This is a genomic window from Brucella sp. NBRC 12953 (assembly GCF_040369775.1).
GTDB classification, from domain to species: Bacteria; Pseudomonadota; Alphaproteobacteria; order Rhizobiales; family Rhizobiaceae; genus Brucella; species Brucella pseudogrignonensis.
The window spans coordinates 461373-575927 of record NZ_BAABSV010000002.1; the positions used below are offsets into that span (position 1 = coordinate 461373).

Consider the following 114555-nt stretch of genomic DNA (forward strand, 5'->3'; position numbering starts at 1 on the left):
CCGGCCAGATCACGACATCCGGCCTTGGATTGCCGTTTTTTGGCGCCTGTTCGGTCATCGCAATGAATTTGTCAAAAATTGCGCGACGCTCGTTGTTGTCCCACTTCAGGCTTTGCGAAATGGAAGGCTGCACAATACGGATCGAAAGCGTTGTGCGGTCTGTGTCGAGTGCAGGCGCGTTTGACAAGACCCAGAAGCCAAAGCCGATATGAGCGGCCACTAGCAGTGCTGCCAGCCCCATGCCCGTCTTTGCCAGTTTCCCGCCGCTGAGCAGCGCCGGTGCGGAAAAGACAAGTGCTGCAAGCGCACTCATGCCAACAAGACCGATGATCTCGACCGATTGCATCATCATCGGTGTCGGCATCGCGGCATAGCCCAATGCATTCCACGGGAAACCCGTGAAAACAAAGGTTCGCAACCATTCGGTGAGGCCGAAGCCAAGTGCGACAGCGAAAATACGCCCCATACCATCGGACCAGAACAGCCGAGCGATCATCGCAGCCAGTCCGTAGAAAATGGCAAGAAACGCCGGAAGGCCTAAAACGGCAAGTGGTATGGCCCAGGCAAACTGTCGCGCATCGACCAGAAGGGCCGACCCGATCCACCAGAGACCGGACACGAAATAGCCGAAGCCAAACCACCAGCCTATGAGACCAACAGGGAAAAAGCGTTTGATCGGGCCTTTGTTCGCGTCGGGAACAGCACCATCCATCAGCCAGACAAGTAGAGGGAAGGCGATAAAGCCTGCGATGAAAATATCAAAGGGAGGCTGCGTCAGAGTCGCAATAGCGCCGCTGATAAAAGCAACCAATGCTCGACGCCAGCCGCTTAAAGACGCTATTTTCCCCGCAAGCCCCTTGATCATCAGGCCTCTTTGGACGCTTCCGTTGTTTCTGGCGTGCTATCGGAAACGCCTTCATCCGTCTTGGGAGTGGTTACGGCACGCAACTGCCTGCGACGATCAGCTTCTGAAAGTGGTACAATGCGAACCCGCTTCACACGACGCGGGTCAACTTCCAGCACATGGAACTCATATCCCGGAATTGCCTGAACCACTTCGCCACGTACTGGAATGCGCCCGAGGACGGAGAAGATAAGGCCGCCGACGGTGTCGACATCCTCGCCATGCTCGCCCACTTCAAAGGAAGGGCCGATCTTCTGAGTCAGCTCCTCAAGATCAGCACGAGCATCAACAACAAAAACGCCGTCTGCTTCTTCGGCGATCATGATTTCTTCGTCGTCATGCTCGTCTTCAATATCGCCGACAACCATTTCGACAATATCTTCCAGCGAAGCCAGACCGTCAGTGCCACCATATTCATCGATGACCAGCGCCATCTGGATATGGGTTGCCTGCATACGCGCCATCAGTCCGCTTGCCATCATCGATGGCGGTACGAACAAAACCTTACGCATCAGATTAAGTTCACCAATCGTCTTGGTAAGATCGATCCGGCCCATGTCAAACTTGGCAGCACTCGTCTCTGCAGTCTTGCGCGCGGTCGTTCGGCGGGTCGTCTTCTGACGGGCCTGCTTAGTGATATAATTAAGAACATCGCGGATATGGATCATGCCGCGCGGATCATCGAGCGTTTCGGAATAGACCGGCATACGCGAATGGCCCGAGCTTTCAAACAGTTCGAGCACTTCCCAAAGAGGCGTGGAGATTTCAACGGCCACGACATCCGCACGCGGAATCATCACGTCTTCGACGCGGATTTCACGCAGGCGCAGAATGTTATGAAGCATCGCCTTTTCTTCAGGCGAGAAAGCGGAATCCTGTTCGCTTTCGGTGCTTGAAAGCGCATCAGCCAAATCTTCACGCAAGGAAGATGACTGGCGCGAACGCATGAACGGGAAAATATTTGCCAGCAGGGAACGCTTTTCGCTCGATTGTGAGCGCTGCGTACTTTGCCCTTCGGCGTCTTGTGTGTCGCTTCGGCTATCGCCAGCGGTCGAGGAATTGTTTTGGTCAGCCATGATCAATCTGTTTCAACGTTTAAATCGGATACAGCATAAGGGTCAGGGATGGCAAGAGCATGAAGGATTTCGCGCTCACGGCGTTCCATCTCCTCGGCCTCCTCTTCCGTCTCGTGATCGTACCCCAAAAGATGCAAAAAGCCATGCACCACGAGATGGGAAAGATGGTTATCGAGTGGCTTGCCCTCTTCGAGAGCTTCGCGTTCTACCGTTTCCCGTGCGACGATAATATCGCCAAGCATCGGGCCAGGCTGCTCGCCAGCCTTTACAGGGTAAGCTGGGAAGGACAGTACATTGGTCGGCTTGTCCTTGTTACGCCACTCGGCATTGATCTTCCGGATTGAAGCATCGTCTGTAAAAACCAGACTGAGTTCGCTCTCTGCAGGCTTCAACCGGAGATTATCCCAGGCCGCCTCAACGGAGCGTTTCACAAGCCCTTCAAGGACTGTTTCATCCGGCCAGTTGCCGGCTTCGATCATAATATCGATTTGGATCGCGTTGTCTGACACTTCTGTCGCGGCTTGCGATGAAACAGCCGCTCTATCCTTCCAGTTGTTAAAAGAGACGTCCGCCTGAGAGCGGACGTAATATTTTTAGATCGTCATTGTCTCACAGGAATGCAAGACTAATCTTCAATCATTCTGACCGTGCGTGCTTTTTTGCATCATTGTCGTAAGCGCCGACAATTGCAGCCACCAGCGGATGGCGCACAACGTCCTTCTCGGTAAAGCGCACCTTGACCACAGAATCCACACCTTCGAGAACTCGAAGCGCCTCAACGAGACCGGATTTCTGGCCGGGCGGAAGATCGATCTGACTTGGATCGCCATTGACCATCATGCGCGAACCTTCACCAAGACGTGTCAGAAACATCTTCATCTGCATGGATGTCGTGTTCTGCGCTTCATCGAGAATGACGGCCGAATGCGCAAGCGTGCGGCCACGCATAAAGGCAAGTGGAGCGATTTCAATCACGCCAGCTGTAATAGCGCGTTCGACTTTTTCCGCAGGCATCATGTCGTAAAGCGCGTCATAAAGCGGGCGAAGGTAAGGATCGACCTTTTCCTTCATGTCGCCGGGCAGAAAGCCGAGACGCTCGCCTGCTTCAACAGCCGGACGAGACAAAATGATGCGCTCCACAAGACCGCGCTCAAGCAACATGGCAGCATGGGCAACCGCCAAATAGGTTTTACCCGTACCCGCAGGACCAACGCCAAAAACCAGCTCCGAACGTTCCAAGGCACGCATATAAGCGTCCTGAACCGGCGTGCGGGCAAAGATCGTCTTCTTGCGGGTAGATATCTGCGCCGACGAAAGCTTGCCCTTGTTTTCAAGGGTTGGCAGTGTCAGCTGATCGTCGGCAGCAATCGCCATGCGAAGAGCACCATCAACATCTGACGGTCCAAGTTCATGGCCCTTTTGCAGAGTTTCATAGAGATTATCCAACGCACGCCGTGCCTGTTCGGTGGCGGTAGGTTCTCCACGAATCGAAAGCTGATTGCCCTTTGAACGCACATCGACACCGAGCTTCTGCTCGATACGCGCCAAGTTCTCATCGAACTGGCCGTAAAGCGCACTGGCAAGACGGTTATTGTCGAATGTGAGGACGATATGAGCCATATCGGAGGCCCCAGAAGCTGAGCTTGTAACCGGGGTTATAGTCGGGCTGTTTTGCGTTTGAATGGTTGGCTTGGCAGGCTTTAACTTTTCCGTAGCGCTCAACCGCATCTCCCTAAGGTTCACGCATTGCAATCGCAGTACCGGCAGAATGTTCGGTACGAAACTCGAGACACCGCGACTACTGCCTGAATGACATCATGCGCTTAGACAAGCTTTTGCGCAATAAGACTATTGGTGCCAGTCCCCGTAATTTTTACGCGGATGATTTCACCGACCTGATCTTCATTGTCATCGATGATCGCAGGCAGAAGCCATGGCGAACGGCCAACCATCTGACGGTCGAAACGGCCCTTCTTTTCCAGAAGTACATCCATTTCACGGCCAACGAGCGAATCCTGAAACGCATATTGCTGTTCGTTCAACAGCGTCTGAAGTCGTTGCAGGCGTTCATCCTTGACTGCTTCTTCCACATGGTCGGGAAGATCTGCCCCCGGTGTGCCGGGACGCGGCGAATATTTGAACGAATAGGCCTGCGCATAATGCACTTCGCGCACCAAACGCATCGTATCTTCGAAATCCTGATCAGTTTCGCCGGGGAAGCCGACGATAAAATCACCCGATAGCGCCATATCCGGGCGCACTTCACGGATACGCTCGACAAGGCGGATATATTCATCAGCCTTGTGACGACGGTTCATCGCCTTGAGAATGCGATCCGAACCCGCCTGAACCGGCAGATGCAGGTAAGGCATCAGCTGACGAAGATCGCGATGCGCTGCAATCAGCGTGTCGTCCATGTCACGCGGATGGCTGGTCGTATAACGCAAACGCGCCACACCGGGGATGCGTGCAAGGCGGAACAAAAGCTCACCAAGCCCCCATTCGCGACCATCATCACCCTCGCCATGCCATGCATTGACGTTCTGACCCAAAAGCGTGAGTTCGCGCACGCCGCTATCGGCAAGGCGTTCTGCTTCAGCAACAATCTGCGCAACACTGCGCGAGACTTCCGAACCACGCGTATAGGGCACTACGCAGAACGTACAGAACTTATCGCAACCTTCCTGAACCGTCAGAAAAGCCGAGACACCACGCTTGCGGGTTTCTTCGCGCTTTGGTGCGGGCAGATGTTCGAACTTATCTTCGATGGCATATTCGGTTTCGACAACCTTTTCGCCGCCACGCACGCGCGCAAGCGCATCCGGCAGACGATGATATGTCTGAGGTCCGATCACCAGATCGACATTTGGCGCACGGCGCAGGATTTCCTGACCTTCAGCCTGTGCGACGCAACCGGCAACACCAATGGTCAATTCCTTGCCATTTGGTCCCCGTTTATCAGCCATCTTGCGCAGGCGACCCAGCGCTGAATAAAGCTTTTCCGATGCCTTTTCGCGAATATGGCAGGTGTTGAGCAGAACCAAATCGGCATCATCCGGCGTATCGGTCGTGACATAGCCTTCCTGTGCAAGGCTGTCGGCCATGCGCTGGCTGTCATAGACATTCATCTGGCAACCATAGGTCTTCACAAAGACCTTACGTGTGTTGCTGCCATCTGATGCTTTTTGAATATCGGTCATGTTTTCGCTCATGGCGGCTATCTAGCGTTTTTATCACAGCATTAAAAGGCGACAAACTTACGCTCTCAGAGCATTTCCTATTTAGAATGAACCATAGGGAATACTATATCTTTTTGTTTTTATCGCCTTATCCCGCGCAAATCGCTTCGGAATTTTGCTGGAAATGCTTTAATCTTCAGCGACTTCGCGCCCCAAAAGCGAGCTTTGCAACTGTGCCCTCACCCGGTTTTCCATGGTGCGGGCAAGCGCTTTGCGATCCGTATCGGCAGTTACCACAATCGGCTCACCGAAGCGCACTTCAACATCGATGGCACCTTCGCGCAGAATGCCTTTGAGATGTGGCATCAACTGAACATCACCCGGCCATGAGGCAATCGGGCGGTGATAACGGCCCATCGCCATGCCATGCACACCAGTATAGGCAATTGCTACCGGCTGCACGATCACTTCCGGCACGCCGGCTTCGCGAATTGCTGCATGGGCAGCACCAAAAAGTGCAGTTTTAAATGGCAATACACGATTGCCATCCGATGTCGTGCCTTCGGGAAACAGTACCATCGCATCGCCATCAGCCAGACGCTTGGCGATATCCGAGGTTTGTTCGCCTGTCTTGCCGCGCCGTTCACGTTCAACGAAGACAGTGCGCTGCAGCACTGCAAAGAATCCAAATACCGGCCAGCTTTTGACTTCAGACTTGGCGATGAATGACACCTGCCCGGTCGCCGAAAGAACGACAATATCGCTCCATGATGTGTGATTGGCGACCAGCAGCAGCGGTCGGCCTTCCGGCATTTCTCCGACAATCGTAATCCGAAAGCCAAACAGGCGCGCTACAATGCGATGAAAGAAATTCGGCAGGCGGCGTTTCCATGTGTTTTTCAGTTTCAGAAACACATATTGCACGGGAATAAGCGACAGGCTCAGCGTCACCATCGCTGCAACAACTAAAATGATGCGGATCGCACCAATCATTGTGGCCTCACCAGATCACGTCGCAGAATGAAAGCCGACGAGCGGCCATTGGTTGTTTCATAATAAGCAGGGCGATCACCGACCTTGTTGAAACCCATGCGCCGATACAATGCGAGTGCCGCGACATTGTTTTCATCCACTTCCAGAAACAGCGTATCTGCGCGTTCCTGATAGAGATAACGCAGCACCGCATCCATCAGCGAGCGTCCGACACCCTGCTTGCGCACCTCATCAGAAACCGCAATCGTTAAAATTTCCGCTTCGCCTGCAACCAGCCGCGCCAGCACAAAGCCACATGCCTTGCCCGGCTTACCTTCGGGCCGCGCAACAAAACCGAACACCGAATCCTGCGCAATCAGTGAACGGAAATCGTCCGAGCTCCAGCCATGATGAAAGGCCAACGCGTGAATACGTTGAATTTCGCCGCTGTCCTGCGCGCCAAGCGGCTCAATTGAAACAGGTCTGCGGCCAAAGCGTCCAAGCACAAAGCTCATCATGACGCTATTCCCCGCCTGCCTTGCGCGGCAGTGCAAACCCCGTCTGTGGCTTCACATCGGGACCACGCATGTAAAGCGGCTTAGGCGCCTCACCCGGCTCGTGTAAGGCCGCAAGCTTTGCATAAGTGCCTATGCGAGCTGTCGGCTCAACGCGCGCAACACTGAAAGAACCTGCAAGAGTTTCATTGAGAGCAGCGGCAGCCGAACCCGCCAGAATCGTCTCGGAAGATTGCTGCTGAATAAGCGCCAGCGCTTCCTCACGCGCCAACACCATTGGGCCAGTTATGGCCACCGCGTCAACACCAAAGGCCTGCGCGTAAATCTCGCCACGATGCGCTTCAAGCAAAACCAGAACCGGCTGTCCCGGATGGCTTATCGCAACTTCGGACGCAAGTGCATCAAACGCGCTTACGCCAAGTGCCGGGCGATCAAGTGCGAGTGCAAAACCGCGTGCGGCCGACACACCAATCCTCACGCCGGTAAAGGAACCGGGACCGACATTGACAGCTACACGATCAAGTTCGGCCATAGCAATTCCGGATTGCGTCATTGCCTGCTCGATATAGTCCATCAGGACTTCAGCATGTCCCTTGCCGATATTCTCGCTGATTTCAGCAAGAACCGTATTTGTGCCGGAATCATAGACTGCGGCAGCACACCAGGAAGAGGCGGTATCGAGGGCGAGTATCTTCATGTGCCATCGGGTAAATCAGAAATCGTCCTGCGACAAGCGAAACACATAAAACCGGCTAAATTTGCAGCTGTTTTCAGGAACAAAACTTTGTGCGGAACGTTTTTATGCTGGATGCGGGGCGGATACCATTCACCGTATTCCGAAACCGGCCTTTCATTGAGATCTGGCGGTGCCGGTTTTTTTAGAGAAACAAGTTTGTTTTTCATCGGCGATATCCCAATCACCGAAAACAAGCCGGATCGCGCAAAGGATATGAGGATAAAATGTCCAAGAAGTCGATGCATGCAACCCGCAACGATCTTCCCTCCAATACAAAGACCACGATGATCGCGCTGCTGAATGAAAATCTGGCCGCGACCATCGACCTCGCCCTCATCACCAAGCAGGCGCACTGGAACCTCAAGGGACCGCAATTTATCGCCGTGCATGAATTGCTCGACACGTTCCGCACTGACCTCGACGAGCATGTCGATACCATCGCCGAACGCGCCGTACAGCTTGGCGGAACCGCCTATGGTACGACACAGGTCGTCGCAAAAGACTCCAAGCTTGAAGCTTATCCGACGGACATTTTCGCTGTTCATGATCATCTGGCAGCGCTGATCGAACGCTATGGCGATGTTGCGAATCTCGTGCGCCAGTCGATCAAAGATGCGGATGAAGCAGGTGACGACACCACGGCGGATATTTTCACCGCCGCCTCGCGCAGCCTCGACAAGTCGCTGTGGTTCCTGGAAGCCCACGTTCAGGAAAAGAACTGATTTTGGTGCTCTGAGAATACAAAAAAGGCCGGGAAATTTCCCGGCCTTTTTTGTATCAGTTGGCCCATTCGCCGCCGCGCATGACAGGCTCTCTGCTGCCATCCGCATTAACCCCATCGACATCAATCTTGTCGGAACCGATCATCCAGTCGATGTGAATGAGGCTTGAATTACCACCCTGTGCTGCAATCTGTTCAGGTGTAAGCTTTGCACCATCGATAAAGCATTTCGAATAGCACTGGCCGAGCGCGATGTGGCTCGCAGCATTTTCATCAAACAGCGTGTTGTAGAACAGAAGCCCACTCTGTGAAATTGGTGAGGAATGCGGAACCAGCGCCACTTCGCCCAGACGACGTGCGCCTTCGTCCGTATCCAGTACCTTGTTGAGTACTTCTTCGCCACGGCTTGCCTTGGCTTCGACAATGCGTCCACCTTCAAAGCGCACGGAAATATTGTCGATCAGTGTGCCCTGATGCGACAGCGGCTTGGTACTCGATACATGCCCCTCGACGCGCAGCGCATGTGGTGTGGTGAATACTTCCTCGGTCGGGATATTCGGGTTGCAGGTTATGCCGTTCTTGGCCGTCGATGCGCCGCCATGCCATTCATGGCCATCGGCAAGACCAACCGTCAGGTCTGTGCCCGGTCCCTTAAAATGCAGCGCGCTGTATGCCTTGCCGTTGAGGAAACGCGTACGGGTGCGCAATGCTGCATTGTGCGCGGCCCATGCACCGACCGGATCGTCCACATCAACGCGGGACGCAGCAAAGATAGCATCCGCCAGCTTACGGGTCGCAACCGCTTCTGCATCATCTGGGAACATCAGCTTCGCCCATTCCGGGTTCGGATAGGAAACGATATTCCAGTTGATGTCGAAACCTGCGATTTTTTCGAGCGCTGGCTGATAGGCCTTGGAGTTGGCGCGATTGGCCCGCGAAACCTTTGACGCATCCTGTGAGGACAACAGCATCGGATTATCAGCAGCGATGGCGAGACGTGCTGCGCCATTGGCATAGGCCTTGGCCATACCTTCATAAAGCCAGCCAGCCGCACGATCAAAGCTCTCATCCGATGCATTTTCATAACGCGCCAGCGCAATTGCATCATCGGAGAAGAATGGCGTTACGACGCCCGCACCAGCCTTATAGGCGTGTTTCGCGATCAAACGCACCAGCGGCAGCGCAACGACAGGTGCGGTGATGACAAGGTCCTGACCTTCGCGTAATTGCAGCCCTACGCGCACGGCGACTTCGGCCAGACGTTCGAGTTTTACCGGATCGATGACGGGAGCGTTATTGTCATGTGCCATATGGCTGCGAGCCTCGTGTTTGAAAGAATCAACGGCAGTTTAGAGCGCTTTTCAATCTGATTGCACCAGATAAGCGCCTCAATCTTTGTTTGGCGCACATCGTGTCTGAAAACTGCTTCGCATTTTTCAGGATGAGCTGGGCAAGATGACTTAATTTCACCACGCTTTTTCTCGCCACTGCGCTATATTTAGATCGCGGTCGATAGAAACTTTTACTCAATGAGAGCAACGGCTATGAAGAAAAGCGTGCTTATTATCCTTGGTCTGGCGGGCCTGCTTGCAGGCTGTCAAACTATGACACCCGAACAGCGCCGCGCAGCAGACGAACAGACCTGCCGCAGCTATGGTTTCAAACAAAAATCCGATGCGTTTTCCAACTGCCTGTTGCAGCTTGATCTTGACCGCCGTGCGGATCGTCGTGCCTGGCAGAACAGACCTGATTTCTATGATATGCCCATGGTTATCTATCAGCCTGTTTATCGACCCGTACCAGTGCAGGCAAAATAATAAAAAAGCGCCCTATCGGGCGCTTTTTTATGTGCTTAAGTCAGCTTTAAAGTGGTGATTCCGGTCGTTCCTGCGACAGAAGCATCGCGCCGATTGCATCGACATGCTTCTTATCGGCGGTATAGCCGAGAGATACATTTTCCGCAGCAGGAGCCGTTTCATCAAATGTCGGCTGATAGCTTGCCACCTGTGTCATAACCGGCTTTTCAGCTGGTTTGACAGGCAGAGCAGCCAAACGATCACCACGAGCCTGTGGGCCGACGCCGCCATTCTGCTGGGTTTCTGTCGTCTTCGCTGCTTCAGCCAACGCAACCTGCACTGTTGGCTGTGCCTGCGGAACAGTCGCATCCTGCTGGTCGGTTACGTTGTAGAACGGACCTTCAGGCATGGATGGTGCCTGTGGAGTAGAAGCATAGGCCAGATTGTACGGGGTCTGTGGAACCGGATTTTCCAGTTCGCCATCGCGACCACGCTTTTCGTAGAAGGAGTTTCCGCCAGCAACCAGCACGTAATGCATGTTGCGGTAAGGGAACTTCAAGCCAGCCGTGTGGAAGAACATCGAGTTCTTAAGTGAAGGATGACGCTTGCCCTTAAGAACAGCATCGGCTGTTGCCTGAACGTCAGGCATAGCCTTTGAATTCATCTTGCGTGTCAGAACGCCGGGCGCAAACTGGTTCTTCTGACCAACAACGCCGCAGATCGTATCCGGATAGCTACCCGAAGCGAGGCGGTTCATCACGACCGTACCAACGGCCATCAGACCATCGGGGCTTGAACGGTTGGATTCGAAGAACATCGCACGTTCGAGGCATTCGCGGTCTTTGGCGGTGTATGTGAAAGTCTTGACGCCATTGACTGTCTTGACGTGGCTAGCCGCCGCCGTCTTTTCGGTTTTGGTTTTGGTCGTGCCACTGGTCGTCGTGCAACCCGTCACCAAAAATGGCGCAACCAGCAGCCCGAGAATAGCGGGCAATTTCCATTTCGAAGCGCGCGTCAACGGCTCAGTCTCATAGTTAGGACCCTTAACTGATCCAACCTGGCCTCCGCCCCGCAAAAGGCGTTTGAAACCTGGCTGTGGTGCCACCGCATAAAACTATGCAGCAGATTTGAACTAACAGAGCAGCCTTTGCACATCCTTCTAAGATGCCCGGCGCTCCAGCCAAATAGAACGAAAATCATAAAATAAACGTTCTGCTGTCACTCATTGCATTCAAGGTTTTAGAATTTTTAGGCCAAAAAAAGGCGAATGGTCAAATTCCAAAAGTCACGACACCTCCAAAACAGAGGCAGATTGAACCCGAATCCAGAGCTTAATTTTCCCCACAAACCCCTTAAATTTATTAACAAATCCTTAACGTAATTTAGCAAATCTTATAAGTTATTGATTTAACGCGATTCAATTTGCTGAAATACAGGCCACATCACTGCCTTATTTCGCCGATGTTTCAAGATTTTACGCAAGCGTCTTTTTAAGCTTTTTCGATGCTGCTTTTGACCTCGATTTCGCCGGATCTTCAACTTTGTCACGATCATTGTAACATCGTGTGATACTGGCCGTTTTGGTACGTTGTGGATATTGAATTCCGAATCGGAAGGTCGGAACTGAGTCGCAACGTTCTTGCCCATTATGCAAAACGGCCCGTCGCATTTTCAGCAACGAGCCGCTTGTATAGGGTTCTGCAAATCGAGATTTGGTTATCCGAATGAGTATCCAGCACCGCGTACCGTGCGGATAGGATCAAGCGCGCGACCAACGTTGATCGCCTTGCGAAGACGTCCGACATGCACGTCAACTGTTCTATCATCGACATAAATGTCTGGCCCCCAGACGCCATCGAGTAGCTGACTACGCGAAAAGACACGGCCCGGTGACATCATGAAATATTCGAGCAGGCGGAATTCTGTCGGTCCGAGACGGACTTCCTTTTCCTTGCGATAGACGCGATGCTGCTGGCGGTCGAGAACAAGATCGCCGACTTTCAGCACATGCGACAGCACACTCGGATTGGCGCGACGGAGCATGGCTTTGACGCGAGCCAGCAATTCCGGTGTCGAAAAAGGTTTGACGACATAATCATCGGCACCCACGCTCAGGCCACGAACGCGTTCGCTTTCTTCACCGCGTGCGGTCAACATGATGATCGGCAGACGCTCTGTTTCCGGCCACTGGCGCAGACGGCGGCACAGCTCGATCCCGGAGACACCAGGGAGCATCCAGTCCAGAATAAGAAGATCCGGCACATTTTCACGAAGTGCGATTTCGGCTTCATCGCCGCGCAGCATCGCATCAACCTGATACCCCTCGGCTTCGAGGTTATAACGCAGGAGTACACTCAGGGCTTCTTCGTCTTCAACCACAGCAATCTTGGGTGCCTGTGACATCCAGTATTTCCTATCCAAAATTTAGAGCGCCTGTGATCCGACTAAATTGGATCATGCTCTAAGCACTTGTTTTTATCGCATATACTTCCCAAAATCGCTTCGCACTTTTTGGGATGCGCTTGAGGCAGCGGAAGATACAAGCCCCCGATCGACCGCGTGCCGTCGCGTTTTTCATATTCATGCAGGCATCTGGACCGCACGAATGCGGTGCCAGATATTCTTAGGATTTACGCGCCTCGTCCACGACGATACCGTGGCTCAGGTCTTCTTTTGGGCGCTCCGCAGGCATTTGCAGACCGGTCACGATGTAATAGACCGTCTCAGCAATGTTGGTTGCGTGATCGCCAATGCGCTCGATGTTCTTTGCGCAAAACAGAAGATGCGTGCAGGCGGAAATATTGCGCGGATCTTCCATCATGTAGGTCAACAACTCGCGGAACAGCGAAGTGTACATCGAGTCAATTTCGTCATCGCGGTCGCGAACGACGTTGATCTGCTGTACCGAGCGCGTTGCATAGGCATCGAGCACGTCCTTGAGCTGGGTGAGAGCCAGCTCAGCCAAGGTTTCAAGGCCGCGATAGAGCTTGACCGGCTGGCGAGATTCCGAAACTGCAGCAACGCGCTTGGCAATATTTTTGCCAAGATCGCCAACGCGCTCCAGATCGGCAGAGATGCGGATCGAGCCGATGATTTCACGCAGATCGACAGCCATTGGCTGGCGCTTGGCGATAATCATCACGGCCTTATCATCAATCTCGCGCTCACTTGCATCGAGGATGAGATCGTCGGAGATAACACGCTGGGCAAGTGCATTGTCGGCATTGACAATCGCTGCAACGGACTGCTCGACCATGCGCTCTGCATGACCGCCCATCTCGGCGATCTTATGCGTGAGGAACTGCAGTTCTTCGTCGTAAGCGCTAACAGTATGCTGAGACGCCATAATAGACCTCAATGTAAATTGCGGGGAAGCCAAACAGCTTTGTTTTCAAACCAGCCGCCGCTCCCGTTCCAATTAATTAGCCAAAGCGACCGGTGATGTAGTCCTGCGTGCGCTTTTCGGTCGGTGCCGTGAACATCACGTCCGTATCGCCCACTTCCACCAGATTGCCCAGATGGAACATGGCAGTACGCTGCGAAACGCGTGCGGCCTGCTGCATGGAGTGTGTAACGATGACGATGGTATAGTTCTGGCGCAGTTCGTCGATCAGCTCTTCAACCTTGGCGGTCGCGATCGGATCGAGTGCCGAGCAAGGCTCATCCATCAAGATCACTTCAGGGCTGACGGCAATAGCGCGCGCGATGCACAGACGCTGCTGCTGACCACCGGAAAGACCGGTGCCGGCATCATGCAGACGATCCTTGACCTCTTCAAAGAGGCTGGCCTTCTGCAAGCTGGTGACAACGATTTCTTCGAGATCGGTCTTGTTGCGGGCAAGGCCGTGAATACGTGGGCCATAGGCGACGTTTTCAAAGATCGACTTCGGAAACGGATTTGGCTTCTGGAACACCATGCCAACGCGAGCGCGCAATTCAACAACGTCGATCTTCGGATCGTATATGTCTTCGTTGTCGAGCGTGATCTTGCCCGCGATGCGGCAACCTTCGATGGTGTCGTTCATGCGGTTAAGCGAACGCAGGAAGGTAGACTTGCCGCAACCCGAAGGACCGATCAGCGCTGTGACCATCTTTTCCGGAACTTCCAGATCGACTTCGAACAGAGCCTGCTTCTCGCCATAAAACACGCAGACCTTGTCACCGCGCATCTTAACGGAGGGGGCGTTGGTGTTCATCTTTTCTCCTACGGCTTTTTCGAGAGATCGTTCAGTCATGAGATTCATCATTTCTCTCCCGTTTACCAGCGGCGCTCAAAGCGGCGGCGCAGAATAATTGCTGCAATATTCATTACTGCTAGGAACAGGAGCAGGACGATAATAGCGCCTGATGTCCGTTCTACAAAGGCACGCTCGGCTTCATTGGCCCACATGAAAATCTGCACAGGCAGAGCAGTTGCAGGGTCCATCGGGGTTGTCGGCATATTGGCAACGAAGGCCACCATACCGATCAGCAGCAGCGGTGCAGTTTCACCAAGAGCCTGAGCCAGACCGATAATCGTTCCGGTCAGAATACCAGGTGCCGCGAGCGGCAGCACATGATGGAAAACCATCTGCGTCTTCGAAGCACCTAGCCCCAAAGCCGCCGCACGGATCGATGGTGGTACAGCGCGAAGTGCCGAACGTGTTGCGATGATGATGGTTGGCAATGTCATCAATGTCAGCACCAGACCACCAACAATGGAGGCTGAACGCGGCAGGTTGAAGAAGTTGATGAAGACTGCAAGACCAAGCAGACCGAACACAATCGATGGCACAGCAGCCAGATTGTTGATGTTGACTTCGATCAGATCGGTAAGGCGGTTCTTCTTCGCAAATTCCTCAAGATAGATCGAAGCAGCGACACCGATAGGCAGTGCAAGAACCAACACAATCAGCATCATGTAGAAGGAACCGACCAGCGCGACACCCAGACCAGAGGTTTCAGGACGGCTGGACGCACCATTGGTGAACAGACCCCAGTTAAAAGCCTCGCTCATCATGCCTTCATCGGTCAGCGTCTTAATCCAGGCGACCTGGCGGTCAGAAACCTTACGGTTTGCCTCGGCAACCGACAGATCGATCTGGCCCTTATAAGCAGAATCAATATCAGCAGCAGCAAGAACCGGAACCGTCTGCGTAGTCCCGATAAGCGATGGATTATCCATCACCATCTGGCGAAGCTGAACGCGAACACCGTCAGAGAAGAAACGGCCAACCTCACGCAATTGCGCGCGATCTGTCGATGCCACACCCAGTTTCTCAGCCAGCGCGTTGCGGACCAGAAGCGGGTAGTTTGCGGTAATCAGCACATTCGGATCGGTCGCGCGCTTGTTGCCCGGATCAATAACCTGCTCGTCAAGCTTGACCGGCAGATAGATCGTCGTCTGTCCGAACGCCGTGTAGCCCTTCGAGAAAACCGAAAACAGAAGCGCGCAAAGGAAGAATACGCCAATCGCAATGGCAACGATGCCATAGAGGCGGAAGCGGCGTTCAGCAGCGTAGCGACGCTTGATTCCGATATCGCGGCGCTGGGGTGTTGCGACGGCATTCCCAGCAGCATTGAAAGTTGAATCGGTCATTATTCGTACTGCTCCCGGTACTTGCGAACGATGTAGAGCGCAAAGATGTTCATGATCAGCGTCAGGACGAAAAGAGTGATACCCAGCGCAAAGGCAACAAGCGTCTGCGGCGAGTCGAATTCAAGGTCGCCGGTCAGCTGGTTGACGATCTTGACCGTAATGGTGGTCATGGCTTCAAACGGATTGGCCGTAAGACGCGCTGCAACACCGGCTGCGAGAACCACGATCATCGTTTCACCGATTGCACGCGATGCTGTCATCAGAAGAGCACCGACGATGCCCGGAAGTGCAGCGGGAAGAACAACACGCTTGATCGTTTCCGAACGCGTTGCACCAAGACCGAGCGAACCGTCACGCAGCGAGCGCGGAACCGATGTGATGATGTCATCAGACAGCGACGACACGAACGGGATGAGCATCACACCCATGACGAGACCTGCCGTCAGCACGCTCTGCGCCATGATGAAACCCTGACCGCCTGCAATGGCAGCCGAGAGATCACGCAGGAACGGGCCTACCGTAATCAACGCGAAGAAGCCGTAAACGATGGTCGGGATACCAGCCAGAAGTTCAAGCAGCGGCTTAACAACGGTACGGACTCTCGGCGACGCATATTCGGCCATGTAGATCGCGGAGAACAGACCGACGGGCACTGCAAACAGCATGGCCACGAAAGCAATGTAGAGCGTACCGGCCAGAAGCGGGATAAGACCAAACTGACCGACTTCACCACCAGAACCTGCAGCTGCAAAGCGTGGGTCCCAAACCGTACCGAAGAAGAAATCCATCGGAGCGATAGACTGAAAGAAAGTAACCGTCTGGAACAGAACGGAGAAAACAATGCCGATGGTCGTCAGGATCGCGATACCGGAGGAGGCAACGAGCCCCCACAGCACGATGCGCTCGACATTATTACGGGCGCGCGTACGGCGTTTGATCCCCGACAGACCGAAAACGAGGCCTGCTATGGCAATCACCAGCGCAATAACGCTGCCGACCGTGTGAGAAATCTTGTTGGCGTGCTCAAGGAAGAGAGCGATCGGGACCATATAGTCCTGACCTTCAGTAGCAAGTGCTACGCCCTTTGAGCCGAGAACTTCGCGCGCATCCTTATAGGTCTGCGGGAAGCTTTCGATTTCGGCGGGTGTCAGCTTTACGATACCATCGGCAAGGCTGCGGATCATACCGAGCTGCAAGCTGCGCTCTGAATAGGAGCCATCCTCAACAGCCTCAGGCATACGGGCGGTTGCCGTATGATCAAGATAAACCGACGTACCGACCGCCCAAACCGCGAGAAACAGAATTGCGGGCAGAGCCGAAACGAGGAAAACCCACCAGCCATGATAATGCGGGCGGGAATGCATTTTCTCTACCCCTGCGCCTGATCCGGCTGCAGGTTGCGCCTTATTGAGTGCAACGGCGCGTTGACGGCCAATGAAAAAGCCGATCAGTCCGATTGCAACAACACTGACGAGAACCAGAAAGAAGGACATTCAATTTCCCCGGTTGCCCCAAAACTAAGACAAATGCTGTGAACCAGCACAACAATGTCCATGCGAATGCGCTCGTCCTAAACGACATGCGCAAAAGAAGAAGAATGTGGGGAGAGGTTCTCCCCACATTCCACAGATCAAAGCTTACTTAGCTTCCATTACCTTGCCTTCAGTGAAGGCAGTACGCTGAGCTTCACGCTCTGCATCTGGCGCTGGAACCAGACCGTATTCAGCGAGCGGGCCTTCTGGACCAACCATCTGTTCGGACAGGAAGAAGTCAACATATTCCTTCAGGCCTGGGATAACGCCCAGGTGAGCCTTCTTCACGTAGAAGAACAGTGGGCGCGAAACTGGATATTCGCCCGAAGCAACAGTTTCAGCCGATGGCTTGACGCCGCTGACGGTTGCAACCTTCAGCTTGTCAGCGTTGTTTTCGAAGAAGTAGAGACCGAAAACGCCAACGCCCTGCTTGTTGGAGTCGATGCGAGCCAGCGTTTCGCTGTAATCGCCATCGATGTCGACAGCCTTGCCGTCCTTACGAACAGCGATACAGGCAGCAGCCGAAGCCTTGTCGTCGAGGCCAGTCTTCTTGATTTCGTCGAGAGCGCCCGATTCCTTGCAGCCGTCAGCAAGAAGCTTTTCTTCAAAAACTTCACGGGTGCCGTGCTTTTCGCCAGGAATGTAAGCGGTGATGTCCCAATCTGGCAGGTCTGCATTGACCTGATTCCACTTGGTGTTTGGATTGTCTACGAGCTTGCCATCTACGACGAGCTTAGCAGCAAGTGCCTTGTAAACATCAACTGGAGCGAGCTTCCAGTCTGGGCCGTTTGCGTCGGTTGCGAAGACGATGCCGTCATAACCGAAACGAACTTCCTGAACTTCCTTGACGCCAGCGTCGATGCAGGACTTGAGTTCGGTGCCCTTCATGGCGCGCGATGCATTGGCGATATCGATGGTGTTTTCACCGACGCCCTTACAGAATTCCTTGATGCCTGCGCCAGAGCCGCCCGATTCAATGACCGGCGTCTTGAAGTTAGGATAGGTTTCGCCAAAGGTTTCAGCAACGATCTTGGCATAAGGCAGAACGGTCGAGGAACCGGAAACCTGAATCTGATCGCGCGCATTCGCAGCGGAAACCGACAATACTGCAGCAATTGCGAGCGCTGCGGTCGAGGAAATCATCTTGTTCATGAGCACCAGCCCCTGTTGTAAAAGACACATGACGTGAAAGCGTCACCAGCCGTCTACGCGCTCTATATAACAGTCATATGACAGTAGTGTAACAGCTTTGTATCAATCGCCTTTGCCCGCGGTTTTGTGGGGTTTTCCACGCGGGCCTGCTGCTTCACATTTTAAAACATGACAATCGTGCAGCAGTCGCCTCAATGCCTGCGACTTCGACATTGGCGAAAGCAAAGCGCAGGAAAGCATCCTGGCTTTCACCAAAGAAGCTGCCGGGCAAGGTAATGATGCCAGTCGTTTTGGCAAGCCTCTCGGCAACCGCGACAGAAGACGAACCCTCATAAGGATGCCGCACAAAAGCGAAATAGGCACCCACCGCCTCAACATGCCAACCGGCGACATTACTCATCGAGACACGTAAAGCCTCTGCCCGTCGTGCAATCTCCTTGCGATTGTCATCACGCCAAGACTGTAACGGCTCGATAGCCCGACTGACCGCAATCTGTGGCGCGCGAGTTGCACAGATCTGCAGATTGTCCATGACCTTGGCAACATTCGCCACCATGTCAGCACCCGCTACGATTGCGCCTAGCCTTTGACCGGGAATGCAGAAGGATTTCGAGAAGCTATAAAGCTGGATCAAATGCGACGGCCAATCGACTTCTTCAAAGAGATCATGGGGCGCCTGATCAGCGTCACTGAGAAAATCGCGATAGGTTTCATCCAGCAGGAGCCATGTTCCATTGTAACGGCAGGCCGCATAGATTTGCGCCAGTAGCTGCGGCGGATAAATTGCACCGGTTGGATTGTTGGGAGAAACCAACACCAGCGCACGCACGCGTTTATGCAATGCGGCCCGCACATCTTCTATATCCGGCACGAAGCCATTTTCGGCGCGGCAAAGCATCGTTTCCGAGCGAATTCCCAGCATTTCCAACGATGACTGGTGATTGAAATAGAATGGATCGGTGGCGAGAACCGTATCTCCGCTTTGAGCAACGCACATGATTGCCGCAATGAACGCCTGATTGCAGCCCGACGTTATATGAATATTGCCAGCCTTGATCTCCGCTCCATAAAGATTGCCGACATGCCGGGCATAGGCTTCCCGCAGAACGGTTTCTCCCTCAATCGGACCATAGCCCGCGTAAGCGACCGAGCTTGCAGCTTCGCCGAGAAAGCGCAGCATATCAGGATGCGGTGGGTAGCCGGGTACGGCTTGCGACAGATCGATCAGAGGTCCATGCGCGCCATCATATTCACGCGCCCACTCCTGAACGGCTGGGATGGGTGGCGCAGAGAGCTTATCGATAAGCGGATTGATGATGGGCAAAGGCATCAGAAACTCCCCCTTCTGATATTGTCGCTATTCGCTCGGGCGCGACAGGACATAAGCCGCAGAACCAAGCATGAAAACCGTAACTGAAACGGCAAGCAAGGGGCCAGGCTGTGCGCCCCACCAGAACATGCCGTAGCCAAATGTCATACCAAGACATGCATAAAGTTTTGCCCTTGGTGGAATGGCTCCACGATCACGCCATTTGATGATCATCGGGCCAAAACGCGGATCGGCCAGCAGACGCGCCTCGAATTTCGGTGACGAACGCGCAAAAAACCATGCCGCAAGGATGATGAAAATGGTGGTTGGCATCACCGGCAGAATGGCACCAATGATGCCAAGTGCCAGCATGAGAAAGCCAAGGCATAGATAGACAACGCGCTTGCCAGCCGAGACGGCGGGGCGCGCGGTGTCCTGATCGTCCTTTTGCGAATTATCCTGCATCATATTCCATTCTGAAGCTGAGCGCTTATAGCAGGATTTTGGCTTTTGAATGCATCTGGCCAGCGGTCAAAACTGTGTCATCGCGCCGGATTTCAACAAAAGTTACAGATGTTGCGGTAAACTTTACCGGCCAGACAACACCCATTGGTTGTATTTTGCCCATAAAAGGCCAGATTTTGTCATCTTGCGGTGATGGATCGAAAACTAGGAATACAAATAAAAATTGTATTGTCGCGGCTAAATACCCCTCTCAGCCAAAGCAGCTTTTCTTGAGTCCGGCGCTTGAAAACATGGCTCTGCGAAGCAGGCGGTCGAATCTTAACGAATCGTAAGCGATTTTACAGAAACAACGCGATTAAATTCAAAATATTCCTGAGTTTTTCTTGAATCATCAAATAAACAACGCATAGTATAGGATCATTTTCCGCACAATCTTCTGAATCAATTACCTCATAATACTCTCAATAATATCACGCCATCGCCACATTTAGATTCCAGTTCCCGTCGGCCTTTCTCAGTCAAGACTGTGAAGGCACTTCGAAACGACTCTTGGAATCAGTATGAACTTCAAAATCCGTATGGCTATGCTCGCCGTTGCGACCACAGGTCTTTTCTCGATCACCGCAATGGAAGCTCAGGCTGCGCGCTGTGGCGGTGCTTCCTGGTATGCACTCACCTCCCGCACGGCATCGGGCGAACGCATGAACCCAGCTGGTCTGACCGCGGCTCACAAAACACTGCCGCTTGGCACCAAGGTAAAAGTGACCAACCAGAGAAACGGCAAGTCGCTTGTCGTCCGTATCAATGATCGCGGTCCGTTCATTAAGGGGCGCGTTCTCGATCTTTCCAAGGGAGCGGCTCAGCGCCTTGGTTTTGTGGGCGCCGGACACACAAACGTCTGTTTCACACCACTTTAGAAATCACATGAGGATGGCTGTCCTTCTCCAGCCCCTATTTAAAAGCTGTTCCATTTCGGCGAAAGATTTCGCATAAGCCTATATTTTATATAAGTAATTTCCTAACCGCCGCCTTCCAAGCGGCGGTTTTTTGCATCCATAAATACAATTTATAGATGTGTTTTCAGATACATACCCGCGTTAACCATTAATTAAGATGTTGGGCGAAGACGCCACAGTCTCAATTGACTCAGACCATGTTTCATATTTTAACTTTTCGTTAATAAATGCCCAGTGCGGGCTGTGAAAAGGGCTTTGAGTATGTTTTGCGTAGTTCGCTCGAGCATTAAGTTTATCGCTGCTGCCAGCATTGGCATTGCTGCTCTCGTCTCGAGCTTTGGTGCTCAGGCTGCATCGGGAGCCTATATGCAGACAGGTAAACTGACCTCACAGCCAATCGGTCATTACGAGTTCTGCAAGCGTGAAGCTGCTGAATGCAACATCGTGAGCCGCGATACCCGCCCGCTTCTGCTCAACAACGCCAACTGGCAGAATATTCAGACCGTCAATCTCTCGGTTAATGAGCGCATCAAGCCGATGACCGATATGGAAATCTACGGTGTAGAGGAATATTGGGCTTACCCGACCACTGTTGGCGATTGCGAAGACTACGTTCTGCTCAAGCAGCGTGAACTGGCCAAGGCTGGCATTCCGATGACCGACCTGCTGATCACGGTTGTTCGCAAGCCAGACGGCGAAGGCCATGCGGTTCTGACCGTTCGCACAGATCGTGGCGATTTCGTTCTCGACAATCTGACTGACGAAGTTCTGCGTTGGGATGAAACCGACTACACCTATCTGAAGCGTCAGGCCGCAAACAATACCGGTCGCTGGGTCACAATCGAATCTCAGGACAATCTGCTGGTTGGCTCGGTTAAGTAAGCAGACGAACATCGTATGAAACGCAGGGCCGGAGAGTGTTTTACTCTCCGGCCCTTTCTTTTTAACGCATGTCTGTCGTTGAACTATTTCCTGCAAAATAAAACTGGATTAAGCTCTGATTCTGGCTGCTTCCAAGCCTCCCCCCTCCAATCGGGAAAGCATTATTCATGCGGGAAATCTAACCATCGAACCAACTGTTCGGGCGAAAGCATAAGGAGGGATTGCTATTATGGCTCGCATAGGAGGTTTTGATGAAATTGTCGGCTCCCATCTATCACTTGAAACGCCGTGCGAAACTTATGTCGCGTGATGAGAATATACCTCTCCATGCTGCATTGGATCGTATTGCAGCGCGCGAAGGCTTCAAAAGCTGGAGTATGCTGACACACAAACAATCAGGCGCGGTTTCAGCAGCAGCGCTATATGCACGCCTGCATCCCGGCGATCTGGTTCTGGTGGGCGCACGCCCGGGCCATGGCAAAACACTGCTCAGTCTTGAAATCCTCATTGAGGCGATGAGAAAGGGGCAGCGCGGTCTGTTCTACTCTCTCGATTACACACGAAAAGACATTACCAAGCGATTTGACATGCTTGGTGTCGATGAGCGCGACTTCAATGATCTGTTCGTGTTCGACACATCTGAGGCAATCAGCGCTGATTACATAATCGGTCAGGCGCAAGACGAACCATATGGCACCTGCATGGTGATCGACTATCTTCAACTCTTGGATCAGAAGCGTGAGAAGCTGGAACTGATGGTGCAGATCCGAGCGTTAGAGGCTTTTGCACGCAACAAAGGCATGACCATTCTCTGCATCTCGCAGATCGACCGCTCGTTCGATGCCGAGATCAAAACTTGCCCGGATTTAAGCGACGTACGCCTTCCCAATCCGCTTGATCTGTCATTGTTCAGCAAAGCCTGTTTCCTCAACAATGGTACCGTGACACTTCACGCAAACTGAACCAATGAGGATCAGGACTTCTGTGGCGGTTTTCACGCCACAGAAGACAGCCTCTCTGCTCCCATACGATAGGAAATCGCACCGGCAAGATGTATCCGGCTGATCTGATCGACACCGTCAAGATCAGCCAGAGTGCGGGCCACTTTCAGAATGCGATGATAAGCGCGCGCGGAAAAGCGCATCTGCTCGCTGGCATCGCGCAACAATTTAACACCAGCGGCGTCGGGTCTTGCCACTTCCTCGATCAGATTTGCCGAGCAATTGGCATTGGTCATCGACGCATCGAGCCCGAGCGCTGCATAGCGCGCACTCTGGATCGCACGCGCCCGCGCCACCCGCTTGGCGACGCCCTCACTGCGTTCAGACTGCGATGGCTGAATGAGATCAAGCGCCGAGACAGCCGGCATATCAACGCGCAGGTCGATGCGATCCAGCAAAGGACCGGAAATTCGTGCCTGATAATCACTCTGGCAACGCGGTCCACGCGCGCATGTATGTCCCGGCTCTCCTGCCATACCGCATCGGCATGGATTCATTGCCGCAATCAGCTGAAACCGCGCCGGATAGCTAGTGCGGTGATTAACCCGGGCAATCATGCATTCGCCTGTTTCCAGCGGCTGGCGGAGCGAATCGAGCACCTGTGGCGAGAATTCGGGAAACTCATCGAGAAACAATACGCCATTATGCGCGAGCGACACTTCTCCCGGCCTTGCCCGCAAACCGCCACCCACCATCGCCGCCATGGATGCGGAATGATGCGGCGCACGAAACGGCCTGCGATCAGAGAGCTTTCCGCCGGAAAGCTCACCAGCGATAGATGCAATCATCGACACATCAAGCAGCTCGCGTGGGCTGAGTTTTGGCAGGATCGACGGCAGTCGCTGCGCCAGCATGGACTTACCTGATCCTGGAGGGCCAACTAGCAGCAAATTGTGATTACCAGCGGCTGCAATCTCCAGCGCACGCTTGGCAGTCTCCTGCCCTTTGATGTCAGCCAAATCAGGCTGCATTTCGCTTGAAACACGCATGGAGGGTTCAGGCGGTGTCAGCACCTGCGTTCCCTTGAAATGATTGGCCAGCGCGATCAGGCTGCGTGGCGCGAGAATATCAACATCTGCACCCGCCCATGCTGCTTCCGACCCGCAACCGTGAGGACAAATCAGCCCCTTGTCCTCGCGGTTTGCACTGATTGCTGCAGGCAGTACGCCAGCAACTGCCGTGATCGTGCCATCAAGCGACAGTTCGCCCAGCACCATATATGATTGAATGGCATCCGCCGGGATAGCACCAATGGCAGCCATAAGCCCCACGGCAATCGGCAAATCGTAATGCGAACCTTCTTTTGGTAGATCGGCGGGTGCCAGATTAACCGTCACCCGCTTTGTCGGCATCGACAGACCGGAAGCATGAAGCGCCGCCTGTACCCGCTCCCGACTTTCAGCCACCGCCTTGTCGGGCAGGCCAACGATTGACATACCCATCTTGCCCGGTGCCACCATCACCTGCACATCGACAGGCACCGCTTCTATGCCCTGAAAGGCAACTGTCCCCACCCGCGCTACCATATGCCCCCGCATAACCCGCAGCACATCCTAAAAGTGAGGAAATGCTTAAATACAACCATAGGATTTAAGCATTTTCGATAGGTGCAATCAAGAGAAAGGGCCGATCTGATTGTTTCAGACCGACCCTATGAATTTTTCGCCGAAGAGACGCGTGTTACTTGCGCTTGGCTTCAACTGCGTCCCAGAACAGGGCGGCAATATTGGTGCCATCAAAGCGCTCAATCTCACGGATACCCGTTGGGGAAGTCACGTTGATCTCGGTCATATATTCGCCGATCACGTCGATACCGACGAGAATGAAACCACGTTCTTTAAGCGAAGGTCCGATGCGGGCGCAGATTTCCTGCTCACGCGGCGTCAGCTTGCTTTGTTCAGCGCGACCACCGACATGCATGTTGGAGCGCGCATCGGTTTCCGAAGGCACACGATTGATCGCGCCAACTGGTTCACCATCGATCAGGATGATGCGCTTGTCACCGGCACGTACATCCTTGAGGTAACGCTGCGCAATAAACGGCTCCTTGAAGAGCTGGCCGAACATTTCCAGAAGCGAAGTCAGGTTACGGTCACCATCTGCGAGATGGAACACGCCTGCGCCGCCATTACCGTAAAGCGGCTTCAGAATGATATCTCCAAATTCACGGCGGAATTCCAGAACCTCTTGTGGATCCTTGGTGATAAGCGTCTCCGGCATCAGGTCGGGAAATTCGGTAACGAAAATCTTTTCCGGGCTGTTGCGAACCCAGGCCGGATCATTGACCACCAGCGTTTTTGGATGAATGCGCTCCAGCAGATGCGTATTGGTGATGTAGTTCATGTCGAATGGCGGGTCCTGGCGCAGCAGCACCACATCCATATCCAGCATGTTGCGACGCTCAGGCTCGCCCAGTGTGAAATGATCACCCTTGATGTCGCGCACTTCAAGCTTCTCAAGCCGCGCTGTAACAACGCCATCACGCATGGAAAGGCGATCAGGCGTGTAATGATACAGCTCATGGCCGCGCTTTTGCGCTTCAAGCGACAGAGCAAAAGTGGTGTCACCTGCAATATTGACCGTGCTGATATGGTCCATCTGGACCGCAACTTTAAGCGACATGATTTCCTCGCGATTCTCAGTTGCCGGAACTTAAAACGGTTTCGCCAAGCAACATAGAACTTTCTGATCACTTAAATATTTGCAACTGGATCGCATCGGCCTGCTTCATTATGTTGAAACGGCAAAGCCCGGGAGGAACAGGTGAGCGCAGTCAACACAACCATATTTGCCGAACATATCGCAGAACTGGGGGAAGGTCCGGGCTATGATCCACTGACCGCTCAATGTTGGTGGTTTGATATTCTGGGTCAGAGACTGATCGAAAAGGATGATGGTGGTGAAGTCCGCACGCATGATCTGGGCATGAAAGCCAGCGCGCTTGCAGTCATTGATCGTGAGCGGCAACTGATCGTCAGCGAACATGGTCTGTTTGTGCGAGAGCGCGCCAGCGGACGCCTGACGCTGCACCATCCGCTGGAAGCCGATAATGACGTTACGCGCTCCAATGATGCGCGTGTGCATCCGTCGGGTTCCTTCTGGATCGGCACCATGGGCAAGAAAGCCGAGAAGGATGCTGGCTCGATCTGGTGGTATCGCGAGGGGCAAGTCAAAAAGCTTTTCTCTGGCATCACAATCACCAATTCGATCTGCTTTTCGCCGGATGGCAAGATCGCTTATTTTGCCGATACCGACCGCAATATCATCTGGCGGGTCGATACTGATCCCGAAACCGGGCTGCCGGTCTCGGAAAAAAGTGTGTTCCATCATCGCGTGGAAGATGGTGGCGTTGATGGCTCGGTGGTGGATGCAGAAGGAACACTGTGGAATGCTTGCTGGGGCGGCAGTGCGCTCAATGCCTACTCGCCGCAGGGCCGTTTGATACGCTCGATCAAGCTTCCTGTTAGCCAGCCAACCTGCCCCGCCTTTATCGGCGCAGACGCCTCTGTGCTGATCGTCACCAGCGCGCATGAAGGTATGAATGAAAATGCCCGCAATGCTGATCCACATGCGGGCAAGGTCATATTGCTAGATCTTTCGATCAGCGGACGTCATGATCCGCCGGTCAGGCTATAATTAAAGCGTACACGCTTTAGTTCTTTGTCTTTCGCATGTCTTTAACCCAAAACCGGTTCCCACTTTTGGGAGACATGCTTATACACCTTCGACGATGACGATTTCGCCGTCCGCCACAGTCTGGCGGATGGCTTTTGCAGCCTGATATTCCGGCGAGTTGTAGCAATCAAGCGCGTGCTGCATCGTTTCAAATTCGATGATGACATTGCGGGCGCGGCCCGGACCTTCGACGGCTTCGGCTTTACCGCCACGAGCGATGAACTTCGCACCATATCGCTCGAAAGCAGGCTTGGCGGTCGAGACATAATCCTTGTAGCGCTCCGTATCACGGGCATCCACGCGGGCGATCCAATAGGCTTTGGTCATATCATCCTCCTCAGAAACCGATTAGGCAACCGAGCGCATTTCTTCCAGAATGGCAAGGGCTGAAGCCCTGCGATCGCTTGCACCGACAATTGGTCGCGCAACGACGAGATGACTTGCACCGGCTTCTAACGCATCGGCTGGTGTCATGACCCGCTTCTGGTCGCCCTTCTCGGCTCCCGCCGGACGAATTCCTGGAGTAACGACGGCCATCTCGGGGCCAATGGCCTGACGAATGGCAAAAGCTTCGGCAGCCGACGCAACAATCCCGCCCATGCCCGCGTCCCGCGCCTGTTGCGCACGCTTGAGCACCAGTGCTTCCGGCGTATCGGAATAACCCGCCTCTTTCAGATCAGCATCATCCATCGAGGTCAGAACAGTCACGCCAAGCAGGCAAAGATCAGAGCCTTTGGCCGCTTCCACGGCCGAACGCATGGCCTTTGGATAAGCATGGAGGGTAAGCATGGAAACGCCCATCTTCGCGACATTTTCCACGCCCTTGGCAATGGTATTGTCGATGTCGAGGAGCTTCATGTCGAGAAAGACTTTTTTCTTTGCCGCAATCAGACTCTTTGCGAAATCAAGACCGCCTGCAAACACAAGCTGGTAGCCGATCTTGTAGAAAGTGGCCGCATCGCCAAGCTCTTCAACTACCTTTTCCGCTTCAGCAACGGTTGGCACGTCGAGGCCCACGATCAGCTGATCGCGCAAATCTGTGGTCGTCATGGTAATCTCCGCTGTGATTTTTAGTTTTAGAGCGCGTTTCGATCGGATTTAATCAGATCGGCGCTCTAATGTCTTTTACTTGAAGCATAATCTTATCGATCCTCGCTCCGCTCCGGTCGAATTATGCTATTCGCACAACAGGGCGCGGTACGAAAGATACCGCGCCCTGAAATGTGCAGATAGTGCCAATTATCAGCGCCCCGGATTGACCGAGTGCTTAATCAGGCTCGCGCATACAGCGCTCAGCATCTTTGCCTGACGCTCATTTTTGAGCGTGTCATCATCATTGAAAGCATCGGCGGCACCGCTAACCGAGCACTGCTCAGTCACGATATGCGTGCCGACATTCATCAGAACGGCGCGCAAGTGATAAAGCCCACGCATACCGGCGAAAGCACCGTTGGAAGTCGAGCAAAGCCCGACAGTCAAACCCGCATAAGGCTTGAGCGGCTTATCGCCATCCTTCGAAATACGGCTGACCCAGTCGATCGTATTTTTGAGAAGCGCCGGGATCGATGCATTATATTCCGGAGAACAGATCATCAGCCCGTCATGCTCGGCAAAGAGACGACCAAGCTTCATGGCGTTTTCTGGAATACCCTCTTCAGCTTCCAGATCTTCATTCATGAAGGGAAGCGGATAATCAGCCAGCGAAATATGCGTAATGCTCGCACCTTGTGCCGCCAGCTCTCTGGAAGCCGCCTCTGCCATATGGCCTGAAAAAGCGCCTTTGCGGGTAGAACCCGCAAAGATCAGGATCTTTGCCGTCATGGATTAATATACTCCGTAAAAGGTCAGACGAGCGGACTACGATAGACCCAGAGCTGTGCGGGCGGAACATTGCGCACGACGAAATCGTAATGCTGCACAGTGTAATTGCCTTTGCCAGCTGGCACTGGCGGACGTGGACCATAAGTAATCTGTATGAGAGGACGGCCGCGTGGAATTCGGGACAAAAGATCTTCCATCAGCTGAATGCGGCTTGGCATTGGGAAATTCAGCATCGGAACTGCTGAAACAATGCTGTCGAATTTCTGATCTTTCATATTGCCCAAAGCGCTATCCAGATCGAATACATCGCCCTGAATGATGTTCACATCGGGGAAAGTCCTGTCGAGATGTTCGACAAAATCTGAAGAATATTCAACGCAGTAGAGATCGGAAGGCTTCACGCCATGCGCAAGAATAGCCTTGGTGATAACACCTGTTCCCGGTCCGAGCTCCAGAACAGGCAGGCCTGATTTCGTATCGATAACACTCGCCATGCGTCGCGCTGTAATCGAACTTGTCGGCAATATAGCGCCAACCGCCTTCGGTCCGTCTATCCAGCCTTTGAAAAAACGGATTTCCTCATCGAACTTAGCGGCCAGTTTCCTGCCGAGCTGTCCTGCCATTCTCACTGCTCCCATTGTCGTTATCAGACAAGTTTATGCCGCATTGGATTAGTTAGGCAAGGCGACAATAAGGAAAGTATAAAAAAAGGGAGCCAAACGGCTCCCTTTTCATCACTCACCTATACCTTCGAAAAACTCCTTCATCCGGGAGAAGAAGCCTGCCGATTTCGGGCTGTTCTCCTTGGATGAGAGTTGTTCAAATTCCTCAAGCAACTCGCGTTGCCGCTTGGAGAGGTTCTGCGGCGTCTCAATATCAATCTGGATATAAAGATCACCCACTGCCTGCTGACGCAGAACCGGCATACCCTTGCCTTTAAGGCGGAATTGCTTGGCGTTTTGTGTACCTTCCGGCACCTTCACGCGAGTCTGGGTGCTATCAAGCGTGGAAACTTCAAAATCTCCACCCAGTGCTGCCGTCGTCATCGAGATCGGAACCTTGCAGTAAAGATCAGCCCCATCACGCTGGAAGAACTCATGCGGCTTAACCGACAGGAAGATATAAAGATCGCCTGATGGTCCGCCACGCGTTCCGGCTTCACCTTCACCAGCCAGACGAATACGAGTACCGTCTTCGATACCAGCCGGGATATTGACCGAAAGCGAACGCTCCTGCGTAACACGGCCCTGACCATGGCACTTGCCGCAAGGATCCTTGATGATCTGACCGCGGCCGTTACAGGTCGGACAGGTCCGCTCAACCGAGAAGAAGCCCTGTGCTGCGCGCACGCGGCCGGAACCGGAGCACATGGTACAGGTGGTCGGCTGCGAACCGGCTTTTGCGCCCGTACCTGAGCATTCATCACAGGTGATGGAAGTCGGCACACGGATCTGTGCGGCCTTGCCGGAAAAAGCTTCTTCCAGACTTACTTCCATATTGTAGCGAAGATCGGCGCCGCGTTCGCGTCCGCCATTTGAGCGGCGGCGACCGCCACCCATCATCTCGCCAAAGATGTCTTCGAAAATATCGGAAAAACCGCCGGCGCCACCAAAGCCGCCGCCGAAACCACCGCCACCCATGCCGCCATTTTCAAAGGCTGCATGACCGAAGCGGTCGTAAGCTGCACGCTTCTGCGGGTCCTTCAGCGTTTCATAGGCCTCGCCGATTTCCTTGAACTTGCGTTCAGCATCCGGATTGTTCGGATTACGATCCGGATGATACTCCATGGCAAGCTTACGAAAGGCGGTCTTCAACACCTTATCGTCTGCTGTTCTCTCAACACCTAGAGCTTCGTAGTAATCGATCTTCATTAGTTCGTTATCCCGACGGCTGGATCGCATCCGTCTTTACGGTAGCGTCTCCACGGTCCTGTTTGACACAAATCACACCTCTGATCGAGTGGTATGACTGCTGGACTATTCTTGTTGTTTCTGTCCGTCCGGTGCAACCGTCCCGAAAATTCGCAAAAGCCCGGGACTGACGTCCCGGGCCTTAGCATTACGGACAAGGCTTACGACTTTTTCTTGTCGTCGTCGATTTCTTCGTAATCGGCGTCAACAACGTCATCGTTGGAAGAAGCCTGCTCACCACCGGCAGCACCACCTTCTTCAGCAGCCTGTGCTGCTTCATACATGGCCTGACCAAGCTTCATCGAAGCTTCGGCAAGGGTCTGCGTCTTCGCCTTGATATCTTCAGCATCATCGCCTTCAAGCGAGGTACGAAGGGCTGCGATTGCGCCTTCGATTGCCTGCTTGTCTTCAGCCGAAACCTTGTCACCATATTCCTTCAGCGACTTTTCAGACGAATGAAGGAGGCTTTCGCCCTGGTTCTTGGCTTCAACAGCATCACGACGCTGCTTGTCAGCTTCAGCGTTTGCTTCTGCGTCCTTGACCATCTTTTCGATGTCGGCATCCGAAAGACCACCCGATGCCTGAATGCGGATCTGGTGTTCCTTGCCGGTGCCCTTGTCCTTCGCGGACACATTGACGAGACCGTTGGCGTCGATGTCGAAAGTCACTTCAACCTGCGGTACGCCGCGTGGTGCCGGCGGAATACCAACGAGATCGAACTGGCCGAGGATCTTGTTGTCGGCAGCCATTTCGCGCTCGCCCTGGAAAACGCGGATCGTCACGGCCGACTGATTGTCTTCAGCGGTCGAGAAGGTCTGCGACTTCTTGGTCGGGATCGTCGTGTTGCGATCGATCAGACGGGTGAATACGCCACCAAGCGTTTCAATGCCGAGCGAAAGCGGGGTTACGTCGAGCAGCAGAACGTCCTTGACGTCGCCCTGCAGAACGCCGCCCTGAATTGCAGCACCCATGGCAACAACTTCGTCCGGGTTCACGCCCTTGTGCGGTTCCTTACCGAAGAACTGCTTCACGACTTCCTGGATCTTAGGCATACGGGTCATGCCGCCAACCAGAACCACTTCGTCGATGTCGCCAGCCTTGAGGCCTGCATCCTTGAGTGCTGCCTTGCATGGCTCGACCGTGCGCTGCACGAGATCGTCAACCAGGCTTTCGAACTTCGAGCGCGAAAGCTTGATAGCAAGGTGCTTAGGACCGGTCTGGTCAGCCGTGATGAACGGCAGATTGATTTCAGTCTGCTGAGCCGACGAAAGTTCGATCTTTGCCTTTTCAGCAGCTTCCTTAAGGCGCTGCAGAGCAAGCTTGTCGTTCTTCAGATCGATGCCGCTTTCCTTCTTGAACTCGGCAACGAGGTATTCGACCAGACGCATGTCAAAGTCTTCACCGCCGAGGAACGTGTCACCGTTGGTGGACTTAACTTCAAACACGCCGTCGCCGATTTCGAGAACCGACACGTCGAAAGTACCGCCGCCAAGATCGTAAACGGCAATCGTCTTGCCTTCGCTCTTGTCGAGACCATAGGCGAGAGCTGCAGCAGTTGGTTCGTTGATGATACGCAGAACTTCAAGACCAGCGATCTTACCGGCATCCTTGGTTGCCTGACGCTGAGCATCGTTGAAGTATGCTGGAACCGTGATAACGGCCTGCGTAACAGTTTCGCCGAGATAGGATTCAGCGGTTTCCTTCATCTTCTGAAGGATCATGGCCGAAACCTGCGATGGCGAATATTTCTTGCCGTGGGTTTCAACCCATGCGTCGCCGTTGTCGCCCTTGACGATCTTGTAAGGTACAAGATCCTTGTCCTTTGTGACCATTGGGTCATCAAAGCGGCGGCCAATCAGGCGCTTTACGGCAAACAGAGTGCCTTCAGGGTTGGTGACAGCCTGACGCTTCGCAGGCTGGCCAGCGAGGCGTTCGTCGCTATCGCTGAAAGCGATAATCGAAGGCGTCGTGCGAGCACCTTCAGCATTTTCAATGACCTTCGCGCTTTTTCCGTCCATGACGGCAACGCAGGAGTTGGTCGTTCCCAGATCGATACCAATAACTTTAGCCATATTTCTCTCCATTCAGCAAACCGCAAAGACCTCTACCGAGCGTTCCATTAGCGGTTCCTATCGATTTCACAATGCCTGCTTCAAGGTGTGATGTGGGGAAGGATTTTTCAATCCGCCCGGCCTTTTATCAAAGCCCTGTGCGAGGCGTATATAAGAAAGGCGGTTTTTCACTGCAAGTCACAAGCTATGTGACACAGAAAGATTTCTTCCTGACAGTTGTTCCAGTCACACAAATCAGACACTCACGAAGCCGTCGCTTTTACCAGCACGATATATAGCATCGATGAATTTCTGATTTGCCTTCGAGTTTTCCAGAGAAAACAGCATCACGCCTTCGCCTTTCGTGGCTCGCACGAAGTTTTCGGCCTGAAGCTGGTAGTGGTTTGTATCGGAGAACGACCATTCGGTCGCTTCCGTATGACCGCCATTATAGAGCGTAATGCGGCCCTGACCATATTTGCCGGTGTTAAAAGGTGCGTGAACTTCGATAAAGCCCTTGTCACCATGGAAAACCATGGTCTGACGAGCCGCGAGCTGTGTTGCGACATAAAAAGTAAGGTCGAAGCCATCAAATCGTGCCGACACATTCGCGTAACGATCAGTACCGAACTTCGGATCGAACTCGACCGATGCCTGAACCGAGAGCGGCTCTTTCTCCGTCACCATACGCGTAACAACGGTCGGATACACGCCAATATCCGGTAGCGCGCCACCGCCAAGTTCCGGCTGATTGCGCATATTGCCAGGATCATTGTTGAAATAGCTGAATGCGCCCTGCACATGGCGCAACGTTCCGATCGCGCCCTCAGCAAGAAGGTGACGCAGCTTGATCCATTGCGGGTGGTAATAGACCATGAAGGCTTCGGCGATTGTCACCTTATGTTTGTTGCGCGCGGCAATCAGTTGGTCGATATCCTCGGCTTTCAACGCAATCGGCTTTTCGCAGAGAACATGTTTGCCCGCTTCTGCAGCCTTCAGCGTCCATTCGATATGCTGCGAGGTTGGCAGCGGGATATAGACACCATCCACTTCATCACTTGCCAGCAATTCTTCATAGGAACCAAAGGCCAGCGGTGCGCCAAACCGATCAGCAACAGCACGCGCACGCGCCTGATCGCGACTGGCGATTGCATGGACTACGCCGTTATCGGAAGCGCAAAGCGCCGGAATAACCTGCGTAACGCCAATCTTGGCGGTGGAAAGAATACCCCAACGAAACATTCCAGTCCCTTTGCTCATTATGGTCTCAGCCTTCTTTGTCCCAGCTCTGAATAGTCAATTCAGGCCAGCATTCCAACGCCCGGCGTGCCTTGATTTCATATGTTTCGCGGTTATCGATGGCATGATTGGGCCGAATACGAAACGAAAAAATGTCATCCAGCCCAAAAGGAGCGTGAATATTGAGCGTGTTATCACTCGCCAATCTCACGCCCACGCAATGCGCTATTGCTACGTAACGCTCAATCGATTCGGATGCGCAACGAAGCGGCGGATAGGGCCTTCCGAAATGCTCTTCAAACCATAGATGAACGCGCGCCTGATTGCGTATCTCGACAGGTAGCGTATAGCCTTCAAAAGCCATAGCGCCCGCTTGAATGGCCGAATCTTCCGCACTCCATGAGAGATCAGAGCCATCGAAGTAAGCGATGTCGACGTCTTTGATGCCATAGCCATGAGGGCGTCCACTCAGCACATTCCATACAGAATTATAAAGCGCACCGGAAACGAGCCACCAATCTGGAAGGTTGAGACGGCGCGCGCGCGACAGTGCGTCCGATAGGATCGGAACGGCTTCGATTATTCTGCAGAAACGTTCTGTCTGTAATGATTGCGGGAGGCCAGAATAGCGAAGATGATCCAAATTCAAGCCCCCAGAAAGCGGTGCTGCATCTCATACGATCCGCGAAAGAAATCGATGAATGCGCGCAGTGCCGGACGCATCTGACGACGGCTTGGATAATAGAGGTAAAGACCCGCGAAAGGCTGGCACCAGTCTTCAAGTACCCTCACCAGCCTTCCATCCGCGAGCGCATCCCGAACGTGATCTTCGAACAGATAAGCGAGACCAGCGCCGTTTAGGATCGCATCGAGAATCAACCGGTCATCATTGAGAATAAGTGAGCCGTTGATGGCAATTTCCAGCTCCTCACCCGCCTTTTCAAACTCCCAGCGATAGATACGACCACTTGCAAAGCGATGCCTCACGCAGCGATGCTGCATCAGATCATTCGGATGTCTGGGGATCGTTGTCCTTTCAAGATAGGACGGTGAGGCAACAATCGCCGCACGCAGATCGCTTGTCAGGCGGGCGCAGATCATGTCGGCCTCAAGGCTCTCGCCAAGCCGCATACCGGCATCAAAGCCAGCTGCGACAATATCGGTGAATGCGCTTTCAACCGTCAGATCAAGCGTAATGTCGGGATAGGCTTCCGCAAATTCACCCAATCGCGGCGCAATGACAAACTGTGCTGCGATATGCGGCATCGTAATACGCAATGTCCCTGCAGGGCGCTCGCGCGCTTCAATTGCTGCACCCAGTGCCTGATGAATTTCCTCGAGCGCCGGAGCAAGCCGTTCCAGCAATTGTCGTCCGGCATCTGTAGGCGCAACGCTTCGCGTGGTGCGCGACAAAAGTCGGATGCCAAGACTGTCTTCAAGGGCAGCAACCGCATGACTGACTGCGGAAGGCGCAATCGACAATTCACGCGCCGCGCCGCGGAAACCGCCATGGGCAGCCACCGCGGCCAGAACAGCCAGTTGGGAAAGCTGATTTCGATTCATTGTTCTAAAATATAGAATAACCCGTGAAAATAAATCAGTATTATCGAACGCCTGTTCGAGAGTTAGTTTCGGCCTTACCGGAAACCCTGTGTTTTCAGAGTTTCCGAGTTCCCCATATTTGAGAACTCGCCCCGAAAGGAATACCGATGAAAACGCGCAAGCTTGGTCAGGAACTAACTGTCTCCGCAATCGGCCTCGGCTGCATGGGCATGAGCTATGCCTATGGCGGACAGGACGAACAGGATGCCATTGCCACTTTGCACCGTGCCTTTGATCTTGGCATCACATTTTTTGATACGGCTGAAGTTTACGGCCCCTATGAAAATGAAAAGCTGTTGGGCAAGGCACTCAAGTCATTTCGCGATAAAGTAACGATTGCCACGAAATTCGGCTTCAAGATCGAGGATGGCAAGCCAGTTGGCGTCGATAGTCGCCCTGAAAACATCCGCGCTGTGGCCGATGCCTCTCTCAAGCGCCTCGGCATCGAAACCATTGATCTTTTCTATCAGCATCGCGTTGATCCGAATGTGCCGATTGAAGACGTCATCGGCACGATGAAAGATCTGATCGATGAGGGTAAGATCCGAACCATCGGCCTTTCGGAAGCAGGTGTAAAGACGCTGCGCCGTGCCCATGCCGTACACCCAATTGCGGCACTTCAGAGCGAATATTCACTGTGGGAACGCAATCCTGAAAATGACGTGCTGCCTGTTTGTGCCGAACTTGGCATCGGCTTCGTGCCCTATAGCCCACTTGGTCGCGGCATGTTGACCGGCAAGGTGCGTTCGCAATCGGATTTTGCTGCAGATGATTTCCGCAAAACCTTGCCGCGCTTCCAGCCCGGCAATCTTGAAGCCAACAACAAGCAGGTAGATCTGATTGTCGAGATGGCTGGTGAAAAGCAGGTGACACCGGCGCAGCTCGCGCTTGCCTGGGTTCTTCATCAAGGCGATTTCATCGTACCGATCCCCGGTGCACGTAAGGTCAACCATCTCGAAGACAATGCAAAAGCTGCAGATGTGTCGCTGAGCAATGAAGAGCTAAATCGCCTGAACACGCTTTTCAGCTCAGACACGATTGCAGGCAAACGCTATCCCGATGCATTGCTCGCAACTACCGGCCTCTAAAGCTTTTGGCTTTATGCAAGAAAAGGCGGGGGGAGCCCCGCCTTTTCACGTTCACAGAATAAAACAAACACGAAGATTTAAATGACCGCCCTCATAAAGTAGAAGAATCTAATAAGGCTTGTCATTCTTGCGGGTGCGTGCTTTTTGCGCCCTATGCAAACAGGAACCATCACGAAAGTGCTTGGCATATTTGCCATCGCCGCCGCTGCTATTGCTTGCTTTTCCCTCGTGGGGCTCGGCCTCATGTATGGGATGTATGGCGTCATCTTTATCGATGGCGTCGCGAGCGTCTTTCTTCTTGCCGTCTGCTCGGCGATATTCTGGTTCTCGAAAGTCGACTGGAGAAAGCCCGAAGCAGCAGCCATCATGATTTCGTTCATGTCGTTTACAGCCATGTTTTTCGACAGCCGCGGCAACCCTGTCTATAACCAACCTTTGGTATGGCTGTTCGGAAGCTCCGGCAGTCATCTTCAAATCAAAGAAATCGTCAGTCATGGCGGCGGTAGTACCGGCGTGAATTACGAGTTCCAGATCGTTAATCTCTATGGCGCAATCGAACGCACAATCAGCGGCTGGTTTGTGATTCCGTTCCGTTTTGTCGAATACCTGATCGTGCTTTCAATCGTCACCACAATCATCACCGTCATAAGAAATCGCTCCGGGAGCAACTGGCTCCCTGACGATGCCAGACAATGATGAGCCAGAGAATAATTAGGACGGACGGGGACATACTTCCGGCCTTTAAAATCGATGCACTGCAATCATTTTACCGTTTTTAGAATGTGCTCAATGAGGGAAAACCACATGAAACGCTTCTCGCCTCGTGCGATCCTGTTCACGCTTCTCGCGGTCATTCTGCCGACCGCAGCTTTCGCGCAAACTGCCGATGAGGCCGATCCGAATGCCGCAATTGAAAAGATGAACGCCTATGTTTCGCTTCTCAACCGCACCATTCGCGCTTCGGAATCGCTCGACCGCTATGATAGCTGGGTCGACATGAAGAAGGGCCCGACCGGTAAGGAGCGCAATGTCTACGGCCTTTACTCGCTTTACGATGTGCGTAGCGAAATTGAAGCAGCTGAAGAAGCCACCAAGGCAGACCCAAAACTTCCCGCGCTTGATGAAGCGATGGTGAGCTATATTGCGATCTATCAGAAGCTTGCCCCGGTGGTTGATAAGGCGAGCAAATATTACGACCGCAAGGACTATAAGTCCGACAAGTTTGCTGGTGCGAAGGAATTCCACAAACAGATCGCCGAATATGCGCCAGAGTTCACCAAAGAACGCAAGCATGTCGATGCGCTGTTAGGCGAGGAAAAGGCCAAAATCGATCTTGCCGAACTTGATGCGCTTGAAAAGGCCGAAGGCAAAAAAGCCAACTGGCAGGTTCGCAATGTCATGATGCGTGCCAATGCAGTTGTTGAACTGCTGCCGGAAAATGAAAAGCCAGTTGTCGATATGGAAGCCTTTGGCAAAGCCATGGACACTTACGCGGCTGCCGTTCGCGAAATGGACGATTACGCAACCGAGCATCCAAACTCGTTCCATGTTTTTGAATCCCGCCCTGCAAGCCTTTTGGGCAAGCTGCGTGACTTCCAGGAAAAGCTGGAAAAGACCAAGGGCGATGCCCGCAAGGGTAATGCCGCTTCTGATCTTCAGTGGATTGTTAGTGATTACAACACCATGGTTTCGACATCGCAGAGCGCAACCATTTTCTCGAAGGATTAATCATCCCTTCTGATACAAAAAGCCGGGGCATCAACTCCGGCTTTTTTATTTGCAGGTCGAAAATTACATCCGACGCAACGCGCGGGGCGCGAGACTCAACAGACCAAGAAGCGTCATGATAAAGCCCACCCACAGCGGCGCATGAAGGCTATATCCGGATTGAAGCGCCAGACCACCTGCCCATGGCCCAAGGCCCAGACCGATGTTGATGACAGATGCGTGCATCGCATTGACCAGCGCGCCCGGATGCGCAATCCGCATGACGCGGGCAATGAAAGCGGGATTAAGCGCAATGCCCGTAAGACCAATCATGACGATTGCCAGCATGGTTGCAAATTTCAGCTCCGCAAAGATTGCAAAGATCAGCATTGCCGCCAGCATGATCAGAATGCCGATAAAGATAGTCGCAATCGTATGACGGTCCGCAAAGTGACCAACAATGTAATTGCCGATGATGTTTGCAGCGCCATAAACCGCCAGCAAGTAAGGCAGTTGCGCTTCCGGGAAGCCAGCCAGTTTCGCAGTAATTGGCGAAAGATAGCTATAAACCGAGAAGGAGGCACCGATCACCAGGGCACTGGTTGCATAAGCTGCCCATAACCGTGGCTTGCGCATTTCTTTGAGCTCGGAGCGCAGATTTACTTCCGCATGATTTGGCTTTGCTTCGATTTTGAGCGCAATCACCAACGCACAAAACAGCACCAGCACCACAATCGCCCAGAAGCTTGCCCGCCAGCCGAAAGCGTTGGTGATAGCGGTTGCCAGCGGCACGCCCAAAACAGTGCACAGCATGAGACCTGCAAAGACCAGCGACGATGCACGACCACGTAATTCAGGCACTACGAGCTGCGCAGTGATCGCCAGCATCAGGCCGAAACTTGTCGCCGCTGCCATGCCGGTGAAGACACGCGCCACCAACATCACATGGAAATTGCTGGTTGAGGCAGCCACACTTTGCCCCACAGCATAAAGGATCAGAAGCAGTAGCAGCCCGCGCTTATTTTCAATCTTCAGCGCCAGAAATAGTATTGTCACCAGCGGACCACCAATCGTCATGCCGAGAGCATAGACCGAGATGAGATTACCAATATCGGAAATCGAGCGGCCAAAAGCCTCCTGAAGTGCTGGCATCATGCCGGAAATCATCAGCTCGGAAGTGGTCAGTGCAAAGACGCCAAGCGTCAGGCAATAAACCACCAGTGGGATTGCGCGCGCCTCGCTTGAAGACGCAGAAACCCCTTCCGCCGTGATGGCAGAATCACACACTTCGTTCATGGGACGAATCCTATTTATATAGTCGATACTACATAATTCATATCGCCTTGCTCCGGAGCGTCAAGCAAATTATATAAGGATGACTACAGAAAGGGCGAAAAATGGTTCCGCGCGGCCGACCGCGCAGTTTCGACCGCGATACTGCGCTGGAAAAAGTCATGAAAGTCTTCTGGGCAAAAGGCTATGAATGCGCCCAGATCAACGATTTTACGTCGGCGATCAGCATCACGCCGCCGAGCTTTTACGCAGCATTTGGCAACAAGGAGCAGGCGTTTCGCGAAGCTGTGGACTATTATAGCCGCACGATTGGCGCCGTTCCGTTCGAAGCACTCGAAAATGCGCGCACCATTCAGGACGGTATGCGGCAATGGCTGGAACTAAGCGCCGGCAGCGCTTTTGCGTGTCCTGCTGGCGGATGTATGATCAGTGTGAGCTCTATCCAGTGCAAACCTGAAAATGCCGATGTGAAGGCGTTCCTTCAGGGTGTTCGTCACACAAATCATGAGCGGCTTTCACAGCGTCTGAAGCGCGCCATTGCAGAAGGCGATCTGCCAGAACAAACTGACATCGCGCAAATGACTGAATTTTATCACATGATCCAGCAAAGCATTTCTTTTGAGGCCCGTGATGGCAATTCCCGCGAAGCTGTACAGAAGATCATCGACATGGCCATGCTTGCCATGCCTGCGCGTGCGGCTGTCCCCGCATGAGTGGCACGATATCCGCCGTTCTGATCCATGTCGGCGATGTTGAGATGGCAATCGAGTGGTATCTCAAAGCCTTTCCGCAAGCTGTTCTCAAACATCTTGAAGCGTTTGATTTCAGCTATCTGCAGATCGGCGATGTGGATCTGGAAATTGTTCCGGCAGATGAAAAAGTTTCATCGGGTGCTGCGGGACGTGTTGTCTATTGGCACGTCGAGGATTTCGATGAAATGCTTGCGCATTTGATTGCCATTGGCGGCACGCTTTATCGCGGGCCGCTCGATATTCAAGACGACATGCGCATGTGTCAGGTCAAAGACCCATGGGGCAATTGTATCGGTTTACGAGGTTAAAAAAGCCCGGCTAAAAGCCGGGCTTTTTGTTTCATTCTTATCCGCGAAGAACGCCGCCGGTCTGCTTGGTGACATTTGCGATCACCTGCTTTGCCAGTGCTTCCAGATCTTCGTCGGTCAGCGTGCGATCCTGTGGCTGCAACAACACTTCAACCGCAATCGACTTCTTGCCTTCACCAAGCGAAGCGCCTGTGAAGACGTCAAACACCTGCACGCCGGCAATCAGCTTCTTGTCAGCCGACGAAACGGCCTTCACGACGTTACCGGCTTCAACGCTTGCATCCACGACGAAAGCGAAGTCACGCTTGAGGCTCTGGAACTGCGAGAGGCTCAGAGCTGGCTTGGTGCGGGTTGCCTTTGCCTTCGGCTCAGGAATGGCATCAATATAGACTTCAAAGCCGCAAAGCGTGCCTGAAACATCAAGCGCTTCCAGCGTATCAGGGTGAAATTCACCGAAATAACCCAGAACCACCTTCGGTCCGAGCTTCAGCGTGCCCGAACGACCCGGATGGAACCATTCCGGACCACCGGCTTCGATCTGGATGCGATCAACCGGCGCGCCAGCTGCTTCAAGGGCAGCCAGAGCATCAGCTTTGGCATCGAAAACACCAACAGGTGCTGCATTACCAGACCAGAAACGGCCCGAACCTTCAACACCAGCCGTGCCGCGACGGACACCACCGGCCACGCGGCGCTGCTGTTCCGGCTTGTCACCTTCATAGATGCCCGACACCTCAAACAATGCCGTATCGCCAAAACCGCGATCTGCGTTGCGCTGCGCGGCTGCGAGCAGGCCCGGCAGAAGCGAAGGACGCATATCCGACATATCAGCTGCGATCGGGTTCGCCAGCTTCAGTTCCGGTTTGCCACCGCCAAAGGCTTTGGCCTGCGCTTCGGAAATGAAGGAATAGGTCACAGCTTCCATCATGCCGCGCGAAGCAAGTGTGCGACGTGCCAGACGCGTACGGATCTGCAATGTCGTCAGAATACGGCCATTCACCGTGCCAAGGCCCGGCAACGGCTGTGGTTCGATCTGATTGATGCCATGGATACGCATGACTTCTTCAACGAGGTCGGCTTTGCCTTCCACGTCACCACGCCATGTTGGCACGGTTGCCTTGATGACCTTGCCATCGCCTTCAGCGCCGAAGCCAAGACGCTTCAAAATGTCGAAAGATGCGTCATAGGAAACATCGATGCCGGTAAGGCGCTTCACTTCCGTAACCGGAAAATCGATCACGCGTGCGGTCGGTGCCGTGTAACCAACCACGTCGAGAACTGTCGGCTGACCGCCGCAGAGTTCAAGCACCAGCTTGGTTGCCAATTCTGCACCCGGAACCATCATTTCCGGATCGACACCACGCTCAAAGCGATAGCGCGCATCGGTGACAATGCCCAGTTCGCGGCCCGTACGTGCGATTGTGCGCGGGTCCCAAAGAGCGGATTCGATCAGAACATCGACAGTGTTTTCATCGCAGCCCGAATGCTCTCCGCCCATGATACCGGCGATCGATTCGGGACCGTTTTCATCGGCGATCACATACATGCCCGGCTTGAACTTATGCTCGCGCCCATCAAGACCAAGGATAGTTTCGCCATCCTTTGCCGCGCGCACTGTCAGATTGCCCTTAACTTTGGCCGCATCGAAAACATGCAGCGGACGGCCCTGATCAAACGTTACATAATTGGTGATGTCGACCAGCGCATTGATCGGGCGCAGGCCAATATCTTTCAGGCGCTGCTGCATCCATTTCGGGCTTGGGCCGTTCTTCACACCCTTGACCAGACGCAGGGCAAAACCGTTGCAGAACGGGTTTTCTGCATCCTGATCAAGAATGACCTTAACAGGTGTTTCGCCTTCACCCTTTACCGCATCCGGCAGGGTATTCTTGAGTGTGCCAAGACCAGCGGCTGCCAGATCACGGGCAATGCCGCGAATGCCAGTGCAATCCGCACGGTTTGGCGTCAGACCGATTTCGATAATCGGATCATCAAGACCCATATAGGCAGCAAAGCTCGTGCCGACCGGAACATCGTCCGGAAGGTCGATAATGCCATTATGTTCATCAGAAAGTTCCAGCTCGCGCTCGGAACACATCATACCGAAGCTTTCAACACCGCGGATTTTGCCAACCGAAAGCGTAACATCAAGGCCCGGCACATAGTCGCCCGGGCGGCCCAGAACACCAACGAGACCGGCGCGCGCGTTCGGAGCACCACAAACAACCTGAACCGGCTGGCCTTCGCCCGTATCAACCGAGAGAACGCGCAGCTTGTCGGCATCCGGATGCTGAACTGCCGTCAAAACCTTGGCGACTTTGAAGGCCCTGAAAGCAGCGCGGTCATCGACCCCATCCACTTCCAGACCAATATCGGTGAGCTTTTCGACGATCTGATCGAGCGTCGCATCGGTTTCAAGGTGATCCTTGAGCCAGGAAAGCGTGAATTTCATGATCGTGTTCTTTCCTAAATTTCAGCGTTTGAGCACTTCGACCACGCGAAAGCGCTCGCAAAGCAATTCCATATCAAGGGAGAAGCCGCCGTTGCGGCGAAAATAGGCCTCGTGCCCCTTTTGCCATTCTTCCAGCGGGCCTTCGCCCTCCTGTTCCGCAAATGCGGCATCAACCTCATCGAAGCGGCGGACCGTCAGCTCTACTGTTTCGATCACCGCGGCAGGTTGACCAAGACCATCCAGAACCACATCACGACGTCCGACGACCGGCATCGGCTCGCCGTCTTCACCGAACGAGGCAAGCGCGGCACAGGTCGCAGTCTTGCGACCTGCCAGTACGAGCGCAAGCAACTCATCGGCGAGTTCCGGCGAATCGCCAAAGGCAAAAGTCACCGCATCGCGATAAGGTTCGGGCAGTTGCGTCATGCGCTCAGGCCACCAAACAGCGTTGGCAGATCGAGCGGACGGAACCCGTAATGGTTGATCCAGCGCACATCGGCATCAAAGAAGGCGCGCAGATCAGGCATTCCGTATTTCAGCATGGCGATGCGGTCGATACCCATACCCCATGCAAAGCCCTGATAGACGTCCGGGTCATAACCCGAAGCGCGCAGCACATTCGGATGCACCATGCCGCAGCCCAGAATTTCAAGCCAGTCCGTGCCTTCACCGAACTTCACATGCGGGCCGGAACGGTCGCACTGAATATCAACCTCAACCGATGGCTCGGTGAATGGGAAGAAGCTCGGACGCATACGCATCGTGACGTTTGGTACTTCAAAGAAAGCCTTGCAGAACTCTTCAAGCACCCACTTCATGTTGGCGACATTAGCCGACTTATCGACGACCAGACCTTCGACCTGATGGAACATCGGCGAATGGGTAGCGTCGGAATCCATACGATAGGTCTTGCCGGGAATGACGATGCGGATCGGTTCGTCACGGCCTTCCTTATCGCGAATGGCTGCGAACTTCTCCATCGTGCGGACCTGCACTGGCGAGGTATGCGTGCGCAATAGCTTGCGCTCGCCCTTCTCGTCTGGATTGAAGAAGAAGGTGTCGTGCATCTCACGCGCCGGGTGGCCTTCAGGGAAGTTCAGCGCCGTGAAATTATAATAATCGGTCTCAATATCCGGACCTTCGGCAATCGAGAAACCCATATCCGCGAAAATTGCAGTGATTTCATCGATAACCTGAGAAATTGGATGAATACGGCCACGCGCAGCAGCGCTTTCGCGAACCGGAAGGGTCACATCGACCTTCTCACGCTCGAGGCGCGCTGCAATGGCTTGCTTGCGCAGCTCTGTCTTGCGTTCAGTTAGCGCTTCGGTGACGCGGTTCTTAAGACCATTAATGGCCGGACCCTGCGCCTGACGCTCTTCCGGTGTCATGCTGCCCAGCGTCTTGAGCTTTTCAGAGATAGTGCCTTTTTTGCCGAGTGCTGCAACGCGCACCGCTTCAATCGCCTGCTCGTCGCTGGCAGCAGCGATTTCGCCCATGATCGTTTGTTCGAGTTGTTCGAGATCGCTCATTGTCTATATCCCTGTCGCGCTGAACGCGCTCCACGCCTCTTGGTTTACATCCCTCTCGTGTCCAGGGGACACTCGACGCCTCTTGGTCGCGCCATTGGCGCCAGATACGAAAGAAAAACCCGCGCCAGCCGAGCCAGCGCGGGTTCCCCAAATTCAAAATATCACTTGGGAAGGGCTGGCTTAGCGAACAGCGCCTTCAAAAGCGTTTGGCGTCTCGGTGTTCTTGAGGTACTCGAGAGCCTTCTTTGCCGACGCAACCAGCGCACCGAACGCATCAGGTTCATGGATTGCGATGTCGGAAAGAACCTTACGGTCGATTTCGATACCTGCCTTAGCAAGACCGTCGATGAAACGGCCATAGGTCAGGCCCTGTTCACGAACAGCAGCGTTGATACGCTGAATCCAGAGAGCGCGGAACGTACGCTTGCGATTCTTGCGGTCGCGGTAAGCATACTGCTTCGAACGATCTACAGCAGCCTTAGCAGTGCGGATCGTATTTTTACGACGACCACGGAAACCCGAAGCCTGGTCGAGAACTTTTTTGTGCTTGGCGTGGGCGGTAACGCCGCGTTTTACACGTGCCATGATATGATCTCCTTAGAGGATAGACGGCTTAGAGGCCGTTAGGCAGGAACTGTTTTACGATCTTCGCATCTGCGTCCGAGAGCACCATGGTGCCGCGTGCATCGCGAATGAACTTGTTCGAGCGCTTGATCATGCCATGGCGCTTGCCTGCAGCCGCAGCTACAACTTTGCCAGTGCCAGTAATTTTGAACCGCTTCTTAGCAGCCGATTTGGTCTTCATCTTGGGCATTTTGCTACTCCTTTGTTTAGTCCCCGTCGTGCTTGCAGCACTCCACGCCTCTTGTTTGAAAAGGCGTCCGTCCTGCAAAAGACCGGAACTTTGTTTTACTTCCAGACCGACCAAGTCCGAAAAGCATACGAAACCGCCACGGCATGCCCTGCCGGGCGGTTCGAACGCGGCCTTATAGGCTTAAAGGCCAGAAAACGCAATGCCTGAATCAACGTGAAACAGGCTGAATCGTGCCTCAAACTCAATAAAGTCGCAGCAGAACCGGTAATGTACCGATGTCCTGAAGGTACTCAATGAATTCAAAGAACGGATAGGCCACAAAGAACACCAGGCCATCCGTAAAGGTCCGATACAGTCGATCAGGCTTTACCCTGAGCTCATCATCATCGCGGAACAGTGAAAAGCTTGGAAAGAATCGCGGCACGCGAGCGCAATAATCCTCATAGGGCTTGCCGAAATTGGCCTTGAGGAACTTCTCTTCCGTGCGGATGACCGTTGCAAAAGCCAGATAGCATAGCACGCCAAAGGCCAGCGCAATGATGATGCTGCCCGTCTGCGCGCCGATACCGATCGCGCCGATGCTGCTGAACACATAAAGCGGATTACGCGTCATCGAATAAGGGCCGGTCTGCACGATCTCGGCACTTTTGCGACCACCGATATAAAGCGTGCACCACATGCGTCCGAGAATGGCTGCAACGATCAAGCTTATGCCGAATGATTCGATATATTCATGCAAATGCCCAATTGACCGCGAGCGCACAAAGAACAGTGCGACAACAAGAAGTCCGATAAGAAGAGCAATCGCAAGACGGCGTCTTTGCTGATATTTGCCCAGTTCGCCCAATGTTTTCATGGTTTTCTCTGAAAGTGGGGTGATTCTGGAAAAAGAAAAACCGCCCGAAGGCGGCTTTTCAAAGGCGGGAATTTACAATCAGCGGGGAGCCAGAACCATCATCATCTGGCGGCCTTCGAGCTTTGGCTCGGATTCCACCTTGGCGATTTCGACGGTATCTTCTTTCACACGCAGCAGAAGCTTCATTCCGAGCTCCTGGTGGGCCATTTCACGGCCACGGAAACGAAGTGTTACCTTGACCTTGTCGCCTTCTTCGAAGAAACGCTGTGCAGCCTTCATCTTCACTTCATAGTCATGAGTGTCGATGTTCGGTCGCATCTTGATTTCCTTGATTTCGACCGTTTTCTGCTTCTTGCGGGCTTCGGAGGCTTTTTTCTGATTCTGATACTTCAGCTTGCCGAGATCCACGATCTTGCACACAGGTGGTTCAGCGTTTGGCACGATCTCAACGAGATCGAGACCCGCTTCTTCTGCCATCGCAATGGCGTCCTGCGTCGGGATACTGCCGTGGTTATGGCCTTCGGCATCAATAAGCTGGACCCGGGGAACCCGGATATCACGGTTGGAGCGCGGTCCGTCTTTCTGGACCGGCGTCGCTCTGAACGGTCGGCGAATGGTCGTTATCTCCTGATTATTAACGTCATAGGCGGTTTAATTTCGTTGCCCGCGACGGCATTCCCCCATCAAACCCCTGTTTAACGCGGAAATGTGGTCAAGCGAGCGGTAAAGTCAATAGCATCTTTGACTGGGAAAATCACCCCCGACGAAGAAAGAAGTATTTCGGGAGTGTAAAGCGACATATCGGTCACATTCCTCAATATTTCAAGGGAGTGACCCGGCGAAAGGTTTTCTCTGACGGGCAGAAATGGCAAATGAAAAGAATTTGATAGAGTGCCTGCCAATTCAGGAGACCAAACATGAGAGCAGCTGAACCCGATTTTATTTATGTCGATGGCGCTAAAATCGCAGTCCGCAACCGTGCGGGACAGGTTGCTCCCGGCATTGTCTGGCTTGGTGGCTATCGCTCCGACATGCTTGGCACCAAGGCTGTTGTTCTTGATGAATGGGCAGAGAAGACCGGGCACTCCGCTCTGCGTCTTGATTATTCAGGGCATGGTGAGTCGGGCGGCGACTTCAATCAGGGCACAATCTCACGTTGGCTGAATGAAAGCCTCACGGTTTTAGACAAATATGCGGAAGGCCCGCAAATCCTCGTCGGATCATCCATGGGCGGCTGGATTGCGTTGCGCATGGCGCAGGAACTGAAGAAAGCAGGCAAGTCTCCTGCCGGGATCGTTCTGATTGCTCCGGCCCCGGACTTTACTGCCGAGCTTGTCGAACCATCGCTGACCGACACACAGAAGAAAGATCTGATGGAACAGGGCTATTTTGAAGAGCCTTCAGAATACTCGCCAAATCCTTACATCTATACACGCGCATTGATCGAAGACGGTCGTAACAATCTTGTACTTAAGGGCATTATCGAGACCGGTTGTCCGGTGCATATCCTGCAAGGGATGCAGGATGAGGCCGTGCCTTACCAACATGCGCTTAAGCTCGTTGAACATCTGCCGGTTGATGATGTGACGCTGACGCTGGTTCGCGATGGCGACCATCGTCTTTCGCGCCCGCAAGACCTGGAACTGCTGATCCGCACCGTATCGGCCCTCGCCGAACGTATATCTTTCGGAGACTAAGTCATGCGCTTTTCGGTTTTTGCGTCTTCTGCTGTTGCTGCCATTGTCGGCTTTGGCAGCACGCTGGCGCTCATTGTTGCGGCGGCCAATGTGCTGGGCGCAACGCAGGCCGAAACAGCAAGCTGGGTGACGGCAGTGTGTCTGGCTATTGCTGGTTCATCCGCATGGCTTAGCATGCGCTACAAAATGCCGATCATCGCGGCGTGGTCCACACCAGGTCTCGCTCTGATCGGCGCAAGTGTCGGTTTTACCATGCCTGAAGCCGTGGGCGCTTTCATCGTAACAGCTCTTGCGCTGATCCTCACCGGATTGGTCCGTCAGCTTTCAACGCTTGTTTCACGCATTCCGGCATCGGTTGCTTCGGGAATGCTGGCCGGAGTGTTGCTTAGCTTCGTCATTGCAGCTGCAAAATCTGTCTCGCTTGATCCGAGTTTCGTTCTGCCACTGGTAGCGCTTTTCTTCATCATCCGCCTGTTCAATCCATCACTCGCCGTCATTGCCGTGCTCGTACTCGGCATGGCTTATGCGCTGTTGACAGGACGCATTCCGCAATTGCCTGCGCCAGAGATCTCGACACTCACGCTGATCTGGCCAGAGTTTCACATCGGCGCCATGATCGGCATCGCGCTTCCGCTTTATCTGGTGACGATGGCGTCTCAGAACCTTCCGGGCTTTGCCGTATTACGAGCATCCGGCTATGAGCCACCAACCAGCGCCGCACTAAGGGTGACAGGGCTATTCTCTCTGCTGACCGCCCCCTTTGGTGCAGGGACCAGCAATCTTGCCGCCATTTCAGCCGCCCTTTGTACCAATCCGGATGCCCATCCCGATCCGACCAAACGTTGGATGACCGGGCCCGTTTATGCGGCATTCTATGTGGTCTTCGCTTTATTCGGCGCTTCGCTGGTGGCAATCTTTGCCGTTCTGCCTGCAACGCTGATTGCATTGGTCGCTGGTCTTGCTCTCATGGGGCCGTTCATCAATGCAATGTCGCTGGCACTCAAGCATGAAGAAGAACGGCTGGCCGCTATCGTAACCTTCGCTGTCACCGCCTCCGGTATTGCCTTTTTCGGCGTCGGTTCAGCCTTCTGGGCGTTGATTGCAGGTCTTGGAGTGGCAACGCTTGAACATTTACGGAAAAAATTTCCGAGATAATCACATTGCTTAGCTCTCGCATTGCGGGAACAGGCCCACAACATTCTTGAAAAGCCGCAATTGGTTTACCACGTCAAATTCAAGCCGCGAGACTAAGCGAACGGCCCTGAATTAAACGGAGTAGACCATGACAAATTCTGCATTGATCCGCCCCGCATGGACACCAGCGACAATCGCGCTGATGGTGCTGGGCTTTATCTTCTTCTGGCCGCTTGGCCTCGCCATGCTCGCCTATATCATCTGGGGCGACCGCCTTGGTGATTTCAAACGCCAAGTTAACGAGAAGACCGACTCAATGTTCGGCTCTTTCCGCAACTGCGGTAAAAGTGAAAGCTTCGGCTTTGGCGGCACGACCGGCAATGCGGCTTTCGATGACTGGCGCCGCGACGAACTCGACCGTCTGGCTGAAGAACGCCGCAAGCTTGAAGAAGCCCGCGCCGACTTCGAAGCCTATGCGCAGGAACTTCGCCGTGCCCGCGACAAGGAAGAGTTCGAGCGTTTCATGAATGAGCGTCGCGCCAATGGCAAACGCACGCCAGCAAAGACCGACAGCAACGATGTCACGGATATTTGACCGCTAAATTATTGATGTAATAACTGTTGCGACGCGGGCTTAGAGCGCAACCCGGTTTGAGTGAATCAAACCTGCGCTCTAAGCTTTTTTTACCCAATGCATAATCTTATCGATCCTCGTTCCACTCCGGTCGGATTATGCTTCACCCGCGTCGTTTTGCTTTGAACGTCAAAAATTTCTGGCTTTTTTCGCGAATCACTTATTTTTAAGGAATGGGCTTTTCCTTATTTCGTTCATCGAAGGCTAAACAGTCGGCGACAGTCAGAAGCGAACGCATTCATGCGGTCGCAGGACGTGAATTGCCTTTGCGCGTGCTTGAAAACCCGCGCGCCAAACGCCTGACACTTCGGATTGAGACCGGCGGCAAGGGTCTGCGTGTTACAATTCCACCGGGTTTGCCCGACCGTGAAGTGCAGAGTTTTTTGATCCGCCATGAAGGCTGGATTGAAAGCCGCATTGCAAAATTGCCCGATCAGGCTGGCCTTCGTGTGGGTGTGAAAATACCCATTCGCGGTGTGCCGCATCTCATCACCCATCAGCCCGGACGTGGCACGGTGGATTTGCTGGAAGGCAATATTCTGCTCGTTCATGGCGACCCCGCACATCTTTCGCGGCGCGTCGCCGATTACCTCAAGCGCGAAGTCAAACGCGACATCGAGCAACTGGTTGCCCGTCATACGGCAACCGTGGGCCGCAAAGCCAAGGCGGTCCGGTTCAAGGATACCAAAAGCCGCTGGGGATCGTGTACTTCCGATGGCGTGCTTTCCTTTTCATGGCGCATCGGCATGGCCCCGCCGCCCGTCATCAACTATCTCGTCGCCCACGAAGTGGCGCATCTGATCGAGATGAACCATGGGCCGAAATTCTGGAAACTCTGCCAAGAGCTTTGCCCCGATACCGAGCGCTGCAAAGCATGGCTCAAGCGCAATGGCAGCGCATTACAGGCTATCGACTTTACATGACATCAAATATTCAAAATGCCGCCCGGGTGCTATGGGATTACCATTGCATCTATGACGAACTTCAGACCGCCGATGTCATTATCGGCTTAGGCAGTTATGATACCCGCGTCGCAAAACATGCGGCTAGTCTTTACATGCAGGGCCTTGGCACCTGGCTCATGTTCACAGGCCATAGCGGTAACTGGACCAAAGGGCTCTACAAGGCATCGGAGGCCGAAGCCTTTGCGGAAATCGCAATTGCTGAAGGCGTGCCGGAAAGCGCGATCATCATCGAGCCAAAAGCGACCAATATCGGCGAAAACATCCTTTTTTCGCGCGAAAAGATGGTGCCAGGTGCCATCAGTCCGATTTTCGTCACCAAACCACAGACGCAACGCCGCGTGCGTGCAACGGTTGACCGGCAATGGCCGGAAGCCAAGGCTTTTGTCACAGCACCCGCTACATCTTTCGAAGATCAGCCGACAACGGCTCACGGATTCGAAAAGCTGGTCCGTGAAATGACAGGCGATTTGCGGCGCATTCTGGAATATCCGGCACTGGGTTTTCAGATTGCGCAGGCAGTTCCCCTTGAGGTCATGGAAGCGTATGATACCCTGATCGCACAGGGTTATGATGACGCGCCAGTCGAAACAGCGCCGGGAACGGCTTGAGTCCCGTCGCAATATGTGCGACGGAAACGCCATGGTTTTTGATATAAAAATATGCGGTCTCAAAACGCCTGAAGCAGTCGATGCTGCTCTCGATGGCGGAGCAACGCATATTGGCTTCATCTTCTTTCCAAAGAGCCCACGCCATCTTACCCCCGCTGATGCAGGGCGTCTGCGTGAAGCAGCAAAAGGCCGCGCCAAAGTGGTTGCTGTGAGCGTTGATGCGGATGACGAAACGCTTGATGAAATCGTTCGCGAATTAAAGCCTGACATGTTGCAGCTGCATGGCCATGAAACGCCTGAACGCGTGGGCTTTGTGAAGAAGCGCTATGGCCTGCCGGTGATAAAGGCTTTTGCAATTCGTGACGCGCACGATCTCGAAGTGATCGCGCCTTATAAGGGTATCGCAGATCGCTTTCTCTTTGATGCCAAACCGCCGAAAGGTTCAGACCTTCCCGGCGGCAATGGTGTATCCTTTGACTGGACATTGCTCGACGCGCTTGACGAAAGTGTCGATTACATGCTTTCCGGTGGACTGAACGCGGGCAACATTGCCGAGGCGCTGCAAAATACGCGTGCGCCGGGTATCGATGTATCGTCCGGCGTAGAGCGCGCACCTGGCGAAAAGGATGTGCGTCTTATTAGAGAATTCTTTCAGGCTGTGTCTGATGCCAGACAAATAGCCTGCACATGACGGAGTGGCAGCATTGAACAAGCCGGTTGAACCCAATTCCTATAAGACAGGCCCGGATGAAGAAGGCATGTTCGGCATTTTTGGCGGACGCTTTGTCGCCGAAACGCTGATGCCGCTGATCCTCGAATTGCAGGAAGCCTATGATACGGCAAAGAACGACCCTGAATTTCAGGCCGAGCTCTCCGATCTTTCGACCTATTATGCCGGTCGCCCTTCCAAGCTTTATTATGCTGAAGGCCTGACCAGACATTTGGGCGGCGCGAAGATTTACTTCAAGCGCGAAGACCTGAACCATACCGGCAGCCACAAGATCAACAATTGCCTCGGCCAGATCCTGCTTGCCAAGCGCATGGGCAAGACCCGCATCATCGCTGAAACCGGCGCTGGTCAGCACGGTGTTGCATCGGCAACCGTTGCAGCCCGCTTCGGCCTGCCTTGCGTGGTCTATATGGGTGCCACCGACGTTGAACGTCAGAAGCCAAACGTCTTCCGCATGAAACTGCTGGGTGCCGAAGTAAAGCCTGTCACGGCTGGCAATGGCACGCTCAAAGACGCCATGAACGAAGCACTTCGCGACTGGGTCACTAATGTTGAAGACACCTATTACCTGATTGGCACCGCTGCTGGTCCGCATCCTTATCCGGAACTCGTGCGCGATTTCCAGTCGGTGATTGGCGTCGAAGCGCGTAAGCAGATTCTTGAACAGGAAGGCCGTTTGCCGGATGTGATCGTTGCTGCCGTCGGCGGCGGATCGAACGCAATTGGCCTGTTCCATCCGTTCCTGGACGACGCATCGGTTAAGATCGTCGGTGTTGAAGCTGGCGGTCGCGGTCTTGATGGCGTTGAGCATTGTGCCTCGATGAGTGCAGGCAGCCCCGGCGTTCTGCATGGCAACCGCACCTATCTGCTGCAGAACGAAGATGGCCAGATTCTCGAAGGCCATTCAGTTTCCGCAGGTCTCGACTATCCGGGCGTTGGTCCTGAGCATTCATGGCTCAAAGACAGCGGCCGCGTTGACTATGTGCCGATCCTCGACGACGAAGCGCTTGAAGCTTTCCAGCTTTGCACCCGCGTTGAAGGTATTATTCCAGCGCTTGAATCCGCTCATGCGATTGCGCAAGCCGTGAAGATGGCACCAAGCATGGGCAAGGATCAGGTGATGATCGTCAATCTGTCCGGTCGCGGCGACAAGGACGTTCACACGGTCGGGCAGCTGCTCGGCATGGAAATGTGAGGATTGCATGAGCCACGCTGTTGTCGACACCAATGCTTACAGACCGCGGGCCGCATGGTTCGACGGACTGACGGAGTGTGGTTCGGCAACAATCAAGCTCAGCATCATTGAAGCCGATCCTTCCAATCCGCTTGCAGAAGCGGCTCGTGGTATCGCCCGCAGACAGATCGCATCGGTTGCAGAAAAGCTTGAGCATACGCCGCATCTCGGCGCTGGTTTTGCTATTCTGCATCAGGGTGAAGAAAGCCTGTGGCTTCTTCTGCACTGGTGGCTGGAAGGTGGCATCGCAACACAGATTCTCTGGCAGTCTGAACTCGGCGACGAGATTGAGTTCATGCCCGCACAGCCTTTGTTGATGGCCTGCGTATGGGAACTGGGGATCATCGACTTTGAACGGCGCGCCTGGATGGAGACGGTTATGTCCGGCCAATCCACCGCCGATTATCTTACGCGCATTTTGCCACGGGGCACGGTATGACCACACGCATCGACACCAAATTTGCAGCGCTCAAGTCCGAAGGACGTCCAGCACTGGTCACTTATTTCATGGGCGGCGACCCCGATTATGCGACATCGCTTGCCGTCATGAAGGCTTTGCCGAAAGCAGGCTCAGATGTGATTGAGCTTGGTATGCCTTTCTCCGATCCGATGGCTGACGGCCCTGCGATTGAAGCTGCTGGCCTGCGTTCACTTGCAGCCGGGCAGACACTGAAAAAGACCCTGCAACTGGCAGCCGATTTCCGTAAAGAGGACGACACAACGCCAATCGTCCTGATGGGTTATTACAACCCGATTTACATCTATGGCGTCGAGCGTTTCCTCGCTGATGCCAAGACGTCCGGCGTTGATGGTTTTATCATTGTCGACCTGCCGTCCGAAATGGACAAGGAACTCTGCATTCCGGCAACCGAGGCAGGCCTCAACTTCATTCGCCTGACCACGCCGACCACTGACGACAAGCGTCTTCCAAAGGTACTGACGAACTCGTCGGGCTTCGTCTATTACGTCTCGATGAACGGCATCACCGGCTCGGCAATTGCCGATACGGCGCGAGTTGCGGATGCTGTGCGTCACATCAAGAAGAGCACCGATCTGCCGATCTGTGTGGGCTTTGGTGTAAAGACGCCTGAACAGGCCGCAGCCATTGCTGAGGCAGCTGACGGCGTTGTTGTCGGCACCGCTATCGTCAAAGCAGTCGCGGGCGAACTCGATGAAAATGGTAAGGTGAAGGGTGATCCGGCAGCTGCTGTCACCAAACTTGTCAGTGCATTGGCAGCAAGTGTTCGCGCAACACGCCTTGAAGCTGCCCAATAAATCGTCCATTTAAGAAGCTAGAGCATGTCCCCCAAAAGTGGGAACCGGTTTTCCGGTGACGACATGCGTTGAGATAACGAGTTAAAGAGCGTCGTGTGAATTCGATAAAACGCGACGAGCTTTAGAGTTTTTTGAAGAACAAGAAACGGAACCAAACGTCATGAACTGGATCACCAACTACGTTCGTCCGAAGATCAATTCGATGCTCGGACGTCGCGAGATGCCGGAAAACCTTTGGATCAAAGATCCATCGACCGGTGAAATGGTGTTTCATAAAGACCTTGAGAGCAATCAGTTCGTGATCCCCGGCTCGGGCCATCACATGCGTATCAAGGGCAAGGACCGTCTGCGTTTCTTCTTCGACAATGGCGAATACACGACGCTGGAAAGCCCCAAGGTTCCAACCGATCCGCTCAAATTCCGCGACGAAAAGAAGTATATTGATCGCCTCAAGGACTATCGGTCGCGCACCGGTATGGAAGATGCGATCATTAATGGTCTTGGCACGATTGAAGGTCTGCCGATTGTCGCGACCGTTCAGGATTTCGGCTTCATGGGCGGCTCGCTCGGCATGGGTGCTGGCGAAGCCATCATTCAGGGCTTTGAAAAGGCCATTGAGCTGAAGCGTCCACTGGTTCTTTTTGCTGCATCGGGCGGCGCCCGTATGCAGGAAGGCATTCTGTCGCTCATGCAGCTGCCACGCACCACTGTTGCCGTGGAAATGCTCAAAGAAGCTGGCCTGCCTTACATCGTCGTTCTTACCAACCCAACAACGGGTGGTGTGACCGCTTCCTACGCAATGCTCGGTGATATTCATATTGCAGAGCCGGGCGCACTGATCGGCTTTGCCGGTCCTCGCGTGATCGAACAGACCATTCGCGAAAAGCTGCCTGAAGGCTTCCAGAGCGCTGAATATCTGATGGAACATGGCATGGTCGATATGGTCGTCTCACGCCTTGAGCTGAAGTCAACCATTGCACGTCTGCTCAAGATCATGACCAGACAGCCCGCCAATACCGATGCTCCGGTAGCAGCACCTTCACCAAAGAAGCCAGAAGCTGACAGCAAGGCGGCGTAATCGTGACAGGAAAAGCGGATGCCGTTATCGAACGGCTGATGCAATTGCATCCAAAAGGTTTTGATCTTTCCTTAGACCGCATCCGCGGTCTTCTGGAAAAGCTCGGCAATCCGCACCTCAACCTGCCGCCTGTGATCCATATTGCCGGCACCAACGGCAAAGGATCGGCAAGCGCTTTCTGCCGCGCGCTTCTGGAAGCGAGCGGCTTGGGCGTTCACGTTCATACCTCTCCGCATCTTGTGAACTGGCATGAACGCTATCGCCTCGCCTCCAAGAATGGCGGCAAGTTTGTTTCCGACGATGTTCTGGCTGATGCCATTGAACGCGTGGAACAGGCCAATGACGGCAAACACATCACGGTTTTCGAGGTCCTGACCGCCGTAGCCTTTGTGCTGTTTTCCGAGCATCCGGCTGATGTCGTCATCATGGAAGTGGGTCTTGGTGGACGCCTTGATGCGACCAACGTCATTGCCGAACCAGCCGTATCCCTCATCATGCCGATCTCTGTTGATCATCAGGCATTTCTGGGCGACCGTGTCGAGCTGATTGCCGTTGAAAAAGCTGGCATCATCAAACAGGATTGTCCGGTCGTCATCGGCTTCCAGCCCTTTGACGCGGCGCGCGAAGTGCTGATCTCAACCGCCGATCGCCTGGATTGCCCTCTGTCGATCTATGGACAGGATTTCTTCGCATTCGAGGAACATGGCCGCATGGTCTTCCAGAATGAAGACGGGCTGATCGATCTGCCATTACCGCGCCTGCCGGGTCGTCACCAGCTTGCCAATGCTGCCGCTGCCATTGAAGCCGTGCAGATGGCTGGTTTCACCATTACCGACAAGGCCGCTGAAAAGGCCATGATGGTCGTGGACTGGCCTGCGCGGATGCAGCGCCTCACCCATGGCAAGCTTTTCGATCTCGCGCCTGCTGCATCGGAAATCTGGCTTGATGGCGGACATAATCCCGGCGCAGGCGTTGTCATTGCAGAAGCCTTTGGCGACCTCGAGGAACGTTCCACACGGCCGTTGTTTCTCATCACCGGCATGATCAACACAAAGGACCCTGTCGGCTATTTTGAGGCCTTTACGGGCATGGCACGCCACGTCTTTACCGTGCCGATCCCATCAAGCGATGCGGGTATCCCGAATAATGAGCTGGCGATCAGTGCACAGAAGGCCGGGCTTTCGGCTGAGCCTGTTCATTCGGTCGAGAACGCACTCAAGATTTTGCATGACAGCTGGCTCGATGATGAAGCGCCGCCTCGCATTCTGATCGGTGGCTCGCTTTATCTTGCGGGCGAAGTTCTCCGCGACAATGGAACACCGCCCGTTTGAGGCGGTGTTTTCTTATCGCGGCATAATGCGCTCTACAGCATAATTCCTTAAACTTGAATCAGTTTAAGGTAAAACTATGCTGTAAATATAGAGTGTTAGAGCAACCTTTATGCGCCCAGGAGGGCGCACGGCGCTCTAGAGCATTTCCTGTTTTGATTGAGTCATTGGAAATGCTCTATCCATTTATTTTTACGCGCATCTTTTTCCGAAAACCGCTCCGCACTTTTCGAGATGCGCTCTAACGATTGTTTTCGTTTTTCCAGCCCTCAAATTTCTTAGCCCACTCATCCTTGGTGCAAGGATAGAGGCCGATAATTGCCGCGCCGTTGTTCACTTCTTCCAGAACGAAATCTTCAAAGACTTCCATGCCAACGCATTCATCGGTAATTTCATCGCAAAGATGCGCCGGAATTACCATGACACCGTCGGCATCGCCCACCAGCACATCACCCGGAAATACCGCTGCATCTCCGCAGGAAATCGGAACATTGATGTCGATGGCTTCATGCAGAGTGAGGTTTGTCGGGGCCGATGCTTTGGCGCAGTAAGCGGGCATATCAAGTTCACCAATGCCCGTCACATCACGAAAACCGCCATCCGAGACAATCCCTGCAGCGCCCCGCAAGGCAAGGCGCGTCACCAGAATGGAACCTGCGGTCGCGGCACGCGCATCCTTGCGCGCATCCATCACCAGCACATAGCCCGGAGGACAGGTTTCGATGGCCACACGCTGCTTGTGATCGGGATTACGGAAAACAGTGATCGGATTGCGGTCTTCGCGCGCTGGAATATAGCGCAGCGTAAAAGCCTGACCGACCATGTTTTCCGGTTTGCGTGCGACCTGAAACGAGCCTTGAATGAACTGGTTGCGCAGTCCGCGCTTATAGAGAGCGGTGGCAACAGATGCGGTTGAAACCTTCTTCAATTTTGCGCGGGTTTCGTCGGAGAGAATATAGTCTGACATCGGTCTGCCTCTTAATAAATGACCGGCTCGTCAACCGGACGACCAAAATCGGTTTTCAGGAAATCAAAATCGCAGCCCTTGTCGGCCTGCTCGACATGCTTGGAAAAGACGAAGCCATAGCCACGCTCATATTTGGGTTCCGGCGTTTGCCAAGCTGCACGGCGGGCAGCCAGTTCATCTTCAGAAACAAGCATGTTGAGACTGCGCGCCGGAATATCGAGTTCGACCATATCACCCGTTTTGAGCAGAGCCAGCGGTCCGCCGATAAAGGATTCCGGTGCCACATGCAGCACACAGGCACCGAAGCTTGTCCCTGACATACGCGCGTCTGAAATTCGCACCATATCCCTGAGACCAAGCTTCAGCAGAGCTTTCGGCATCGGGATCATGCCCCATTCGGGCATTCCGGGCCCGCCCTGCGGACCGGCATTGCGCAGCACAAGAACCGTGTCCGGCGTCAGCGGATAATCAGGATCATCGATAATTTTCTTCAGCTCAGGATAGCTGTCTGCGACCAGCGCCGGGCCTGTATGCCTATGAAATTTGGGGTCGCAGGCAGCGGGCTTGATCACTGCGCCATCCGGGCAGAGATTGCCCTTCAAGACGGCCAGTGACCCTTCATGATACACCGGATTGGACAACGGCCTGATAACATCTTCATTATAGATCTGCGCTTTTTCCAGCCCTTCCGTCAGCGGTTTTCCGGTGATGGTAATGGCTGAAGGATCAAGCTTGTCGCCGAGCTGACGCATCAGCGCGCGAATGCCGCCGGCATAATAAAAATCCTCCATCAGATAGGTCGAACCGGAGGGGCGGATATTGGCGATGACAGGTGTTGTTCGTCCGATACGATCAAGGTCGTCCAGTTCAAGCGGAACGCCTGCACGTCGCGCCATCGCAATCAGATGAATGATTGCATTGGTGGAGCAACCGGTCGCCATTGCAACAATAACCGAATTCTTCACCGCTGCCGGTGTGATAATCTGGTCTGGTGTCAGATCGTCCCACACCATCTCGACAATGCGGCGACCGCATTGCGTTGACATGCGCTGATGATTGGCATCAGCCGCAGGAATTGATGATGCACCAGGCAGCGACAGCCCCATGGCTTCTGCAATCACTGTCATGGTGGATGCTGTACCCATGGTCATGCAATGGCCGTAGCTGCGGGCAATGCCACCTTCAATGCCCTGCCATTCTTCCTTACCAATGGTGCCTGCGCGACGTTCATCCCAGAACTTGAACATATCCGTGCCAGATCCAAGGGTCTTTCCAGCATAATTGCCACGAAGCATGGGGCCTGCAGGCAGAAAGATGAAGGGATAGCCAGCACTGGTGGCGCCCATAATGAGTGCCGGCGTGGTCTTGTCACAGCCGCCCATCAGGACAGCACCATCAACCGGATGAGAACGCAAAAGCTCTTCCGTCTCCATCGCCAGCATGTTGCGGTAGAGCATGGTTGTTGGCTTCACATAGCTTTCAGAAAGCGACAATGCGGGAAGCTCAAGCGGAAAACCGCCTGCTTGCAGAATGCCGCGCTTCACCCACTCAACACGATCCTTGAAATGCGCATGACAAGGTTGTGCATCCGACCAGGTATTGATGATTGCGATGATTGGTTTGCCCTCCCAATCCACCGGATCATACCCCATCTGCATGGTTCTTGAACGATGGCCGGAAGAACGCTGATCATCTGGCAACATCCAGCGCGCAGAACGCAGATCTTCATATGCTTTTCTGGTCATTTCAGGGCCTTCCCGGTATTTGAGCTGCGCCAATTTCTGCAAATGCCAGGTGCATTGTCTGGCAAAAGATGAGCGGAGAACAGGAGAGCACCCGTCAGCGCTTCTCCAGGATTGAGAACTGTCATGGCTGCATCCTCACCAAGCACTGGCCTATTGATAACATCCGGCAGGTGACTTACCGGTTCAGCGCAAAAGACTGCGCGATCCTGTGGATTGAAAACATGAAGATGCCGCAACGCGCCCTCGCCTTTAAGCCGGAGGCCAGTTGATGTTTCCGGCCAGCGTATTGTCGCCTCACGGTTCCAGCCTGTGAAACAGCAATTCACCAGCGACAATTTTGACAGAGCAATTGTGTTTCCCGGAGTAAACCAGTCGATAGCTTCGGGGATACCTTGTGGTAATCCGCGTGTATCAAGCTGTGGTGCGCCATTGGATTGAAATTCAAGCGTTGCCTTGTTGGTTTTAGAAAACCACGGATGCAAGCCAATGCCGAACGGCAGAGCGCTGTCGCCTTCATTCTGGATACTCAGCGATATGCGAAAGCCATCAGGCGCAATATCGATGATTTGATCCAGCCTGTATGAGTAGGGGTGGTCGTCACTGTGAACCTCATCCCGCACATGCACCCGATTGTCGCTGGTCTCCACCACCTCCCAGCTATGCATCCTCGAAAAGCCATGAATAGCCATGCCTTCCTGTGGCGCATTGATCGGCAGCTGAACAGTTTTTCCTCCAAAAGCGAACCGCCCACCATCTATACGATTGGCAAAAGGTGCCATCACGAAGCACCCTGCTTTCAGGCCCGCTTCGGGTGTTGCGAGTGGCTCAAGTAATTCTACCCATGAGCCATCCGGGTGGTGCCACTCTGCCTCAAGCAAAGTTGCTCCATATTGGGGGGCAAGCCTCAAACGATAATTATAAGCGTTGAGTTCAACAACCATGGGCACCACAGCTTCATTCCTCACGCGAGTAGTCATGGGCGGTGAATGTTCCGCCCTGAAATCTGCGTGATACAGCATCGCCGGTTTCTGCCAGATCGCCGTAGCGGGAAGCATCATCCTGCGGAACATAACCAATCAGCGCTGCATCATCCTTCTCCCACCAGCGCGCGGCATTGGCGGAAACGCCCCAGACGATTGCAACGTCTGTTTTTGGGGCTTCAACAGCTGCTATCAGCAGCCGAACCAGATCATCATGCGAAAGCCATGTCGATAGATGCCGCGCTTCTGTTGGCTCGGGCACGCAGGAACCGATACGCAGATGCACGCTTTCAATACCGTGCTTGTCAAACATCATGCGCCCCAGCAGTTCACCATAGGCCTTGGAAAGCCCGTAATAGCCGTCGGGTCTATATGATTCATCCGCGCCAAGCGCCTTGTCGCGAGGATAAAAGCCGATCGTGTGGTTGGAGCTCGCGAAAATGACGCGCTGCTTTTCAGCCCTTGCCGCTTCAAAAACATGCGTAACACCAAGCAGATTGGCTTTGGCAACCGCATCATAGGGCTGCTCCACACTGATGCCACCAAAGTGCAAAATCGCATCCGTACCGCGCACAAGCTCGGTAATGGCACCGGCATCCATCAGATCGGCCTGAATGAACTCGGCATTCTCCGGCATAACATCGGGAAACGGTGCGATATCGGACAAGCGCAGCCAATAGCCTGCCTGTGTCAGTCTTTTAGCCAGCATACGCCCCAGATTGCCTGACGCGCCGGTGAGAAGCAGATGTTTCATCCGTTCAGACTCCCTTCATTCTGGCAATTTTCGCACCCGCAACAGGCGCCTGCATGAGGTGAATACCACCTGATTGCGGTGCAGCTTCCAATGTTTCAGATGCTCCTAGGCGATGAGACGTGACGGCAAGAAGCGTAAGATCCGGGCCGCAAAAACATGGCATTGTCGGTGCAGGAACAGGAGCCGCTATGCGATCGAGCAGCTTTCCATTGCGATCAAAGCGGTTGAGGACACCGGCAGAAACTCCGGCACTCCAGTAATGGCCATCACTATCGCAGGCACCACCATCAGGACGTCCCGTCTCTTCGTCGAGATCAGCAATGCGGGTGGGATTGCTTATCGATCCGGTTTCGACGTCAAAATCATAGCGATCAATCCATGGCCCACGGGAATCTGTGTGGAACATCGTTGCAGCATCGGCAGTCCATGCAAGACCGTTGGAAATCTCAAAGCCTTCCGCCTTGATTTCGGCTTTGCCATCAGCAGTCACACGATAGAGTTTTGAAATGGCTTCACGCTGTGGACGCGCATCCATGCTCCCGATCCAGAAGGCTCCGTCCGGTCCAATCTTGCCGTCATTCAGGCGCGATGTTTCCGGTTCGTCATAACCATCCCAAAGAGTCTGGCGTTCCAATGTTTCGGGATCAAACAGGATAATCTCGCGCGCAAGCGAAACGACCAGTCGGCCGCTTTCCGCAAGCCCGAGACAAGGAACTTCAGTCTCGAAAGACCATTCGCGCAGAGGCCCTTTATCGAGATCAATCTCATAAACTTTCTGCCCGTTGATATCGCATGCAAACAGCGTTTTACGTCTGTCATCCCAGACAGGGCTTTCAGTGAGTTGTCCGCGCAGATCGGCTATGCAGCGAAAATGGGCCATTACACAGCCCCCGTTTTACGACGGACCACATCTGGGTTATCGAGAACAAAGTCAGAGAGTTTGAGTCCCAGACCGGCACCTTCAAACGGATAGATCACACCCTTTTCGATGCGTGGCATCACAGTCACCAGATCGCGATACCAGGAGGTGTAATAGGCGCGCACAGATTCCTGAAAAATCGCATTGGGCGCATTGAGAGAAAGATGGATCGAGGCTGCGAAAACCACCGGACCAGTACAATCATGCGGCGCTATGGGGCGCTGGAACGCCTCGGCCATGGTTGCAATCTTCTTTGCTTCGGAAAGCCCGCCGCACCATGAAATATCAAGCATCACATAATCGGATGCGTCGGCACGCAGCACATCGAGAAACTGCGCACGAGTTGCCATAGTTTCACTGGCGCAGACGGGAATGCCGGACTGACGCGCATAAACGGCCAGCGCCTGCGGGTTCATCATCTTGATAGGATCTTCCGACCAGAAGGGCCGGAAGGCTTTGAGTTCACGCGCAATCGTCAGTGCCGATGTCAGATCCCACATCGAATGAAACTCGACCATGATTTCCATCTGATCGCCCACCGCATCGCGGATCTGGCGAAATGGAACGAGCGCCTTGTCGAGATCGGTTGCGTGAATGTAATTGCCGCCACTGCTCACCGCAAAGGGGTCGAACGGCCAGATTTTCATGGCCGTAATACCTTCCGACAAGAGGCCTTGCGCAAGCGCTCCGGCATCACGATGAAACGCCAGTTGATCTTCGTAAGGGCCTTCCTTTGCGTCATCCTGATCGCCGATATAACGACGGGCGCCGCTTTTGTTATAGGTATAGCCCGCACAGGTATTGTAGGTGCGGATCGAGGGGCGCGATAGACCACCAAGCAACTGATGGATCGGCTGATTGGTCAGTTGTCCGAAAATATCCCAAAGCGCGATATCAATGGCCGAAGCCGCACGTATTTCCACACCCGAAGAGCGGAAGCCGACATAAGGCTCCAGCAACAATTTTGAAATGCGATCAATTTCCAGAGGGTTCTGGCCCACCAATTGCGGAGCGATGTCGCTGTGAATATAGGCAGCAACCGCATTGGCCCCGCGGAATGTTTCGCCCAAGCCGATGATCCCCTCATCGGTATGGACCTGCACCCACAAAATATTGTTGAGGTGCGGCAGTTGTACGGTTTCAATGGCCGTAATTTTCATCATGCACTCCGAATAAATTCTGGCGTAAAACCTTTGGCCCTATCAATGCGCAGACGGCTGGCGACTGCGCGCAACAATCTGCGTTGGGTTAACAAAGCGCAGTGCCAGCAGAAGCCAGACCAGTGATGTCACCATGTAGATGACGGCCATTGCATCAATGGACTGAACCGAGCGGACACCTGCCGCAAAGACGGAATAATAAAGCGCGACCACCAGCGTCTGCGATGTCGGGCCAGCCGTCAGGAAGGTCAGTTCGAACATGGCAACCGTGCGCACCAGCACCAGCAGCATGGCTGCAAGAATGCCCGGGGTGAGCATTGGCAGCAAAACATGCAGAAACAGTTTGAAGGTGCCCGCACCAAAGACCCGCGCTGCTGCTTCAACCTTGGGATCGATCTGCTCGATAAACGGCACCATCACAAGGATGACAAAGGGGACCGTCGGCACAAGATTAGCCAGAACCACACCCCAGAAAGTTCCACCAACGCCAAACTTGTAGAGCACTGTCGCGAGCGGAATGCCAAATGTAATGGGCGGAACCAGAAGCGGCAGAAGGAAAATCAGCAGAACGATTTTCTTGCCCGGAAAATCCCGGCGCGCCATGGCGTAAGCTGCTGTCACTCCGAGAAATCCGGAAAGGATGACGACGGCAAACACGACCTGGAAAGTAACCAGCAGCACCTGATCAAGCTGGAATTCGGCCCATGCGGCGGCATACCAGCGTGTTGTGAGCGCATCGGGCAGCCATGTGCCAAGCCAGCGTGTGCCAAAACTCGAGACGACAACCGCGGCAATGACAGCCAGTACATTGAGGACAAAGAAGCCCGTTACAAGCCAGACAACCGTAATCCAGAGCTTTGAAAGGACAGATGTATCGCGGATCATGGTCTATCCTTTCCCGCCAGCGGTCGAACCGCGATAGAAGAACGAACGAAGGCCGAGCAAAGCACCCACCACAAGCAGCTGTACGGCCGCCATGATCATGGCAATGGATGATGCCATGGAGTCATCATATTGCTCGAAAGCTGCCTGCGCCGCGGCAATGGAAATCACACGCGTGGGGCCGGATGGTGCCCCCAGAAGGACCGCGGAAGGAAATACCGCAAAAGCCTGCACGAATGTCAGACATGCCGCCACCACAAGCCCCGGCACCAGAAGCGGTAACATGACATGGCGGAAGCGCCGCCAGCTGTTTGCTCCATGCGTTGCTGCGGCACGTTCCAAGGCCGGATCGATGCCGGAAATATAGGAAAGCGTCAGCAGGAAAGTGAATGGAAACACGGTAATCACGAGCGATGCAAAGACACCCCAGTAATTATTGGTGAGCTTCAACGGATTATCGATCAGGCCAAAGGCAATCAGAGTGCGGCTGAACCAGCCCTGCGGTCCGAGATAATTCAAAAGCCCTTCGGCAATCAGAACCGTTCCCAGAGTGACTGGCAGAACCAGGATTGTCGTCAGAAGACGTTGCCGCGGCATCAGCCGGACCCGCATGGCAATTGGAACGGCAAACAGGACACTGATAAGCGTCACCGGAATAGCCAGCCAGAGTGTCGCGCCTATGGTTTTATAGAGATAGGGATCTGAGAAGAACTTGCGATAATTAGCCAGTGCTCCGCCGCCATCAAGCGGGTTGAAAGACAGGACGAGGCCATAGAGAAACGGGTAAATGAAAACGCCGATAATGAAGAGCAGCGCCGGCAGAATGAGCAGTGTCACCCCATCGAAACCGCGATTGGCGAGCCTTTGACGCAGGCCGGGGCTCAAAGCCTGTTCGGAAAATCGTTCTTCCGCCATGGCCTAAGCCTCGCTCGCAAAGACCAGCGCGTGGCCTGCATCGATGCCGAGCGTGATCTTTGCGCCCGGCGCAACTTCCTGCGGTCCATGAAAGACCATTTCCATACCGCTTTCAGTCCGCGCTATGCCGACATATTCACGGCCTCGATATTCAATCGTCTCGACGGTGGCAGCAATTGTGTTGCGGCCTTTTTCACCCGACACAACATCATCTCCACGCGCCATGATAATGGCGCTACTGCCAGGCTGCAGCGTATCCATCGCGCGCCCGGTCAGTTCGCTGCCCGTTACGTCGATTGTTGCCTGTCCGTCTTCAACGCGCACAACCTTGCCACTTAAAGCGTTGCGGAAGCCCATGAAGGCTGCAACATCCTGAAAGCGCGGGGCTTCATAAAGCTCATGCGGCTTACCGACCTGCCGGATTTCCCCATCACGCAACACCACAATACGATCTGCGAGAGACAGGGCCTCATCCTGATCATGGGTCACATAGATTGTCGTCGAACCAAGCTGGTTATGAATACGTCTGATCTCAGCGCGCATCTCAAGTCGCAGCTTTGCATCAAGATTAGAGAGCGGCTCATCCATCAACACGACAGGCGGTTCAATCACGATAGCGCGCGCAATGGCAACACGTTGCTGCTGCCCGCCAGAAAGCTGGCCTGGGAGCTTTGCTTCCTGCCCCTGCAGTCTGACAAGTGCCAGCGCTGCTCGCGACCGCTTGTCTATTTCGGCTTTGGGAAGACCGCGCATCTTGAGGCCAAAGCCAACATTCTGCAGCACGTTCATATGTGGAAACAGGGCATAGTTCTGAAACACCATGCCGAAACCGCGATCTTCCGGTTTAAGCTGATCGACGCGTTTTTCATCAATATAAATACCGCCGCCGGTCGTACCCAGAAGACCTGCGATACAGTTGAGCGCCGTGGATTTTCCGCAGCCTGAAGGGCCCAGAAGGGCAATGAACTCACCTTTTCCAATCGTGAGGTTGATTTCCCTCAGCGCATTGAAAGTTCCAAATGAGCGGCTCATTCGATCAAGCCGAAGTTCTTGAAAGGACATTGACGCAAGCACCGTAAATTGAGTGGTGATCTTAGGCGGCTAATGGCGGACCGTATGATCCGCCATTGACGCTTTGGAGGAGCCTTAGCTGGCTGCGACGTCTTCGTCCCAGCGCCGGAAAGCAGCTACCAGAGCTTCCGGCTCAAGCGGCAATTCAATCGGATTGTTTGCAATCCAGTCGGCATATTCCGGACGACCAAACTCGGCAATCACGTCCTGGCTTTCCTTCGGTGCCATCTCGATCGTGACATCCTTGACCGCAGGACCCGGATAGAAATAGCCCGCATCGTAGGAATAGGCCTGCTGATCAGGCTTGAGCGCGAACTTGATAAACTCCATCAGGACCGCGACCTTTTCTTCGGAAACGCCTTTCGGAATTGCGAAGTAATGCGCGTCACAGACCCAGTGGAAACCTTCCAGTTTGCTGACTGCCATTTCTTTTGGAACAACGCCCAACGCACGCGGGTTGATATCCCAACCGGTTGTGGTTGCGGTCATATAGCGCGTGCCTTCGCCGAGCTCTTTCATCAGAGCGCCGGTGCCGGCAGGATAATATTCGATATTCTTGTGCAGTTCCTTGAGATAGGCCCAGGTCTTGTCCCAGCCCTTGACCGGATCTTTCGGATCGCTGTCGCCAAGAAGGTAAGGCAGGCCCATCAGGAACGTGCGGCCCGGGCCTGAATTTGCCGGACGTGCATAGATGAATTTGTTTGGATTTTCCTTGGTCCAGGCCAGAAGCTCTTCGGCCGTCTTTGGCGGCGTCTTGACCTTCTCAGGGTGATATTCGAGCAATGGACCGGACGGGTAATAGGAAACCACAACGCCTTTGCCCTTTGACATTTCCTGCATACGCCAGGCGGGCTCGAGATAGATATCCTGCAATTTTGGCAGGCCATTGTCTGGAAGAGCAATGATATCGGTCCAGATATCGTCAGCAAGCCCTGCCGATAGCGCATCTGGGCCAATAATCACCAGATCGATATCGATACGGTTGGCGCGCTGTTGCGCCTTGATCTTGCCCGGCAGTTCCGGTGCTGGTGCTTTGTTGAACGTGAAGCGCGAAACGAGCGCTTTTTGTTCAGAAGCAAAATTGTCGAAAATCGGCTGCGTCAACGCGAGATTGCCAGCCGCGTCAATGACATTCAGGGCGACAGGCGATGATGGCAGCTTTGCCGATTGTGCCCATGCAGCACCCTTGGGCAGCAAAAGTCCTGCGCCAGTTGCAAGTCCGGCCCCCGCCATGAATGTGCGGCGTGAAATTCCTTTGGTCATGTTCTCCTCCACCTTTTTTACTTGTCCCGCACACACCGCTTCCTCCTGTCGGTACGCGCCGGTTTTCTATTTTTCAGACAATTGCATCGGTCTCCCAACCCGCAACGACCTTTTCGAGCGCCTTGCGGTCAGCCGTTTCAAGTTTAGGCAGGCCCGGTAACCGCACATCGCCAACAGCAAGGCCCTGAATTTGCAGTGCTTCCTTCACCACTGTGACGTTTGCACCATTGCGGTATTTGGTCCGCATGGTTTCAAAATCGGCGATGCTTTCAACAACGGCACGAGCACGGGCGTAATCACCAGCTTCCAGCGCGTCCCACACAGCCAGCGAGCGGTCAGGAGCCACATTAACGAGACCGGATGTGAAACCCCGCCCGCCTAATGCGTAAAACGGCAGTGCCCAGCTTTCGGCGAGACCACAAATCCACGTCGCATCGGTTCCCTTGGTTGCGCGGCAGCATTCAAAGAACAACATCGTGTTCTGCGATGCGAATTTCACACCGGCAACCTTCGGATGGGTTGCAAGCCGGACCATCTCGTCCAACGGGATCAGATCGGAGCGGATATAGGCAACGATCGGAAGGTCGGTGGCTTCTGCAATCTCGATAAAGTAATCGACCTGTGCATGAGGGGCAGCAAAGGGATCAAGTGGATGATGGATCATCACACCATCCGCACCCTCAGCCTGTGCGGCTTTTGAGACCTTGATTGCATCGCGGACCGAGCGTCCGGCTGCGGCTGTTACCGCAGCTTTGCCATCAACCGCCTTGACGGCGATTGCCTGCAGGCGGATCACTTCATCCACAGTCATGCTGTAGAACTCACCGGTATTGCCGCCGGTGACGATGTTATGCACGCCAGCTTTTGCGATACGCGCAACAATTTCGGTGGTTAGTGCGGCATCAATCTCGCCATCTGTGTTATAGGCAGTCGCATGCACGCCCGAGATGCCTCTCAGCACCCCGCGGTATTCCGCTAAATTCATATTACCCTCCCAGGTACTGGTCAGAAGACCAGTTCGATATGTGTATCCCCCGCTTTCACGATGTGCTCCCGCATCAATCGCTCGGCTAAATCCCCGTTTCTGGCCGTAATGGCCTGCATGATCGCTTCGTGTTCGCCAAATGATTGTCGACGCACATCTTCGCGAGACAGCACCGTTACCCGTGCCGCATGATCATACATCCGCTGCGCATTTTGCAGCCGTCGCAGATATTCGCATCCCGATGCCTCGTGAATGGCATCATGAAATTTCTCATTGAGCTCGATCAGCGCATCCACATCACCGGATTCAACAGCGGCCCGCATTTCCTCAATGACTGCGCGAAGAAAGGCAAAAGCTTCTTCATCGCCGTGTTTTGCAGCCTGACGCGCGATAATGCTTTCAAGCGCTGCACGCGCCAGCGTCATCTCTTCGGCCTGTCGCGCATTGAACGAAACAAACGTACCGCGTCGCGCTTCCGTGCGTACCAGCCCCTCACCCTCCAACTGGCGAAGCGCTTCTTTCAAAGGACTGGTGCTGATACCCAGATCAGCAGCCAACTGTCGCTCATTCAATCTGTCGCCAGACTTCAGCCGACCCGAAATGATCGCCTCCCGCAGATCGTCATGCACATGATCTCTAAGGCTCTTCACCTTGATCGGTGAAAATGGGGAAACACTGTCACGCAAGGGCGCACCTGCTTGTCATCCGAAATTACTACCCGATCTTGGAGCAGCTGATTAAATATGTCAATATCTGATGTATCAGACATCAGATATGCGATTTACAAGATTTTCCAGTTGATTACAAAGTTCATTACTCATTGAATTAATTATGTTTTCTTCAGAAAATCGGAAATAGGCGAACCACTGAAGAGACGCGTAAAACAGACAGGATAAAAAAATAGCTGCCATGAGTGGCAAAGCATTTGCCATTCATAGCAGCCAAAAGAAGACAGAATCGTTGCGGTTAGCGAGCCAAACCTGCCGCTAACAAATATTGAACCGATTGCTGGATTTTGTTCTTATCGCGCAATTCGAGAATAAGGCGTGGATTGCTTTCCAGCTTCGACAAAGCTGCAAAAACAGCGTGCCAGCGGATCGTGCCTTCGCCGATTGCCCAATGGCGATCTGCATGGCCGTCAGCGTCCTGAAGATGAACATGCTCAAGACGATTTCCCGCGCGGCTGATGAAATAATCAACCGGATGCGCGCCCATGGAGCCATAGGCAAAATGCGCGTGTCCCGTATCAACGGAAACGGCTACAGACTTCGACTGAAAACTATCGGCCAGAATACGGCGCAGATCTGGATCGATATCTTCGATATTTTCGATCACAAGCGTACAGCCAATTTCTTCTGCGCGTTTTACGACTGAAGCAAGTGTGCCATGGGCATAGTCAACAATGTCCTCAGCGCTGCCCGCCACATTGTCGCGATTATTGTTGAACCAGAAATTATAAGGGCTGTGTACGACCATCTGCGTCGCGCCAATATATTCACAGACTTCCAGACCCTGCAGGTAGCGCTCGCGAACAATCTTGCGAATGTCTTCATCCGCATTCGACATGTTAAGTCCCCAGAACGGACCATGGATGCCAAGGCGTCCCTGATAGCCATCCAGAAGCGTTTTGATGCGGTTTGCAGGGGTTTTCCAATCACCCTTCAACAGGCTGACATCAAAGAAATCCTGGATTTCCAGATCGCGGTTTTCAGAAACGATAAAATCGAGATGATTTTCGAGATAGGACAAAGGCACGGCTGCGCCGAGCAGCGGCAGATCAGACATGGGATTTTTCCTGCGTTTGGCTGGATGGATTTGGGGAATTGAGATCTTCAGGCGGGTTGTTCAGCAAGGGCATGTCGCGATGCGACAACCAGATCAGGACTGTCAGACGTGATGTAAGCGACGTCTCGCTGCATCCAGCGATCAATCAGCACGCGATCATTCAGTGTCCAGACGCCAAGGCGTTCCTTGGGAAAAAGCGAGGTGATGCGCTCAAATTCGGCTTCAAACAGCGCGTAATGAACGCCGACATAATCGACCAGAGGTTCAACACTGGTGAAGAAATGCTCCAGTCCACCATTGCGCTCGACCCATTCAGCGTTGAGTGACATCAAACGTCTGATCTGTGGAGCAACGTTCGCACAGCGTTCAACGACACTGCGGTCGAAAGAGTGCAGAACGACACGTTCTTCGATGCCGCGTGCCTTGATGATTTCGACAGCCTTCTCAACCAGTCCTTCATATGGCTTGCCGTCTGGGCCAGACTTCAGCTCAACATAGAGATCGAGTTGAGGCTTGGCTGCGAGCACATCCAGCACTTCTTCAAAAGTCGGGATATGATCGTCGGTGACGACGCCCTGTTCATCTTTCAGATGAACGGCCCGACGGGTCTCATCATCCAGTTCGCGGACATGGCCCTGCGCATCGGTCGTGCGTTCAAGCGTGCTGTCATGGATTACCAGAATCTGACCGGCATTTGTCAGATGAAGGTCGAACTCGACGCTATCGACGTCGAGTTTCTGCACATTTCTGAAACCTGTCAGCGAGTTTTCAGCCCATAGATTGCGTGCGCCGCGATGTGCCATGATCTTTTTCATTGCGATATTCCTATTGAACGGTTGGGTCCAGCTTGTCGCGCAGCCAGTCCCCGAGCAGGGAGATTGAAAGGGTGGTCAGCACGATGACCATCGCAGGTGCCAGCATGATCCAGGGTGCCTGCGTTAGATATTCACGCGCAAAGCCAACCATGTTTCCGAGTGAGCTTTCGGGTGGCTGCACGCCAAGGCCGAGAAATGAGAGGCCCGATTCCATCAGAATGATTTCCGGGAACGTCAGTGTCATCGACACGATCAGTGTGGAGGCGACATTGGGCAGGATATGGTGAAAATAGACGCGAAAAGGCGTAGCCCCCAGTTGAACGACAGCACTCGCATAACCCTGGGCACCGGCGGAAATCGCAAGACCACGCGCGATGCGCGCATAGCGCTCCCAGCCATAAAACCCCATGAGACAGATAAGCAGCGTCATCGAGTTGCCGAAGAAGGCCAGAACGGCAAGTGCCAGCACCATGAACGGAAGTGCTGCCTGAAAATCGGCCAGCATCAGCACCACCTGCTCAACCCAGCCGCGGAAGCGTGCAGCCAGAAAGCCGAGCAGCGTTCCAAAAAATGCTGAGAGGATCGTGGCACCAAATGCGATGATTAGGGAAACACGGATCGACTGCAAAAGACGTGAGTAGACATCGCGACCAAGCTCGTCCGTGCCCAGCCAATGACCGGGTGTACCAAGTGGAACGAGGCGCGCCATCAGATCCATTTTGGTGATCGGATAGGGCCGGAGAAGATCGGCAAAAATCACCACAAAAAGCATCAGAGCGAGCCAGAGGATCGCGAATGCAACGCTTGCCGGTACTGACTTGCGCAGACGGGTAATAAGCCCCGGCGCCCGGATTGCGGCCGTGCTGTGAAGAGCTGTGTCGGTCATCCTCAACCTCCCTTAATGCGCAGCCTTTGATCTCAGGCGCGGATCAAGAACACCGTAGAGAACATCGACAATGAGATTGGAGACAACCATGCAGCTTGCGATCATCAGAAGAAGACATTGCACAACTGCGAGGTCACGATTGGCAACCGAGACGACGAGCAAACGCCCAACACCCGGCCATGAAAAGATGGTCTCCACGACAACCGCACCGGCAATCAGCGAGCCGACCATGAAGCCCACGATGGTGACAATGGGCACAGAGGCGTTAGGCAAGGCGTGTTTCCACACCACATCATGCCAGCTTACACCCTTGGCCGAAGCTGTGCGGATATAGGGGCGACCGAGAACCTCGATCATCGCTGAACGCGAAAACCGGGCGAGAATTGCCGTGCCGCCAATGGCGATGGTGAGCGTTGGCAGGATGCCGTGTATCCACGTATCGCTGCCACCTGATGGCAGCACACCCAGCTGGATCGAGAAGATCAGAACCAGCACGAGACCGAGAACAAAAGACGGCACCGTGAAACCAAGAATGGAAAGCGTGATAACACCACGATCCGCAAAACCCTGGCGATGCAACGCGGCATAGACGCCTGCAGGAATACCAAGGCAAAGCTTGATGATCAGTGCTGGTATCGTGATTTGAAGGGTAGCCGGAACGCGCTGCAAGACCAGATCCATCGCCGATGCCTTGTCGCGCATGGAGACGCCGAAATCAAAACTCAGTATCCCTTTGAGGTAAGAGAGATATTGAACCCATAGTGGGTCATCCAGCCCCCAAGCCTTGCGAAAAGCATTGATGGATTCCTGCGGTGCATCGGGGCCAAGCATGATCTGCGCGGGGTCGCCAGACATGCGCAGCACAACGAAAGCGAAGGTCATAACCAGAAACACTGTGACCACTGCACGAAAAAAGCGGGACGCTATATAAGAAAACATTCAAGCCTCACGCCGCAGTTTTAACCGGCTCGACAAAGTGACAGGCCGTCTTGCGGTCGTAACCGGAAACTTCAAGATCAGGCATTGTGGTCGGGCACTGAAACCCAGCCATCGGACAACGGGGATGGAACACACAACCATCCGGTCGATTGGCCGGATTGGGTGGTTCGCCCTTCAGGATCATGCGGTGTTCAAGCCGTTTGCCGGGAACAGGCACGGAGGAAACGAGCGCTTTTGTATAGGGATGCTGTGGTGTTTCAAAAATGACGCCGGAGCTTGCTTCCTCGACGATCTTGCCGAGATACATCACCGCCACGCGGTCGCATATATTGCGCACCACCTTGAGATCATGGCTGATGAAAACCATGGCAACGCCGTGGCGTTCCTGCAAATCACGCAGCAGATTGACGACCTGCGCCTGAATGGAAACATCAAGTGCCGAAACCGGTTCATCGCAGACCAGCAGTCGTGGACTTGTTGCCAGTGCCCGCGCGATGATGACACGCTGGCGCTGACCACCCGATAATTCATGCGGATAGCGATCTCCCTGATCGCGACGAAGACCGACCGATATCATAAGTTCTTCGACACGCTCTTTAAGCTCTGCGCCTCGGGCCATGCCATGTATCTGCAAAGGCTCGCCGATTTGCGAGGCAATCGTCAGCCGTCGATCAAGCGCTGCAAGCGGGTCCTGAAAGACCAGCTGCATTTGCGCACGCAGCTTCCGCCATTCAGGCGTCTTGCGCGGCGGCAACGGCTTTCCGTCAAAAAACACCTGCCCTTCGCTGGCATCATCAATGCCAAGCAACATGCGGCCAAGGGTGGATTTGCCGCAACCAGATTCCCCTACGATACCCAGTGTTTCGCCGGGCTTGATCGTCAGGCTGACACCATCAACCGCTGTGACCGGATCAGCTTTTCTGAAGATACCGCCCGCCTGATAGGTCCGGACCAGATTGCGTGCTTCCAAAAGGTAACTCATGCTGCCGCGCCTTCTGCCTTTAGCGCACCCGCTATATTTGCCGCATCCGTATAGTGGGTATGCAACACGTCTTCTGCGTTGAAACACGCGACTTTCTGTCGGCTTAATTGACGGAGATCGGGGATGTGTTTTTCACATTGCTCGCTGACTTGCGAGCAGCGCGGAGCAAAAGCGCAGCCCTGTGGCAGGTGTCGCGGATCGGGAACCGTACCCGGAATGGCTCGCAGTCTTTCGCGACCACCATCGAGCCTTGGAATGGCATCGAACAGACCGAGTGTGTATGGATGTTTTGGCGTCTCGAACAGTTCTGCCGTTTGTCCACTTTCAACAATCCGGCCCGCATACATCACTGACACGCGCTCGCAAATCTGACTCACCGCGCCAAGGTCATGGCTGATGAACACGATTGCCATGCCGGTTTCCTGCCTGATTTCATTCAAAAGATCGAGTATCTGCGCCTGAATGGTGACATCGAGTGCAGTGGTCGGCTCATCGGCAATCAGCACATCCGGCTCACCGGCCAATGCGATAGCGATCATGATCCGCTGACACTGGCCACCTGAAAATTCATGCGGGAAAAGATCAAACCGTCGCGCAGCATCTGGAATGCCAACCCGCTCCATAAGTTTGACTGCTTCAAGCCGCGCTGCACTGCCCTTCAATCCACGATGAAGAGACAATGATTCCACAATCTGCGGGCCAACTTTCTTGACCGGATTTAGCGACGAGCTTGGATCTTGAAAAATCATTGCAACGCGACCGCCACGAACGCTTTCCTGCGCATGGCGGGGAGCACCAATCAGCTGTTGACCATCAACAACCACTGAACCGGAAACCGATGTTTTCCCCGGCAAAAGCCCAAGAGCTGCCAGCCAGGTTACGGATTTTCCGCACCCCGATTCCCCAGCCAGACCCAGAGTTTCACCCCGGTCGATGTCGAGATTGATACCGTGCAGAACCTGCACACCGCTGAAAGAAACCTTTAAATCCCGAATGGAGACGAATGCCACCGTCTTCTCCTTTCGCTCGGTCAATCGCGGTTACTGGCGATTTTTCAGATGCATTTCACGAAGAGGAAAATGGCTGACGCGTAAACGCGTCAGCCATTCATCAGGATCAGACGTTCCAGTTGTTCGAACGGAAATCCATGGCGAATGCCGGAGCAGCCTTCCACTTCAGTTCCTTCTTCATGCCGGTAAACACGGCATTCTGATGCAGGATGTTGTAAACCGGATCTTCGCGCTCGCAGATTTCAAGCATACGCTTGATCGCCTTCTTGCGCTCTCCGCGATCGGTCGAAGTTTCCATGATGACCGACAGCTTGTTGACCTCTTCGTTCGACCAGTCCTTCTTCTGCTGGACTTCGCCGTTCGGGCCAAACTGAACCACCATTGGTGTGATCGGATCATTGATGTTGTTGGATGCCGACCAGTCACGGACACCCTTTGTGCCTGCTGGATCGTGAATCTGCGCCCAGTTTTCCTTCATCTCGATCTCGACATTGAGACCAACCTGCTTCCACATTTCCACCAGAACCTGAGCGGTTGGCGTCTGGTTGGTATAGTAGTTGTTGAGCAGGCGATAAGGAATCGCATCGCCCTTGTAATTGGCCTGCTTGAGCAGATCGCGTGCCAGTTCAGGATCAAACTTCGGTGGCTCCCAACCTTCGATAAACATGTCGGAGGTGCTGAAGCTTTCAAACTGCAGACCTGCCGGAACAACGGTCTGGCCAGCCCAGAGCGAATCCACGATTGCCTGACGGTCGATCGAATGGGTCATCGCGCGGCGAACGAGCGGATCGCGCAGGACTTCATTCTGCGTGTTGAAGATCGTTGTACGATGGTTCCAGATGGTCGAGCTTTGAACTTCAAGGCCTGGATTGTTGGCAACATTGCCAATCTGGTCAGGTGGAAGATCACAGGCGAAGTCGTACTGACCCGAAATGAGGCCGTTTACGCGGCTTGCTACTTCTGGCACTTCCACGAAGCGGATCTGCTGAAGCGGTGGACGACCACCCCAGTATTCGTCGTGGGCCTCAAGAACGAGTTCTACGTCAGGCTTATAATCGGCAACCTTGTAAGGGCCGGTCGTGACCGGCTTGCGTGCCCAATCAGTATAGGATTTCGCTTCATTCCAGGCGCGCTTGTTGGCGATCTGCGAACCAAAGGCGTAGAGACGGCCTTCAAGGGTGACGTCAGGTGTCGCGTTGTGGAAACGCACGGTGTATTTGTCGACAGCTTCAACGCCGCGAAGAGCTGGCCAAAGACGGCGCGAAATGCCTGGAATTGCAGCCGGCAGTTCTTTTTCAGTTTGCGGCTTGAAGTTTGCCTCATAAAGCGTCTTGCCACCGGCAGGCTCAGTGCCTGCAAAAAGGCGTTCGTCCGAGAACGAGAAGACGACGTCTTCAGCCGTCAGTTCATCACCATTATGGAACTTGACGCCCTGACGCAGCTTGAGTTCAATGGTCTTGTCGTCCAGACGCTTCCATTCGGTCGCAAGACCCGGAACAGGGCCCTGATTGCCCATCCAGTCACGCAGGATGAGACCTTCCCACAAATTCGGGAAGAAGACGCGCTCGCCAACATTCGACTGCTCGTTCCAGATGTCGAGCGTGTTGTTGTTGGTGATCTTCTGCACGGCAATCGTGATCGAACGGCGCTGATTGGCGCGACCGATGCTTGGAAGGATAAGGGTGCCGGCGGTGGCTCCCATCAGACCTAATGCGTGACGACGATTAATAAGCATTCTTTACCCCGAACGATGGCGACCACCGCATCAACGATGACCAGCTGTGAGACTGCACGGGGAAATAGGCCTCCTTTGTAACAGGATTTTCTCAGTTCATTGAAGCTTTCTTGAATGCACGCGCTTTTGATGCTGCATGAGCGCAACAAAAAACCCGGCTCAAAGGCCGGGCTTTTCTTATTTTATAAGTTCAGCTGATTAAGCAGCAGAAGCCTTGATCCAGTCAGCAAGGCGGCTCTTTGGAGCAGCGCCAACCATGTTGGCGGCAAGTTCGCCGTCCTTGAACATCAGCAGCGTCGGGATCGAACGCACGCCAAACTGTGCTGCGAGTTCTGGGTTTTCGTCGATATTGACCTTGGCGATCTTGACCTGACCAGCCATTTCAGCAGCGATTTCATCCAGAGCCGGAGCGATCATCTTGCAAGGACCGCACCATTCAGCCCAGAAATCAACGACCACAGGCTCGCTCGACTGAAGAACGTCCGACTGAAAATTGCTGTTATCGACCTTTACGGTTGCCATAGGGCTATCCTCATATCTGTTTGAGAGCATAAGACTCATCGAGAAACTGCTCATTTGACCATATCATGTGGCGTGTCAGCCCGCATTCGTCAAGCTCTGGTTGCTCACCTTTCCTTGAGAGTCACTGAGAGCCTTCAATGCTTCATTGAGCACGTTTTCCGGCAATGGCAGCAAATACGGGCCTTCCGTGAAGAGCAAAGCCACCTCAACAACCCTTCCCGGATAAAGAGGCGCGAGCAATTCCCGATAAAGCGCAAGCTGTGCACGATAGGCAAAAGGCACAGCTTCAACGGTCTTTGGTGGCGGACGATTGGTTTTATAATCCACAATCAGCACGCGGTTTTCATCAACGCTGATGCGGTCGATCTGACCCGAGACGGCATGGTCTTTTCCGCCGAGATTGATCGTGCCCATGACCGCCACTTCACCACGGGATCCGCGAGCAAAAACCGGCGCAAACTTTGGATCGGCCAGAATTGTTGCAACACTCGCCCAGGCTTTCGCGCGTTCAGCTTCCGGCCAGTCGGCAGCGATGCGTGCCAGATAATCCTGTGCAAGCTTCTCGCGCTCATTCGCGGCCACTTCTGGCAGATATTGCAGCAGCATATGTATCGCCGTACCGCGACGAAGAGCAAATGCAGACGTCTCGCCGCTCTGTCCCAGAACCGGCGACAGCGTATCAAGCGGTGGTTCTTCTTCCGCTTCAATCAGTGCGGACGCGCCCGATGGCGCAAGCGGACGCGGCAGCCCCGGTTCCGGCTTTATGGGCTTGAGATAGTCGAGCGGCAGCGGTGGCAGCTCTGCTGCTTTCGCCACTTCAGGCTCTGCAATCTCAGTGAGACCGCGCGGCGTGTTGCGATAGCGTCGGGCGGCAACACCCGATACCGGATGCACAAAGGTTTCGGCCTTGGTTGTGAGCGCATCTTCAACCAGCCTGTGCCATGTCTCGCCACTTTCACGCGATCCGCGATAGCCACAGACAATCAGCCGGTCTTCCGCACGCGTCATGCCTACATAGAGCAGGCGGCGATATTCTTCTTCCGCACGAGCCTTCAAGCCTTCAATCTGTGACGCCAAAAAGCCGGTCTGATAGCCAGCATTGGGCTGCCAGAGATAGCCTTTGACCTGTAGCCCGTCATTGCTGAGATCAAACGGGATCAGCTTGGGCGCGCGTGTTCCGCTCCAGACGGCATTGCCCGGATCAACCAGAAACACCACAGCACCCTCAAGCCCCTTGGCGGCATGAACCGTCATGATACGCACTTCGTTGCGGCCCTGATCAAGTTCGCGCTTGATCTGCGGCGAGGCTGCATCAAGCGTTTCCAGAAATGCCTGCATGCCCGGCAGACCAGCGCGTTCAGCCGAAAGCGCATAGTTCTGGAATTCATCGATAATATCGCCCGCTTCCGGCCCAAGCCGCGCCAGAAGCTTGCGCCTTGCACCATCTGCGCTCAGAATCCGCGCATTGAATTCGAAGATCGGCATGGTGTCGGCCATATTGCGCCAACGGCTCAGCGTCTTATGAACGCCGATCAGTGCCGGGTCTTCAAGGGATGAATGGTAAAGGCGCTCAAACAGCGTTTCGCCGCTCTTGCGCGGATTGGCGAGAGCAAACAGCCTGTCATCATCCCAGCCAAATAGCGGGCTTTTGAGAAGAGAGGCTAATGACAAATCATCTGACGGCTGCAACACGAAACGCCCCAGCGCCATCAGATCCTGAATGGCGATGTGGCTTGTAAGCTTGAGGCGGTCGGCACCAGCCACCGGCACATGGCGCTCTTTGAGTGCGCGCGAAAGCGCTGGCATGAACTGATCGCGCTTGCGCACCAGCACCATAATATCTTTCGGAGCAAGTTTGCGGTTCTGGCCCGGAATGGTTTCGCCGCGGTCAAGCCAGTAGCGAATGGTTGCTGCAATCTGTTCGGCGAGTTTGATAGCTGGAGCTTGCAAATGATCGACCGGCACGCGCCAGTCGTCGGGCTCCTCCACCTCTTCCGGCGTCAGCATATCCCATATTTCCACCTCGCCCGGCTCATTATCGCGAATGGCAGAGTGAACAGTGGCACCTGACAAGCCGCGATTGGCCTCGGGACGAGCAAAAACCTCGTCCACGGCCTGCAAAACATCCGGCGCTGAACGGAACGAGAAGTTGAGGCTTACGCGCTCGAATTTAAGCTCTGCATCAGCAGCCCTGCGGCTGACCGCCCTGCCCTGCGCCGCAAAGTCTTCCGGCACTGCACCCTGAAACGAGTAGATCGACTGTTTTTCATCGCCGACGGCAAACAGCGTGCGCTGCACGTTGCGCTGCCCGAGGCCCGAGAAAAACTCTTCCGACAACATACGGATAACCTGCCACTGATCGGGGCTGGTATCCTGTGCTTCATCGACAAGAATATGATCAATGCCGCGATCAAGCTTATACTGTACCCATTGCCCCGCCCCATCACGCGCCAGAAGCGCCACCGTGCGTGTAATCAGGTCTTCAAAGTCGAGCAGTCCGCGCTTGCGCTTCAAATCATGATAGCGCTGCAGGAGATTATCAATGAGTGTGAGCGCGGCCAGATTTAGCCGGATAAGCCGCAGCTCCTTGATCTTGTCGAGACCAAGTTCAACACGCATTGCTGCGGCATTAAAATCTTCCTCGAAATCCGGCAGCAGCTTTTTAACCGCGCTCGATCCGACATAGGAACCGGATTTGGATTCGCCGGTCGCTTTAAGGAAGGAGGCCCGCAGAACGGCTTCCTTGTCGAAGCTGCTCTTGACCTTGTCATATTGCTTGAGCTGCAACGCAAAATCATGTGCGCGTGCCGCACCCTTCTGGATCGACAAAATGAGATCGAGTGCATCGTCGGAAAATTCCGGCACCGGCCACATATCATCCAGCAAATCGGATTCGCGCGTGTCTGGCCGGAAACGGAAATGCCTATGCAAAGTCTCGCTGCGCTCATCCGCATTACCAAGCGCCGAAATGTATTGCTGCAAGCCGTTGCGGCGACCCACAGCTTCATCAAGCAGTGCCTGCAAACCCATCTCGCCTGCTGCCTGCATGACATCGGCAAAGGCATTTGCCAGTTCCGGATCGCCGCCGCCATGTGCGGTCTCAAGTAGGGTGCGTCGCGCTTCGCCGACAAGAGCCACCTGCATGAGATCATCCATCATCTCGAAGTGGCCTGCAATATTCGCCTCAAGCGGGAACTGATGCAGGATGGCTTCGCAAAATGCGTGGATGGTCTGGATTTTCAACCCGCCCGGCGTTTCAAGCGCGCGCGCAAAAAGCCTGCGTGCAACCGCAAGCCGTGTCGCTCCCGGACGCCTGCCTTCGAGCTTGATAAGCCTGTCAGCCAGATCCTCATCCGGCAACATTGCCCATTCGGACAATCGCGCAAAGACGCGGTTCTGCATGACGGCTGCTGCCGCCTTGGTATAGGTCAGGCAAAGGATTTTCGACGGGGCAGTGCCTTCGAGCAGCAGCCGGATAACGCGCTCGGTCAGAACGTGAGTCTTACCCGAACCGGCATTCGCCGACACCCAGACAGAGGCCAGCGGATTGGCGGCACTGGCCTGCGCGTCGATTGTTTCCTTTGGAATGACACGTTGTTTTTTCATTCGCCGCCCTCCCCGCCAGCATCACCACCAGCGGACCATTCCAGCACGCGTGCAAGATGATCATAATCGCCAGTCAAATCTGTCTCACGAAAAGGAAGCGCGCGGGAAAGATAACCCTTAGCCGGATTCTGATATTCAGCAAGCAGCTGCGCCAATCGTTGCCATGCCTCTTCGCCAAGGGCGGGTGCGGTCTTTTCAGATGGTGGCCGACCGATCTTCAAAATCGATTCCGGCTTCACCTCGCCGCCTGCCCGCAAGCGCACATAGGTCAGATCAGACGCGCGAACCGACCCCAGTTCGCGGAACGCACCGCGCACGAGAAGGGCTGCTTCAAGCGCCAGCTGTGGCGACAAGAGGACATGCGCCTGTCGTGGCGATGGCGTGGAGCCGGTCTTATAGTCGATCACTTCCGCAGTTCCATCGCGCATCAGATCGATACGATCGGCACGGCCCGACAAAGTGAGGCCAAGACTTTCAACCTCGCGCTTATCCGACGAAATTTCGGCAAAGCGGGTCTGAACATTATACGCGCGTTCCCGCTCCCATTCGAGGAATTGCGGAATAAGAGCGGTAAAACGCGGCCACCAGACTGCTTCGATCTCAATAGGCAGATCCATTTCGCCAAAGAAATGTCGGCCAAATTCTTCAAGTTGCGCGCTCGCATCCGGTGCCAGCGGATCGATGCCCTCTTCTGTGAAATGTCCAAGAATGTCGTGAAAAAGCGTTCCACGTTCTGCGGCTGCCGGATCGCGGATCAGCGGCTCCAGCGGACGCAACTTCAGAATCTTTTTGGCAAAGATCGCATAAGGATCGCGACGAAGGGTTTCGATTTCCGTGACTGAAAAATGCTTGGGCCGCGCGCTTACAGGCGGTGCCGGTTCCGGGCGTTTGACAAAAGGTACATCAGGAGCCTGATCGATTTCACGCGCCCAATGGATAAAACGTTGCCCACGTGAACGCATATCCTTGGTCACATCTGAACCCAGCACCGTTTCAAGCCGCTGCAACCAACGCGACGGAATCGTCGGCGCATTATCAGAACGCTGCGAACGTGAAAGCACGACATGATCCATGCCAAGCGCCATCTGAAAATCATGTGCTGCAAGGCCGGTACGGCGCTCAGGTGGATCAAGCGCGATCATCGCCTTCATAGGGCGCGACATGAACGGGTCGTTGCGCGTCTTGGCGGGCCATGTGCCTTCGTTGAGACCACCAATCACCAACGTATCCATGGTCTGCAAACGCGCTTCCAGCGCACCCCAGATGAAGACGCGCGGATGGCCACCCGGATGCGGCTTGACGGTTTCGCCCGACATCAGAGCTTCAAGAATTGCGGGCCATTCAATAGCCTCAAAATCCAGTCCCGCTTCGCTCGCCACAAGCTGACGCAGAAATGAAGCCAGCTTCTCACCATGCTCGCCGGAATAATAACGTGTGACGCTTTCGCTTTCATCACGCGCCAGATTTTCCAGCGCTTCCACAGTTGCCCGTGTAATCTCGCCAATATCCGTTCGCCGGTTAATGGTGGCAAAAGGTGCAAGCGGCGCAATAGCTTCCGACAGGCTCACACAAAGCGCGCGCGCCGCTTCGATCATGTCAGGCGTAACAGTCGCGTGCCATGCCGGTTGCCATGACTGGCTGGCGCTTTCTTCCATGCGGCGATCGAAAAAGGCGGGAAGATCGATGATCGATGCCCTGCCCGTACCGCCACGGAACGCCACCAGTTCAAGCGTTTCCGCAGCCAGTCGCCGTTCTATGCGCTTGCCGCCAAGCCGTAGCATCGGGTGCTTGACCAACGCTAACAAAGCCACCGGATCGCCGGGGTTGAACACGGTTTCGACCATGAGACGCATCAGCGTCGCGGTTTCGATATCGCGCAAATGGCGACCGCCGGAATCATCGGCATCGATGCCAAAGCGTGCGAGTTCGCCCACCACGCGGCGCGCGAGATTTCTATCGGCAGTAACCAATGCGGCGGTCTTGTTTTCATCGCTGATCGCATCGCGAAGCGCCAGGGCCACTGCCAGCGCTTCTTCACGCTCATTGGCGGTTTCAATCAGATCGATCTTTTGAGCCGATTGCAGCAATCTTTGGGGCTGCATATCCGCGTCGCGGTTCAGCAGGCTCCATGCATCCGTGGTTTCTGCCGGGCGCAATGCTTCGCTGACCACACGCTCCAGCACACGCTTGTTAACCGGCATATCTTCGATATGCTCGACATCTTCGCGTAATACGCCAATAGCCTGCAACAGCTTGTGGAGACCATATTGCGGGTGGCCGAAGGTGGATGGATTATTATCAGAAGCCCCCAGCAGGTTCCAAGCGCCTTCATCAAGATCACGGTCCAGCCCCGGCAGAACCACAGCACCTTGCGGCAGTCGGGCGATGACTGAAACGAGCTCGGCAGTCGCGGGAATGGAGCCTGTGGAACCAGCCGCAATCACAGGCCCTTGCGGCGGATGATCGCGCAGTCGCCGCACCTCACCCCAGATCAGTTCATTGCGGTGCGCTGCCGGATTGGACAGCTTGCGCTCTTCCAGAATTTCCGGCCAGAGTTTCGTGACAATATCGAGAAAGCCGAGCGTGACCTGCCACCAGTCGGCAAGATCATCGGGCGCAATGCTGGCAAGCTCACTCCATTTGGCATTGTCGGTTTCGACCTGATCCATCAGGCCAGCCAGATCACGCGCAAGCCAAATCGCGTCAGAGGTTGTTGCGGGAACCGAAACATCATCGACGCCAAACAGCGCCCGCACATGCGCAGGCAGCGATTCTCGCCATGGGCGAATGAGCCGCGCCAGCAGCAACAGCCGTTCAGCCTTGCCAATTGGCGGATTAAGATCGAATACGCCGCTTGTGGCTGCGTTGAAAAAAGCCGCATCCTCATCCACATCGCCCAGCGGGCGAATGGTCGGAAGGATCGCAGATTTAGCCGGATTCATATCTACCAGGATGGAACGAAGCGCACGCGCTGCACGGCGCGTCGGCACATAGATGGTCGCGTTCGCTAATGCCAGTGGGTCAGAGGCATTACCCGGAAAGCCTTCAATCAGGCGGCCTTCCAGAAGTGCCTTGGCAAAGGCTGGTAGAAAAGCTGTGCCGGATGGAATGGAAAAAAGCTTCGGCCTCGTAATGGTCATTCCGCCATGCTCTCCTTACGCAATTGCGGAAAGCACAGCCTCCGCCTCGCCGATTGCTTCCGGTGTTCCCACCGTAAGCCAATGCCCGGTCATGGGCATACCATAAAGACGTCCGGCTACAATGGCTTCATCAAAATAGCGATTGAGCGATGAAACACCCGGCTCGGCTTTGGCAAAAATACGCGGATGAATGACTGCTGCCCCGGCATAGATGACCGGGTCTCCCGCGACATCACGCAGACGGCGCAAGCGGCCTTCTTCATCCGCAACGAAATCGCCCTTACCTTCAAAACCTGTTGCCTGATCGAGCCTCGCCGTCATGAGAAGAATATCCATCCGGGCATCGTCCCAGACATGCGCCAGCGCCGAAATATTCGGCTGCGCCTCATCACCAACCCAGAATGTATCAGCATTGAGTACGTAGAACGGCTTACCCCCAAGCTGTGGCAGCACATTCACGATACCACCTGCAGAATCGAGCAGCAGATCACGCTCGTCGGAGATCGTGATTTTCGGCTTTGAGCGACTGCCAAGATAGTCGATCAGTTGGTCGGCTAAATAATGAACATTGACGATTGTATTCTCAACGCCTGCACCCGCCAGCGCATCCAAGCCCCAATCGATCAGCGGCTTGCCGGAAACCTTAACCAGCGGCTTGGGCATGGTTACGGTAATCGGGCGCATACGCTTGCCAAGACCTGCTGCAAGCATGATCGCTGTATCAGGACGTGTCATTGTTTCTCCAGCAATGCGAGATCATCAAACCAGCGGGCGACCGGCGCCATGACCGGATGCTTTAGGACGCGGCTAAGATAGTCGTGAATGCGGGGCAGATGCGCGAGATAATGCGGCTTGCCATCACGTTCATCAAGCCGCACGAACAGACCCAGCAGCTTGGCGTTGCGCTGCGCACCCATGGCGGCATAAGCCATGCGGAAAGCCGCTTCGTCAAACACATGGCCAAGCTTGCGGCGTTCATCGCAATAGGCATCCACCACTGCCTTTTCGAGCTCCGGCGTAATCGTCACGCGAGCATCAAGCGCCAGCGACGCGACATCATAGGCAGCAGGGCCGATCATCGCGTCCTGAAAGTCGATCGTGCCAATCTTGTTTGCGCCTTGCGCATCCTCAAACCAGAACAGATTTGGCGAATGATAATCACGCAGCAGCAGGCTTTTCTCGCAATCCGCAATAGCGTCGAGAACTTTGTCCCATGCCGCTTCATAAGCCTGCGCTTCTGCATCAGTCAGCTTGCGGCCCATCATGCGTGGCGCATACCATTGCCCGACAAGGCTCACTTCCATGATCATCGCATCACGATCAAAAGGTGCAATGATGTGATCTGGATAGCCTGCAACAGGCGCATGGTCGGGCCACTGAACCCCATGAAGATGCGCAAGAAACCGTCCAGCCGCTTCATAGCGTTCAGCCACCGGCTCACCCGATGGAGCCCTGATACCCTCAAGCCCAAGATTTTCGAGGATCAGCAGTCCTGCATCAATATCGACAGCGCGCATTTGCGGCACGCGCAGGCCATTTTTCGCAAGCAGATCATCAATGGCCACGAAAGCCTGAATATTCTCTGCAATATGCGCAAGCTGGCGATAGGACTTGCCGTTGCGCAATGGCGGATCATAGGGCATCGCGGGCGCATTCATCAGAATTTCAACGCCGTGAGCACTGTCGATAATCTCATATTTGCGCGGTGAAGCATCGCCCTGCAAATAGCGGCGTGTGGCCCCTGCCCGGTCGTTGTTTTCCAGGAAAGTGCGGATTCTCAGCGTGCGCTCAATACGCGAAATCGCAGCGTCTGTCCCGCTAATTACAATGCGCCGCCCCGCCCCCTCGTGGGTTAATGTGACGGCAAAGCTCGGCTCTGGCAGAAAACCTTCCGCCTGTTCCGGCCATTCGGACAGCACAACACCATCTTCGAGAAACTCGAGAAGTCCCAGCTCATCCAGCTCTTCGCCATGCGAAATCCGGTAAAGATCAGCGTGAGCGACGGGCAAGCGCAGCGCCTCATAGCTCTGCACCAGCGTGAATGTCGGGCTTGGCACCTCAAGCCCCTCATCATCGGCAATCGCGCGAATGACAGCGCGTGCGAGCGAGGATTTACCAGCGCCAAGATCGCCCGATAAAGTAACGAGATCGCCTTTGACCAGCGCCAAGGCGAAATCCTCGCCAAAACGTTTGGTCGCAGCCTCATCGGGCAGGAACAATTCAAGACGGGTTATCGGGCTACTGATTGGGGTGCTCATAAAGCCCCGTTTACCTTATTCGGCGGCAACACGGAAGCTGCGCGCTTCCGCCGGGAAGCGACAAATAACGGTGGTTCCGATATCTGCGCCGGTTTCGATTTCCACGCGACCGCCATGCAGTTCGACAAAGCTTTTCACGATGGAAAGGCCAAGCCCCACGCCGCGTCTGCGACCGCCGTTCTGATAGGCCTGGAAACGCTTGAACACAGTATCAAGCACATCGCCCGGCATCCCCGGACCGTCATCATGCACGGCAAACAGAATATCCGTGCCTTCGCGGACAACCTGCAGCGAAACAGTGGAACCTTCCGGTGCATAATTGGAGGCGTTGGACAGGAGATTGAACAGCACCTGACGCACGCGATTGGCGTCGGCTCTGAAGGTTTCCACATCATCGGCAATATCGACATTGAGAGCGATGTCATGCTCCTGCAGACGCTCGCTCACACGCTTTGCCGCAGCCGAAATTTCATCCATGACAGCGACATCATCGATATCGAGCTGCATGATGCCTGCATCGACCGTTGCCAGATCGAGAATATCGTTGACGATGGTCAAAAGCACGGCAGACGATGTGCCGATATGATCCAGATATTCCAGCTGGCGCTCATTGAGCGAGCCAAAGGCCGGTGTCTGTAGCAGCTCGGTAAAGCCGATGATGTTTGTCAGCGGCGAACGCAGCTCGTAAGACACATGCTGCACGAAGTCGTTCTTGATCTGATCGGCAAGCGAAAGCGCTTCGTTCTTTTCCTTGAGCGCCCGTTCAACGCGCACCGTATCGGTGACATCGATGAAGGTGAGCATCGTCTGACCTTTCGGCAGTGGCACCACCGCATAGGAAAGGATCACACCGTCATCAAGTTCAACCTGCCCCATGCGCCCGTTGCGCTCATCCAGGAAGCCGGTGACAGAGGAAACGAAATCGTCCCAGATGCCATCGCCGCCACGCTGGCCGCAGAGCTTGGAAATGGTTGAGATATGCGTGCCTTCAACGGTGATGGCTGCAGGCAGCGACCAGAGGTCGGCAAAAGACGGATTGGAAAGGCGCAAACGGCCATCGGAGCCGAACACGGCGACGGCTTCTCCAAGATGGTCGAGCGTTTCGCCCTGTACCTTGATCAGCGTGTTGTAACGGCCTTCAAGCTCGAACTTCTCGGTCATGTTCTCAAAGAACCACGTCACGCCGCCTTGCGGATGCGGATTGGCAACCACGCGCAGGATACGGGTATCCGGCAGATGCCACATATGTTCTTCCGGCTCGACAGCGCGGTAGGCCGCAAGCATGGAATCCTTCCATTTGCGCCATTCCGGCTGTTCCGGCAGCTTGCCTTCCGAGCGCAGACGATCAAACAGCAGCGTATTGCTCGGATGTGTCTCAAGCCAGGCTGTATCGAGCGACCAGAGCGAAACGAAAGCCTGATTGAAGAATTGCAGCTTCATATCCGGATCGAAGATCGCCACAGCGGTTGAAAGCTGATCGAGCGTCTCGGCATGGCTCTTCAATGTACGGCTTAATTCTTCGCGGATCTGCTCGACTTCACTGAGATCGAAGCCCAGACCAGCAGAACCTGCCTCCGCACTCACATCCGTCACATCAAAAATGCGGCGGTCGCCACGCACGACGGCAGGCAGTTTTTCATAAAGATCAGGCTCTGCAAACCGGTCGCGTTCCAAACGTTGACGCGCCTGTGCGCCAAAGAGTTCGCGACGCTCGGACGTTGCCTGTGTACCGTCAACAGCATCCACAGCCCGCGCATAGGCGGCATTGACCCATTCCATGCGCCCGTCGGTGCCACGCACCCAGACCGGCTGTTCAAGACGGTCGAGCAGATGACGCAACAAAGCCAGTTTTTCTGATAGCTCGCGGTTCTGTGCCTGAAGCGCTGCACGCTCGGCCTGCACGCCCTGAAGACCAAGGAAGCGCACGATAGCAAAGCTACCGGAAGTGCGGCCATAGACGTCGAGCAGGGTGCCATTGCTGGTTTCGACCGTCAGATCGAAAGCATGGGCCTGCTCGCGCAGCGCAGAAACCGCGCGTTCAAGCTCGGCAACCGATTGCGGACGCAGCCAGCGACCAAAAGCGAGGAAATGCGAGCGATCCTGCGGCGCGCCGCTATCAAACGGCAGTTGCCCGACCACATCGGCACGCGCGCCATGGGCATCCCAGACGACTGCACGCTGATCTTTGAGATTAAGCAACGCTTCATTGCGCTGCGCGGTCAGATTCATATCCGAGAGGCGTGAGCGCAAATCATTGTTTTGATGCGCAATTTTTGAGCGGTCGCGGATAAGCCAGCCAGCCGAGAGCAGGGCTGCGCCCATGGCGCCCAAAAACATCGAAAACTGGATAACTTCAAAAGCACCGACGCTGCCACCGAAAGGCAATTCGATACGTGCGGAATTTTCAGCGCCTTGTGCAAATGCCGGAACAGCCGCAACCAGTGCGGCAAAGGAAACTGAAGCCTTGAGAACAACCCGTTTGAGAGGGCTTGCAGCCAATGAAAGCGATGCTTTCAGGTGCCTGCCTGCGCTGTATGCGGATTTGCTCCGCAAGCTCCCCGTTGAGCCGGTCTCTGGCATATTTCCCTTGTCTCCGCCGCCCGGAAGTATCCTCAAAAAGAGGGCTCCCGTATTTCAAAATTCTTCATTCCAGCTCTCTCGCATCGCCACAATGCTGAAAGCCAGACATGTTTCGAGGATGAATAGGTCGCCCGTCTTTCGCCTGAACCGGCAAAAAACGCCCAACGCAAACACCCGTCAAAACACATTGATTCGTCTTCACAATACCCTCACCGTGAATCCGCGTGAAGCGTGTTGCACGCAAAAATAAAGGCCGGGCAACGTAAAGATGCCCGACCTACAAGATGTAGCAGTATGGTTAACGGGTAATTAATACCTGTAGTGTTCCGACTTGAATGGGCCTTGCGGCGTTACGCCGATATATGCGGCCTGTTCCTCAGAAAGCACAGTCAGCTTGGCGCCGAGCTTGTCGAGATGCAGACGTGCAACCTTCTCATCGAGGTGCTTTGGCAGGACATAGACTTCATTCTTATACGCGTCGGTACGCGTGAAGAGTTCGATCTGGCCCAGAACCTGATTGGTGAAGGAAGCCGACATAACGAAGCTTGGATGGCCTGTTGCGTTGCCGAGGTTGAGCAGGCGGCCTTCCGAGAGAAGGATGATGCGCTTGCCATCCGGGAATTCAACCAGATCGACCTGTGGCTTCACGTTGGTCCATTTCAGGTTACGCAGTCCTGCAACCTGAATTTCATTGTCGAAGTGACCGATATTGCCGACGATGGCCATATCCTTCAGCTTGCGCATATGATCGAGCGTGATGACGTCCTTATTGCCGGTCGTCGAGATCACGATATCAGCGGTCGAAGCTGCGTCATCGAGCGTTACGACTTCAAAGCCGTCCATTGCAGCCTGAAGTGCGCAGATAGGATCAACTTCCGTGACCTTCACGCGGGCACCGGCACCAGCGAGCGATGCAGCCGAGCCTTTGCCAACGTCGCCATAACCGCAAACGACAGCAACCTTGCCAGCCATCATGACGTCGGTACCGCGACGGATGCCGTCAACCAGCGATTCCTTGCAGCCATACTTGTTGTCGAACTTCGACTTGGTGACGCTGTCATTGACGTTGATTGCCGGGAAGGGCAGGAGGCCCTTCTTCTGCAGCTGGTAAAGACGATTGACGCCTGTGGTGGTTTCTTCGGTCACACCTTTGATCGCATCGCGCTGACGCGTGAAGAAACCAGGAGTTTCAGCCATACGCTTCTTGATCTGAGCGAACAGAACTTCTTCTTCTTCGCTTTCAGGCTTGGAAAGAACGTCTTCGCCAGCCTCAGCGCGCGCGCCGATCAGGATATACATGGTAGCATCGCCACCATCATCGAGGATCATGTTGGATGGTTCGCCATCCGTCCACTGGAAGATCTTGTCGGTATAGGTCCAATATTCTTCAAGCGTTTCGCCCTTGATGGCGAAAACCGGCGTGCCGGTGGCTGCAATCGCTGCCGCTGCATGATCCTGCGTCGAGAAAATATTGCAGGAAGCCCAGCGCACATCGGCGCCGAGCGCCTTCAGTGTTTCGATAAGCACGGCGGTCTGGATCGTCATATGCAGCGAACCGGAGATGCGCGCGCCCTTGAGCGGCTGCGACTTGCCGAATTCTTCGCGCGCGGCCATCAGGCCCGGCATTTCGGTTTCAGCAATATCGAGTTCCTTGCGGCCCCAATCGGCAAGACCGAGATCCTTGACGACAAAATCCTGACTTGCGGTCATCATCTGCTCCAATCAAATTTGTTTAGAAGCCCAAAAGGATGCGAAAGGGCTTCGGCTGGCGTTCTGATTAGCAGATCAGCACGCACAGCACAACGCAACATAAAGAAATCTTTATGTGTCTATATCAATTGATTGAGAAGCAGCGGAACGCCCGGAGACTCAGCACTCCTCGCCGAACTTATCGGCAATAAGTGTCTGAAGTGCATCGAGCACGGCGTCAGCCTGTTCGCCAGATGCGCGAACGTCGATGCAGCAGCCCGGGGAGGCTGCCAGCATCATCAAACCCATGATCGACGTGCCGCCAACAGTCATTCCGTCCTTGCTGACGCGGACATGAGCGTTGTAACCGTCGACGAGCTGCACAAATTTAGCCGATGCGCGGGCGTGAAGACCGCGCTTGTTGACGATCTCGAAAGACCGGGACGAGGCGCTATCGGCATCGTATTCGCCGGTAACGGCTACGGTTGGATGCATGGACTACTTTCCTGTCAGAACCTGACTTGCAACATTGATGTACTTACGCCCCGCATCCTGCGCTTCGCGCAGTGCCGTCTTGATGTCTCCACCAATACGAACACTTGAAAGCTTGATGAGCATCGGCAGGTTCACACCAGCGATCACCTCGATCTTGCCTTCTTCCATCACCGAAATAGCCAGATTCGACGGTGTGCCGCCGAACATATCCGTCAGAACGATGACACCTCTGCCATTATCGGCACGATCAACGGCATCGACAATATCGCGACGACGCTGTTCCATGTCATCTTCGGCACCGATACATACGGTCTCGAAATTGTCTTGCGGGCCAACCACATGCTCAACCGCATGGAGAAACTCTTCGGCCAGCCTTCCGTGCGTAACAAGCACGAGTCCGATCATACTTTAAAAGCTCCTGTCGTGTACCCGCCGCTTGAACCCGCCAAAGGCGCAGATGGCACAAAAACCCTGCCGGCCTCTAGCCGACGAGTTGTGCATCTTGGCAGGGCAAATCTTGATATCAAGTGAAAAATTTCAGCTCTGCCTTGAAAAAAGCAAAATGCCGCAGCGTTAGGCACGTCTTTTGGATTCTTATGAATTATATAATCACTCGAATTGTCACGGCCAAGTCTTGTAGAAGAGACTGGCCTCTATAGCCCGGGAAAGCGCGTTGGAATCGCCATTTGACGACAGCGCAGGCAGTAAGAGACGCGGCACCTCAATATCGTCAAACTGCCATTTTTCACCGCTGGGATAACGCTCGGCTTCATCGCGTCCAACCAGCATGACCACAAGATCAAGCGGCGTCTGTTTCACATAAGCAACAGTGAACAGACCTGCACCGCGAATCTCAACCCCTCCGGCGAGCGCATCGGGAACACTCGCGACAAGTCTTTCACCCTCGACATGCAGAAGCGTGCGATCATCGGCAACAAGACAAGCCTGATCGCCGCTCATCTTGGCGCGCTCAATCAGGGTGAGGGCGAGTTCTGTCTTTCCGGCACCGGATTTTCCCATCAGCATGACACCGCGTCCCTGCAACTGAACAGTTGTTGCATGGAGGCCGCTTTTTTCCTGTTCGGGTGTCATGTCTAAATTACGCGCTAGCCGGAAGATCGACGATGAAGCGGGCACCCTTCATCTGATCCGGATCATCCGCATCAATGATATTTTCTGCTGTCAGCGTACCACCATGAGCTTCAATAATCTGGCGGCTGATCGACAGTCCAAGACCCGAATTCTGACCGAAAGCTTCCGATGCGGGGCGATCAGTATAGAAGCGCTCGAAAATACGCTCGATATTTTCAATCGGAATACCGGGGCCGTTATCTTCAACCAGAACACGCAAACGGCCACCTTCACCAGTCAGGGTAACTTCAATGCGGCCCGTATCTTCCGGCACGAAAGAACGCGCATTTTCGATCAGGTTGCTGATGACTTGTCCCAGACGCAGATCGTGACCGGCAACGAAGAAGCCCTTCTTGCCCGCCGGGAACTTGCCCGTATTGAATACAATCTCTGTACCAACCTTGTTGCGGCGAACTTCGCGCGCAGCATTGACCAGACTGTTGAGCAGCGTCTTCATATCGACGCGGTCGGAATGTTCGCGCGCGAGCTCTGCATCCAGACGCGAGGCATCAGAAATATCGGTAATCAGGCGATCCAGGCGGCGCACATCATGCTGGATCACATCCAGCAGGCGTTTTCGCGAATCATCGTTCTTGGCGAGCGGCAGCGTTTCAACGGCACTGCGCAGCGAGGTGAGGGGGTTTTTCAGCTCGTGACTCACATCAGCTGCGAAACTCTCAATCGCCTCGATGCGCGTATAAAGCGCGTCGGTCATTGCGCGGATAGAGGTCGAAAGATGCCCCACTTCGTCCTGACGTTCGGAGAAATCGGGAATTTCCTCACGGCTCTTAACACCAAGACGCACACGGTCGGCGGCAGCCGCCAGCTTCCGCAATGGGCTTGCAATCGTCGACGCCAAAAACAGCGACAGGATAACCATGACCGCGGCCACAACGCCAAAGACCCGGAAAACGGCCATGCGTTCGCCCTGCACGATCTTGTCGATATCGTCACCTTCGGTCGAAAGCAAAAGGACGCCCAGAATAGCGCGCGACTGCTGGATGGGCACTGCCACCGAAACGACCAATTCGCCCTGCTGGTTACGCCGCTGTGCTGTTTGCGGAGAGCCGGTCAGCGCACGAACGATTTCCTGATAGGCGAGGCCATTACCGCCTGGCTGTTCCTGATAAAGCGGCAGACCGCCGCCATAAAACAGACGTGAGAACCAACCGGTAAAGCGTTCCCAGGCGCTCGGTTCATCTTCTTCGATTGCTGGCAGATCATAACGGAAAACCGGACCGCCAGACGCGAAAGCCGGGGCATAGAGCGAGCGGGAATCAAGCAGAAGGTTGGCGTAATGATCGTAAATGCGGGCGCGTGTACTGGTCGGTGAAATCAGCTGGCGCAGCATCGGGGAGACTTTTTCCGGATTAATCGGGAATTCCCAGTTATCCGGAGAATCGGGCGAAGGCGTAATGCTTTGTCCCGCTTGAAGCTCCAGAAGCTTTTCCGGGTCAATCATCAGCGAATTGGTATCAACCGTTGCGGATGAAGATATAGCTGCCGCAATGATCTTGCCTTGCGTGAGCAAGCTTTCGATCTTGGCGTCGATCAGCCCCTCGCGGAACTGGTTCATATAAAGAATGCCGGAAACAAGCACGGCAAGGGCTGCAAGATTGAGGAAGAGAATACGGCGCGTCAGGCTTGAGAAGAGAAACTGACCCAGAAACCGGCTGAAGGGCGCAAAAAGACGACGCAGGAAAAGCGAACGTTGCCGCCGCGCCCTGCGTTCTCTCATGGTAACGGCACTGTCTTTCCGGGTTTCGGCGACCATGTCGCTTCAATCTTACTTTCTTAGAGCATTTCCTATTCAGAATGAATCATGGGGAATGCTCGATCTCTTTGTTTTTATCGCATTATCCGACGCAAAACCGCTTCGCACTTTTGCTTGAAATGCTCTAATAAGCCTCCGGGCCTCTAATGGCCCGGCGCTCTCATAACTTCATATTACGCTTCGCGGAAGCGGTAACCGACGCCATAGAGCGTTTCGATCATCTCAAAATCGTCATCGGTCGATTTGAACTTCTTGCGAAGGCGCTTGATGTGGCTGTCGATGGTACGGTCATCCACATAGACCTGCTCATCATAAGCCGCATCCATCAGCGCGTCACGGCTTTTCACAACACCGGGGCGCTGTGCAAGCGAATGAAGGATGAGGAATTCGGTCACAGTAAGCGTTACCGGCTCACCTTTCCAGGTGCAGGTGTGACGTTCCTGATCCATGACCAGCTGTCCACGTTCCAGCGATTTGGCCTGCTGGCCGGTCGGCTTTGCGGTGCCATCACGCGCCGCAACACGGCGCAGCACGGCTTTCACACGCTCGACCAGAAGACGCTGCGAGAACGGCTTGGTGATGAAATCGTCAGCGCCCATCTTGAGGCCGAACAATTCATCGATTTCGTCGTCCTTGGACGTCAGGAAGATGACCGGAAGGTCAGACTTCTGGCGCAGGCGGCGCAGAAGTTCCATACCATCCATGCGCGGCATCTTGATATCAAAGATTGCAAGGTTCGGTGGACGCGCCATCAGGCCATCCAAAGCGGAAGCCCCATCGGTATAGGTCTCCACGCGATAGCCTTCCGACTCCAGAGCAATGGAAACGGAGGTCAGAATGTTGCGGTCATCGTCGACCAGCGCAATTGTCTGCGTTGCCGAAGCTTCCTTCATGCGGACCTTCTCCTTTTTAAACCGCCCCGATCACGGCAGCGGCAGAAATAACCGAACGCCTTCTGGCGTCTCGTCTGCAAATTCTCTTTGTCAGTTACCTAAGAAGTGGTTCCAGCTGCCTGACAAATCAATAGTATAATAGTCATGCCGCTTGTGCAGTACAAATTAGGTACAAAATGTGGCAGCCGCTCAACTAACCATCCATGCCCTGCTGCGATTCCTTTTCCTTGGTTAATGCAATCGGGAATTGTTCTCGATGAAAAATACACCCGATAACGTGAAGATTAAACGATTTAAAAAAGTTTCAATTTTTTTAAATCGATTAAATATTTGATTTGATTTAATTAATCTGTTTCTGACTGCCATCCCGGATTAAAATGAACCGGGCCAACAAACTTTAGAACCAGATGGCGGAGAGACCATGAAAGAGATCGGCATTCACAATACTGCCGCTTCCATTGCCACTTCAGGATTGAAGGAACTGTCCGCAGTCTTTTATAATTTTGGACCGGCCCGGCTTTATGAAGAGACTATTCGCCGTGGCGAAGCAGAGCTTTCAGCGCAAGGAGCCCTTGTTGCTAGAACAGGCCAGCACACTGGCCGTTCGCCAAAAGACAAATTCGTGGTTCGCGATGCAAACACCGAAGATCAGGTCTGGTGGGACAACAACAAGCCAATGACGCCTGAGGCTTTCGAGCTTCTCTATGCCGATTTCATCGAACATGCGAAGGGCAAGGAGCTTTTCGTACAGGATCTCATCGGCGGGGCTGACGAAGACAACAAGATCAACGCGCGTGTTGTCACTGAATATGCATGGCATTCGCTGTTCATCCGCAACTTGCTGATCCGTCCGGAAGAAGCAGCGCTTGCTTCTTACGTGCCTGAAATGACGATTATCGATCTGCCTTCCTTTAAGGCCGATCCTGCACGCTATGGCGTGCGCACCGAAACGGTGATCGCGGTCGATCTCACCCGCAAGATTGTGCTGATCGGCGGCACTTCCTATGCTGGTGAAATGAAGAAGTCGGTCTTCACCGCGCTCAACTATCTTCTGCCTGCCAAGGGCGTCATGCCAATGCATTGCTCTGCCAATGAAGGCCCGAACGGCGACACGGCTGTCTTCTTCGGCCTGTCCGGCACTGGCAAGACCACGCTTTCGGCTGATCCGACCCGCACGCTTATCGGTGATGACGAGCACGGCTGGGGCGAAGATGGCGTCTTCAATTTCGAAGGCGGCTGCTATGCCAAGACCATTCGTTTGTCAGCTGAAGCCGAGCCGGAAATCTACGCAACCACGCAGCGCTTCGGCACTGTGCTGGAAAATGTCGTGCTGGATGCAAACCGCCAGCCGGATTTCGATGACGTATCGCTGACTGAAAACACCCGCTGCGCCTATCCGCTCGACTTCATCCCGAATGCATCATCGACGGGCAAGGGCGGTCAGCCAAAGAACATCATCATGCTGACCGCTGATGCCTTCGGCGTCATGCCTCCGATTGCCAAGCTTACGCCTGCGCAGGCCATGTATCACTTCCTGTCTGGCTACACCGCCAAGGTTGCCGGTACGGAAAAGGGTGTGACCGAGCCTGAAGCAACGTTCTCGACCTGCTTTGGTGCGCCATTCATGCCGCGCCATCCATCGGAATATGGCAATCTGCTGCGCAAGCTGATCGCCGAACACAAGGTCGATTGCTGGCTGGTCAATACCGGCTGGACGGGCGGCGCTTATGGCACCGGCAAGCGTATGCCGATCAAGGCTACCCGTGCGCTTCTTGCAGCAGCGCTCGACGGTTCGCTCAACAATGCGGAATTCCGTACTGATCCGAATTTCGGCTTCGCCGTGCCGGTTGAAGTGCCGGGCGTGGATACGTCCATTCTCGATCCGCGTTCGACCTGGGCTGACAAGGCAGCTTACGACGCACAGGCGCAAAAACTTGTCGATATGTTCGTGAACAATTTCGAGAAGTTCGAAAGCCATGTCGATCACGATGTGAAGGACGCCGCTCCGGCGACCCAGATCGCCGCACAATAAATGTGATTGATATCCTGAGGAGGAGGGGAAGCCCGGCTGAAAGGCCGGGTTTTTCTTTTGTCTAACGGATAGAGCGTGTCGCGCTTGATCGTATCCACCGCGCTCGCTCTATCCATTTGTTTTTACGCATGTCTTTATCCCAAAACCGGTTCCCACTTTTGGGAGACATGCGTTAGAAAGCGGTGTATCACTTTCCATCATGGAAGAAAGCCGCAACATCATTCGCATCACGAACCGCTTGACGATCCACGAGGACGATCTGGAGGAGAGCTTTATTCGCTCATCCGGTCCTGGTGGTCAGAACGTCAACAAGGTTTCGACCGCCGTGCAGCTGCGCTTTCATGCGGCACGCTCTGGCCTTCCCGAAGATGTGCTTTCCCGTCTTTTCAAACTTGCCGGTCAGAAAGGCACCAAGGACGGTGACATACTGATCGAGGCCAATCGTTTTCGCACACAAGAGCGCAATCGCGAAGATGCCCGTGATCGGATGATTGCGCTGATCCAGGAGGCAGCAGTTCCGCCACCGCCACCGCGCAGGAAAACAAAGCCGACAAAAGGCTCGATTGAGCGCCGCCTCAAGGCTAAATCCGGACGCTCCGACATCAAGAAAGGCCGCGGCAAGGTTTCTTACGATTAAGCGCATTCCGAAAAGTGGGAACCGGTTTTCGGAAGAAGATACGCGTAAAAACAAATATACCATTCGCATTTTGGGAATAGACAACATGACAATCAATTATCACGAGCTTGAAACCAGCCATGGCCGCATTGCTGTGCGTGAAAGCGAAGGCGAGGGCGCTCCTCTTCTGATGATCCATGGCAATTCAAGTTCGGGCGCAATTTTCGCACCACAGCTCGAAGGCGAGATCGGCAAAAAATGGCGCGTGATAGCGCCTGATCTTCCGGGCCATGGCAAATCTTCCGATGCGATTGATCCCGATCGCAGCTATTCGATGGAAGGCTATGCGGATGCGATGACGGAAGTCATGCAGCAGCTCGGCATTGCCGATGCTGTCGTTTTCGGCTGGTCGCTCGGTGGCCATATCGGTATCGAGATGATTGCCCGTTATCCTGAAATGCGTGGCCTTATGATTACCGGAACGCCACCCGTGGCGCGTGAGGAAGTGGGGCAGGGGTTCAAGAGCGGGCCAGACATGGCGCTTGCCGGACAGGAAGTCTTTTCCGAGCGCGACGTGGATTCTTACGCACGCAGCACCTGTGGCGAACCATTCGAAGCATCGCTTCTCGATATTGTTGCCCGTACCGACGGCCGCGCACGCCGCATCATGTTTGAAAAATTTGCCGCTGGCACCGGCGGCAACCAGCGCGACATCGTCGCTCAAGCAAAGCTTCCCATTGCAGTCGTCAATGGGCGCGATGAACCTTTCGTCGAACTCGACTTCGTCTCCAAGGTAAAATTCGGTAATCTTTGGGAAGGCAAAACCCACGTTATCGACGATGCTGGACATGCGCCATTTCGCGAAACGCCAGCGGAATTTGATGCTTATCTCGCTCGTTTCATCGAGAGTTGCACAAAATAACTTTTGCAATTCAAACGGCATCGATTGATGCCGTTTGACGGCTTCCCACATCCGCCCGGCGCCCTAACTTGATCTTCAGTCCTAACTGGATCTTCAGGATTGTGAAAAGGGTGAAATCATGGGCATGACTGTTGCGGATCTTCTGGCTCAAACCTTGGCCGAAGCAGGTGTGAAACGTATCTGGGGTGTTACGGGCGATAGCCTCAACGGACTGAATGACAGCCTTAGAAGACTTGGCAAGATCGACTGGATGCATGTTCGCCATGAGGAAACCGCAGCCTTCGCCGCAGGGGCGGAAGCGGCTGTCACCGGCGAACTGGCCGTTTGTGCTGGCAGCTGTGGTCCCGGCAATCTGCACCTCATCAACGGGCTTTTTGATTGTCACCGCAACCGCGAACCTGTGCTGGCGATTGCAGCCCATATTCCTTCATCCGAAATCGGTCTCGACTATTTTCAGGAAACCCATCCGCAGGAACTGTTCCGCGAATGCAGCCATTTTGTTGAGCTGGTTTCCAACCCTGCACAAATGCCCGAAGTGCTGAACCGCGCCATGCGCGCGGCCATCGGTAAGCGCGGCGTGGCCGTGATCGTCATTCCGGGTGATGTTGCGCTCAAGCAGGCACCTGAAGGGGCGAAGCAGACCTGGACGCAGATCTCGCCTCCACGCATGGTTCCGTTTGATCAGGATGTCGCAAAGCTCGCAGATATTCTCAACGGTTCTGAGAAGATCACCATTCTGGCAGGCAGCGGCTGCGCTGGCGCCCATGATGCTGTCGTTTCATTGGCCGAACAGCTTGAGGCGCCTGTGGTTCATGCACTGCGCGGCAAGGAACATGTCGAATGGGACAATCCCTTTGATGTTGGCATGACCGGCCTGATCGGCTTTTCATCCGGCTATCACGCCATGCTCAACTGCGACACGCTGCTGATGCTTGGCACCAGTTTCCCTTATCGCAACTTCTATCCCGACAAGGCAAAGATCGTTCAGATCGACAATGATCCTTCACAGCTCGGACGCCGTGCGCCGCTCACATTGGGTGTGACGGGCGATGTGTCGGAAACAATCGCAGCCCTTCTGCCGAAGCTCAAATCTGGCCGCAGCACAAAATTCCTCGATGCTGCAAAGACACATTACACGAAAGCGCGCGAGGCATTGGATGATCTGGCAGAACCATCAAAACCAGGCCAGCCGATCCACCCGCAATATCTCACCCGCCTCGTCAATGAGATTGCGGATGAAGATGCGATCTTCACCGCCGATGTCGGCACGCCTACCGTCTGGGCTGCACGCTACCTCACCATGAATGGCAAGCGTCGCCTGCTCGGTTCTTTCAATCATGGCTCAATGGCCAATGCCATGCTTCAGGCGCTGGGCGCAAAGGCTGCAGCGCCGGAACGACAGGTCGTTTCACTCTCCGGCGATGGCGGTTTCACCATGATGATGGGCGATTTCCTGTCGTTGAAGCAGCTCAATCTGCCCGCCAAGATCATTGTTTATAACAATGGCTCGCTTGGCTTCGTGGCGATGGAAATGAAAGCGGGCGGCTATCTGACCTCTGGAACCGACCTCGAAAACCCGAATTTTGCAGCCATGGCGGAAGCCATCGGCATCAAAGGTTTTCGCGTAGAGGAGTCCGCTGAGCTGCCGGAGGCATTAAAGCAGGCTTTTGCTCATGACGGTCCGGTTCTGGTCGATGTGGTGACAGCCAAACAGGAACTGGTAATGCCGCCCAAGATCAAGGCCGAGCAGGCGAAGGGCTTCAGCCTTTATATGCTCAAAGCCATCATCAGCGGTCGTGGTGATGAAATCGTCGAACTCGCCCGCACCAATCTTGGCCGCTAAGCGGGCCTTATCGAGGAGGTGTGCTAATTAAGTGCCAGAACTTATTGAGCAATTTCCGGAAAATCCTGTCTTGACCAATTTTCGTCGAGCTGTACTTTGTAGCCTATTGATTGGCTGCAAGAAGCGCTAGCTCATCTCTGGTTCTGATATTTGATACGACGCATCAATAGTTTAGCAACAACAGGGAGATTTGCCCCATGGGAATTTTCGATTTCGTGAAGTCGGTCGGAACCAAGCTTGGTTTCGGTGAAAATGAACCCAAAGCCGATGATCTGAAGAAGGAACTCGACTCGCATAATCTCGGCACAGATGGCGTGCAGGTGAGCGTGCAGGGCGACAAAGCCGTCCTGACCGGCAATGTGAAGGATCAGTCGGCTTTTGAAAAAGCTATTATCGCTGTCGGCAACTCGCTTGGTGTTTCCAAGGTGGAAGCCTCGGAACTGAAAGTCGATGGTGCCGGGACGACCGGTGCCGAACCCGTCTTCTACACGGTCAAGAAGGGCGACAATCTCTGGAAAATCGCCGAAGCTCAATATGGCAAAGGCAAGGGCGCAAAGAACGACATCATCTTTGAAGCCAACAAGCCGATGCTGACGCATCCGGACAAAATCTATCCGGGTCAGGTGCTGCGCATTCCGCCGCTTGCTTGATTGCAAAAACGATCCAAAGCGATCAGGGCGCCGAACTATTCGGCGCCCTTATTCTTTACGGGATATAAATCTCGGCTTTCATGAATGTTACGGCGTTACCGGTGAGCAAAACACGGTCGCCTTTCAGCTCACATCCCAAATGTCCACCACGGGCCGAAGCCTGATAAGCGGACAGTTTGTCTTTCCCGATCTTTTGAGCCCAATAGGGAACAAGCGTCGCATGAATAGATCCTGTAACCGGATCTTCCGGGATACCCGATCCCGCCGCAAAATAACGCGAAACGAAGTCGTGCGACGATCCTCGCGCGGTAATCACCAGGCCGACTGATCCCAGTTTTTCAATCTGGATATGATCAGGCACGAAAGCCCTGACCGCAGCCTCATCCTCAAGCTGCACATAGATGTTCTCGAAATTTCTGAAGAACGTGGCTCCGCTCTCATTCTCAAACAGTGGTGCGATGAACGCAGGCAGCTCGGAAAGCTGGTCGGGAGCAATGGATGGAACATCAAGCACATAATCGTCGCCCGCGCGCGAAACACTGATCTTGCCTATGCGGGTGTGAAAATTCAGATCACCGTCAATCTTGTGGTGCCAAGCCAAAACATGCGCCGTTGCCAGAGTGGCATGGCCGCAGAAATCGACCTCTAGCGTCGGTGTAAACCATCTGAGCTTCCAGCCTTCCTCTGCAGGGCATGCAAAAGCTGTTTCAGCGAGATTGTTTTCCGCAGCGATTGCCTGCATGGTCGCATCGCTCAGCCAGTCTTTCAGGATCAGAACTGCCGCAGGGTTTCCGGCGAAGACACGTTTGGTGAACGCGTCCACCTGATACATTTCCAGCACTTGCGGCATTCTGGTTTCCTGAGATTTAAATCTTTCTGAGTGCCACTTCTTCGATCAGATGATCGCTGCCTTTGCGCAGGATAATATCGGCGCGGGGGCGGGTGGGAAGAATGTTTTCGCGCAGGTTCTTCATGTTGATATTGTTCCAGAGGCCTTCGCCGATGGAACGCGCGGCTTCTTCTGAAAGCTGCGAATAGCGGTGGAAGAACGACTGCGGATTGACGAAAGCCGTCTCACGCAAACGCATGAAGCGGTCGATATACCATTTGTGGATCAGCTCCGATTCCGCATCGATATAGATCGAGAAGTCGAAGAAGTCGGACACGAAAGGCACCATCTTGCCGTCTTCCGGCAGATCGCGGACCTGAAGCACATTGATGCCTTCAAAGATCAGAATGTCGGGCTTGTCGACAATCTGATATTCGCCAGGCAGCACGTCATAGCTCAGATGCGAATAGAGCGGCGCGCGCACATGGCTCATGCCGGCCTTGATCGCTGACAGGAAGCGCAGAACCGTTCCCACATCATAGCTTTCCGGAAAGCCCTTGCGCTCCATCATGTTCTGATCACGCAGAACCGCGTTGGGGTAGAGGAAGCCGTCCGTCGTCACCAGATCGACCTTCGGGCTGGAAGGCCAGCGGGCGAGTAGTTCTTTCAGAATACGCGCGGTCGTGGATTTGCCCACCGCAACCGAGCCTGCAATGCCAATTATGAAAGGCGTCTTGAAGCGCTCTTCCATATTGAGAAATTGCTGGCGCTGACGAAACAGAAGCTGGCTTGCTTCCACATGCGCATAGAGCAGACGGGACAGCGACAGATAAATACGCCGCACCTCATCAAGGTCAATCGGATCGCCCAGCGAGCGCAACCGTTTCACTTCTTCATAGGTGAGGGTGAGGGGGGTGTCGGCGCGAAAGCCTGCCCACTCTTCCGCCGAAAAGAAACGGTAAGGCGAGTAACGCGACGGCGTTAGCTGGTCCACTTTTTCCCACATATTGTCGCTGCTCTCCCTCAACGCCAATTCTGCACTAACAGCTTTTGGATTAGTTTGCATTTATGCTTTCGGACGACCGGCCTTTTCCTCAAGGCCAGTCTGCGCTGTACGGCGTTGCAACTCTGCAAGAACTTCATCAAGCGACACATCTGCAATCTTGAGAACCACCAGCAGGTGATAAAGCAGGTCGGCGCTTTCCGTGACCACTTCCGCGCGATCACCGCTAACTGCGGCAATCACCGTTTCGACGGCTTCTTCACCAAGCTTTTTGGCGGCCCGCGTCTGACCCTTGGCAAAGAGACTAGCAGTATAAGACGATCCATCCGTCGAATTTGCACGCTCTGCAACAATGCGTTCAAGGTCGGAAAGGGTGAACTCAGCCATCGGAATTCCTTCAACTCTTTTTGCGCATGTCGTTATCGGAAAACCGGTTCCCACTTTTCCGCGACAAGCTATATTCTCAACGGACCGGATCGAGCCGCATCGGGATACCAGCCTCGGCCATATAGCGCTTGGCTTCGCCAATCGTATAGGTTCCAAAGTGGAAGATGGATGCTGCGAGAACTGCCGTTGCATGACCTTCGCGGATACCGTCGACCATGTGATCGAGATTGCCAACGCCACCCGATGCGATCACCGGAACGCGCACGCTGTCAGCAACAGCGCGCGTCAGGGCCACATCGTAACCCGCCTTGGTGCCATCACGATCCATCGAGGTCAGCAGGATTTCACCCGCACCAAGGCTCACCACCTTCTGTGCAAATTCCACCGCATCAATGCCAGTCGTCTGGCGACCGCCATGGGTAAAGATTTCCCAGCGGTCGCTCTCGCCAGCACCCGAAACCTTCTTGGCGTCAATGGCCACAACGATGCACTGATCGCCAAACTTGTCGGCGGCTTCTGCAACAAATTCCGGGTTCTTGACCGCAGCCGTGTTGATCGAAACCTTGTCGGCCCCAGCAAGCAACAGCTTGCGAATGTCAGAAACCTGACGCACGCCACCGCCAACGGTCAGCGGCATGAAACACTGTTCCGCTGTACGGGCGATGACATCGAAAATTGTCTCGCGATTGTCCGAAGACGCCGTGATATCGAGGAAGCACAATTCGTCTGCGCCGGCCGCATCATAGGCGCGGGCCGCTTCCACCGGATCACCGGCATCGATCAGATCGACAAAGTTTACGCCCTTAACGACACGACCGTCTTTAACGTCCAAACAAGGAATCACGCGTGCTTTGAGTGTCATGCTGAAGTTCCTTCAGATGCGCGTCCTCGCCGCTCTGCGGCTGCGGGCGACGCGGCTAACAAAGCCAATGCTTCTGCCGGATCAATGCGGCCGTCATAAAGTGCGCGACCGGAAATCGCACCTTCAAGCTTACGCGCATCAGGAGCGGCGAGGCGCTTAATATCATCCATCGAAGCAAGACCGCCCGATGCGATCACCGGAATGGAAACGCTGTCTGCGAGGCCAAGTGTGGAATCCCAGTTGATACCAGCCAGAACACCGTCACGGTCAATGTCGGTATAAATGATGGCTGCGACGCCCGCACCTTCAAACTTTTTCGCAAGCTCCACCACGCCAAGCTCTGAGGCCTCGGCCCAGCCTTCAACGGCAACATAGCCGCCCTTGGCATCAATACCGACGGCAACCTGACCCGGAAATTCCTTGCAGGCTTCGATCACCAGCGCCGGATCGCGCACGGCAACGGTGCCGAGAATAACGCGGCGCAGTCCCTTGGAAAGCCAGCTTTCAATATGGGCAAGCGTGCGGATACCGCCGCCAAGCTGAACCGGATTTTTGGTCGCTTTCAAAATGGCTTCAACAGCTTTGCCGTTGACGCTTTCGCCAGCAAAAGCACCGTTGAGATCGACCACATGCAGCCATTCAAAGCCCTGATCCTCAAAAGCTTTGGCCTGTGCTGCAGGGTCTTCATTGTAAACGGTCGCCTGATCCATGTCGCCAAGCTTCAGGCGCACGCATTGACCGTCTTTCAAATCGATGGCGGGAAAAAGGATCATATCTTCAAGGCTTCCATTTCAGGAAATTGGCAATAAGCGAAAGGCCAAGCAGCTGGCTCTTTTCAGGATGGAACTGCGTGCCGATCATGTTGTCGCGACCAACCGTTGCGGTCACATCGCCACCATATTCGGTGACGGCCAGCACTTCTGCTTTGTTCTTGGCATCGAACATGTAGGAATGCACGAAATAGGCATGCAAGCCGTTCTCGCCGGTAGCGATACCGTCGAACACCGGATGCGAATGTTTCACGTGAATCCTGTTCCAGCCGATCTGCGGAATCTTGAGCGTTGGGTCGGACGGCGTCATTTCACGCACGTCGCCTGCGATCCAGCCGAGACCTTCGGTCACTTCTTTTTCAAGGCCGCGTTCCGACATCAACTGCATACCCACGCAGATGCCAAGAAACGGATGCGCCTTTTTCAGAACCACATCTTCCAGTGCTTCCACCATGCCGGAAACCGCATGGAGGCCGCGACGGCAATCGGCATAAGCGCCAACGCCCGGCAGCACGATGCGATCGGCGCTCGCCACGCGATCGGCATCCGCAGTCAGTTCGATTTCAGCTTTCACACCGCTCTCATGGGCGGCACGCTCAAAGGCCTTGGTGGCCGAGCGGAGATTGCCGGAACCATAGTCGATAATTGCAACACGCATTTTCAGTTTTCTCCGCGATGACCGACAAATCCGATCGTCGAGCCAAATGAGGAATAAGTGGGACGAGGGGCCTGCTGCGCCCATTCCGGCGCAGAGGCGTCCTTCAGGGAGTCTTTGATTTCTGTCGCTGGCTCTGCCGCTTCTTTAAGACCGTAGAAGTAGCGGATTTCCGCTTCTTCCAGATCAGCCGCATCAATGACGGCTGTTTCAACGAAACCTTGACGCTTTAGCTTCGCGATCTTCCAGTTAACGCCTTCCAGCGCCACAAAAAGCGAAAACAACAACGTGATCAGCGGCACTGCATTGGAGATGCCCAATGCAGAACCTGCCACGCCCAGCAGGATGGTCACACCGAGAACGGCAATGGCTTCAAACCAGAGCCGCTGCAACAACAGCCAGACAAACGGGAGGATCAGCGCTAAGGCGTAGAATCCGTCGCGCACGAAAACCGCTTTTTCGGAACGTTGAGTTCCGGCTGGTTCAAGAACGACGAATTGCGCCATGACACGTCCTTTCGGGAAAGACTTATCCCTTCAGCGACCCCTTGGTCGAGGGAATTGCATCCTTCTGGCGCGGATCGGTTTCGAGCGCTGTGCGCAGAACCCGGGCCACCGCCTTGAAGATCGATTCTGCAATATGGTGATTGTTGGCACCATAGTGATTGTTGATATGCAGTGTAATGCCAGCATTCATCGCAAAAGCCTGGAAGAACTCGCGCACCAGTTCAGTATCGAAGGTGCCGATTTTGGCAGTCGTAAAATTCACGTTCCAGACCAGAAAGGCACGGCCCGAAACATCGACCGCCGCACCCGTCAGCGTGTCGTCCATGGCGAGATCCATCGAGGCATAACGCACGATACCGCGACGCTCACCAAGCGCTTTCGCCACAGCCTGACCCAGCGCAATGCCGGTATCTTCGACTGTGTGGTGGTCATCAATATGCAGATCGCCCTTGGCCATGACGCGCATGTCAATGAGCGAATGTCGGGAAAGCTGCTCCAGCATATGATCGAAGAAGCCGACACCAGTTGTAATGTCGAACTTGCCGTTGCCGTCCAGATCCACAGAAACAGCAATGCTTGTTTCTTTTGTTGAACGTTCGATACTTGCTTTGCGGGCGCTTTCAGCCGTCATAGCATTTCCTCTGTTGAAATCTTTTCGCGTTCTAGAACAGCTGGCCGCTTTTGCCAATGGTTTTAGGGATGCTCCCAACATTCTGACTTTTGTTTGCGCGCATTTTATCAAAAAGCCGTTTCACACTTTTTGGAATGCGGCTTTCCCAGCAGCGCATTTTACCCAAAAACCGTTTCACACTTTTTGGAATGCAATTTTCCCAACAGCGCATTTCATCCAAAAACCGTTTCACACTTTTTGGAATGCGGCTTTCCCAGCAGCGCATTTCATCCAAAAACCGTTTCACACTTTTTGGAATGCGCTGTTAGCCATTTGCATTTTGCCAGCCCCTTCTTAAATATTCACAACGAAACCCGATTCAGTTAGCTCTTGAGCCGACGAAGCGAGCTTCGAGCCAAATAAGGGGCTTATGCGTTTGCCAGATGGAAACGTATCGGCCGCCAAAGGAGTGATCCATGATCGAACATAATCCCACGACAATTTACGGCACGACCATTGTCACCGTTCGCAAGGGTAACAAGGTTGTTATCGCCGGTGACGGGCAGGTCTCGCTTGGCAACACCGTGATGAAGGGCAATGCGCGCAAAGTGCGCCGCATCGGCAAAGGCAATGTCATTGCCGGTTTCGCCGGTGCCACGGCTGATGCCTTCACGCTGCTTGAGCGCCTTGAAGCCAAGCTTGAACAATATCCGGATCAGCTGATGCGCGCCTCCGTCGAACTCGCCAAGGACTGGCGCACCGACCGCTATCTGCGCAAGCTGGAAGCCATGATGCTGGTTGCCGACAGCAAGGTGACGCTTGCACTCACCGGTACGGGCGACGTGCTTGAACCCGAACATGGCGTCATGGCCATCGGATCGGGCGGCAATTATGCGCTGGCCGCAGCCCGCGCGCTGATCGATACCGATAAGGATGCCGAGGAAATCGCCCGCAAGGCGATGGAGATTGCAGCCGATATCTGCATCTACACCAATCACAGCATTCTTGTTGAAAGCCTCGACGCCGAATGAGCTCAATAGCGCAAGCCTCAACCTCCAAGACACATCGTTGGGGCTTAGGTGCTCTGATCGTCCTTGCCATTCTCGTTATACAGGCCTCCTGGCTTTATATCGACGGACGGATTCCCATGTGCGAATGCGGCACCATAAAATTATGGTCCGGTTCGCTGATGTCTGAGAATTCGCAGCATATAGCCGACTGGTATACGCTCTCGCACATCATTCATGGCTTTCTGTTCTACTGGCTTCTGACAATCATCGCGCCAAAGGCTCCGCTGGGTCTGAGACTTGCTGTGGCAGTCGGCGTTGAAGCCGCCTGGGAACTGGTCGAAAACTCGAATTTCATCATCGAGCGCTATCGCGCCAATACGTCCTCGGTGGACTATTTTGGCGATAGTATCGTGAATTCGGTTTCCGACAGTGTTTTCGCCATGATCGGCTTTCTGATCGCAGCCAAACTGCCAACAAAAATCACCGTCGCGACTGCGCTCTTTTTTGAAGTTCTGGCGCTTATTGTCATCCGCGACAACCTTACGCTCAACGTGATCATGCTGCTGCATCCGTTCGAGTTCATCAAGCAGTGGCAAACCGGGTTATAATCATGAGTAATTTTTCTCCCCGTGAAATCGTTTCCGAACTTGACCGCTTCATCATCGGCCAGAACGACGCCAAGCGCGCCGTCGCTATCGCTTTGCGCAATCGCTGGCGCCGCCAGCAGCTGGAAGGCCAGATGCGCGAAGAGGTCATGCCAAAAAACATCCTGATGATCGGACCGACCGGCGTTGGCAAGACGGAAATCTCCCGTCGGCTCGCCAAGCTTGCAGGCGCTCCTTTCATCAAGGTTGAAGCCACCAAATTTACCGAAGTGGGCTATGTTGGCCGCGACGTTGAACAGATCATCCGCGATCTGGTTGAAGCCGCGATCGCTCTGGTGCGTGAAAAGAAGCGCGAAGACGTGAAGGCCAAAGCACACATCAATGCTGAAGAACGCGTGCTTGACGGTCTTGTCGGCAAGACTGCAAGCCCTGCCACCCGCGAAAGCTTCCGCAAGAAGCTGCGTGACGGCGAGCTGGACGATAAGGAAATCGAGATCGAGGTCGCCGATACAGGTTCAGGCCAGAATTTCGAAATTCCGGGTATGCCAGGTGCCAATATCGGCATGATCAATATCGGCGATATTTTCGGCAAGGCCATGGGCGGGCGCACTAAGACGCGCAAGACCACGGTCAAGGAATCATATGCAATCCTGATCAATGATGAGTCTGACAAGCTACTCGATCAGGATCAGCTCATTCAGGAAGCCCTGCGTTCGACCGAAAATGACGGCATCGTCTTCCTTGACGAAATCGACAAGATTGCTGCACGCGAAGGCGGAATGGGAGCAGGCGTCTCACGCGAAGGCGTGCAGCGCGATCTGCTGCCGCTTGTTGAAGGCACCACTGTTGCGACGAAATATGGTCCGGTGAAAACCGATCATATCCTGTTCATCGCATCGGGTGCGTTCCACGTTTCCAAGCCATCCGACCTGCTGCCGGAACTTCAGGGTCGTCTGCCGATCCGTGTGGAGTTGAACGCGCTGACGCGTGAAGATTTCCGCCGGATTCTGACTGAAACCGAAGTCAGCCTCATCAAGCAGTATATTGCGTTGATGGCGACGGAAGAGGTGAAGCTCGATATTACGGACGACGCGATTGATGCTTTGGCTGACATTGCGGTCGATCTCAACTCGACCGTCGAAAACATTGGCGCGCGTCGCTTGCAGACGGTGATGGAACGGGTTCTGGACGATATTTCCTACAATGCACCTGACAAGGCCGGTTCGGACTTCAAGGTCGATGGGGAATATGTCCGCAAGACCATCGGCGATCTGGCCAAGAACACGGACCTTTCGCGTTTCATTCTGTAAAGAACCTGAGATGCGATCCAGGAACGTGACCAGAAAGTCACGCTTGGGTCCCATAATCCCGAAAGACAAAAATCCCCTCGACTTCATCGAGGGGGTTTTTTATTTTGCGGCAACTTTTATAGATCGTTTACCATATTGGGGCCGTTTCCGCGCAATGACCAGTCGACTGAACCGTATTGCAGGCATCTGCCTTGCCATCGCTTTCTCCTGCCAGAGCGCCTATGCAGCCGTTACGGTTCCGCCCGGAAACCGCAGTGCAGAACAGCCTCCCATTCCCGGCGCCTCAGCCAAGCGCACCAAGGAGCTGAGCACGACCTATGAAGCCAAGTATCGCAAGATTTATAATCTTCTGAAAAAGGACGCCTCGCTGCGTTCGAAGATCAAGTCAACGGCTTCGGCTTATGGCATCGATCCGATCCATATCGTCGGTGCGATCGTTGGTGAACATACCTACAATGTCGATGTCTATGACCGATTACAGACCTATTACGTCAAGGCCATGTCCTATGTGAACCAGGGCGTGAGCTTTGGTTATAATGGCGAAAGCATCGGCCAGTTCGTGAAGCGTCCGGAGTTTTCCGAATGCCTCAAGTTCAAGGACAGCTATTCGCTGTGGAGCTGCCGCGAGACGATCTGGAACAAGCAGTTCCGCGGAAAATCGGTTGGCGGCAAGACATATCCGAACAATCGTTTCAGCGCCGTGTTCTTCCAGCCGTTCTATGCCGGCCAGACCTTTGGCCTCGGCCAGATCAATCCGCTGACCGCACTGCAGATGTCGGACATGGTCAATCGCGTATCGGGTCTGCCGAAGCTTAATGCCGAGAACGGCAATACAGTTTACAAGACCATCATGGACCCTGATCTGACACTGCCTTACATCGCGGCAACGCTGAAGCAGTCGATCACCGATTATCGCCAGATTGCCGATTTCGATATTTCGAAAAACCCCGGCCTGACAGCAACACTGTACAATACCGGCGGATCGACCGCCCGCGCCCGCGCGCTTGCCAATGAAAATACCCAGCGCAAGGCATCCGGGCAGGAGCCTTTGATGCCGCAGGAAAATTACTATGGCTGGCTGGTCAACACCAAGCTCGATGAACTGAAAGCGCTTTTTTAGAGTTAAGATATGATTGGATCAGATCGAAACGCGCTCTGAACGCAGAGATCTGTCCACCAAAAGCAGCAATTTCTTCTTGATCATCGGGTTGATCCTTCGCTCTACAACAACATGGAAGAGCGTAGCAAACAGGATCAGCCCGATCATTGTTATGACAATGGCGGTAACCGGCCCGAGATTACTCAGTAAAGCGGTGATGGCGATATAGCCGACATTCTGGTGCACAAGATAAAGTGCATAGGTCATACCACCAAGAATGCCTAGCATCCTCTGATGTTTTTGGCCGATATTTAGCTTTGTCAGTAAGAGCAAAGCTGCAATCGAAGCCAGAATAATTGCTGTCATCGCCACCGGAGAACGCTTGATGGAATAGGTTTTCTCGGCCCATTCGGCACCAGCAAGGGTGGTATAGATTGCAAAGATTGCAGCGAGGATAAACAGCAGCACCGCATAAAATGAGCGCTGTCGCCTCAACCTGCTATAGATGATCCCCATTGCAAAGAAGCCGCTATATTCAGTGATAAAAAGGTTCTGCAAATGCTCTGAACCAATATAGAATTCATTCAGAAATGAGAATCCCAGCCAGAGCGGGATTATCCGGATGATATTGTGGAACTGCCCGAGCGCAATAAGGATGAAAATCCAGCCATAGAAAATAAGTTCGAGTACAATTGACCAATAGGCACCATCCACAAAGGATTGCCCCAACAGCTTCGAAAAGATGAAGATGTTCGCCAGATACTGATCGGAACTGATTTGAAACAGTGGGTTTCCTGACAGCCAGATCACCAGGGCGGATACGCTCATGATGATAAGAAATGTGGGATAAATCCGGGAAAATCTGGAAATCAAGAAATTGAATGGCTTCTGGCCTTCCGCCGAATAGGCGATCACAAAGCCGCTGATAATAAAAAAGATGCTGACCCCCAGATAGCCATAACTGGCCACGCTCTTCATAAAGTGAGGAATATCAACCGCAGGTAACTCTCCTGCGGCTTCACCTCTGAAAGCGAAATGAAACAGCATCACTGCGATAGCAGAAACCAGACGAAGAATATCAAGCCCGTAAATATGTTTACCCGGCTCCGGGTGTATCGAAACAGAGGATTCGTCTTCCGCAACCATCAAGCGCGCCCCCACACTTAAGCAACCTTTGCTCGAGAGCCTATAAACAGTGCCTGTATAATTTTTATTTAACGTTGAAGCGGCTTCAGGCCACGGCGGCGCTTGCGTGCCGCCTCGATTTCTTCCGTCAGATGTTTGATCGTCTCGCGATCGATGATGCGGATGTTGCGTGCCAGAAGGTTTGCAAGCTCGGTTGCCTGTGGCGAGAGACCGGACGTATCGATCACCACGCGCGGATGGGAGACAGCTGCCAGATTTTGCAGCTCCTCTGCCTCATCCCAGATAATATTGAAATAAGTGATGATGCGCTGCAGCATATCCCAGGTTGGCTGTCCCCGCCGTCCGTGTTCCAGCGCCGAAAGATAGGCTGGTGATACGCGCAGCGCTGCAGCCATTTCTTTCTGTGTAACGTTGCGTTCCTCACGAAGGTCACGAAGCCGCTTGCCAAAGGGGGTCATCGGATGAGACCTCCGCCCTGGGTCTGCCTGCGCAAGCGGACATAAAGCGCCCCATGCCCGCCATGATGACGCGCGGCGTCTTCATAGGCGCTGACCAGCAGTCGGAACAAAGGCGTCGAAAACCAGTGCGGCACCGCCTGCTTGAGCACGCCTTCGCTGCCGAAAGAGCGGCCCTTGCCGGTAATCACCATCACATGCTTCAATCCGCGCGCATGTGCGCTGAGCAGGAAGCCATAGAGCAGCTCATAAGCATCGTTTTGTGTGAGCCCGTGCAGATCGATGCGTGCTTCAATATCCACACGTCCTTTGGAAATATTGCGATGGGTTGGCCGATCAAAGGCATGGATCGGCATTTCCTTGAGCGAGTTGACCTTCTTTTTCGGCGTCTGCGTGTCAGCTGCAGACGAGGGCGCCTTTTTCGCAGGCTTTTTCTCAGCCTCCTGCGCCATCACCGTTTTGAAATCCGGAAACTCTTCCTCTTCCTTCGGCTTCTTTCCAGACAGAGGTTTTGCTGTTTTAGCCACCGTTTCCCAGAGAATGCGATCTTCAGGCCGTAGATAATCTTTTGCGGATTTTTCGCTCTTATCGATCATCGATCAATTCCCGACTAATGCGCGCGGGACCAGCGCATAAAAATCGGCCTTGCTCTTGATGCCGCCGGCGATTTCCCCGGCTGCATCACCCGATCCTGCAAAAAGATCGCCGCGAGCAGGGCCGACAATCGCCGTGCCGGTATCCTGCGCAATCATCAACCGGGAGAAGGGCGCATGATCGAATTCCGTTACGCTTGGCGCATCGACAAAGATAGGCGTTCCGAATGTATGCAGAAGCCGGTCGACCGCGATTGAGCGACCGGCTGTCAATGGAACCTTGGCCGCTGCGATCTGCCCTAAATTTGGGTCATGCCCATCATTACTATCAAATGCCGTTTCACGGAAGAAAATATAGGAACGGTTCCGCCAGATAAGGTCATCGGCTTTTTCAGGATGATCTTTCAGCCACTGGCGGATTGTCTGCATGGAGATGCTTTCAGCAGAAATCTCGCCTCTAGCAACCAGAATGCGCCCGATCCCGGTGAATGGATGGCCGGTTTTGGCTGCGTAAGTGATCCGCATGAAACTGCCATCGGTAAGCTTCAGCCGTGCTGCGCCCTGCACATGTGCGAAAAATGCATCGACCCGATCGGCAACATAGGCAAGCTCTAGCCCGCGATCTTTTAGGCTGCCTTGCTCAATCGTCCGGCGGTCATCATATTCAACAACACCGTCCGGCGTTTGCCGGGCGAAAGCGTAAGACGCATCGAGCCCCAGGGGGCGGTTTTCATCGGTGACCTTCACAAGATCATCAGGTTTTCTCAGAAATGGCACCGTGAACTGCTTGTCAAAGCTGCGCGATGCTTCAATCTCCGGCTCGTAAAAAGCCGTCACAAACCCTTCTGCATCGATGCGGCAGGGAACAAAATGCGCTTCAAAAAAAGCGCGGGCCTGCGCCCTATCCGGATTATCAAGTAAACGCGCGGCGGCAAAAGCCTGTGTAAGCGCCTCGAAACTGATACCGAGGCTGCCGCTGTTATAGCGATTATGTTCCGCATAATCGGCTGAACGACGAAAGGCCGAAAAGGCGAGTGCCTGATCGTCCTGATCCCAGCCCGGGCAATCTAAAAAACTGACCGGTCGTATGATGTTCGCCAGATTATGCACAAGCCGCATCCGTCAATAATTAAAAGGGCCGCTAAATTAGCGGCCCTGAATCGTCAACTCTCTTTAGTCTTCGGCTTCGGTCGCGACAAGCTTCCAGTTTGGATCGCGCGAACGCGTATCGCGCGCGAAGGTCCAGAGATCACGGATTTCGACGACATTTTCCTGATCGCCCTCAACCACGTTGCCTTCCTTGTCGAGCGTGGAAGAAATCATCTGGCTCACGATATTAAGCGTCACATGCGCTTCCGAGCCCTTCATTTCGGCATTAGCAATCTCTGCCTTATCGATACCAACAAAGGTCGAGCGAACGCTTTCACCGCGCGCCTCGCGCTCATCGATTGCCGAAACGAAGCCCTCATAGACTTCCTTGGACAGAAGGTTTTTCAGAACCTTGCGATCGCCATCGGCAAAAGACATGACGATCATTTCATAGGCGATCTTCACACCATCGACGAAGCTTGCCGGATCAAAGGATGGATCAGCCGCCTGAATGGAGCGAAGGCCGTCATTCACAGGCGTTCCTGCTGGTGCAACCTTGTCAATTGCCGAGAAATCCTTTTCACCGGGGCGCTGCGGAAGCGAAACGACATTGTCGGCTTCGCCACCTGCGGTCTGGGACTCGGAATTACGAGCGGATGTATAAGGATCAATTGGCGGTTTTTCATTTCCGGTGCGACGACCAAGAACATTCCTCAGCTGAAGAAAGATCACCACCGCCGCAATGAAGAAGAATATCGTGCCAAAATCAAAAAATTCCATACCGCCTGCCACCAGTTAACGGGTCGGGATTACAAATCCGTCCTCACGTCGTGAATTTCGTTACATATACATATAGATCGGCTTGACTGATCATTCAAATCCAGATCACGCATACCTATCTGATATTGCATGATAGACAGTTTCAATTTCGTTCCTCAAAACATGTTGCGTAAAAATGCCAAGCGTTTTTTGCTTTTGACATGAATAAAACATGCGAATGAAGTTTGTTTCATCACATACCAATCAACCAACATAAGGTCATAACTGCCGTGTCCTCTTCTTTTGCCCCTCTCGTCATGCTGGCAATGCCGTTCATCGAAATTGCCGGCTTTGTGATCGTCGGCA

Annotated in this window: 116 protein-coding genes (2 of these 116 running past the window's edge); 34 read left to right on the forward strand and 82 right to left on the reverse strand. The window is 54.1% G+C overall.

Annotation, left to right across the window (positions count from 1 at the left end):
• The 9 genes from lnt to ABWV94_RS06100 form a co-directional block, all read right to left on the reverse strand.
• Positions 1-865, reverse strand: the 5' portion of a protein-coding gene (gene lnt / locus ABWV94_RS06060; RefSeq protein ID WP_113158780.1) for an apolipoprotein N-acyltransferase. It extends 731 nt beyond the left edge of the window; 865 of the gene's 1596 nt are visible here — the first part of the coding sequence; its start codon is at positions 863-865; its stop codon lies beyond the left edge, outside the window.
• Positions 865-1980, reverse strand: coding sequence for a hemolysin family protein (locus ABWV94_RS06065; protein ID WP_113158779.1), 1116 nt, complete (start codon positions 1978-1980; stop codon positions 865-867). Before ABWV94_RS06065 ends, lnt begins: the two co-directional genes overlap by 1 nt.
• Before the next feature lie 2 nt (positions 1981-1982).
• Positions 1983-2489, reverse strand: coding sequence for an rRNA maturation RNase YbeY (gene ybeY, locus ABWV94_RS06070; RefSeq protein WP_039859414.1), 507 nt, complete (start codon positions 2487-2489; stop codon positions 1983-1985).
• A gap of 127 nt (positions 2490-2616) precedes the next feature.
• Positions 2617-3702 (reverse strand): PhoH family protein, encoded by a 1086-nt coding sequence (locus tag ABWV94_RS06075; RefSeq protein ID WP_171380001.1) that lies wholly within the window; start codon positions 3700-3702, stop codon positions 2617-2619.
• A 101-nt stretch (positions 3703-3803) separates the two neighbouring features.
• A complete protein-coding gene (miaB, locus tag ABWV94_RS06080) occupies positions 3804-5192 on the reverse strand; it encodes a tRNA (N6-isopentenyl adenosine(37)-C2)-methylthiotransferase MiaB (RefSeq protein WP_113496125.1) in 1389 nt (462 codons plus the stop codon).
• A 156-nt stretch (positions 5193-5348) separates the two neighbouring features.
• On the reverse strand, positions 5349-6152 hold the full coding sequence (gene olsA / locus ABWV94_RS06085; protein WP_113496126.1) for a lyso-ornithine lipid O-acyltransferase: 804 nt from the start codon (positions 6150-6152) through the stop codon (positions 5349-5351).
• Entirely contained in the window at positions 6149-6649 is a 501-nt protein-coding gene (gene rimI, locus ABWV94_RS06090) for a ribosomal protein S18-alanine N-acetyltransferase (RefSeq protein WP_112804532.1), read from the reverse strand. The genes olsA and rimI overlap by 4 nt, the downstream gene beginning before the upstream one ends.
• Positions 6650-6653: 4 nt before the next feature.
• Positions 6654-7343, reverse strand: coding sequence for a tRNA (adenosine(37)-N6)-threonylcarbamoyltransferase complex dimerization subunit type 1 TsaB (gene tsaB / locus ABWV94_RS06095; protein ID WP_113158777.1), 690 nt, complete (start codon positions 7341-7343; stop codon positions 6654-6656).
• Positions 7340-7549 (reverse strand): hypothetical protein, encoded by a 210-nt coding sequence (locus tag ABWV94_RS06100; RefSeq protein ID WP_113496127.1) that lies wholly within the window; start codon positions 7547-7549, stop codon positions 7340-7342. Before ABWV94_RS06100 ends, tsaB begins: the two co-directional genes overlap by 4 nt.
• A gap of 57 nt (positions 7550-7606) precedes the next feature.
• Between ABWV94_RS06100 and dps the strand changes: the two genes are divergently transcribed.
• Positions 7607-8104: a DNA starvation/stationary phase protection protein Dps gene (dps, locus tag ABWV94_RS06105; protein ID WP_113496128.1), complete on the forward strand. Its 498-nt coding sequence runs from the start codon at positions 7607-7609 to the stop codon at positions 8102-8104.
• Between the two features lie 55 nt (positions 8105-8159).
• Here the strand turns inward: dps and ABWV94_RS06110 are convergent, their stop codons facing one another.
• Positions 8160-9413: an aminopeptidase gene (locus ABWV94_RS06110; protein ID WP_079212518.1), complete on the reverse strand. Its 1254-nt coding sequence runs from the start codon at positions 9411-9413 to the stop codon at positions 8160-8162.
• 234 nt (positions 9414-9647) lie between these two features.
• Here ABWV94_RS06110 and ABWV94_RS06115 point away from each other — a divergent pair, with 234 nt between their 5' ends.
• A complete protein-coding gene (locus ABWV94_RS06115) occupies positions 9648-9920 on the forward strand; it encodes a hypothetical protein (RefSeq protein WP_064322293.1) in 273 nt (90 codons plus the stop codon).
• A gap of 46 nt (positions 9921-9966) precedes the next feature.
• On the opposite strand, the gene ABWV94_RS06120 is transcribed toward ABWV94_RS06115, so the two are convergent.
• The 9 genes from ABWV94_RS06120 to ABWV94_RS06160 form a co-directional block, all read right to left on the reverse strand.
• Positions 9967-10917 carry a cell wall hydrolase gene (locus ABWV94_RS06120; RefSeq protein WP_112804530.1) on the reverse strand — a complete coding sequence of 317 codons (951 nt, stop codon included), beginning with the start codon at positions 10915-10917 and terminating at the stop codon, positions 9967-9969.
• Between the two features lie 698 nt (positions 10918-11615).
• A complete protein-coding gene (gene phoB / locus ABWV94_RS06125; RefSeq protein ID WP_064322291.1) occupies positions 11616-12302 on the reverse strand; it encodes a phosphate regulon transcriptional regulator PhoB in 687 nt (228 codons plus the stop codon).
• Between the two features lie 220 nt (positions 12303-12522).
• Complete coding sequence (gene phoU, locus ABWV94_RS06130) at positions 12523-13245, reverse strand: phosphate signaling complex protein PhoU (protein ID WP_007872775.1); 723 nt, start codon at positions 13243-13245, stop codon at positions 12523-12525.
• A 76-nt stretch (positions 13246-13321) separates the two neighbouring features.
• Positions 13322-14095 carry a phosphate ABC transporter ATP-binding protein PstB gene (pstB, locus tag ABWV94_RS06135; protein WP_231193899.1) on the reverse strand — a complete coding sequence of 258 codons (774 nt, stop codon included), beginning with the start codon at positions 14093-14095 and terminating at the stop codon, positions 13322-13324.
• Positions 14096-14157: 62 nt separating this feature from the next.
• A complete protein-coding gene (gene pstA / locus ABWV94_RS06140) occupies positions 14158-15477 on the reverse strand; it encodes a phosphate ABC transporter permease PstA (protein ID WP_113496129.1) in 1320 nt (439 codons plus the stop codon).
• Positions 15477-16970 (reverse strand): phosphate ABC transporter permease subunit PstC, encoded by a 1494-nt coding sequence (gene pstC / locus ABWV94_RS06145; RefSeq protein WP_064322289.1) that lies wholly within the window; start codon positions 16968-16970, stop codon positions 15477-15479. The genes pstA and pstC overlap by 1 nt, the downstream gene beginning before the upstream one ends.
• A 144-nt stretch (positions 16971-17114) precedes the next feature.
• Positions 17115-18161 (reverse strand): PstS family phosphate ABC transporter substrate-binding protein, encoded by a 1047-nt coding sequence (locus ABWV94_RS06150; RefSeq protein WP_064322288.1) that lies wholly within the window; start codon positions 18159-18161, stop codon positions 17115-17117.
• A 154-nt stretch (positions 18162-18315) separates the two neighbouring features.
• Positions 18316-19485 (reverse strand): aminotransferase, encoded by a 1170-nt coding sequence (locus tag ABWV94_RS06155; protein ID WP_162761627.1) that lies wholly within the window; start codon positions 19483-19485, stop codon positions 18316-18318.
• A 33-nt stretch (positions 19486-19518) separates the two neighbouring features.
• Positions 19519-19935, reverse strand: a complete 417-nt coding sequence (locus ABWV94_RS06160; RefSeq protein ID WP_039859404.1) for a YbaN family protein — start codon at positions 19933-19935, stop codon at positions 19519-19521.
• A 560-nt stretch (positions 19936-20495) separates the two neighbouring features.
• Between ABWV94_RS06160 and ABWV94_RS06165 the strand changes: the two genes are divergently transcribed.
• The 3 genes from ABWV94_RS06165 to ABWV94_RS06175 all read left to right on the forward strand — a co-directional run bounded on the left by ABWV94_RS06165 (position 20496) and on the right by ABWV94_RS06175 (position 22735).
• A complete protein-coding gene (locus ABWV94_RS06165) occupies positions 20496-20852 on the forward strand; it encodes a septal ring lytic transglycosylase RlpA family protein (protein ID WP_007872763.1) in 357 nt (118 codons plus the stop codon).
• Between the two features lie 300 nt (positions 20853-21152).
• Positions 21153-21773, forward strand: coding sequence for a transglutaminase-like cysteine peptidase (locus ABWV94_RS06170; protein ID WP_007872739.1), 621 nt, complete (start codon positions 21153-21155; stop codon positions 21771-21773).
• 251 nt (positions 21774-22024) lie between these two features.
• Entirely contained in the window at positions 22025-22735 is a 711-nt protein-coding gene (locus ABWV94_RS06175) for a DNA helicase (RefSeq protein WP_113496131.1), read from the forward strand.
• Positions 22736-22767: 32 nt separating this feature from the next.
• Here ABWV94_RS06175 and ABWV94_RS06180 read toward each other — a convergent pair whose 3' ends face one another.
• Together ABWV94_RS06180 and gshB are read right to left on the reverse strand one after the other, a co-directional pair.
• Positions 22768-24300: a YifB family Mg chelatase-like AAA ATPase gene (locus tag ABWV94_RS06180; RefSeq protein WP_113496132.1), complete on the reverse strand. Its 1533-nt coding sequence runs from the start codon at positions 24298-24300 to the stop codon at positions 22768-22770.
• Positions 24301-24454: 154 nt separating this feature from the next.
• Entirely contained in the window at positions 24455-25396 is a 942-nt protein-coding gene (gshB, locus tag ABWV94_RS06185) for a glutathione synthase (RefSeq protein WP_113496133.1), read from the reverse strand.
• Between the two features lie 141 nt (positions 25397-25537).
• Between gshB and ABWV94_RS06190 the strand changes: the two genes are divergently transcribed.
• Complete coding sequence (locus tag ABWV94_RS06190) at positions 25538-26410, forward strand: SMP-30/gluconolactonase/LRE family protein (protein ID WP_113485521.1); 873 nt, start codon at positions 25538-25540, stop codon at positions 26408-26410.
• 78 nt (positions 26411-26488) lie between these two features.
• Here ABWV94_RS06190 and ABWV94_RS06195 read toward each other — a convergent pair whose 3' ends face one another.
• The 9 genes from ABWV94_RS06195 to ABWV94_RS06235 form a co-directional block, all read right to left on the reverse strand.
• Positions 26489-26776, reverse strand: a complete 288-nt coding sequence (locus ABWV94_RS06195; protein ID WP_007872716.1) for a DUF1330 domain-containing protein — start codon at positions 26774-26776, stop codon at positions 26489-26491.
• 21 nt (positions 26777-26797) lie between these two features.
• Complete coding sequence (gene pyrF, locus ABWV94_RS06200; RefSeq protein ID WP_113496134.1) at positions 26798-27499, reverse strand: orotidine-5'-phosphate decarboxylase; 702 nt, start codon at positions 27497-27499, stop codon at positions 26798-26800.
• 192 nt (positions 27500-27691) lie between these two features.
• On the reverse strand, positions 27692-28270 hold the full coding sequence (locus ABWV94_RS06205) for an NADPH-dependent FMN reductase (RefSeq protein ID WP_007872711.1): 579 nt from the start codon (positions 28268-28270) through the stop codon (positions 27692-27694).
• 23 nt (positions 28271-28293) lie between these two features.
• Positions 28294-28893, reverse strand: a complete 600-nt coding sequence (gene pmtA, locus ABWV94_RS06210) for a phospholipid N-methyltransferase PmtA (RefSeq protein WP_064322279.1) — start codon at positions 28891-28893, stop codon at positions 28294-28296.
• Between the two features lie 111 nt (positions 28894-29004).
• The gene (dnaJ, locus tag ABWV94_RS06215; RefSeq protein WP_007872706.1) at positions 29005-30141 is read right to left on the reverse strand and encodes a molecular chaperone DnaJ; all 1137 of its coding nucleotides are present in this window, start codon (positions 30139-30141) and stop codon (positions 29005-29007) included.
• 200 nt (positions 30142-30341) lie between these two features.
• On the reverse strand, positions 30342-32252 hold the full coding sequence (gene dnaK, locus ABWV94_RS06220; RefSeq protein ID WP_007872704.1) for a molecular chaperone DnaK: 1911 nt from the start codon (positions 32250-32252) through the stop codon (positions 30342-30344).
• Positions 32253-32486: 234 nt separating this feature from the next.
• Entirely contained in the window at positions 32487-33473 is a 987-nt protein-coding gene (locus tag ABWV94_RS06225; protein ID WP_112804522.1) for a Gfo/Idh/MocA family protein, read from the reverse strand.
• Between the two features lie 25 nt (positions 33474-33498).
• A complete protein-coding gene (locus ABWV94_RS06230) occupies positions 33499-34113 on the reverse strand; it encodes a nucleotidyltransferase family protein (RefSeq protein ID WP_162761624.1) in 615 nt (204 codons plus the stop codon).
• Positions 34114-34115: 2 nt separating this feature from the next.
• Entirely contained in the window at positions 34116-35033 is a 918-nt protein-coding gene (locus ABWV94_RS06235) for a LysR family transcriptional regulator (protein ID WP_353412835.1), read from the reverse strand.
• Between the two features lie 146 nt (positions 35034-35179).
• Here ABWV94_RS06235 and ABWV94_RS06240 point away from each other — a divergent pair, with 146 nt between their 5' ends.
• The 3 genes from ABWV94_RS06240 (at position 35180) to ABWV94_RS06250 (ending at position 37888) form a co-directional block, all read left to right on the forward strand.
• Positions 35180-36160, forward strand: a complete 981-nt coding sequence (locus ABWV94_RS06240) for an aldo/keto reductase (RefSeq protein ID WP_105519088.1) — start codon at positions 35180-35182, stop codon at positions 36158-36160.
• Between the two features lie 177 nt (positions 36161-36337).
• Entirely contained in the window at positions 36338-36856 is a 519-nt protein-coding gene (locus ABWV94_RS06245) for a hypothetical protein (protein WP_321208953.1), read from the forward strand.
• A gap of 108 nt (positions 36857-36964) precedes the next feature.
• Positions 36965-37888 (forward strand): YiiG family protein, encoded by a 924-nt coding sequence (locus ABWV94_RS06250; RefSeq protein ID WP_113496136.1) that lies wholly within the window; start codon positions 36965-36967, stop codon positions 37886-37888.
• 63 nt (positions 37889-37951) lie between these two features.
• Here ABWV94_RS06250 and ABWV94_RS06255 read toward each other — a convergent pair whose 3' ends face one another.
• Positions 37952-39163: an MFS transporter gene (locus tag ABWV94_RS06255; protein WP_113496137.1), complete on the reverse strand. Its 1212-nt coding sequence runs from the start codon at positions 39161-39163 to the stop codon at positions 37952-37954.
• A 101-nt stretch (positions 39164-39264) separates the two neighbouring features.
• Between ABWV94_RS06255 and ABWV94_RS06260 the strand changes: the two genes are divergently transcribed.
• Both ABWV94_RS06260 and ABWV94_RS06265 read left to right on the forward strand, forming a co-directional pair.
• On the forward strand, positions 39265-39873 hold the full coding sequence (locus tag ABWV94_RS06260) for a TetR/AcrR family transcriptional regulator (RefSeq protein WP_113496138.1): 609 nt from the start codon (positions 39265-39267) through the stop codon (positions 39871-39873).
• Positions 39870-40220 carry a VOC family protein gene (locus tag ABWV94_RS06265; RefSeq protein WP_113496139.1) on the forward strand — a complete coding sequence of 117 codons (351 nt, stop codon included), beginning with the start codon at positions 39870-39872 and terminating at the stop codon, positions 40218-40220. The genes ABWV94_RS06260 and ABWV94_RS06265 overlap by 4 nt, the downstream gene beginning before the upstream one ends.
• Positions 40221-40257: 37 nt before the next feature.
• On the opposite strand, the gene pheT is transcribed toward ABWV94_RS06265, so the two are convergent.
• The 7 genes from pheT to infC all read right to left on the reverse strand — a co-directional run bounded on the left by pheT (position 40258) and on the right by infC (position 46429).
• A complete protein-coding gene (gene pheT, locus ABWV94_RS06270) occupies positions 40258-42672 on the reverse strand; it encodes a phenylalanine--tRNA ligase subunit beta (RefSeq protein WP_113496140.1) in 2415 nt (804 codons plus the stop codon).
• Between the two features lie 21 nt (positions 42673-42693).
• Positions 42694-43098: an ASCH domain-containing protein gene (locus ABWV94_RS06275; protein ID WP_105519083.1), complete on the reverse strand. Its 405-nt coding sequence runs from the start codon at positions 43096-43098 to the stop codon at positions 42694-42696.
• Complete coding sequence (gene pheS / locus ABWV94_RS06280; RefSeq protein WP_113496141.1) at positions 43095-44204, reverse strand: phenylalanine--tRNA ligase subunit alpha; 1110 nt, start codon at positions 44202-44204, stop codon at positions 43095-43097. Before pheS ends, ABWV94_RS06275 begins: the two co-directional genes overlap by 4 nt.
• Before the next feature lie 180 nt (positions 44205-44384).
• Positions 44385-44789 carry a 50S ribosomal protein L20 gene (gene rplT, locus ABWV94_RS06285; protein WP_007872656.1) on the reverse strand — a complete coding sequence of 135 codons (405 nt, stop codon included), beginning with the start codon at positions 44787-44789 and terminating at the stop codon, positions 44385-44387.
• 28 nt (positions 44790-44817) lie between these two features.
• Positions 44818-45018, reverse strand: a complete 201-nt coding sequence (gene rpmI, locus ABWV94_RS06290) for a 50S ribosomal protein L35 (protein WP_007872654.1) — start codon at positions 45016-45018, stop codon at positions 44818-44820.
• A gap of 241 nt (positions 45019-45259) precedes the next feature.
• On the reverse strand, positions 45260-45874 hold the full coding sequence (locus tag ABWV94_RS06295; RefSeq protein ID WP_105519082.1) for a methyltransferase family protein: 615 nt from the start codon (positions 45872-45874) through the stop codon (positions 45260-45262).
• A gap of 78 nt (positions 45875-45952) precedes the next feature.
• Positions 45953-46429: a translation initiation factor IF-3 gene (gene infC / locus ABWV94_RS06300; RefSeq protein ID WP_374844440.1), complete on the reverse strand. Its 477-nt coding sequence runs from the start codon at positions 46427-46429 to the stop codon at positions 45953-45955.
• Between infC and ABWV94_RS23355 the strand changes: the two genes are divergently transcribed.
• The 12 genes from ABWV94_RS23355 (at position 46382) to ABWV94_RS06355 (ending at position 56560) form a co-directional block, all read left to right on the forward strand.
• Complete coding sequence (locus tag ABWV94_RS23355; RefSeq protein ID WP_374891498.1) at positions 46382-46573, forward strand: hypothetical protein; 192 nt, start codon at positions 46382-46384, stop codon at positions 46571-46573. The genes infC and ABWV94_RS23355 overlap by 48 nt on opposite strands.
• A 218-nt stretch (positions 46574-46791) precedes the next feature.
• The gene (locus tag ABWV94_RS06305) at positions 46792-47571 is read left to right on the forward strand and encodes an alpha/beta hydrolase (RefSeq protein ID WP_113496142.1); all 780 of its coding nucleotides are present in this window, start codon (positions 46792-46794) and stop codon (positions 47569-47571) included.
• Between the two features lie 3 nt (positions 47572-47574).
• Complete coding sequence (locus ABWV94_RS06310; protein WP_113496143.1) at positions 47575-48726, forward strand: benzoate/H(+) symporter BenE family transporter; 1152 nt, start codon at positions 47575-47577, stop codon at positions 48724-48726.
• A gap of 127 nt (positions 48727-48853) precedes the next feature.
• Positions 48854-49300 carry a DUF2852 domain-containing protein gene (locus tag ABWV94_RS06315; protein ID WP_113496144.1) on the forward strand — a complete coding sequence of 149 codons (447 nt, stop codon included), beginning with the start codon at positions 48854-48856 and terminating at the stop codon, positions 49298-49300.
• A gap of 212 nt (positions 49301-49512) precedes the next feature.
• Complete coding sequence (locus ABWV94_RS06320) at positions 49513-50262, forward strand: M48 family metallopeptidase (RefSeq protein ID WP_064322264.1); 750 nt, start codon at positions 49513-49515, stop codon at positions 50260-50262.
• On the forward strand, positions 50259-50912 hold the full coding sequence (locus ABWV94_RS06325) for a YdcF family protein (protein ID WP_113496145.1): 654 nt from the start codon (positions 50259-50261) through the stop codon (positions 50910-50912). Before ABWV94_RS06320 ends, ABWV94_RS06325 begins: the two co-directional genes overlap by 4 nt.
• Before the next feature lie 31 nt (positions 50913-50943).
• Entirely contained in the window at positions 50944-51603 is a 660-nt protein-coding gene (locus tag ABWV94_RS06330) for a phosphoribosylanthranilate isomerase (RefSeq protein ID WP_113496146.1), read from the forward strand.
• Positions 51604-51616: 13 nt separating this feature from the next.
• Complete coding sequence (trpB, locus tag ABWV94_RS06335) at positions 51617-52837, forward strand: tryptophan synthase subunit beta (protein WP_113496147.1); 1221 nt, start codon at positions 51617-51619, stop codon at positions 52835-52837.
• Positions 52838-52844: 7 nt separating this feature from the next.
• Positions 52845-53315 carry a hypothetical protein gene (locus tag ABWV94_RS06340; protein WP_113496148.1) on the forward strand — a complete coding sequence of 157 codons (471 nt, stop codon included), beginning with the start codon at positions 52845-52847 and terminating at the stop codon, positions 53313-53315.
• A complete protein-coding gene (gene trpA, locus ABWV94_RS06345; protein ID WP_007872619.1) occupies positions 53312-54151 on the forward strand; it encodes a tryptophan synthase subunit alpha in 840 nt (279 codons plus the stop codon). Before ABWV94_RS06340 ends, trpA begins: the two co-directional genes overlap by 4 nt.
• 160 nt (positions 54152-54311) lie before the next feature.
• A complete protein-coding gene (gene accD / locus ABWV94_RS06350; RefSeq protein ID WP_007872617.1) occupies positions 54312-55229 on the forward strand; it encodes an acetyl-CoA carboxylase, carboxyltransferase subunit beta in 918 nt (305 codons plus the stop codon).
• A 38-nt stretch (positions 55230-55267) separates the two neighbouring features.
• A complete protein-coding gene (locus ABWV94_RS06355) occupies positions 55268-56560 on the forward strand; it encodes a bifunctional folylpolyglutamate synthase/dihydrofolate synthase (RefSeq protein ID WP_083898611.1) in 1293 nt (430 codons plus the stop codon).
• A 238-nt stretch (positions 56561-56798) separates the two neighbouring features.
• Here the strand turns inward: ABWV94_RS06355 and ABWV94_RS06360 are convergent, their stop codons facing one another.
• The 31 genes from ABWV94_RS06360 to ABWV94_RS06510 all read right to left on the reverse strand — a co-directional run bounded on the left by ABWV94_RS06360 (position 56799) and on the right by ABWV94_RS06510 (position 94438).
• A complete protein-coding gene (locus tag ABWV94_RS06360) occupies positions 56799-57524 on the reverse strand; it encodes a ribonuclease activity regulator RraA (RefSeq protein WP_064322262.1) in 726 nt (241 codons plus the stop codon).
• An 11-nt stretch (positions 57525-57535) separates the two neighbouring features.
• Complete coding sequence (araD, locus tag ABWV94_RS06365) at positions 57536-59269, reverse strand: L-arabinonate dehydratase (RefSeq protein WP_007872608.1); 1734 nt, start codon at positions 59267-59269, stop codon at positions 57536-57538.
• Complete coding sequence (locus ABWV94_RS06370; protein WP_162761625.1) at positions 59266-60246, reverse strand: aldose epimerase family protein; 981 nt, start codon at positions 60244-60246, stop codon at positions 59266-59268. The genes araD and ABWV94_RS06370 overlap by 4 nt, the downstream gene beginning before the upstream one ends.
• A complete protein-coding gene (locus tag ABWV94_RS06375; protein WP_113496150.1) occupies positions 60224-61003 on the reverse strand; it encodes an NAD-dependent epimerase/dehydratase family protein in 780 nt (259 codons plus the stop codon). The genes ABWV94_RS06370 and ABWV94_RS06375 overlap by 23 nt, the downstream gene beginning before the upstream one ends.
• A gap of 4 nt (positions 61004-61007) precedes the next feature.
• Positions 61008-61883 (reverse strand): SMP-30/gluconolactonase/LRE family protein, encoded by an 876-nt coding sequence (locus ABWV94_RS06380; protein ID WP_113496151.1) that lies wholly within the window; start codon positions 61881-61883, stop codon positions 61008-61010.
• A complete protein-coding gene (locus ABWV94_RS06385) occupies positions 61883-63082 on the reverse strand; it encodes a mandelate racemase/muconate lactonizing enzyme family protein (protein WP_113496152.1) in 1200 nt (399 codons plus the stop codon). The genes ABWV94_RS06380 and ABWV94_RS06385 overlap by 1 nt, the downstream gene beginning before the upstream one ends.
• Positions 63083-63124: 42 nt before the next feature.
• Positions 63125-63967: an ABC transporter permease gene (locus tag ABWV94_RS06390; RefSeq protein ID WP_007872592.1), complete on the reverse strand. Its 843-nt coding sequence runs from the start codon at positions 63965-63967 to the stop codon at positions 63125-63127.
• 3 nt (positions 63968-63970) lie between these two features.
• Positions 63971-64879 (reverse strand): ABC transporter permease, encoded by a 909-nt coding sequence (locus tag ABWV94_RS06395; protein ID WP_113496153.1) that lies wholly within the window; start codon positions 64877-64879, stop codon positions 63971-63973.
• Between the two features lie 3 nt (positions 64880-64882).
• Complete coding sequence (locus tag ABWV94_RS06400) at positions 64883-65941, reverse strand: ABC transporter ATP-binding protein (protein WP_112804502.1); 1059 nt, start codon at positions 65939-65941, stop codon at positions 64883-64885.
• Positions 65942-66025: 84 nt separating this feature from the next.
• Entirely contained in the window at positions 66026-67213 is a 1188-nt protein-coding gene (locus ABWV94_RS06405) for an extracellular solute-binding protein (protein WP_007872585.1), read from the reverse strand.
• Between the two features lie 73 nt (positions 67214-67286).
• Positions 67287-68198, reverse strand: a complete 912-nt coding sequence (locus ABWV94_RS06410; RefSeq protein WP_112804500.1) for a dihydrodipicolinate synthase family protein — start codon at positions 68196-68198, stop codon at positions 67287-67289.
• Between the two features lie 20 nt (positions 68199-68218).
• A complete protein-coding gene (locus ABWV94_RS06415) occupies positions 68219-68827 on the reverse strand; it encodes a GntR family transcriptional regulator (protein ID WP_007872579.1) in 609 nt (202 codons plus the stop codon).
• Between the two features lie 337 nt (positions 68828-69164).
• Positions 69165-69983, reverse strand: coding sequence for a sugar phosphate isomerase/epimerase family protein (locus tag ABWV94_RS06420; RefSeq protein WP_007872576.1), 819 nt, complete (start codon positions 69981-69983; stop codon positions 69165-69167).
• 47 nt (positions 69984-70030) lie between these two features.
• Positions 70031-70798, reverse strand: a complete 768-nt coding sequence (locus ABWV94_RS06425) for a glycerophosphodiester phosphodiesterase family protein (RefSeq protein WP_007872573.1) — start codon at positions 70796-70798, stop codon at positions 70031-70033.
• Positions 70799-70808: 10 nt separating this feature from the next.
• Positions 70809-71684 carry an ABC transporter permease gene (locus ABWV94_RS06430; protein ID WP_353412846.1) on the reverse strand — a complete coding sequence of 292 codons (876 nt, stop codon included), beginning with the start codon at positions 71682-71684 and terminating at the stop codon, positions 70809-70811.
• A gap of 12 nt (positions 71685-71696) precedes the next feature.
• A complete protein-coding gene (locus ABWV94_RS06435; protein ID WP_064322252.1) occupies positions 71697-72623 on the reverse strand; it encodes an ABC transporter permease in 927 nt (308 codons plus the stop codon).
• A gap of 7 nt (positions 72624-72630) precedes the next feature.
• Complete coding sequence (locus tag ABWV94_RS06440; protein WP_113496154.1) at positions 72631-73605, reverse strand: ABC transporter ATP-binding protein; 975 nt, start codon at positions 73603-73605, stop codon at positions 72631-72633.
• A complete protein-coding gene (locus ABWV94_RS06445) occupies positions 73602-74615 on the reverse strand; it encodes an ABC transporter ATP-binding protein (RefSeq protein WP_113496155.1) in 1014 nt (337 codons plus the stop codon). The genes ABWV94_RS06440 and ABWV94_RS06445 overlap by 4 nt, the downstream gene beginning before the upstream one ends.
• A 106-nt stretch (positions 74616-74721) precedes the next feature.
• Positions 74722-76350, reverse strand: coding sequence for an ABC transporter substrate-binding protein (locus tag ABWV94_RS06450; protein ID WP_007872550.1), 1629 nt, complete (start codon positions 76348-76350; stop codon positions 74722-74724).
• A gap of 198 nt (positions 76351-76548) precedes the next feature.
• Positions 76549-76872 (reverse strand): thioredoxin, encoded by a 324-nt coding sequence (gene trxA / locus ABWV94_RS06455; RefSeq protein WP_007872546.1) that lies wholly within the window; start codon positions 76870-76872, stop codon positions 76549-76551.
• Between the two features lie 75 nt (positions 76873-76947).
• A complete protein-coding gene (gene addA / locus ABWV94_RS06460; RefSeq protein ID WP_113496156.1) occupies positions 76948-80478 on the reverse strand; it encodes a double-strand break repair helicase AddA in 3531 nt (1176 codons plus the stop codon).
• The gene (gene addB, locus ABWV94_RS06465; protein WP_113496157.1) at positions 80475-83618 is read right to left on the reverse strand and encodes a double-strand break repair protein AddB; all 3144 of its coding nucleotides are present in this window, start codon (positions 83616-83618) and stop codon (positions 80475-80477) included. The genes addA and addB overlap by 4 nt, the downstream gene beginning before the upstream one ends.
• A 15-nt stretch (positions 83619-83633) precedes the next feature.
• Complete coding sequence (locus tag ABWV94_RS06470; RefSeq protein ID WP_007872540.1) at positions 83634-84353, reverse strand: nucleotidyltransferase family protein; 720 nt, start codon at positions 84351-84353, stop codon at positions 83634-83636.
• Complete coding sequence (gene tsaE, locus ABWV94_RS06475; protein WP_502905152.1) at positions 84350-85876, reverse strand: tRNA (adenosine(37)-N6)-threonylcarbamoyltransferase complex ATPase subunit type 1 TsaE; 1527 nt, start codon at positions 85874-85876, stop codon at positions 84350-84352. The genes ABWV94_RS06470 and tsaE overlap by 4 nt, the downstream gene beginning before the upstream one ends.
• Before the next feature lie 15 nt (positions 85877-85891).
• On the reverse strand, positions 85892-88456 hold the full coding sequence (locus ABWV94_RS06480; protein ID WP_007872535.1) for a sensor histidine kinase: 2565 nt from the start codon (positions 88454-88456) through the stop codon (positions 85892-85894).
• Positions 88457-88765: 309 nt separating this feature from the next.
• Positions 88766-90166 (reverse strand): adenosylhomocysteinase, encoded by a 1401-nt coding sequence (gene ahcY / locus ABWV94_RS06485; RefSeq protein ID WP_007872530.1) that lies wholly within the window; start codon positions 90164-90166, stop codon positions 88766-88768.
• A 159-nt stretch (positions 90167-90325) separates the two neighbouring features.
• Positions 90326-90640 (reverse strand): HPr family phosphocarrier protein, encoded by a 315-nt coding sequence (locus tag ABWV94_RS06490; RefSeq protein ID WP_007872515.1) that lies wholly within the window; start codon positions 90638-90640, stop codon positions 90326-90328.
• A 3-nt stretch (positions 90641-90643) separates the two neighbouring features.
• Entirely contained in the window at positions 90644-91045 is a 402-nt protein-coding gene (locus ABWV94_RS06495) for a PTS sugar transporter subunit IIA (RefSeq protein ID WP_007872512.1), read from the reverse strand.
• Between the two features lie 216 nt (positions 91046-91261).
• On the reverse strand, positions 91262-91732 hold the full coding sequence (locus tag ABWV94_RS06500; RefSeq protein WP_353412850.1) for an HPr kinase/phosphorylase: 471 nt from the start codon (positions 91730-91732) through the stop codon (positions 91262-91264).
• A 7-nt stretch (positions 91733-91739) separates the two neighbouring features.
• Entirely contained in the window at positions 91740-93545 is a 1806-nt protein-coding gene (locus ABWV94_RS06505; protein ID WP_064322243.1) for a sensor histidine kinase, read from the reverse strand.
• A gap of 173 nt (positions 93546-93718) precedes the next feature.
• Positions 93719-94438: a response regulator transcription factor gene (locus ABWV94_RS06510; protein WP_007872489.1), complete on the reverse strand. Its 720-nt coding sequence runs from the start codon at positions 94436-94438 to the stop codon at positions 93719-93721.
• A gap of 421 nt (positions 94439-94859) precedes the next feature.
• On the opposite strand from ABWV94_RS06510, the gene ABWV94_RS06515 reads away from it, so the two are divergent.
• From ABWV94_RS06515 to lysM, 5 genes are all read left to right on the forward strand, one after another.
• Positions 94860-96470 carry a phosphoenolpyruvate carboxykinase gene (locus ABWV94_RS06515; protein ID WP_112804490.1) on the forward strand — a complete coding sequence of 537 codons (1611 nt, stop codon included), beginning with the start codon at positions 94860-94862 and terminating at the stop codon, positions 96468-96470.
• 199 nt (positions 96471-96669) lie between these two features.
• Positions 96670-97107, forward strand: coding sequence for an alternative ribosome rescue aminoacyl-tRNA hydrolase ArfB (gene arfB, locus ABWV94_RS06520; RefSeq protein ID WP_113496159.1), 438 nt, complete (start codon positions 96670-96672; stop codon positions 97105-97107).
• Between the two features lie 85 nt (positions 97108-97192).
• Entirely contained in the window at positions 97193-98008 is an 816-nt protein-coding gene (locus tag ABWV94_RS06525) for an alpha/beta fold hydrolase (RefSeq protein ID WP_113485550.1), read from the forward strand.
• A 118-nt stretch (positions 98009-98126) separates the two neighbouring features.
• Positions 98127-99851, forward strand: a complete 1725-nt coding sequence (poxB, locus tag ABWV94_RS06530) for a ubiquinone-dependent pyruvate dehydrogenase (RefSeq protein ID WP_113496161.1) — start codon at positions 98127-98129, stop codon at positions 99849-99851.
• Positions 99852-100048: 197 nt separating this feature from the next.
• Entirely contained in the window at positions 100049-100501 is a 453-nt protein-coding gene (gene lysM / locus ABWV94_RS06535) for a peptidoglycan-binding protein LysM (RefSeq protein WP_007872476.1), read from the forward strand.
• Positions 100502-100556: 55 nt separating this feature from the next.
• On the opposite strand, the gene ABWV94_RS06540 is transcribed toward lysM, so the two are convergent.
• From ABWV94_RS06540 to hisB, 8 genes are all read right to left on the reverse strand, one after another.
• Positions 100557-101351, reverse strand: coding sequence for a PhzF family phenazine biosynthesis protein (locus ABWV94_RS06540; protein WP_113496162.1), 795 nt, complete (start codon positions 101349-101351; stop codon positions 100557-100559).
• 16 nt (positions 101352-101367) lie between these two features.
• Complete coding sequence (gene coaA, locus ABWV94_RS06545; RefSeq protein ID WP_353412854.1) at positions 101368-102336, reverse strand: type I pantothenate kinase; 969 nt, start codon at positions 102334-102336, stop codon at positions 101368-101370.
• 60 nt (positions 102337-102396) lie between these two features.
• A complete protein-coding gene (locus ABWV94_RS06550) occupies positions 102397-102720 on the reverse strand; it encodes a phosphoribosyl-ATP diphosphatase (protein WP_113496163.1) in 324 nt (107 codons plus the stop codon).
• Positions 102721-102796: 76 nt separating this feature from the next.
• The gene (hisF, locus tag ABWV94_RS06555; protein WP_007872463.1) at positions 102797-103582 is read right to left on the reverse strand and encodes an imidazole glycerol phosphate synthase subunit HisF; all 786 of its coding nucleotides are present in this window, start codon (positions 103580-103582) and stop codon (positions 102797-102799) included.
• Positions 103579-104355: a 1-(5-phosphoribosyl)-5-[(5-phosphoribosylamino)methylideneamino]imidazole-4-carboxamide isomerase gene (gene hisA, locus ABWV94_RS06560; RefSeq protein ID WP_113496164.1), complete on the reverse strand. Its 777-nt coding sequence runs from the start codon at positions 104353-104355 to the stop codon at positions 103579-103581. Before hisA ends, hisF begins: the two co-directional genes overlap by 4 nt.
• Before the next feature lie 4 nt (positions 104356-104359).
• Positions 104360-105010, reverse strand: coding sequence for an imidazole glycerol phosphate synthase subunit HisH (hisH, locus tag ABWV94_RS06565; protein WP_079212470.1), 651 nt, complete (start codon positions 105008-105010; stop codon positions 104360-104362).
• Between the two features lie 2 nt (positions 105011-105012).
• Positions 105013-105513: a DUF2628 domain-containing protein gene (locus ABWV94_RS06570; RefSeq protein ID WP_113496165.1), complete on the reverse strand. Its 501-nt coding sequence runs from the start codon at positions 105511-105513 to the stop codon at positions 105013-105015.
• A gap of 22 nt (positions 105514-105535) precedes the next feature.
• Positions 105536-106144 (reverse strand): imidazoleglycerol-phosphate dehydratase HisB, encoded by a 609-nt coding sequence (gene hisB, locus ABWV94_RS06575; protein WP_007872453.1) that lies wholly within the window; start codon positions 106142-106144, stop codon positions 105536-105538.
• A gap of 13 nt (positions 106145-106157) precedes the next feature.
• On the opposite strand from hisB, the gene ABWV94_RS06580 reads away from it, so the two are divergent.
• From ABWV94_RS06580 to ABWV94_RS06600, 5 genes are all read left to right on the forward strand, one after another.
• Positions 106158-106481 (forward strand): hypothetical protein, encoded by a 324-nt coding sequence (locus tag ABWV94_RS06580; protein WP_162761626.1) that lies wholly within the window; start codon positions 106158-106160, stop codon positions 106479-106481.
• Between the two features lie 118 nt (positions 106482-106599).
• Positions 106600-107154, forward strand: a complete 555-nt coding sequence (gene hslV / locus ABWV94_RS06585; protein WP_007872451.1) for an ATP-dependent protease subunit HslV — start codon at positions 106600-106602, stop codon at positions 107152-107154.
• A complete protein-coding gene (locus ABWV94_RS06590; RefSeq protein WP_007872450.1) occupies positions 107151-107741 on the forward strand; it encodes a DUF2585 domain-containing protein in 591 nt (196 codons plus the stop codon). The genes hslV and ABWV94_RS06590 overlap by 4 nt, the downstream gene beginning before the upstream one ends.
• 2 nt (positions 107742-107743) lie before the next feature.
• On the forward strand, positions 107744-109048 hold the full coding sequence (gene hslU / locus ABWV94_RS06595; protein ID WP_007872448.1) for an ATP-dependent protease ATPase subunit HslU: 1305 nt from the start codon (positions 107744-107746) through the stop codon (positions 109046-109048).
• A gap of 154 nt (positions 109049-109202) precedes the next feature.
• Positions 109203-110168 carry a DUF1402 family protein gene (locus ABWV94_RS06600; protein ID WP_105519209.1) on the forward strand — a complete coding sequence of 322 codons (966 nt, stop codon included), beginning with the start codon at positions 109203-109205 and terminating at the stop codon, positions 110166-110168.
• Between the two features lie 18 nt (positions 110169-110186).
• Here the strand turns inward: ABWV94_RS06600 and ABWV94_RS06605 are convergent, their stop codons facing one another.
• The 5 genes from ABWV94_RS06605 to ABWV94_RS06625 form a co-directional block, all read right to left on the reverse strand.
• A complete protein-coding gene (locus ABWV94_RS06605; RefSeq protein WP_113496167.1) occupies positions 110187-111293 on the reverse strand; it encodes an acyltransferase family protein in 1107 nt (368 codons plus the stop codon).
• A gap of 68 nt (positions 111294-111361) precedes the next feature.
• Entirely contained in the window at positions 111362-111751 is a 390-nt protein-coding gene (locus ABWV94_RS06610) for a helix-turn-helix domain-containing protein (protein ID WP_007872441.1), read from the reverse strand.
• Complete coding sequence (locus ABWV94_RS06615; RefSeq protein WP_353412859.1) at positions 111748-112344, reverse strand: Smr/MutS family protein; 597 nt, start codon at positions 112342-112344, stop codon at positions 111748-111750. The genes ABWV94_RS06610 and ABWV94_RS06615 overlap by 4 nt, the downstream gene beginning before the upstream one ends.
• A 3-nt stretch (positions 112345-112347) precedes the next feature.
• On the reverse strand, positions 112348-113460 hold the full coding sequence (gene mltA, locus ABWV94_RS06620; protein ID WP_113496168.1) for a murein transglycosylase A: 1113 nt from the start codon (positions 113458-113460) through the stop codon (positions 112348-112350).
• Positions 113461-113514: 54 nt separating this feature from the next.
• Positions 113515-114210, reverse strand: coding sequence for a Tim44/TimA family putative adaptor protein (locus tag ABWV94_RS06625; protein ID WP_113496217.1), 696 nt, complete (start codon positions 114208-114210; stop codon positions 113515-113517).
• Between the two features lie 269 nt (positions 114211-114479).
• On the opposite strand from ABWV94_RS06625, the gene ABWV94_RS06630 reads away from it, so the two are divergent.
• Positions 114480-114555, forward strand: the 5' end (the start) of a protein-coding gene (locus tag ABWV94_RS06630) for an FxsA family protein (protein WP_007872434.1). It continues 425 nt past the right edge of the window; 76 of the gene's 501 nt are visible here — the first part of the coding sequence; the start codon lies at positions 114480-114482; the stop codon falls past the right edge of the window.

Bases quoted from the DNA above. Each gene is read 5' to 3' on its own strand.
- ABWV94_RS06065 (WP_113158779.1), bottom strand. From the start codon at position 1,980: ATGGCTGACCAAAACAATTCCTCGACCGCTGGCGATAGCCGAAGCGAC.
- miaB (WP_113496125.1), bottom strand. From the start codon at position 5,192: ATGAGCGAAAACATGACCGATATTCAAAAAGCATCAGATGGCAGCAAC.
- olsA (WP_113496126.1), bottom strand. From the start codon at position 6,152: ATGATTGGTGCGATCCGCATCATTTTAGTTGTTGCAGCGATGGTGACG.
- rimI (WP_112804532.1), bottom strand. From the start codon at position 6,649: ATGATGAGCTTTGTGCTTGGACGCTTTGGCCGCAGACCTGTTTCAATT.
- tsaB (WP_113158777.1), bottom strand. From the start codon at position 7,343: ATGAAGATACTCGCCCTCGATACCGCCTCTTCCTGGTGTGCTGCCGCA.
- ABWV94_RS06100 (WP_113496127.1), bottom strand. From the start codon at position 7,549: ATGAAAAACAAACTTGTTTCTCTAAAAAAACCGGCACCGCCAGATCTC.
- dps (WP_113496128.1), top strand. From the start codon at position 7,607: ATGTCCAAGAAGTCGATGCATGCAACCCGCAACGATCTTCCCTCCAAT.
- ABWV94_RS06110 (WP_079212518.1), bottom strand. From the start codon at position 9,413: ATGGCACATGACAATAACGCTCCCGTCATCGATCCGGTAAAACTCGAA.
- ABWV94_RS06115 (WP_064322293.1), top strand. From the start codon at position 9,648: ATGAAGAAAAGCGTGCTTATTATCCTTGGTCTGGCGGGCCTGCTTGCA.
- phoB (WP_064322291.1), bottom strand. From the start codon at position 12,302: ATGTCACAGGCACCCAAGATTGCTGTGGTTGAAGACGAAGAAGCCCTG.
- phoU (WP_007872775.1), bottom strand. From the start codon at position 13,245: ATGGCGTCTCAGCATACTGTTAGCGCTTACGACGAAGAACTGCAGTTC.
- pstB (WP_231193899.1), bottom strand. From the start codon at position 14,095: ATGAACACCAACGCCCCCTCCGTTAAGATGCGCGGTGACAAGGTCTGC.
- pstA (WP_113496129.1), bottom strand. From the start codon at position 15,477: ATGACCGATTCAACTTTCAATGCTGCTGGGAATGCCGTCGCAACACCC.
- pstC (WP_064322289.1), bottom strand. From the start codon at position 16,970: ATGTCCTTCTTTCTGGTTCTCGTCAGTGTTGTTGCAATCGGACTGATC.
- ABWV94_RS06150 (WP_064322288.1), bottom strand. From the start codon at position 18,161: ATGAACAAGATGATTTCCTCGACCGCAGCGCTCGCAATTGCTGCAGTA.
- ABWV94_RS06160 (WP_039859404.1), bottom strand. From the start codon at position 19,935: ATGCAGGATAATTCGCAAAAGGACGATCAGGACACCGCGCGCCCCGCC.
- ABWV94_RS06165 (WP_007872763.1), top strand. From the start codon at position 20,496: ATGAACTTCAAAATCCGTATGGCTATGCTCGCCGTTGCGACCACAGGT.
- ABWV94_RS06170 (WP_007872739.1), top strand. From the start codon at position 21,153: ATGTTTTGCGTAGTTCGCTCGAGCATTAAGTTTATCGCTGCTGCCAGC.
- ABWV94_RS06175 (WP_113496131.1), top strand. From the start codon at position 22,025: ATGAAATTGTCGGCTCCCATCTATCACTTGAAACGCCGTGCGAAACTT.
- ABWV94_RS06180 (WP_113496132.1), bottom strand. From the start codon at position 24,300: ATGGTAGCGCGGGTGGGGACAGTTGCCTTTCAGGGCATAGAAGCGGTG.
- gshB (WP_113496133.1), bottom strand. From the start codon at position 25,396: ATGTCGCTTAAAGTTGCGGTCCAGATGGACCATATCAGCACGGTCAAT.
- ABWV94_RS06195 (WP_007872716.1), bottom strand. From the start codon at position 26,776: ATGACCAAAGCCTATTGGATCGCCCGCGTGGATGCCCGTGATACGGAG.
- pyrF (WP_113496134.1), bottom strand. From the start codon at position 27,499: ATGACGACCACAGATTTGCGCGATCAGCTGATCGTGGGCCTCGACGTG.
- ABWV94_RS06205 (WP_007872711.1), bottom strand. From the start codon at position 28,270: ATGACGGCAAAGATCCTGATCTTTGCGGGTTCTACCCGCAAAGGCGCT.
- pmtA (WP_064322279.1), bottom strand. From the start codon at position 28,893: ATGGCAGGACAGCTCGGCAGGAAACTGGCCGCTAAGTTCGATGAGGAA.
- dnaJ (WP_007872706.1), bottom strand. From the start codon at position 30,141: ATGAAGATCGATTACTACGAAGCTCTAGGTGTTGAGAGAACAGCAGAC.
- dnaK (WP_007872704.1), bottom strand. From the start codon at position 32,252: ATGGCTAAAGTTATTGGTATCGATCTGGGAACGACCAACTCCTGCGTT.
- ABWV94_RS06225 (WP_112804522.1), bottom strand. From the start codon at position 33,473: ATGTTTCGTTGGGGTATTCTTTCCACCGCCAAGATTGGCGTTACGCAG.
- ABWV94_RS06235 (WP_353412835.1), bottom strand. From the start codon at position 35,033: ATGAATCGAAATCAGCTTTCCCAACTGGCTGTTCTGGCCGCGGTGGCT.
- ABWV94_RS06240 (WP_105519088.1), top strand. From the start codon at position 35,180: ATGAAAACGCGCAAGCTTGGTCAGGAACTAACTGTCTCCGCAATCGGC.
- ABWV94_RS06250 (WP_113496136.1), top strand. From the start codon at position 36,965: ATGAAACGCTTCTCGCCTCGTGCGATCCTGTTCACGCTTCTCGCGGTC.
- ABWV94_RS06255 (WP_113496137.1), bottom strand. From the start codon at position 39,163: ATGAACGAAGTGTGTGATTCTGCCATCACGGCGGAAGGGGTTTCTGCG.
- ABWV94_RS06260 (WP_113496138.1), top strand. From the start codon at position 39,265: ATGGTTCCGCGCGGCCGACCGCGCAGTTTCGACCGCGATACTGCGCTG.
- ABWV94_RS06265 (WP_113496139.1), top strand. From the start codon at position 39,870: ATGAGTGGCACGATATCCGCCGTTCTGATCCATGTCGGCGATGTTGAG.
- pheT (WP_113496140.1), bottom strand. From the start codon at position 42,672: ATGAAATTCACGCTTTCCTGGCTCAAGGATCACCTTGAAACCGATGCG.
- ABWV94_RS06275 (WP_105519083.1), bottom strand. From the start codon at position 43,098: ATGACGCAACTGCCCGAACCTTATCGCGATGCGGTGACTTTTGCCTTT.
- pheS (WP_113496141.1), bottom strand. From the start codon at position 44,204: ATGAGCGATCTCGAACAACTCGAACAAACGATCATGGGCGAAATCGCT.
- rplT (WP_007872656.1), bottom strand. From the start codon at position 44,789: ATGGCACGTGTAAAACGCGGCGTTACCGCCCACGCCAAGCACAAAAAA.
- rpmI (WP_007872654.1), bottom strand. From the start codon at position 45,018: ATGCCCAAGATGAAGACCAAATCGGCTGCTAAGAAGCGGTTCAAAATT.
- ABWV94_RS06295 (WP_105519082.1), bottom strand. From the start codon at position 45,874: ATGAAAACATTGGGCGAACTGGGCAAATATCAGCAAAGACGCCGTCTT.
- ABWV94_RS06305 (WP_113496142.1), top strand. From the start codon at position 46,792: ATGAGAGCAGCTGAACCCGATTTTATTTATGTCGATGGCGCTAAAATC.
- ABWV94_RS06310 (WP_113496143.1), top strand. From the start codon at position 47,575: ATGCGCTTTTCGGTTTTTGCGTCTTCTGCTGTTGCTGCCATTGTCGGC.
- ABWV94_RS06315 (WP_113496144.1), top strand. From the start codon at position 48,854: ATGACAAATTCTGCATTGATCCGCCCCGCATGGACACCAGCGACAATC.
- ABWV94_RS06320 (WP_064322264.1), top strand. From the start codon at position 49,513: ATGGGCTTTTCCTTATTTCGTTCATCGAAGGCTAAACAGTCGGCGACA.
- ABWV94_RS06325 (WP_113496145.1), top strand. From the start codon at position 50,259: ATGACATCAAATATTCAAAATGCCGCCCGGGTGCTATGGGATTACCAT.
- ABWV94_RS06330 (WP_113496146.1), top strand. From the start codon at position 50,944: ATGGTTTTTGATATAAAAATATGCGGTCTCAAAACGCCTGAAGCAGTC.
- ABWV94_RS06340 (WP_113496148.1), top strand. From the start codon at position 52,845: ATGAGCCACGCTGTTGTCGACACCAATGCTTACAGACCGCGGGCCGCA.
- trpA (WP_007872619.1), top strand. From the start codon at position 53,312: ATGACCACACGCATCGACACCAAATTTGCAGCGCTCAAGTCCGAAGGA.
- accD (WP_007872617.1), top strand. From the start codon at position 54,312: ATGAACTGGATCACCAACTACGTTCGTCCGAAGATCAATTCGATGCTC.
- ABWV94_RS06355 (WP_083898611.1), top strand. From the start codon at position 55,268: ATGCAATTGCATCCAAAAGGTTTTGATCTTTCCTTAGACCGCATCCGC.
- ABWV94_RS06360 (WP_064322262.1), bottom strand. From the start codon at position 57,524: ATGTCAGACTATATTCTCTCCGACGAAACCCGCGCAAAATTGAAGAAG.
- araD (WP_007872608.1), bottom strand. From the start codon at position 59,269: ATGACCAGAAAAGCATATGAAGATCTGCGTTCTGCGCGCTGGATGTTG.
- ABWV94_RS06370 (WP_162761625.1), bottom strand. From the start codon at position 60,246: ATGACTACTCGCGTGAGGAATGAAGCTGTGGTGCCCATGGTTGTTGAA.
- ABWV94_RS06375 (WP_113496150.1), bottom strand. From the start codon at position 61,003: ATGAAACATCTGCTTCTCACCGGCGCGTCAGGCAATCTGGGGCGTATG.
- ABWV94_RS06380 (WP_113496151.1), bottom strand. From the start codon at position 61,883: ATGGCCCATTTTCGCTGCATAGCCGATCTGCGCGGACAACTCACTGAA.
- ABWV94_RS06385 (WP_113496152.1), bottom strand. From the start codon at position 63,082: ATGAAAATTACGGCCATTGAAACCGTACAACTGCCGCACCTCAACAAT.
- ABWV94_RS06390 (WP_007872592.1), bottom strand. From the start codon at position 63,967: ATGATCCGCGATACATCTGTCCTTTCAAAGCTCTGGATTACGGTTGTC.
- ABWV94_RS06395 (WP_113496153.1), bottom strand. From the start codon at position 64,879: ATGGCGGAAGAACGATTTTCCGAACAGGCTTTGAGCCCCGGCCTGCGT.
- ABWV94_RS06400 (WP_112804502.1), bottom strand. From the start codon at position 65,941: ATGTCCTTTCAAGAACTTCGGCTTGATCGAATGAGCCGCTCATTTGGA.
- ABWV94_RS06405 (WP_007872585.1), bottom strand. From the start codon at position 67,213: ATGACCAAAGGAATTTCACGCCGCACATTCATGGCGGGGGCCGGACTT.
- ABWV94_RS06410 (WP_112804500.1), bottom strand. From the start codon at position 68,198: ATGAATTTAGCGGAATACCGCGGGGTGCTGAGAGGCATCTCGGGCGTG.
- ABWV94_RS06420 (WP_007872576.1), bottom strand. From the start codon at position 69,983: ATGTCTGATCTGCCGCTGCTCGGCGCAGCCGTGCCTTTGTCCTATCTC.
- ABWV94_RS06425 (WP_007872573.1), bottom strand. From the start codon at position 70,798: ATGAAAAAGATCATGGCACATCGCGGCGCACGCAATCTATGGGCTGAA.
- ABWV94_RS06430 (WP_353412846.1), bottom strand. From the start codon at position 71,684: ATGACCGACACAGCTCTTCACAGCACGGCCGCAATCCGGGCGCCGGGG.
- ABWV94_RS06435 (WP_064322252.1), bottom strand. From the start codon at position 72,623: ATGTTTTCTTATATAGCGTCCCGCTTTTTTCGTGCAGTGGTCACAGTG.
- ABWV94_RS06440 (WP_113496154.1), bottom strand. From the start codon at position 73,605: ATGAGTTACCTTTTGGAAGCACGCAATCTGGTCCGGACCTATCAGGCG.
- ABWV94_RS06450 (WP_007872550.1), bottom strand. From the start codon at position 76,350: ATGCTTATTAATCGTCGTCACGCATTAGGTCTGATGGGAGCCACCGCC.
- trxA (WP_007872546.1), bottom strand. From the start codon at position 76,872: ATGGCAACCGTAAAGGTCGATAACAGCAATTTTCAGTCGGACGTTCTT.
- addA (WP_113496156.1), bottom strand. From the start codon at position 80,478: ATGAAAAAACAACGTGTCATTCCAAAGGAAACAATCGACGCGCAGGCC.
- addB (WP_113496157.1), bottom strand. From the start codon at position 83,618: ATGACCATTACGAGGCCGAAGCTTTTTTCCATTCCATCCGGCACAGCT.
- ABWV94_RS06470 (WP_007872540.1), bottom strand. From the start codon at position 84,353: ATGACACGTCCTGATACAGCGATCATGCTTGCAGCAGGTCTTGGCAAG.
- tsaE (WP_502905152.1), bottom strand. From the start codon at position 85,876: ATGAGCACCCCAATCAGTAGCCCGATAACCCGTCTTGAATTGTTCCTG.
- ABWV94_RS06480 (WP_007872535.1), bottom strand. From the start codon at position 88,456: ATGCCAGAGACCGGCTCAACGGGGAGCTTGCGGAGCAAATCCGCATAC.
- ahcY (WP_007872530.1), bottom strand. From the start codon at position 90,166: ATGACCGCAAGTCAGGATTTTGTCGTCAAGGATCTCGGTCTTGCCGAT.
- ABWV94_RS06490 (WP_007872515.1), bottom strand. From the start codon at position 90,640: ATGCATCCAACCGTAGCCGTTACCGGCGAATACGATGCCGATAGCGCC.
- ABWV94_RS06495 (WP_007872512.1), bottom strand. From the start codon at position 91,045: ATGATCGGACTCGTGCTTGTTACGCACGGAAGGCTGGCCGAAGAGTTT.
- ABWV94_RS06500 (WP_353412850.1), bottom strand. From the start codon at position 91,732: ATGACACCCGAACAGGAAAAAAGCGGCCTCCATGCAACAACTGTTCAG.
- ABWV94_RS06505 (WP_064322243.1), bottom strand. From the start codon at position 93,545: ATGGTCGCCGAAACCCGGAAAGACAGTGCCGTTACCATGAGAGAACGC.
- ABWV94_RS06510 (WP_007872489.1), bottom strand. From the start codon at position 94,438: ATGAAGGAAGCTTCGGCAACGCAGACAATTGCGCTGGTCGACGATGAC.
- ABWV94_RS06515 (WP_112804490.1), top strand. From the start codon at position 94,860: ATGAAAGAGATCGGCATTCACAATACTGCCGCTTCCATTGCCACTTCA.
- arfB (WP_113496159.1), top strand. From the start codon at position 96,670: ATGGAAGAAAGCCGCAACATCATTCGCATCACGAACCGCTTGACGATC.
- ABWV94_RS06525 (WP_113485550.1), top strand. From the start codon at position 97,193: ATGACAATCAATTATCACGAGCTTGAAACCAGCCATGGCCGCATTGCT.
- poxB (WP_113496161.1), top strand. From the start codon at position 98,127: ATGGGCATGACTGTTGCGGATCTTCTGGCTCAAACCTTGGCCGAAGCA.
- lysM (WP_007872476.1), top strand. From the start codon at position 100,049: ATGGGAATTTTCGATTTCGTGAAGTCGGTCGGAACCAAGCTTGGTTTC.
- ABWV94_RS06540 (WP_113496162.1), bottom strand. From the start codon at position 101,351: ATGCCGCAAGTGCTGGAAATGTATCAGGTGGACGCGTTCACCAAACGT.
- coaA (WP_353412854.1), bottom strand. From the start codon at position 102,336: ATGTGGGAAAAAGTGGACCAGCTAACGCCGTCGCGTTACTCGCCTTAC.
- ABWV94_RS06550 (WP_113496163.1), bottom strand. From the start codon at position 102,720: ATGGCTGAGTTCACCCTTTCCGACCTTGAACGCATTGTTGCAGAGCGT.
- hisF (WP_007872463.1), bottom strand. From the start codon at position 103,582: ATGACACTCAAAGCACGCGTGATTCCTTGTTTGGACGTTAAAGACGGT.
- hisA (WP_113496164.1), bottom strand. From the start codon at position 104,355: ATGATCCTTTTTCCCGCCATCGATTTGAAAGACGGTCAATGCGTGCGC.
- hisH (WP_079212470.1), bottom strand. From the start codon at position 105,010: ATGCGTGTTGCAATTATCGACTATGGTTCCGGCAATCTCCGCTCGGCC.
- ABWV94_RS06570 (WP_113496165.1), bottom strand. From the start codon at position 105,513: ATGGCGCAATTCGTCGTTCTTGAACCAGCCGGAACTCAACGTTCCGAA.
- hisB (WP_007872453.1), bottom strand. From the start codon at position 106,144: ATGACGGCTGAAAGCGCCCGCAAAGCAAGTATCGAACGTTCAACAAAA.
- hslV (WP_007872451.1), top strand. From the start codon at position 106,600: ATGATCGAACATAATCCCACGACAATTTACGGCACGACCATTGTCACC.
- ABWV94_RS06590 (WP_007872450.1), top strand. From the start codon at position 107,151: ATGAGCTCAATAGCGCAAGCCTCAACCTCCAAGACACATCGTTGGGGC.
- hslU (WP_007872448.1), top strand. From the start codon at position 107,744: ATGAGTAATTTTTCTCCCCGTGAAATCGTTTCCGAACTTGACCGCTTC.
- ABWV94_RS06600 (WP_105519209.1), top strand. From the start codon at position 109,203: ATGACCAGTCGACTGAACCGTATTGCAGGCATCTGCCTTGCCATCGCT.
- ABWV94_RS06605 (WP_113496167.1), bottom strand. From the start codon at position 111,293: ATGGTTGCGGAAGACGAATCCTCTGTTTCGATACACCCGGAGCCGGGT.
- ABWV94_RS06610 (WP_007872441.1), bottom strand. From the start codon at position 111,751: ATGACCCCCTTTGGCAAGCGGCTTCGTGACCTTCGTGAGGAACGCAAC.
- ABWV94_RS06615 (WP_353412859.1), bottom strand. From the start codon at position 112,344: ATGATCGATAAGAGCGAAAAATCCGCAAAAGATTATCTACGGCCTGAA.
- mltA (WP_113496168.1), bottom strand. From the start codon at position 113,460: ATGCGGCTTGTGCATAATCTGGCGAACATCATACGACCGGTCAGTTTT.
- ABWV94_RS06625 (WP_113496217.1), bottom strand. From the start codon at position 114,210: ATGGAATTTTTTGATTTTGGCACGATATTCTTCTTCATTGCGGCGGTG.